Source organism: Bacillus sp. 1735sda2 (genome assembly GCF_024159245.1).
In the GTDB taxonomy this organism is placed as follows: Bacteria; Bacillota; Bacilli; order Bacillales; family Bacillaceae; genus Bacillus; species Bacillus pumilus_O.
Genome location: NZ_JAMYWZ010000001.1, coordinates 913,687 through 1,029,029, shown reverse-complemented (window position 1 = coordinate 1,029,029; position 115,343 = coordinate 913,687). Strand labels below are relative to the sequence as shown.

Here is a 115,343-nt window from a genome sequence, read left to right as displayed (position 1 = left end):
GCGTAATTTCAAATAGCCCGTACTTTTCTTTAAGGGCACGATATTCAGGCTGTGAGCGTCCTGCCTGCCTCATATACCAAGCTGGTACATGGTCTGTTTTTTCCCCTTTGCACGCCTTTAAGAACGTGTCATTAAAAGCCTTCGTTTTTCCCATTACCTTTCATTCCACCTTTCGCCTTACACTCTCTTTGTATAAGGCTCAAACACTGCTTTTACTATACCGCTTTTTCAAGGCACGGTATACTAAACCGGCTCATTGTTCAAAAAATCGCCGAATATTAACGTCCAAAAGCCTCTGGCTTGACATATGGACTGCCTTCTCCTTCTTCTTCCGTTTGGGTATTATATGGAACCACCTTATATTCCGCATCTGAAAACACATTAGCATACGGCATTGTGTAGCTATTTGCGCCTGTCACTGAATCAATCAGCGTCTCGTTTCCATTCCTCTTTTCATAAATACGGTATTCTACCCGTTTATCCTCTTGCTTCTCCCAAGACAGCTCTAATGTAAACAATCCTTTGATTTTAAACACATAGCGGGCTTCAAATCCAGAAAGTCCTTCTAAATGAATTGGTGCTTGAAGTTCTTTAATGCCCTCTGGTTTTTTAAACGTTTCATTCGTCATTTGGGCTGCCGTTAATATATCCTTAAACAGCTGCACTGGGAATTGACTTCCGCCAGTTAAGTAGTGACTGTTATCGGTTTTGTCATACCCCATCCAGATCGCACCCGTTGTACTTGGTGTATAGCCGGCAAACCAAGCATCCTTTGTGGCACCCTTCACACCTGAATATGTGGTGGTGCCTGTTTTCCCTGCTAAGTCTCCAGCATATGAACCGCTCTGGGCTGTTCCGCCTTTGACAACTTGCTGCAGCATTCTTGTCATATTCCAAGCATTCTGCACGCTAAACACTCGTTCTGACTTACTGCGATTTTTCTCTACCGTTTCTCCTTCATCATTGGTGATTTTCTGAATGAAGAAAGGCTTTTTATATACACCTTCGTTTGCAAATGTGTGGAAAGCTCCCGCAATTTGAAGTGGAGAAACCCCTTTTTCTAAACCACCAAGGGCTATCGCAAGTCCTTGATCCGAAATATCGATTCCCATTTTCTCGAGATACGTTTTCGAAGTATCAATACCAAGCTGGCTTAATGTCCACACCGCTGCTGTATTTTTACTTTTCATGAGGGCCTCCACCATCGTGACCTTGCCTTCATACTGCCCATCGTAATTCTTTGGTGAATAGCCGTCATAGCTTTTTTCTTCGTCTTCAAGCAGGGAATAAGGTCGGAATTTTTTCTCCTGTAGCGCAGGTCCGTATACTGCGATCGGCTTGAAAACAGATCCAGGCTGCCTCACAGCTGTCACCCTGTTATAACCCCTCGCTTGATATTCTCGCCCTCCGATTGCAGCTTTTACTCCTCCAGACTCATTATCAATAAAGATAGCACTGCTTTCAGGAGAACCGCTTTTTCCCGGGAAATAACGATTGTTTTTCATCGCATCGTAAGCGACCTTTTGCAGATTCATATCGATCGGAACTGTTATGGTATAACCACCTTGAAGTAATTGTTCATGTGAAATGGAATACTCTGATTCTGCTTCCTTAATGATAAGATCGACATAGCTGTCCACCCAAGGCGTTTCTGATTTCTTTTTTAAATGAATGCCTAGTGTTCTTCCTTTTGCTTCTACTGTTTCTGTTGATGATAAATACCCTTGCTCATTCATTAAATTAAGGATCGTGTCCCGTCTTTGTTTATTTTTATCAGGGTGTAAAACAGGCGAGTAAGTAGACGGCGCCTTTGGCATCGCAGCAAGTGTCGCTCCTTCACTGACAGTTAAATCTTTCACATCTTTACTAAAGTAATAATTGGCTGCTGCCTGAATACCGTAGACGCCATGACCGAAGTAAAGCTGATTCAAATACATTTCGAGCAGCTTATCCTTTGAATAGTCTCTTTCTAAATTAATCGCAATGATGACTTCTTTTGTTTTTCGCAGAAAGGTTTTGTCATTTGTGAGAAAAATATTTTTTGCGAGCTGCTGAGTAATGGTACTGCCGCCCTCTACCTTTCCACCTGCTAATATATCTCGATAAACCGCCCTTGAAATTGACTGCGCATCAATTCCATGATGCTCATAAAACCGCTTGTCCTCGACAGCCACAAAAGCTTTTGCTACTTTATCGGGTACATCCTTTATTGACACAGGGTCCCGATTTTCTGAATACATACTTGTGAGTTCTTTTCCATTCTGATCAATGATTTGGGATGAAGCATGAAATACAAGCTTCTTTTCATCTATGACATAATGTCCTAAAAATAAAATGGTCAGATAGCCAATAAATGAAAGTACAATGGTACTTCCTACAATGACTAATGGAATGATTATCTTCTTTTTCTTCAAATTAGGTCACCTCATTCCTTTATACGGATAGTATGGGATGTATTGCTTCATAATATGTTTTATGGATTGACTACCAAAGAATTATATATCATTCTTTTGTTATACTATCAAGCAGGAGGCGGTTTAGATGAATGTCTATATGACTTATGGAACAGCAGATTTCTTACATAAAATCGCAAAAAAACACGATCAGGAAAATCTGCTTTATATGGTCGGAAAAGAACAAGCAGCTCTTTTCCATGAGACGGAGGGTGAGACTGTTTTTAAAGCCCCACATGCCTATGATGTGATTTATGCAAAAGGTGAACTTGCCCATTCCGGTTTCGTCACCTTGAATCATATCCCTGTGAAGCTTGAAAGTAGAGCACTGTTTGAATCTACTTTCAAGAAAAAGACGAATATCTCAGAACATCAGCGGGGCTTCAAGGCTCTTCGAGTGTTAAGACCGAAAAAAGATGATGAAGTGTATTTAATTATGACACTTTGGGAATCAGAGGACTTATTTGAAGACTTTCAAGAATCAGAAGCATTCTTTCAGCCAAACAATGATACTGGCTCCATCTTCTCTCGTCCTGCTTATCTCACATCCTATCATGCCGTTACAGACAATTAAGGAAGTGCTGCTCTCAGCACTTCTTTTTTCATGAAAAAAAGCCCAATCAATGGGCTCTTTATTAGCGTCGTGATGTCAGCTCGTACCGATGAATGATCGGCTGGAGTACATAGAAATTCAATAGGATCCATCCTAATAAGGTCGGCCACTTTAACATAGGTGAAGCCCCTTTCAATTGAATGAGCATCACCAATAGCGGAATCAAACAGATCAGGAAAAAACTCATTTTCGATACAAAGGTTTCTTTGATTTGATGCCGACAGCTTGGACACATCATCATTTTCGTATGTGATAAATGAAACTTTTCAACGAAAGAAAACGCTTTCGAACAATTTGGACAGCTTCCCAATACAATTCCTCCCTTTCAACGCTTCATAGACACTTCGACTTTTATGTAAAATGACCTTTGATGCGCATGTGACATCCTCTTCTGTTGAAAGATTCTAACAATTACCATACAATCAGTAAAAGAGCATGAAGGAGGTTTTCAAATCAATGACAATATCTACTTTACAAAAAAGCATCAATGAACGTCTTGATGAACATTATGAGGAAATGGTTGAAATTAGACGCCATCTCCACATGAATCCTGAACTTTCTTTCCAGGAAGAAGAAACAGCCGCTTTCATCGCCAGCTACTACGACAAATTACATATACCCACACGTACACAGGTAGGCGGCCATGGTGTACTCGCCTTTATCGAAGGAACTTCTCCGGGGCCGACGATTGCCCTCAGAGCTGATTTCGATGCACTCCCTATCCATGATGAAAAGGAAGTGCCTTACAAATCAACAAAACCTGGTGTGATGCATGCATGCGGGCACGATGGTCACACAGCGACACTGCTTGTCTTAGCGAAAATTTTGAATGAGCACCGTGATCAATTAAAAGGGAAAATCGTCCTCATCCATCAGCACGCAGAAGAATATGCGCCAGGCGGTGCAAAACCAATGATTGAAGACGGCTGCTTAGACGGTGTCGATGTCATATTCGGTACACACCTTTGGTCTCCAGAGCCTTGTGGCACAGTTCTTTATAAAAGCGGGAACTTTATGGCAGCTGCTGACCGCTTCTCTATTCGAGTTCAGGGGAAAGGCGGACACGGCGCCCAGCCTCACTTAACGAAAGATGCTGTCCTCATCGGTTCACAAATCGTGGCAAACTTGCAACAAGTCGTTGCCCGTAAAGTAAATCCAGTTGATTCTGCTGTTGTATCTGTTGGAGGTTTTGTAGCAGAGAATGCTTTTAACGTCATTGCAGATTCTGCCGTTTTGACTGGTACTGCACGGTCCTTTGAAGAAAGTGCGCGACACACCATCGAACGAGAAATTGAACAGGTCGTGAAAGGTGTGTGCGCCATGCATGATGCGGAATACACATATGAATATGTGAGAGGATATCCTGCTGTCAAAAATCATCCAAAGCCGACTGAATTGATTGCTGACATCGCCAAGCAAACAGATGGTGTCATAGAAGTAAAAGAAGCGGAAACCCAAATGGGTGGAGAAGATTTTGCTTACTACCTTCAGCATGTCCCTGGTACCTTCTTTTACACAGGCGCCATGCCGGAAAACAGCGACGACGCATATCCCCATCACCATCCGAAGTTTGATATCAACGAAAAAGCAATGCCAGTCGCAGCGAAGGTACTCGCGAGTGCCGTCCTTTCCTACGATGAATAAAAAAAAGCCGCTGGCAAACAGCGGCTTTTCTATTTCTTTTCTTTCAACACCCGTAAGTGAAACACATGGCGAGCGACATCTCCTAGTTGTCCTGTCAGGTGATGATTTGCTACACCACCAACAGCGGCTCCGACGACCGGCATTAATTGAAACAGCTTCACTAGGTCAATGTAATCTCGATATTCCTGCTGAAAGCTGTACCAATCCATTTCCTCGCGGCTTGTTTCCCAATCATCTATGATGCTCATCATTTTTTGACGATGAGCACTACCAGAAAAGGCAAGTTGAAATATACAGAGCAAAAAGAGTCTTTCCTCTTTTTGAGACAAATCAAAACCATAAATACACGCCAGCTCATAAAGACATTTCATCTTAATGCTAAGCAGTAGCGGAAAGTCCGCCATACCGAGCAAAATACCACCTGCACCTGTTCCAATTCCTTCAATCGCAGCTGCCTTTTGATAGTATTTCACTTTCTCTTTTGCCAGTTCATTTCGCTCAATGATGGATAATTGCTCATCCATGACTGTAAATGAAGTGAAGTGAGATCCTGATACGGTGGATTCAACCATTGTTTTGACCGCACTTGTGATGACTTGATGAAACCTGGCAGGGATTCGGCGGTTCACCTGCTGCTGAACTCCTTTTGAAATCCGTTCGATCTTTGAAGGTTTTCTTAAAAATCGCGTTTGAAAAAGAATGGCTTCTTCATATAACTCCCGTTCAGCTGCATTCATCCGGTCCCCTCCTTGATGTCATCATACGCTCGCTGTCGGTCACATATATCTGCCTATCTCATCTTTTTTAATCGACTGAGTACGTATGGCTTGAAGAGGACAAGCACAAATGCCAATGAAATCAAAAGGGCAAGTCCACTTCCCTGCCATCCTCCTGCCGGTAGGACTGCACAGCTCAACAATATCGATTGGATGATGAGCACGTTACGGACGAGAATAAAAAAGCTCCGATCCTTTTCTTGTTGAGCAACAGGATAAAGTGCCTGTAAAGAAAGGTGGGCAAAGTGCTTCGTTAACGGCACTAGCTGGACACCTGTGATAAACACGGTGAACAAGACAAGCAGCGCACCTACCCAGCCTGCTGCACCTGTATACAAAATAATTAGCACAAACACGGCAGTAAGCCTAATCACAAGACCAAAATAGTCATTTGACCGTAAAAATGCCCTCACATACATGTAAGAAAAAGTTTTACGCTGGTCATACGGAACAAACTGCAAAAGCCAGTCCATATAGATTCTTCTTTTCACCTGTTTCTTCAAATGAGGCACATCTGTAAATAAATTGGCCAAACGATAAAAACGCTGTTTTCGTTTTAATTCGTCAGAAATATGCAATTCCCATTGAAAAGGCTGCTTTTTGACTGCATTGGTTAAGTAAACAAGATAGACACCATAGATGAGATAAAAAACGATTGCGATTGCATAGGATGCCTGTAAAACGGTATAGATTAAAATCATATTCAATAGAAAACGAAGGACTGCATCAAGCCATCTCATTTGTTTTCCTTGAAAATACGTCATTCTCCATTGAATCGCTGTATTCAGACCCTTGATCAAAATCATTTGCGCCAATATAAGCACATACATCTTGATGCCGCCTGAAGACACTGCCGAATAAAGCGGGAGTGCGACAATGGATACAGCAATGAGAGGAAACAGCTGAGAAATGAAGCTAAAGTTAAAGGCTTGTTTTAAATAAGGCTCCATCTTCCCTTCCAAAGGAAGCAAAAACACGAGATCTGCTTCTTTGATCAACGTCCGCACGTAAGAGCTTGTCAGTACCAATGAGAAAACAACTGCCATAACCCAGTAGGATGGAAAATGAGCTGGAATTTGTTTGAGCCAGTTACTATACCAGCTCGCTCCGCCTGCAAGGAAAAAAATGAGCACAATGACAAGATGATCATTGAACATGTATTTTAAATATTTTCTTGTATCTTGTATGTGTTCCTCTAATCGTGATTTCCAAATGCTTTGCGTCGTTTTACTCATAGCTTTCTTCCTTTGTTAATTCCAAATAAAGATCATCGAGTGTCGCATCTCTCATATTGAACTGTTCTCTCAGCTCCGTCAGGGTTCCTTTCGCTCTGATTTCCCCTTCGTGCAAAATAATAAAAGAATCACAATAGCGCTCTGCTGTCGCCAAGATATGCGTCGACATCAGGACACTAGCGCCGTTTTTCTTCGCGGCATTCATCCGTTCAAGCAGTGCATTAATCGCAAGTGGATCAAGCCCTAAGAACGGTTCATCAATGATATACAGTTCTGGTTCAACAAGAAATGCACACATAATCATGACCTTCTGCTTCATACCTTTTGAAAAATGAGCAGGGAACCACTTCAAACGTTTCTCCATTCGAAATTCTTTCAGCAATGACGGCAGGCGTTCATCTAATTGTTCCTTAGACAGTCCGTAAGCCATCGCTGTCAGCTCTAAATGCTCTTTTAAAGTTAATTCTTCATATAATACAGGTGTTTCTGGAATAAACGTAAATTGCGAACGATACGCCTCTTGATCATCTTGAAGGGTTCGCCCGTTTAATTCAATCACACCTTTATGCGGTTTCATGAGTCCGATGATATGGCGAATGGTTGTGCTTTTCCCCGCCCCGTTTAAGCCGATGAGACCAACAATTTGATTTCTTTCTAATTCAAATGAGATATTTTTTAGAACGGGATTCTTCGTATATCCACCCGTTACATCTTTTACAGTGAGAAGGGACATGAATTCGTTCCTTTCTTTCATTTTTCCTTTATAGTAACAAAAACGAAAGGTAATTTGAAATGTTTACCTATAGACAAGTCATGAATAAAAAATAGGCATCTTGGTCATCATAATGTATGTAGAAGAAATGAACTTGATGACCAATAAGTAAATGAGGTGTTTGTTAAAGGCAAAGAACCGCATGACAAGTTGGTTTTTCATCTAAAAACCTTAGCTTCTGTTTTGCTTCACTGATTCTTGATTTTTGTGTCCTATACAATATGTATACGACAAACCAAAACGTCAAATGAGGTGTTTACGGCAGAAATAGCAGGCATATGAATTCTTTATTTCAGTAAATAGAGAATTCAAAAGGCATATCGAATGAAAGCATCAGCATTTCTTCTGCAGGAGCAGGATGAGCGACCAAAGGAGTTCGCTTGTCCTGTTTTCTTTTTTGCTCATTTTTGTGATACGATGAAGGAAAATGAATGAGGAGTGACATGACGTGAGCGATTGTATTTTTTGCAAGATCATTGATGGAGACATTCCATGTGCAAAAGTATATGAAGACGAGCATGTATTGGCTTTTCTAGATATTAGCCAAGTAACAAAAGGGCATACCCTTGTAATCCCGAAAATACATAAAGAAAACATCTATGACATGACACCAGAAGTGTCTAATCACTACTTCCAAGCGATTCCGAAAATTGCAAGGGCGATCAAACAGGAATTTGAACCCATTGGATTAAACCTTTTAAACAACAATGGCGAAAAAGCTGGACAATCTGTGTTCCATTACCACATGCATATCATTCCGCGTTACGGCAAAGGCGATGGCTTTGGTGCCGTATGGAAATCACATCAAGATCAATATACGTCAGAGGATTTAAAAGACATTTCTTCTGCCATTCATACGCGCCTTACCTCATCTTAATAGATGAGGTTTTTCTCATTTCTACCCCTTTTTCTCCCCTTTGTTTCTTAATAGTAAGATATTTAGAACGATTCAAATTTTTTGTCCAATTGCTTCAAATTTGTGATAGGATGGTTTTATCTTTTGATCCATTAACGCGAGAAATAGGGAGAGATTGTGATGAAGCGAACGACGAATTTTAATGCTGGTCCTGCGGCACTGCCGCTAGAAGTGCTTAAAAAGGCACAGGAAGAACTTGTTGATTTTAAACAAACTGGAATGTCTGTAATGGAGCTGTCGCATCGCAGTGGTGAATATGAAGAAGTCCACAATAAGGCAAAATCATTGTTGGTTGAACTGATGGACATTCCTGAAGATTACGAAGTCCTCTTTTTACAGGGCGGAGCTAGCCTTCAATTTGCGATGATTCCTATGAACTTCTTACATGAAGGCGAAACGGCTCATTTCATTCAAACAGGCGCTTGGTCAGAAAAAGCATTATCAGAAGCAAAAGGGTTTGGTGAAACATCTGTGTTTGCTTCAAGTGAAGACGACAACTACTCGTATATTCCAGAAGTAGATGCCTCCGCTTTAACAGATGGCGCTTATTTACACATCACATCAAACAATACGATCTTCGGCACTCAGTGGAAAACGTTCCCTGGTACATCATTACCGCTCATTGCGGATATGTCCAGTGATATTCTCAGCAAAAAAATCGATGTTTCTCAATTTGATCTCATTTATGCTGGGGCACAAAAAAACTTAGGGCCTTCTGGTATCACGATTGTGATCGCGCGCAAACGTTTATTAGAAAAAGAGAAAAAGAGCACACCGAAAATATTAAAATATTCAACACACGCAAAAGCTGGCTCTCTTTATCACACCCCACCGACTTTTGCGATTTATATGCTGTCTCTTGTCCTTGACCATGTTAAACAGGCTGGCGGCGTAGAAGCAGCGGAAAAAAGAAATGAACAAAAAGCAGGCATTCTCTACGACACAATTGATCAAAGCGGCGGTTTTTACAAAGGACACGCACGAACTGATAGCCGGTCGCATATGAATGTCACATTTACCCTTCGTGATGATGCACTCACTGCATCCTTTGTAGAGAAAGCAAAGCAGGAACAAATGGTTGGACTTGCCGGTCATCGTTCTGTCGGTGGATGCAGAGCATCTATTTACAATGCGGTATCGATTGAAGACTGCCAAAAGCTTGCGGACTTTATGAAAAAGTTCCAGCAAGAAAATGAGTGAAAAAGCTTTTCTATAGAGAAATAAATTTGTTATAATAACGAGAAATATAAAGTGATGACTCTTGCAATAAATGATGAGCCATATTATTGGAGAGTTCTAAGAGCTTAGCAGAGGAGAGCATAGAAATGAAAACAAAAGAATTAGTCATTATGTCATTGCTTGCAGCAATGGGAGCTGTTTTGCATACGATTTTCCCGCCCATCTTTTTCGGAATGAAACCTGATATGATGCTGGTCATGATGTTTTTAAGCATCATCCTTTTCCCAAAGGTACAGCATGTCGTGGTGATTGCCCTCGTAACAGGCGCCATTTCTGCATTAACAACAGGTTTCCCAGGCGGACAAATTCCAAATATGATTGATAAACCAGTGACAGCCTTTATCTTCTTAGCCCTTTTCTTATCTTGCATGAAGATAAAGAACAAAGTAGTGCTGACCGCTGTGTTAACTGCGATTGGAACCATCGTATCCGGCGTGATTTTCCTATCTGCCGCATTACTGATCACTGGACTGCCAGCTGCATTACCTGCACTTCTTGTAGGCGTCGTTCTGCCAGCAGCCGTGATTAATACCATTGCTATGGTATTTGTCTTCCCAATTGCTCAGTCCATTCTCAGACGTGCAAGAATGATAGAAGTTGCTTAACAAATAATCGAACCTCTTCATAATAGATGAAGAGGTTTTTTTCATGCTTTTATAAAAGAAAAAGGGTCAAAAGCAAAATGAGGAGCGAAATTCCTGCACCTGCCGCACACACAAGTGCTTTTTGCTTTAATACATGTTTTGGCGGATAAGACCCCGCATACCCCAGCTGTCTTGCATAATGAATAGAGCCACCTGTAAAAACGACACCGATACACGTAAAAACGAACAGAAAGACAGACAACCTTCTCCCCTCCCTTTTCTTCAAAAGTATGCTAAAATAAAGCAAGCTATGTATGGAAGTTCAATGAAGCTGATCGTCAGCTCAGAGAGAACATGCGAATGTGTAAAATTTGACTAGAGGTGATTTGAATGGCTAGTGGACGTTCTTTATTAACAGGATTATTTGTAGGCGGTCTCCTCGGAGGTGCGGCAGTGCTCCTGACGACTCCCTCTTCTGGCAGAGATGTGCGCGGAAAGATGAAAGACGGCTATGACAAATTCGAAGATACGCTGACAAGATTAAAAAGAGATGGACAAGCTTTAAAAGAGCAAATTGTTGAAACAGCAAAAGAAAGTGCAGAGGTCATTAAAGAAGTCGGAACTGAATTACAAACATCGATTCAGCAATGGCGTGAAGAAATCAAGCCTCATCAGCAGGATTTGCAAAAGGAAATTCAGGAAATTGAGGAAAAGCTCAAGCAACTGGAGAAAACCTTACAAAACTAATATACTCAAGAAAAAATATTCGTTTACAAAAGTGTGCGGGGTGCGTATCCCGCACTTTTTTTGTTGAAAAAAGGTTATTTTGACAATGTTTTTCATGAGTTTTAAAAATTCTTGAATTTTCAGCTTTATTAATCTTTATTTTATTGGCATAATAGAATTACAAGAAAAAGAGAAGTAGGTGAAATGGATGAATCATTCGGAACAGCCTTTCGATGTAAAAGAAGCACTTTTATTCAGTCAAAGAATGGCCCAATTGAGCAAAGCTCTTTGGAAATCCATTGAAAAGGACTGGCAGCAGTGGATCAAACCGTATAACCTAAATATCAATGAACATCATATTTTGTGGATTGCGTATCAATTAAAAGGAGCTTCAATATCAGAAATTGCAAAGTTTGGCGTCATGCACGTATCAACAGCGTTTAACTTCTCCAAGAAACTGGAGGAACGAGGATTTTTAAAATTTTCTAAAAAGTTAAACGATAAACGCAATACGTATATTGAGCTAACGCCAAAAGGCGAAGAGACATTCCATAAACTACTCGAAGATTATGACCCGGCAAGAACTGGTATTGTCAAAGGCGCACAGCCGCTTCATGACATTTACGGAAAATTCCCTGAGATTTTAGAAATGATGTGTATTATCCGAAACATCTATGGTGAGGACTTCATGGAGATTTTTGAGAAATCGTTTTCAAACATTGAGAAGGACTTTTTGAACGAGCGAGGAAGAGTCACTAAAAAGTCTGAGGAACTTGAAGACTCAGCTGATGCAGCAGAAAAAGCGGCTAAAGCAAATCAAATTGTTTAATGATCTTTATAAATTCATTCATTAACGGCTGAAACAGCCCTTGATCATGCAATGCAAATATCGTCTCATGCACATCCAGCTTTTCAATTAACTGTCCTGCAAAAAGCGCAAGCATATCGTCAAACATGACGTAGCCTTGTGCTTTTTGCTTGTCCATTTCCTCTGAAAGCTCAGCACAAATACGCTCAATTTCCTGCGCTTCTTCTTTCGATACCTGCTGCCTCATCAATAATGCATAATATGGATAACGGCTCATATCGGTCGCCGTCAGCAAAAGTTCCATATAATATTCGAGCTGGCTCATTCGTTCCTCAATACTCATGTACGTTCCCTCTTTCTCTTAGTCTTTCTATTCTAGCCGAAATTACTCATTGACGAAAGAGACGAACCTCCCTCTTCTGTCTTTTTTTCTTGAAAAATCCAAAGTTTCCTCTCTTTATTCCATATGAACACAACATTTTATTTTTTTTCATAAAAACCATTGATTTTTATCCTCAGGAAGAGTAAATTATCTTGAGATATTCAATTAGTTTTTTAAGATTGGAAGGATGAAAAATGAATTGTTGGAAGACCATTAATCTTGAAAAGGATTATGGTTATACAAGACTGCTGATTTCAGCCATAAGTCTTGCTATACTTTTTTTCATTACGGCTTTTTTATGTTTTCAACTGACTCATCCTGAAACGAGACTAAGCAGTCACAACGCACCGCTTTTTGCTATGCTTTTACTTGTGACGTTGCTTGTCCACCGTGTGGTTCACTTGATCCCAGTGATGAAAAACAAGAAAAAAATGACGTTATTTAAACGAAATTGCTGGCAGCGTGTGCCAAAGAACATCATGCTTTATTCACTTCTTAGTCCATTTTGTGTGATTTCACCGGTTTACTTTGTGTTAGGTGTGTCGTTTCCTATGTATGCACACTATTTTATCATCATCGCAAGTATTCATGCAGGCTATTGTTTGCCTGACTTTTTATTTGCATGGAAACTGCTCAAAGCACCTAAATCCTGTATCATCGATCAAGCCCAAGACGAGTTTGATATTTTAGTTGACCAAACATCCTCATCATGAGGTTTTTAAAGCCAACTTCTATCTTTTTCATAAAAAATTTGGTAATGTAGTATGGGAATAGCATAGAGAGGGGGGATCTCCGATAGTTTTATTTTACTTCATCGTCTTTGCCGCGTTTATTGTGTATTCAATAAACAGGCTTACTAATACATTATGCCTTGTCAGAGAGATTCCTGAAGAACGGCAAGATAAGGTGTTTCGCTTTATCAATGTATCGATACTGATCTTACTGATCTCATCATTTGTTGAAATTACCATATCTATTTAAGATCAAAGCAAAAGCTGCCAGTTTGAGGGCAGCTTTTTGTGTATATTTATTATTAGCAAATCCAAGATGCACCGATAATGATCAATAAGATGAATAACACGACGACTAGTGCAAAACCGCCTGCGAAGACTTCTCCTCCCATGTAAAAACACCTCCTGCCAGTTCTTCCTCTGTTCTAAGCTCAGTGTATGCAATAAAATTGAAAACGTTTAGGCACCTGTCATCGTTTGAAAAAAGAACCGCCCGCACGCATGGCAGGACGGCTCCTTTCTGTCACAGCGATTTAATTAGTAAAGATATGCTGCACCAACGATGATCAGCAAAATGAATAGCACGACCAATAAAGCAAACCCATTAGAATATCCTGCTCCCATATAATTCAGCCTCCTTTTTGTGATCACTATATGTGTATGTCGCGCGCAAATTTTTGACTAGACGAATGCCCTTCCATTTGCATTTCTTTTTACTGCGTGTCACAATATGTTATGATACAAGCAATGATAAATAAATTGGAAAGATTAGGAGTGTTTTTTGAATGAAAAAAATGGCTTTAGCAGCTGTAACAGCAGTTAGTGTTTTAACTCTTGGCGCATGCAGTAGCGGTGATAAAGATGTCATCGCAACAACAAAATCAGGAGATGTCACAAAAGAAGAGCTTTATACAACTCTTAAGAAACAAGCAGGTGGAGATGCTTTAAATCTACTTGTTCAACAAAAGGTTCTTGCTGACAAATACAAAGTATCTGATAAAGAAATTGATAAGAAAATGGAAGAATATAAAAAGACACTTGGTGAAGATCGTTTAAAACAACTTCAAGATGAATTCGGAAAAGATTACATCAAAGATCAAGTGAAATATGAGCTGCTGACTCAAAAGGCTGCCAAAGCTAACATCAAAATCACTGATAAAGAAGTAAAAGCGTATTACGATGACCTAAAAGGGAAAATCCGCGCAAGCCATATTCTAGTAGCTGATAAGAAAACAGCTGACGAAGTGGAAAAGAAATTAGATAAAGGTGAAAAATGGGATGCTGTAGTGTCTGAATATTCAACTGATACTGCTTCAGCTGCACAAGGCGGAGATGTAGGCTGGTTCGCAAAAGAAGGTCAAATGGACGAGAACTTCAGTAAAGCTGCATTCAAACTAAAAGTGAATGAAATCAGCAAACCAGTGAAATCACAATTCGGCTACCATATCATTAAAAAGACCGAAGAACGCGGTAAATATGATGACATGAAAGCAGACTTGAAAAAAGAACTACTTGATCAAAAACAAGCAGACACAAATGAAATCCAAACCATCTTAAACAAATTGGTGAAAGATGCAGATGTGAAAGTAAAAGATAAAGAGCTTGAAAACACGTTTAAAGAAAAATCTCAACAACCTGCACAACAACAACAACAAAACCAATAATCACCAAAAACCCCTCTGCCGTGATCAGGCAGAGGGGTTTTTATAACATCTGATTAAGCAATCGAGTGATCTTCATGTGCCGCCGAATCTTGGGATCTTTTCATTTGCTGTCCCTGACGTCTGCGCTCTCTTTCTTGCTCCATTCGCTCGATAAAAATCTCTCCTTCCTTCTCAATAAAGGATTGATCAATCTCTTGCTCCTCTTTGGCCGTTGTCATTAATTTATACGCACAGAAAATAATGCCAATGATACATGCATACACCCACCATGGAAAAAACAACATTTTTTCATCGCCTCCTTTTTTTCAGAACAGCTCTCTTTTCCTTTGTGTTACATGCTTATGCAAAAAGAAGACAAGTTATGAAAAAAACGCCCGCATAAGCGGACGTTCTCACATGATTACTCGTGAAAAGTTGGTTTATAAAATGAACGATTCTCTAACGCAAAAATACGTTCTGTATATTCTCCTGGCTTCACATGCTCAAGCGCACGATCCATCATATTCATCTTCGCATCTAAATTATCAATATAGTGGAGAATTTCGGCTTCCTTCACCATTGGTGGTTTCGGGCTTCCCCACTCACCTTTTCCGTGATGACTTAGTACTAAGTGCTGTAGAATTAAAATTTCTTCTGAATCAATCCCAAGCTCTTCAGCAGCTTTCGCAATTTCTGTCACCATAATTGATATATGACCAATTAAATTCCCTTCCACCGTATAGGTGGTTGAGACTGGGCCTGAAAGCTCTTTGACTTTTCCTAAATCATGAAGAATGATGCCTGAATATAAAAGATCTCGATCTAATGATGGATATAGATCCACAATTGATTTAGCCAAATGCAGCATGGACACTACGTGATAAGCAAGACCAGAAACAAATTCGTGATGGTTTTTTGTCGCTGCTGGATAGTCAGCGAATTCCTGTCCATATTTTTTCAGCAAATGTCTTGTGACACGCTGTATATTAGGGTTTTTCATATCAAAAATATATTGCATAATTGTATCCATCATATCATGCTTTGGAATAGGAGCTGTTTCGAGAAAATCATCAATTCGAATTTGCTCATTTTCAGCAACAGGGCGTATATTCCTAAGTTTCAGCTGATTCCTCCCGCGATAATGATGAATATCGCCAACTACCTTCACAATGGTTTGTGCGGCATAGGTTTGTTCATCATTCTGCTTCGCATCCCATAATTTCGCCTCAATATCTCCACTTTGATCTTGAAGAATTAACGTTAAAAATGGTTTGCCATTACTCGCAATCCCTTTAGTAGATGATTTAATTAATAAATGCAGGTCAACTTGTTCGCCGACATCATAGGTCATGATCCCTTTAGCCATTCAATAAAAGCTCCTTCCATGTTTCTGCTCATATAAGTATAACATAAGTCATTATTTGTCAATCATTCAACTGCTAAACTCGTAACCTGTCCATCTTCTGCTGCTTGCTTCATATGCTCATGACAGGTGAAATAAAACAGCTGTGTTTCAAAACGTGTGAGCTCGTTCATCATCTCCAGCACTCTGCCTAGACGAACGTGATCAAAATGAACAAAGCTGTCATCCATCATAAACGGAAGCTGGCAATCTTGCTGATGAGACAAAGCAAGCGCAAAACGAATCGCCAGATAGACCTGTTCACACGTTGCCTGTGAAAGCTCCTCTGGGCGGAATATTCGTCCATCCATTCTTTTCACCATGAGCAAATCATCTTCAGGTGAAAATAAAATCGCTTCATAACGATCATTTGTTAACGGTTGGATAAAACTAGAGGCTGTGTGAAGCAATGCAGGCAACCTTGTTTCTTTATGCTCATTCAATTTTTCTCGTATGACGGTGCGGACAAGCTGAATGGCAGCCCACTTTTTCGCGAGGTGCTTCGCATGCTCCTGCTCTGCGGTAAGCTGATGAGTCAAATCAGACACTGTTCCAGAAGCTTCTATTTGCCGTATTTCCACCGCTAGTTCTGCTAAACGTTTTTCCGTATTCTCCGCATTCAATTGAACGTCATGAAGGTGCTGCTTTGCTTTGGCACACTCCTCCTCAAGAAGAGGTAGTCCTTTGCGAACAATCCATTCCTCCTCATCAAAACAACCGCTTCTATGAAGCTCTTGATTCAGCTGCTGCAGCTCAGAAAGTCGTTCTCGGTATTCTTTCGATAGATGAGAAAGCACTTGGTAATCTTCTTTGGACTCTGCTTCTACTTGACGAAAAAGCTCATCCGTTTGTTTTTCGTAATATTGAATTTCACCTTCTAGTGTCGTGAGCTGCTGCATCGCATGTTGAATGGATACATGTAATGTCTGGCGTTCTTTTTCTCTTTTCGTCTCATCTTTCAATATCTCTTGAAAGACTGAAATATTCTCCTGAATAGTTCCTTCCTTTTTTTGAAGGATACTGCTTAACGCTGAAACTTTGCGCTCATAAATCGATTGCTGATCGGAGAGCTTTTCTATTTCACGCTGAAACTCGTCATATGCCGCTGTATTCATTTTTAATTGTTTTAGAATATGGAAGGCCTCTACTAGGAAAGAAAGCTCAGACGACAAGCCAAGCTGTCTCTTCTTTTCCTCTACTTGCTGCTGGACAGGCTCGAGCTCTAGCTCCCAGTCTTCATATTGCCGGATGATTCTTTCGTAGAGCAGCTCCTTCTGCCTCATAAGTGTTTCAGCAGAAGCTGCCTGCACTTGAAAGGAATCTAAGGCGTCTTCTCCGTTTCTTTGTTTATTAGAGTTTCTTTGACTGAATGAGTAAATGACAAAGAAGAGAAAAACAGAAAATCCCGCAAATAATAGTGTGATCCACCACTCTGTTAAAAAGAATAGAACAAACAGAAACACCACATCAAATGCGATCAAGCCTTGGAATAGCGACGCCTGTGAATCAATCGGTTTCTTTTTCGATCTTGTATTATTCGCATCATCTTCTGCTCCGTGCAGTTTTACTTGCTGTTCCTTTAACCCTTTTAGAACAGCTTCTGCTTCGTCCAGCTCATGTCTCGCGTGATCAAAACGTTCATCTAACTGCGCCTTTCTGTCCATGAGACGGATGTATTGAGTGACAGTCTCCTTTAATTCCCACTCAAATTCAAGCGAATCGTCGATTTGTTCGAGCTTTATCGGGCGCTCCCACTTTAGCTTTACTTCCGCTTCGTCTATTTTTTGTTTCAATGAATCACGGTTTGCTCGACACTCTGCTATGCGTTTTTTCACAAGCTCAGCATTCGATGCTTCATCTACGACTCTATTCATCTCCATTAAGGTATCCTTGTCATAAAGCGGTTGAACTTGTACGAGTGAGGTTTGCAAATGATCTAACTTCTGTTTCAGTGCAGTTAATTGAGCGTTTTTCGGGTGAAGGTGTGATTCTAGTTTATCAAGCTCATGCTTGGTTTCTGCTCTAAAACGTTTGACTCGGTCTGGAAAGCGGGCTAATTCCTTTTTCAACTCCACTTTTTTCTCAATCATGGGATAGACTTGAATGGATTCAGTCAGTTTCTGAAGGTGTTCTTCCGCTTGTTTCATTTCATTTTGAAGCTTTTCGATCGTCTCCGTTAATTCAGATTGCTCCCGTTTCTTTTCGGTATAGCTACCTTCTACCAATCTCGCTTGTTTCAACTGACCTGTCAGCTCTTTTAAACGATCAAGCTGCTGGTTTAATTCAGGCTTGCGGCCATTTGGTTTAAACAGCTGTTCCTGTTGCTTTAGCAGCCTGCTATCCATCTTGGTGGCTGCATCTGAGCCAAATAAACTTGAGAAAAGTAGAAATTCGCCTATCTGATCCTGGTTTAAGGCTTGGACATTTTGCAGTCCAAACACATCAAACGAATAGATTGATTGATATAATCTGCGATCCGTTCCCTTTAAAAGCGCCTGTAGAAAAGCTTCGTCTTTCACTTCACCATTCGGTAAAAACACCTGTGCATGCCCACCGCGGTCGGATGTTCTCTCAATGTGAATAACGCCAATCTCGTCATCATGACAAGTGAGGGAACCACCATAAAAAGAACCCTGTTTCGACTTGTACATCTTGTTTTTTGGAAAACCAAATAACATCGATTCAATAAACGTTTTCAATGTCGTTTTCCCCGATTCATTCAGACCGTAAACTAGCTGAAAACCGTCATCAGAAAAGTGAAAGGTGCGATTTGAAAATTTACCGAAATGGGCGATATGGAGTGAACGTATTTTCATTGTGCCTCTCCTTTTCTCATAATTGCTTTAGCTGTTCTGTCAGCAGCCTTTGCGCTTCTTCTTTTATATCCATTTCATCCTCTTTTGTGAGCGCTTTTCCTGACTTTCTATAGATTGGATGACGCTTGATTGGTGATAGAAGCTCTTCATAAGCCTCAAACTGTGACATTTCAGCAGTGAGTTCCTTCAAAAAAGAATCTTCTGGATAGGCGACATTCTTATTTGTTTGGCAGTCAATCGATATGACCCAAACGAATACATCTTCATCTTCTTCCTGTTCATGAAGAACGGTCATCAGCTCCTCAAGCAACTCAAGCTGAGTATGCTCAAAGTAAGGAGGTGCCTCACCTGTCAATTCAATTTTCACAAAATGAGGGACACCTTCCTCTTTCAGTTCACTCATTTTGTTATCCACAAGTGTCACAAGATCCGTCATATGAACCGTCTCTGTGATGTCTATTGTAAGTGTCTCAAACATCACATCCGCACAGCTAATAAATTCCGCTGTTTCAGAATCCTCGGAGAGTTGAACAACGTAACAGCCTTTCTCTCCTGTTTCTTTTATATGTCTGCCCTGCATGTTACCAGGATAAATAATCAACGGGTCTTCATGCAGAAGGGCTCTCTTATGTATATGTCCAAGCGCCCAATAATCGAAATCCCGGGAAAGGAGCTGTTCAAGCTGAAAAGGTGCATACGCGTCATGACCTTCTTGTCCAGCTAATGTACCGTGCAGCATCGCAATGTGATAGGCAGCATCTGTCGTTTTGACATAATGAGATGTCATATTTTCATAGACAGCCCGCTCTTTGTAGCTAAACCCATAAATACTCGCGACAAGCTGATCCCCTCGATAATAGGAGAGCTCACTTGGTGTACTACTCGTAAAGACCTGTACATTCTCGGGCCACTCAATCGGTGTCCATTCACCGCCTAAATGATCATGATTCCCATAAATAATAAAGACTTCAATCCCGTGTGTTTGCAGTCTTACAAACTGGTTTCTTAAAAACAGCTGTGCTTTCAAGCTGCGATTGGATTCATCAAATAAATCTCCGCTCAGCAGCACAAAGTCTACTGCCCGCTCAACGGCGAGATCAAAGATGTTCTTAGCACTTTGAAATGTACTTTCTTTGAGCCGCTTAAAGGGTAAGCTAGGGATATTCGACATTCCTACAAATGGACTGTCTAAATGTAAATCTGCGGCATGAATAAAAGTGAGCTTAGTCAAACGTCTATCTCCTTGTCCGATACTGTCATTGTCCATATTTTATCATGCCATTTTTGCGAATGCACGTTCTATAACTCTTATTCTAAAAAACAGATTTTTAAGGGATAAAAAGGAGGTTTTGTCTTATTCTTTGTTTAATTACATAGAAAAGCAGAGGAAAGGAAGTTGAGGAATGGAGAAGACATACTTTTTAACTGTATTTGACCCATCCGGTGAGACTTTATTAAATGAAAAAATCACAACAGATAGTGATGAAAAGGCAAAGGAATTAGGTCGCCATCGCTTATTAGAACAGCAATACACGAAGCATTCTCATCGTCTCGTTGATGATGCAGGCAAGCTGCTTTTATTTGAACGTTAAAAAAGCCGGCATTCGCCCGCCTCACATTATTGGCAAAGGGCTAAAATGATCTTTATTTTAGCCCTTTGTCTTCTTTTCAGCGTAATAGAAAACCTTTGAAGTCTAGGAAGGACGAGCATCGGAGCGGAGCGAATTGAACATTCGTGAGCACCGAAGCAGAGACCTGACACCGAATGCGAGGGTTTGTCTCCACGCTGAAGCCGGCAGTCGCCGGACTTACATTCGTTTATACATTCTGGAATACAGGTCGTCTTTTTTCTAAAAATGCCTGAATGCCTTCCTTATGATCATGGCTTTGCCTCAGTCTTGCCTGTGCTGCCCTCTCCTTTTGAAGAACGGCTAGCAGCTGTGACTCTGACTGCTGGAAATAAATTCGTTTTGTCTCGATAAATGCTTGAAGCGGCATGTTCATAAATGGCTTCACGCATTCTTTTTGATACGCATCGACTTCCTCTTGAAACACGCCGTCTGCAAGGCGCAGCTTTAGCGCTTCTTCAGCAGGAAGCTTTTGTCCACTCCAAATCAATTGTTTCGCGGTTTGTTCACTGACTCTTTTTGTGAGGAAAAAGTGCCCTCCGCCATCTGGAATTAAGCCTACTCCATTAAAATTCATGGCGAGCTTTGCATCTTGATGCATAAACAAGTAGTCACAGCTTAAAGCAAAGCTAAAAGCAAGCCCTGCCGCTGACCCGTGGACAAGAGCAATCGTCACTTTTTTCATACCTGCTAGAGAAAGCGTAATCCCCTCGATCAAATCCATCACTCGATGGAAATCCTCTTCACTTTCCTGCTTTAGCATCATGCCAATATCTCCGCCTGCTGAAAACCCTTTTCCGGCGCCCTTGATCACAACGACTTTTGCACTACTTTCCTCCGCCGCATCACATGCCTCTTTGAATTCAGCAAACATGTCCACATGAAATGAATTGTAAGCATCCGGCCTATTGAAAACGATTTCAAAAATATCCCCATCTAGCTGACAATTGATATATGTCATCATCCATCCCCCTTTTTTTAAACACATGACTTACTTCCATTTCAACCCGAATAATCCCTTTTCCTCAGTTTAAAAAATTTCAGGATTAGTTGATACCAAAACAAGCATAACTGTTAAAACAACAATCTAATGAAAAAGGGCCCTATGTTTGGGCCCTTTTTATCTCTTATTCAAATTGCTGAAAGGCTGTTTCCTTCTTGACTGGCGCTTCTTTGACCCCACGAATGGTTTGAATCACTTTCTGGTTGCGGTAGATGGATAGTTTTAAATTGGTCGCCGCTGTTCCATGAGAGTGATCTAGGTTCGTAAATGTAAAGAAATGATGCGGACGCTTGTCTTTGAACACAAGCCTGAAGTCTTCTGTCACTTTAAAATGCTTTTCACTTTCCCATTCAATTGAAGGTTCATACGCACTGAACCACGCCGGGATATTCGGTGTGTACCCTGTAGCCAATACAGCACGATCTACTGTTATGCTCTTTTCTTTCTTTAACTGCCACTGCTTTAGGTTCAGTTTGAGGGACTGATTCTCCTCCACCTGAATGGCTTCAAGCTCGGTCATGGGTTGAATGATCACAGATGGCTCCTCACCTGAAACAGACCGATGATACAATTCCTGGTAAATACGTGAGAGCGTCGATGCATCTATCCCATTTCTTAATCCAGTCAGCCTAGGCAATGTGTTCATTCGTTCTTCATAAGGAAGTGAATGGAAATACTCGACGTACTTTGGTGTGAACAGCTCCTGACCAAGCTCAGCCGTCTCTAGCTCTCTAAATTCACTAGATCGTGTAAACCAAGAAAGCTGCTGCCCTTTCTTCTGATGCTGGAGCAGGTCTAAGAAGATTTCGGCTGCACTCTGCCCAGAACCAATTACCGTCACCGCCTCAGCTTCTTGAAGTTCTTTCTGCTGGTCTAAATAACGGCTGCTATGGGTCACATAAGGCAGTGCAGCATCAGGTACATCAACCGGAATCATCGGTTTGCTCCCTGTTCCGAGCACGACATGCTTTGCCCGATACTCAGAAAGCGATCCATCCTTTAAGCACCTGACTTTCACAAGATAACCACCTTGGCAGTCCGTCACTTCTTCTACCTTCATCCCAAAATGACAGCTATCTAATTCATGTGCGACCCATGATAAATATTCATTGAATTCTCTTCGTGGAATGTCAAACTGTTCAAATGTATAGAAACGGTGAAGTCTATTTGATTCATGTAAATAATTTAAAAATGTATATCTGCTCCTTGGATTCGCCATCGTCACAAGATCAGCTAAAAAGGAGACTTGTAAATCCGTTCCTTTGATCAGCATGCCAGGATGCCAGGCAAATTCCGTCTCCTGTTCAAAAAAACAGCATGAAACATCTTCATACTCCTCTAACAAAGCCGCCAACCCTAAATTGGCAGGCCCAACCCCAATTCCGATCACATCAATCATATGTACACCTGCTTTAACTTTTTATCACTTATATACCCTTTTACAGATGAAAAAAACACTGCGTCACCGCAGTGTTTAAACGTGAGGAACAAATAATGACTCAAGAAATTGAATTTTCTTCTCAGTATAGTGTTCATAACGGTCATTATACGATTTTGGATCTTTTGGATTGGCATACTGCGTAATTTTTCCTGAACGCGGATCAATGAACTTACTAGCAGCACCGCATCCAATCCCAATGATTGTCTGCACTTCCTCCATAATAATAATATTATATAAACTTTCCTGTCCATCTAATGAGTATCCGACATTTTCAAGGTTCCCTAAGATGTTTTTTTGTCTATATAAATAATAAGGGTGATAGTCATGTGCTTTCGTCCAAGCAACTGCTTCATCCATCATACGTGTGATTTCTTCTCGGTCTGCTACTTGATATTTGTCTTTATTACGCGTCATCTCAGACGCCCTTTTAAAAGAGAGTGTATGCACAGTTAACGATTCAGGCTTAAGTTCTTCAGTCTTATTCAAGGAATGCTGGAATTCCTTGAGCCCTTCTCCTGGCAAACCAATAATTAAGTCCATATTAATGTTATTCATGCCATACTCTCTTGATAAGTGATACTTTTCAATCGTTTCTTCTACACTATGATGCCGGCCAATGGCTTTCAGTGTTTCATTCTCATACGATTGTGGATTGATACTAATTCGATCAATATGATATCGGTTTAACACCTCTAGCTTATCAGGCGAAATCGTATCAGGACGCCCGGCTTCGACAGTCACTTCCCGTATATGTTTCACATCAGGGAACGAGCGATACATTTCTTCATACAGCAAATCCATTTCTTCCGCCGTGATACTCGTCGGCGTACCGCCGCCAAAGTAAACGGTTGTCACTTTGATCCGATGTTCTTTTAGCCAGTCACCAATTTTTTGCATTTCATAATGCAGACCAAACAAAAACGTTCCCACTCTTCCGGCTTGTCCTTTAATTGCATAAGCAGGAAACGTGCAATAAGCGCATTTTGTTGGGCAAAAAGGAATACCAATATAAATACTTACTTCCTGCTGAAGATCATACAGATCCGGAATCGCTTGAAGCTGACGGTCCACAATCTCCTGCATCAAATCGATTTTTTCATCATGAATCAAATAATCACGCTTTAATGCGGCATGCGCATCTTCCTTTGTCATACCTTCTCTCAGCATCTTATGAAGTAATTTTGTAGGACGTATCCCTGTGAGAATACCCCACTTTTGCGTCATTCCTGTGTACTCCTGAAGCAGATGTAAATAAACAGACAGCACTGTGTTTTTGATTTGCTTCCAGCGCTCCTTGTCGTTCAAACCCTCTGGGACGTCTCGCGAAAAACGACTAGTGATGTCTGATCCAGCGATATAACCAGATGCTTTCACTATTCCATTTTCTTCTTCCAAGCTAAACACCATGGTGAAACCATCTTCCAATTCACCTGGATCAAACAGCACTTCACTATCTTCTTCAAATAAATTGGCTATATTGACAAGCGGGCGATGAAATCGATCATCTGACAGCCCTTTAATTAAAATTCGCATCGTATCACCTTTATCTTCAAACTTGTTTCATTTTACAAAATCTATGTAGGAAAAGCAATGACTGGAACAGTTGAAGGCCCTGCCATTTCTTGATTGACAGAGCCTTCGTCTAATTATCGTTTAATATCGAATTGATGTAAAAATCCTTCTCTTTGCTGCATTCTAAAGTATTCTTTGATCATATAAGCGACTCCCTGTTCATCGTGCGAGCGTGTCACCCAATCGGCTTTACGCTTAACAGTATGAGTTGCATTTCCCATCGCAACGCCTAAGCCAGCCAATTCGAGCATTGGGATATCATCTGTTCCATGCCCAATGACCACCGTATCTTCTAAAGTTAAACCTAAAGCTGAGGTCAAAAGAGAAAGCCCTGCTTCTTTCGATACACCTTTGCATACAATATTCATTTTCTCATCACTGATCTGAATAAGATCGACAGATGGAAAAGCTTGTTGAATGGTTTGGTGAATTTCAGGCTGAAGTTCACTGGTTGAATATACTTCAATCACTGGTGTACTAACCGGTTCATCCATCAGCATATCACTTAACGATTCAACAAATTGCACGGGATAGAAAATCGGATCAGACGGATGAATCAACGTCTTTCCCATCAGCTGTGACTGCGTTTTTTTCCGGTTGCCAATCGAGAATTTCTCATGTAGCAAGCGAACATTACAATCAAAGCTTTCAAGAATTTGTACAAGATTAAATGTTTTTTCTTCCGTTAGTTTCTTCACATGAAGTGGCTCATCGAGTTTATTCGCGATAAATGCACCACTATGCGTCACAAGGGTTGACGTTGGAATCTTCAACGCCTTGGCAATTTTTTGTGCGGAACGAAAATGCCGGTTGGTGACAAGTGTCACGTAAACTCCTTTTTTCTTCACGTATTCCACAGCTTCTTTTGTAGCGGAATGGATTTTTCCATTGGAACGAAGTAACGTTCCATCTATATTGAGTGCAAGTAGTTTTTTTGACACTGAGGCATCCCCCTTCTTGATGACTGTACTTACGATGAGGATATGCCCTAGCTTGGTGCTTTAGAACATGCAGTTGAAAGAGCTCTGTCTGTTATGAATCTTTTGCAAATAAAAAAAGCCTACCCCTAGGCTTTTTTTTATGTATGGTTTGGATGCGTCACAATGAGGTGATGAAGCTCCCCATGATCCCCTTATCTTTCACACACCAAAGCATTGCTTATATCAGATCCCCTTATGCTTTGCGTTTCTCCCAGAAGCGCTTCTCTCGTTTGGCTAATCGCCTTAAATCCCAAGTGAAACGCACCCAATTGCCCCATGAGAGCGCTTGTTGAAAGCACTTTCAATATAAGTATTATCGCAGAATTTATGAGCTTCGACAACCTTTTTTTGAAAAGTTAGACAGGGAACTTGTTAAATAAAAAAAGGGCGAATATCATCGCCCTTTTCATTAATTTTCTTCTGGATTCCCATAAAGCTCTTCAAGAGGCTTCATGATCACTTTATTTAATTCTCCGATGAGAACACTCACACGTTGTTCTGCTTCCATCAACTGAGAGATTTTATCGTGCTGTTGAACAAGTGCCACTGTTTTTTGTGCTTGCTCCACTTCTTCTTGTGTGATCTCTTGACCAGTCATTTGCTTTTGTTGAAGGTTTACTTGAATGTCACGGAAGTTCTCGAACATTCTTTTAGAGGACTCATCCGCGTTAACCTCATCATAAAGATTTTTTAGAGTTGAGTATTCTTCGCTATGACGCAGTGCTTTTTCAAGGTCATATGCAACATCATAAACATTTACAGACATGTTATGTCTCCTTTCTATCCGTTATCACCGATATGATCGGCGGACACCACTCCACTATAACAAACTATGGCTTTCGTTTCACATATATACAACGAATTCATGAAATTTTCTCTAGTCTGTTTTAAAAGAGCGTGACAAAGATTGCTTGGATTGCGCCGATTAATCCTCCTAAAAAACCGCCTAAAAACGTGATCATCTTAAGTTCATTGTTGGAAATGCTAATGACAAGCTCCTCCATTTTTTTAAGCGGAAAAAGTTCAATCTGCTCACGAATGATATCTTCAAACTTGAGCTTTGCGAGCAGTCCCTCTAATGCATTTGATGCTGCTTTAATTCCCTTATCGACAAGCACTGGTGCCAAGTATATTTTGAGATCAACAGCTACTTCACTGACATAAGATCCAACTGGCTTGTCCAATATCACCTTTGTAGAGAAGTGTGAAAGCAATTGCTTTTTCACACTATAAGCAAGCTCCTTTACATTCCATTTATCATCCAGTTCCTGAAGTGAAAATTGTTTCACCTTTTCCCATTCCTGAACTAGTAAATCTGTTAAGAACTTCTTTGTTTCTGCATTTCTTAAAAACTTAATGATTTCAGGATGTACTCGGTCAATTAAGCTTGAATTTCCTAAAAACATTTGAACCATACCGCCAAGCATGCCTCGTTCCTTTAAGAAATCATCAATCATATTGCCAAGCCTCGCTTTACCTTCTTCACTTTCAAAGTAATGAATGCCTCTCTTTAAAATATAATCTGCTGCATCTGGAATTTTTGACGAAATTTTGTTTTCCACTTCTAATGGGAGTAACTCAGATAACGTTTGCTCGTTATATTTTTTTAGCAGTGAAGCGAGCTTCCGATCAGACCAATGATGAAGCCATTCATCTGCTTTGACGTCAGCATGTGATACACCGAATCTTTCTAACAAAGAGAGCACTGTAATCTCCATGTCAGCGCCTTTGTCAATCAATCGATGGACTGTATGCAAGATCTCCTGCTTTGCCTCAGATGATTCAAATCTCTTTTGAATACCTTCTGGTGTGAGCAAATGCTCCATAACCAAGACTCCAACTTGCTTCGCTACTTCATCTCTTCTTTTAGGAATGAGCCCCGGTGTAAAAGGAAGCTGTTTCCCGAATAAGTAATACGGCTTATAAGGGCGAAAAAGCATTTTAATCGCAAGATGGTTTGTCGCTGCTCCTATAACGGCTCCTATAACAATCATAAAGAGAAACGTTGTGAATATATTCAAAGTCGTCATCTACCTTTCAAACAACACCCGATGTTTATTGGTTTAATCTATTCGTATTATAGTTCTTGTCATGTCCTCAAGCAAATGAAGCATGCTGCTAGACATATGATCAATTGATCTATCGTAATGATAAAGGAACGCAATCTTTATGTAAAATCGTGAAAAAGTGTTTTTCTGCTGTTAAAAAAAGAAGTTGAAAAGAAGGTGTTTTTTAATGACATCAACATTAGGTATTGTGACTCTTTCTCCGAAGTATGAAGAGGCATTCACTCGTGGGCTAGCCAAAGCTGCCCCTGCTTATGGTTTAAAGGTTGTTCGTTTTACACCATTTGATTTAAAGCCAGCTTCAAATATGATACAAGGTCAAACTTTTACGGATGGTCAAGGATTCGCAGCAGCAGAATTTGAGATTCCTGACTTGATTTACGATCGATGCCTTTACAAGCATGACGCACAATCTAAAAAAGCAAAACCAATCATGGAATGGCTGAAAAAGTATCCGAAAACAGATTTTCTAAATACAGGTATTTCAAATAAAATGATGCTATTCGAGCAGCTCCGCCTTCTCCCATCTTTGCAGCCATATTTACCTGTCTGCTCATTATTAAAAGACCCATCAGACCTTCTTAGCATGTTAAGGAAAGACGGTTATTGTAAAATGCAGCCGCTCTCTCAACACCATGCAACATCTACTTACTTCATATTCTTAAAAGACAACACTTTCACTGTTCAGCAAAATCCTGGGCAAGTCATCACATTTTCGCGTCCATCAGATATAGAGCGCTGGTGCGAAAAGTATGTAGGCCGATATTTCCTTCAATTTTTCCAGACGAGTGATCAAAAAGACTTTTTATTCAATGAAATAAGGATTTTCCTGATGAAAGATTCACAAAATCAATGGAATCGCATAGGGATTCACACAAAATTACCTGCAGAAAATAGTCATTTAAGCATTACACAAAAAACAGCCTCCATGATAGGCTTTGATCACTATATCAATACCTTGCAACCGCACATCAGAGAGCTTCTTTTAGATGATATAGCATCTATTCAAGCATTTCTGCCAGCATATATAGATAAAACCTTTTCTCCTTGCTTTGAATTCGCTGTAGACTTACTCCATACAAGGGAAGGCAGGCTTTTTATATCAAATATAAGATCAAAGCCAGGTCGATCCGCTTTTTTAAAAGCTTATCCTGACAAGGAAAATGAATTGATTCGTACCATTCTTGCACATGCTCAATCGATGAAGTCACAACCGAAGGAGGTTTCTCGTGAACAAAAATCGTTGCATCATCGCCACTCATCCCGCAAGTGAAAAAACAATTCATCTTCCCGTCCATTTTAAACAGCAGGAGGTGATCTATTCTCTTGCTTTAGGTTCTCGTCTAGTAGATGACTTCACCGTTTCCTATCATCAACATCCAAATAAAATTTTATTATCAGAAGATCTATATAAAGATTTACTCATTCCTTATCAATCAAGAGCTGATGTGATCGCCATCGATCATACCTTGTTTATAGGGCCGCTGCTTGGTATTTTCACCGCAGGTTTTGAGAAAAGCACGCAGCCACTAGGAACGAGATCAGATTTTTTTATTAACCTGCTGCACTCTTTCAAACAGCATGTCGGTTTTGCCTATCTTTTTGGTACTCATTCGATTGACTGGGATAAAGGAATAGTTGAAGGATTGTTGTATCAACAGAAAACATGGATTAAAAAAAAGATGCCCTTGCCCTCAGTCATTTACGATCGTCTTCCAAATAGAAAGGCAGCTCAGTCAGCATTCGTTCAAGAAACAAAACGCAAACTCACGCAAGACTATGACATTCCTTGGTTCAACCCTTCTTTTTTTAATAAATGGGATATTCATGAACAATTGTTAACAGATGAAAAAACATGTCCTTTTCTTCCCCATTCCATACAATTGGATCCGGTAGACGCTCTTAATAAAATAGAAACACTCCTCCATCTACATGAGGTCATTTACTTAAAACCGTCAAATGGAAGTCATGGCGACGGTATTTATCAATTAAACAAAACGACTTATGGAATCACTGTAAGCTCAAATCAAGGAAGGGCTGTTCCATTTGACTCAGTAGAGCACTTCGTGACCAATCTTCGGAAGGACCATGCAATTCAAGACTTTATGGCTCAACAAGGCATAGCACTACTACAAATAGACAATCAACCAATGGATTTCAGAGTTCATACCAATAAAAATAAGTACGGTCATTGGACAGTCACGGCAGCAGTAGCAAAAATATCTGGCCATCACACCGTCACGACTCATCATTCATATGGCGGTACGGTGAAAACTCTATATGATGTTTTTCCAGAAAAGAAGACGCGTTTAAAAATGTTAGAGCAGCTTTCTTATACTGCCATTACACTTAGCCAAGTCATTGATGAAAAAGTGTCCGGTCATATTGGTGAAATCGGTTTTGATTTAGGCATTGACCAGACAGGAGCTATCTGGATGTTTGAAGCCAATTCTCGACCTGGCCGCGATGTTTTCCAGCATGTCTCATTGCGAAACTCAGAAAGACTGATCGGAAAAAATTTGATGGATTACGCAGCTTACCTTTCACAAACAGACTTAACAACTTCAGATTACACTAACGTCTACTGACTGTTTTTGTTTTAAATGATGATGTTATGAAATCTATGCTTTTCCTATGCTCTTTTCATCAGATGAGATACAATAAAATCAAGTTCAAGGTTGTTTCCGTATTGTCGTGTTTATTTATTGGTTCATCAATAAAAGCAAGGAGGCAATAATGATATGATTTCTCATTTTCAATGGAAACCTCTCTTTAAAAAAGCACAATTGCCAGGGTGGAAAATATCCTTTTTTCACAATGGTGCACACTACGAAGGTATCTACCACAAAACAGGTGATATTGAATGGGGCTCTCAGCTTCCGCCCCATGAAGTCGAACCAACCTTAAAAGAAGAAATCCACGAATTAATGCTGTTCCATGTCTATGATTAAACTGTTTAAGGAGCTTCGCCATGTTAGAAAAATTAAAGCATGTTTACGGAGAGCATATCATCAGCTCCCCTACAAATGATCATCAAATTCTTTGGTATCAAACAGACGAAGGCGAATTATTTGGAGTAGACAAATCAAAGCTTACAGCAAGAGAAATAATTCTTCTCAATACTTTCCTTACACCAATTGATCTATCTCATACAAAGCAAACTGAGGATGAACAAAAATGGTACAGCTATCTATTCGATAACACATCACTAACTGTACAGCACCCCGTCCGTGTGTATTATTTTAAAATGTCCCATCAAGCTGAACAAAGGCAGCAAATAAAAGAGGCTGTGGTCCACAGCCTCGAACATACTCATTTCATTTGGACAGGCGCTGATACAGCGATGCTGATTCAAACAAACGCTACATCAGAAAACAGTCAGTTAGAACTGCTATATGATTTGTCTCTAGCCATTACAAGTGACTTTTTAACAGACTCAGTCTTTTTACAAGGACAGCTCCATTTGCCAAATGAACATTTACAGAAGAAATTGTTAAATGAACAGCAGCTTGTGTTGGACCATATGCAGCGAGGCAAGGTTAGGTCAGGGATTAGCACATTTTATCAATGTCTGCCCTCACTGTTGCGTTACGATGAACCCATCCTCTCTCATGCCATTTCAGATGCTTTTAAAGAGGCGATTCTTGATCGGGATGTTTACCGTACCCTCATGACTTATATGCAATGTAACTTAAATGCATCTAAGGCAGCAAAAGCTTTATATGTTCACAGAAACAGCCTTCAATATCGAATCGATAAATTTATTGAGCGCACAGCAATTGATATACGACATTTTCCAGAAGCATCTGCTGTTTATTTTATGATGAATCTTCTCGACGTTTCATAACAATCAGTGACATGAGCACCCTGCCCAAAAATGAAAATGAGATGTTGTGCACGTTGTCCATTTACAGACACTTCCCCATTTTATACACTTTATATACAAGTGAAGCGCTTTCAATAAATGAATGGGGAGGTTATCATCTATGGCTGAAATGATGCTTAATCAAATTTATAAAGTGTACGATAACAAGGTAACAGCAGTAGACAACTTTAATCTACATATAGAAGATAAAGAATTTATTGTGTTTGTTGGTCCATCTGGTTGCGGAAAATCAACAACCCTTCGCATGATTGCAGGGCTTGAAGAGATTTCACAAGGGGATTTTCTTTTAGATGGAAAACGGATGAATGATGTAGCACCAAAAGACCGGGATATCGCAATGGTTTTCCAAAATTACGCATTATATCCTCACATGAATGTATACGATAATATGGCTTTTGGATTAAAGTTGCGAAAATTCCCGAAATCAGAAATTGATGAGCGGGTTCGAAATGCCGCTAAAATATTAGGGCTTGAGCAATATTTAGACAGGAAACCAAAAGCGCTGTCCGGCGGTCAAAGACAACGTGTTGCACTCGGTAGAGCAATTGTGCGTGATGCAAAGGTCTTTCTTTTGGATGAGCCGCTTTCTAATTTAGATGCAAAACTTCGCGTTCAAATGCGTGCTGAAATATCTAAGCTTCATCAACGTCTGCAAACGACATTTATCTATGTCACACATGATCAGACTGAAGCAATGACAATGGCTACTCGTCTTGTCGTAATGAAAGATGGCTTTATTCAGCAGGTTGGAGCGCCGAAGGATGTATATGAAAATCCAGAGAATGTATTTGTAGGTGGATTCATTGGCTCTCCTGCGATGAATTTTTTCACAGGAAAGCTCTCTGACGGTGCCATTGCAGTTGGAAAAACGCATATACGTGTACCAGAAGGAAAGATGAAGGTATTACGCAGCCAAGGTTATATCGGAAAAGAGATCATCCTTGGAATCAGACCAGAAGATTTTCATGATGAACCCGTGTTTATAGAAGCATCTGAGGGCACAAAGATCAATGCGAGCGTAGAAGTTGCTGAATTAATGGGAGCAGAAACGATGCTTTACTCTTCTCTCGATGGTCAATCTTTTATTGCACGTGTTGATTCTCGTACCGATGTTCAGGCTGGACAATCTATACCTCTTGCCATCGATATGAACAAAGCCCACTTCTTTGACTCGGATACGGAGCTCCGCATTCGTTCCGCTGAATAAAGAAATATATGCAGTGCCATCACTCATGATTGAGTGATGGTTTTTTTGCATGTTGAACAACATTTACCATGTCCTTTTCTCGTATGTTTTTTATGAAAATCACCATAATACTTAGTACAAAGAAGTTACTGCATTGGGTTTCGCCAAGTGGCAAATGACTTGATCATTTCGCTGGTGCGACTCCAGCAAACCCAACCATAAAAAAATCATATACAAAAAGGAGATTCACATCATGGCTAATTCTAATAGTTCAAATCAATTACTAGTTCCTGGAGCAGAGCAAGCAATCGATCAAATGAAATACGAAATCGCTTCTGAATTTGGCGTTAACCTTGGAGCAGAAACTACAGCTCGCGCTAACGGTTCAGTTGGTGGAGAAATCACAAAACGTCTTGTGTCTTACGCTCAACAACACATGGGTGGAACAAAAGCTTAATTTCATATTTGGATCATAGAAGGCACCTCTTAAGGTGTCTTCTTTTTTTGTTATTATCCCTCACCAACCTCCTTTCCATCTCATATCATGTAGTAGAAAGGAGCGGATCTTCATGGACATTATTTCCGGTATGAACTTTGAACTTCTACAATTCGTAGGTATCTCTCTATTATGTGAATATGCTCATAGCATTCGGTCCTTTCACCTTTATAAAAAAAGCATCACATAAAAGTTGTACCATTTTCGGTTCTTTTCACTTATAGTATGTAGTGGAGGGATCGAACAGATGAAAATAGCTCTTTTCGGTGCTCATGGACGTGTAGGACAAGCATTTCTTCGTTTCATTCAAGTAGATGATCGTTACATAGTTCGTTCATTGATTCGGACAAACCGAGAAGAAATGCTTGCGGGTATGTTTCAAGTCACCGGCAATTCAAGAAATCGAGATGATGTGCTTGAGACAATCAAAGGAGCAGATATTGTTGTGAGCTGTCTATCGACAGATGGTGATGATACATTATCTGTTTCAATGGAGCATATCGTACAAGCCATGAAGCAATCAAATACATCACGAATTATTACAATAGGTACGGCAGGCATTTTAAAAGCAAGGCAGCAGCCGGAGCTTTACCGTTTTGAAACAAATGAATCAAAGCGGACCACTTCCCGAGCAGCTAAGGAGCATGCCAAAGCGTTTGAACTCCTTCAATCGACTGATTTAGATTGGACCATTATTTGTCCAACCTATTTACCAGATGGAGAAGTGACACGGTCATATCGCTATGAGAAAGATTTTCTCCCTATAGATGGAAAGAAAATTTCAGTTGAAGACACCGCACACTTTTTATATCAGCAGTTAAATTCGAAGGAATTTGTACATCAACGCGTCGGTATTGCCTACTAATGATGCATAACGAGTAAAGACCGAGGTCAAAAACGAATCCTCGCCTTTTTTATGCAAATCAAAAGAGCCTCATTCAATGTGAGGCTCTTTTTTGTGATTCATCATCTAGTTTGCCACAGCACCTTTTTGCAGTTCGTACATTTGCGCATATAGCCCTTCTTGCTGCATGAGTTGATCATGACTACCCCGCTCGACAATTTCACCTTTTTCTAAAACCAAAATCATATCGGCTTTCTTAATGGTAGATAATCGGTGAGCAATAACAAACGTTGTTCGTCCTTCTTTAACGACATCCAGCGCTCGCTGAATGATCGCTTCTGTTTCTGTATCAATGTTTGCAGTGGCTTCATCTAAAATTAAGATCGCTGGATCGTACGCTAGTGCACGAGCAAATGAAATTAACTGACGTTCCCCTGAGGAAAGAGTGCTTCCCTTTTCAACGACCGGTTCATCAAATCCTTCTGGTAGGTGCTTCAATAACTCTACTGCGCCTACTTGTTTTAATGATGATTCAATCGTTTCTCGTTTAATGTCTTCATTTCCTAAGCTAACATTGGATGCAATCGTTCCAGAAAATAAATACGGGTCTTGAAGTACGATGCCCATTTGTTTCCGCAACGTTTGCCGGGACTGGCGATAAATGCTTTCCCCATCAATGAGAATGTCTCCTTGCTGAATGTCATAAAAACGAAGCAGCAAGTTCATGATCGAGCTTTTCCCAGATCCAGTATGCCCCACAAGTGCAACTGTCTGGCCTTTTTTGGCCTCGAATGTAATGTTCTTTAATACATTCTTCCCTTCATTATAAGCAAAGGTGACATCTTGGAACTGAACGTGTCCTTCCATTTCCTTATGGACAGGTTCTTCCACTGTTGTTCCTGGTTCATCCAATAATCTGAAAACCCTTTCTGATGAAACCCGTGCTAATTCTAATCTCGAGAATTGGTTCACAATGCCTGTAATCGGCTGAAATAATCGATTTAAATAATCGACAAACGCATAAAGCACACCAATCGACACTATCCCCGTCGCACTTAAAGACGCACCGCCAAAATACCAAATAAGTGCCACGTAGGCTAAATTTCGAAGCAGGTTAACCAAGTTATGTGATAGAAGTGAATTTAAATGAAGCATCTTTCGCTGATATCGAAAGTGATTGTTGTTCAGCTCATCGAATTCCTCTTTTGTCACTTTTTCATGACGAAACGCTTGAATAATGGTCATTCCTTGAATGGCTTCATTTAGCTTGGCATTGATATCACTAATGATTGAACGAATGCGGTGGTTGTAAACCGATGCAAACTTTCTGTAGGTCATTGACCATAGGAAAATAATCGGTACCGCCACCAAACAAATAAGTGCCAGCTTCACATTTAATAAAAACATGGCAATATAAATCCCAATCATGTAAATCGCACTCGTCACAAAATTGGCGAGAACTGTCACATATAAATCACGAATGGTTTCAGTGTCATTGGTAATCCTAGCTACGACCTTTCCAGCCGGTAAATTATCAAAATATCGGATAGGTAATGTTTGAATATGCTCAAATACATCAACCCTCATTTTTTGAATAATTCGGTTAGCTATTCGCTGTAGCAAGTAATGCTGCGCATATTGAAAGAAAATCGCAATAACGAGAAGCCCTAGATAAAATAGAACAAGCTGCACCAAACCACTAATTTCAGGCTCATAAAAAGAGAAAATTTCCTCTTTTGATAAACGCTGTACTTGATAGGTCTCGCGCTCTTTTCCATTTTCAATGGTAAGCTGATCCCCCGATATCTTTCGGTTTCCATCAAAGCGAATCGGCTCATTCACAAAATAGTAACCGAATCCGACCTGCACCACATTGATTTGTTTTCCGGATTCCATATCACTGTCTAATCGATCGGTTCGTATATAGTTATTTCCCTGGTAATAAACGGTTTTGTCTGTTTTTTCATTGACCTCGACATATGGCTTTTCTACACCTAAAATATGATCATCAATCATTTTCTTCCCAATAAATGGTCCTGTCAGTTCAGCACCTACTGCAATGATGAGAAAGATTAAGGCAACAGACAGTACTTTCTTATAAAGGAGTGCGTAGGCAAGGAGTCTTCTTCCCGTTGTCATGCCTCATCCCCTCCTTCCAGCTGGTTTGTTAGCTGCTGACGCAGAAATTGTTCTTTGTACCATCCATCTTGCTGAATGAGCTCTTTGTGAGTTCCCTTTTGGACGATGCGTCCTTCTTCCATAACAAGTATGAGATCCGCATGCTCAACAGCTGATAGACGATGAGTCGTAATAAACGTCGTTTTTCCATGACGATTTTGTCTTAGATTTTCTAAAATAGCGGTTTCTGTTTTTGCATCTACCGCAGAAAGGGAATCATCCAGTATTAAAATGTCGGGATCTATTAATAAAGCGCGCGCAATGGAAATTCGTTGCTTTTGTCCACCTGATAGCGCCACACCTTTTTCTCCGACCATCGTTTCGAGTCCCTCTGGCAAAAGGCGTAAATCTTTTTCAAAATAAGCATCTTTGATCGCTTGTGCTAATTCATTTTGTTTTGCGTCTCGATGACCGAAACGCATATTTTCTTCTACACTTTTAGAAAAAAGAATATGATCCTGCGGTACGTATCCGATCCATTGAAATAGCTGATCCAATTCGATCTCTTGGATTGGGACTCCTGATAGCAGGATTTGACCATCACCTGTTGGATACTGGCGCAGAAGCTGTTTTACAATAGTTGTTTTACCGCTTCCTGTTTTGCCTGTAATTCCGATTGTCTGTCCCTTTCGAACGGTAAAGGACACATCAATTAAGTTATTTTTAGGGGAAGTTGGATACCTAAATGTCACATGGTCAAACTGAATATCCCCAGGCTCTTGTAAAGTTTTTGGCTGAGAAGCGTTTGTAACATCCGGCTTATAGCTGAGTGTATGATTCAACCGGTCTAACGACGCATTTCCTCTTTGCATAATGTTAATCAACTCGCCGATAGCAAACATTGGCCAGATCATCATCCCAAGATACACGTTAAAAGCGACAAGCTCACCAATGGTTAAATCGCTTTGGAATACAAGGTAGGCTCCGTATCCAATTCCTATTAAGTAGCTGACACCGACAAGTAATTTCACTGTCGGCTCAAATAATGAATCAATGACCGCCACTCTCATATTTTTTTGAAATACATCATCTGTCATTTCACGAAAGCGTTCGACATCTTGTTTCTCCTGTACAAAAGACCGGATGACCCGGACGCCTGCGACCGATTCAAGCACGCGATCGTTCATATCACCAAATGCATCTTGAGCAACTGTAAAGCGATCATGAATCTTACTGCCATAATACGCAATCAAAAGCGCCATCAGCGGCATAGGGATGATCGCCATTAACGTTAATTTCCAGCTGATCGTCAGTCCCATCGTAAAAAAGATCATTAGCATATAAGCAGTGGAATCCACCAATGTCAGAACGCCAAAACCTGTCGTTAAAGCTACAGCATTCAAATCGTTTGTACCTAATGCCATTAAGTTACCGGTTTTTTTCTTTTCATAAAAGGTGGGTGTCATCTTAAGTAAGTGGCGCATGAGTTTCCCGCGCATCACACGCTCCATGACATTTGCGCCGCCAAATAACTGATACATCCAAAAGTAGGTCAGCGTATAGACGACGACACCTAGCAAGCAAAAAATGGCTACATAAAACATCATACTCGAAGTTGTAAATTGACCAGAACGGATGTCATCAACTGCCTGCCCAAGATATCTTGGGGGTAGCATTTCAAGCACATTCACAATGAGCAGGAGCGTAATGGCGATCGTATAACGCCTCCACTCTTGTTTGAAGAACCAGCCTAATTTTGTAAATACCGAAAACATATTTGTCTCTCCTTTTAAAGCTAGCCGCTTTCTAAATTTTCTTGGCTGTCACCTTGAATTGTTTTTTTGGTTTTTGTCATTTGTCTTGTTTTTGGCATGTTCACATGCTTTCACTCCTCTTCATTTACTTGTTGATCTCCATCCCTTTATTTCGAAATACGAAATGAATACAACAAAAAAAGAGGCAACCAGCTATCTGGTACGCCTCTTTTCTTCATGTAAAAAGGCGCATGTTGACAAATACGCAACATACGCCTTGATTCATCCGATCAATTGGAACATACGAGTCCCTTTTCAATGACCAATGAAGGTGTAATTGTCACGTGAATCAACCCATTCATGCAGTTTGATTTCATTCTTCCAATGATGTTGCACATGACATTTCCTCCTTTTGGCTCTTGAATCTTTTTTTATCTTATAGTGGCTGTCACCATTTTGTCAATAAATATTTTTCAATAAATGAAATTTTCTAACAAAAAGATACATATCCTTGATGTGTATCTTTTTCAGATAACGGGTATACCATGAATGTAAAGACTCCTTTTGAAAGGAATGAGGACATTGTTTCAAGCTGATCGGATGGTCGTTGCGTTTGATGGACATGAAGACAGTAAGAAAGCATTAAAAAAGGCAATCGCTTTAGCCAAAACCCTGCATGCCAAACTGACCATTGCCTATGCACATGATGGCAAATCAAGCAGACAGGTGTTTGATGCACCTCGCCCAATGACTGGCGGAGCTTATATCGGTGGCGGTATGGCAGACCTTCAAACACCCCCTGTGTATGTACCTCATGATGAACAACAAAGTCCCTTGATTTTTGAAGATCATACAGAAGAGGTCGTTGCAGAAGCAAGAATGCTTTTAAATGAGGAGCAGTTTGAAGCTGCCATTGAAATTGTTGAGGGGGAACCAGCAGAAGCAATTATCGAATATGCTGAAGAGATTTCAGCAGACCTCATCGTCATGGGAGCCCGTGGCCAAAGCAGATTGAAAAAAATGCTCTTTGGTAGTGTAAGTGAAAAATTATCATCAAAATCAGATATACCTGTGCTCATTGTAAAATAAAAGAATCACAAAAGGCTGTAAACATTCGTTTACAGCCTCTTTTTATTTACGAAGAAATTGATGCTTCACTTTCCTGTTTAATTTTTTGCTGAAAGCCTTCTTGTATACGTTTTGTTAACTCTCCTGGAACGCCTTCACCTACTGGCTGACCATCAATTTCAACAATCGGAATGACTTCAGCAGTCGTCGAGCTGATGAAGATTTCCTGCGCTCCCAGCAGCTCTTCTTTACTGATACGCGTTTCTTTAACACTGCTTCCCTCTTCTTCACATACTTCAAGAAGCTTTCTACGGGTAATACCATTTAGAATTAAATTGTTTGCGGGATGTGTGCGAATCACGCCATCAATGACGGCATATACATTCGAGGAGGTACCCTCTGTCACAAAACCATCCCTAATGAGAATGGCTTCAAATGCACCAGCTTCAGATGCTTTCTGTTTTTCCATGACGTTATATAAGAGATTTAAGCTTTTAATATCACATCTTAACCAGCGAAGGTCCTCAGATATGATGGCCTTTACACCAGCTGTCTGCTCATGAACAGGCTTTTTCACTTGAAACGTATATGCTGTGATTTGAGGAGTGAGAGAATTTCCATATTGATGTTTACGAGGTGCGACGCCACGAGTCACTTGAATATACACTCCACCATCTGTTAATTGGTTATGGGCGACGAGCTGTTTTAATTTTTCTTCCATATCTGATACTGCACCTTGAAGATGAATGCCGATTTCTTTTGCACTCTTGAACAGACGCTCTGTATGCTCTTTTAATGTAAACAAAGTCCCATTGTATACACGGATGACCTCATAGACACCATCACCAAATTGATAGCCTCTGTCTTCAATATCAACACGAGCATCCTCTTTTTCAATGAAATCGTCATTATACAATACTTTCATACGGAATCTCCCCTTCGCTTCGCAATAATGGTTGAATCTGATGCTATCTTAGCGAATAAATGGGTATGTTTCAATGATTATTCAGAATTATTTCACATCATGATAAATGGTCAACTTTCTATTGTAACAAACATAGACTCATAACCAAAAAGATTCCAATTTTTTAGCATCTTCTATATTCATAGGCTCTTTTTTCCTGTATACTTACTCCATATGGACACGACAAAAAACATCGAAAAAAGACAGAATCTACTACATGATTCGACACAAATTTTTGATTTATTGGAGCGATTGTAATGCAACGGGTTACGAAAAAACAGACACCTTCAAACACGATGCTGCTCTCAAAGGCGATTGGTTTAGTGATTCTGTCACTGATCCTCTTTTTTATTTGGGATATATCTAAAACCAATATGCAGGCAGCAGATCAGCCAGCTCAAATGTCTGCGAGCAGTGAATTTCGAGACACAAGCACAAGTCTGAAAGCAAAAGATGATTCTACAAAAACATTAGATGCACATTTTAAGATCAACCCAAACAAACATGTAACAGATCAAACGATCTTTTTAACCTTTGATGATGGTCCGTCAGCCACATCAAACCAGCTTTTGGATGTGCTCAAAGCGCATCAAGTAAAGGCCACATTCTTCATGCTCGGGCCGCAGATTAAGGAACATCCGGCAGCTGTGAAAAGACTTCATCAAGAAGGTCATCAGTTAGGGCTTCATGGGATCACACATGATGTGAAACGTTTTTATCAAAAAAGTGATTCTCCCGTCAATGAGATGAAAGAAGATCAGCGCATTTTGGCTTCTGTTACAGGAGAGTATACGCACCTTGTGAGGACACCTTATGGCAGCGCCCCCAATTTAACCGATCAGCAAAAAGCACGTTTAAAACAAAAAGGCTTTATCTACTGGGATTGGACAATTGACAGTCTTGACTGGAAATATAAAAGCTCAAAATATGTACCAGAAGTTTTGAATCAGCTGCAAGTGCTAGAGACAAAACATCCAAAAGAACCAAAGATCATCTTAATGCACGATCAGCCAGCGACAGCAAAATACTTAAACAGTTTGCTCACACAGCTAAAAGCCAAGGGCTATACATTTGAAGTTCTTGATGAAACAATGAAGCCGCTGCAGCAATAAAGAAACACCCGCACCTATCGGATGCGGGTGTTTTAATGTTTTATAAATCTTTCACGAGATCGCCAATTCGTTCATGAAAGACAAGATCAAACAATTGATCGTATTCTGTTTCACTCAAATTCATCATCACCTTGAAGATGGAGGGATTTTGAGCAGCATCTTCTGGAATATATCTTGCTGGCGCTACTTCTAGGGAGGTTCCCATGACGAGCAGAAGGTCCGCTTGCTGAAGTGATTTCTCTACTTGATCAAAATGTTTGACCCTATCTCCAAAAAGGACAACATCTGTTTTCAACACTTGCCCACATGTCCGTCCGTCTGCGGAAACCTTGAGACATACAGGCACTTCTTCTTGTAATAAATAAGGCAGTTCATATGTCGCATGGCACGATGGGCAAGTAGCGGTTTGAATGGAACCGTGGAGTTCATATACATGCTGGCTTCCTGCTTTTTTATGTAATCCGTCAATATTTTGGGTGAAAATATCCACATGCTTTCCTTGTTTCTCAAGGTTGGCTAAAAAGGTATGCCCGCTATTCGGCTCGTACGCCCCGCTCATTTTCATCTGAAACAATTCCTTGAATTTCGGCCAGAATTGATGAGGATTTGATAAAAAGTAGGACCTGCTCATCGCCTCCATGCGACTGGTGTCTTCAGTCCATAAACCGCCCGTTGACCTAAAATCAGGAATACCTGATTCCGTGCTCATACCCGCACCTGAAAGTACCATAATATGTGAAGACTGCGTTAATTTTTCTTTTAGCACTGCCACCTTTGTTTGATCCACTCATCCATCCTCCTTTATTCACTCAGCTGTTTTTCACCTTTTTGTTTCATGTAAATGGTCTGTCCAGGGAAGGCAAATTCTACACCTTCTTCATGGAAGATATCCATGATACGGTAGTTAATGTCCTGTTTGATATTCAGGTTTTCAGCCCAGACCGTCGTGTTTGTGTAAAAGTTGAAAAATAAATTCAAATAACTGTCTGCCAGTACATCGAGATTCACCATGATTGTCTCCTTGTGTACCCCATCATGCTCATCAAGCATTTGTTTAAGTCGCTTGATACAATGGTCCAAATTTTCCTTTGGTGTATTGTAGGATACACGTACGGAAAACGTTATTTGGCGTTTATTCATTCTCGTCCAGTTCGTGATTGGTTCCTTTGAAAGCGTAGAATTCGGAACTGTCACGACAGCTTCAGCAGGTGTTCTAAACTTTGTACTTCGAAATGTAATGTCCTCGACAGTCCCAAGAACACTTGGTGTCTCCACAAAGTCGCCCATCGTAAAAGGCTTCTCTGTAATAATGACGATCCCTCCAAAAAAGTTCGCCACCGTATCCTGTGCAGCAAGTGCAAAAGCTAGACCACCCAGACCGAGACCTGCCACAAGTCCATTTACGTCATAATTAAATTCCTGTGCAATGACACTAATACTGAGTGCAATGATAATGAAGCGAAACACCTTCGATAAAAACGGCGCTAAAATATCATCCATTTCTAATTCAAATTTCGAATTTACTTTTTGAAATAAGAAAGAAGAAGCTGCAGTTAAATTACAAAGCCCCCACGTCAGCATCAATATAATGGAGGATCTATATAATTTGATGATGACATCCATATGATGCTCAAAGTATGGTGCCTGTCTTAACGCAAAATATAACCCAAGTGCGACAAAAAAAAGTCTGGCTGGTTTTTCGAATGCCACAACAATTTGATTAATGACCTCCGTTTTAGACCGATTGGTCAGCCTAAAGAGAAGATGAAATAAGTACTTCGTAAATACTTTCCGAAGCAATAAAAAAAGCAATAAAATACAAAGACTAATACCGATTTGGATCGCAACATCTACTGTAAAATATGTATCCATCCATTTTTGTGTAAACATGTTTGTCTCTCTCCTTTAAAACAATCCTCTCTAGTTTATAATATAACCTTCGTTTATGTCCTCTCATAAATGTCTGACCTCTAAATAAAAAGCCTCGGGACGAGTCCCGAGGCATGATGTTCAATTATGAAATTTTGGCTAGAGACATATCGACGGGCAGCAAACTACTTTTTCTTCTGAGCCTGATCAAGGAGAGTCGCTTTAAACATTTCAGCATCCGTTTCGACCTTAATACGTTCTTCCACTCTAATTCTCCCTTTACCCAATCATCTCGCCTCCTTTTCATCATTATAAAACATCAGAATTTTCAGTCAACATGACGAAAGCACTAATATTTTGGCGAACGCTGACGATTTGGACAAAATTGATCGAAGAAAAAATTGATGTACTTCAGATTTACTCAATCATGGCTTGGGATATTCCTGCAACTTTTCACATTGTGATTCACCATTACATACAGCTCTTCTTTCGGCCATATAGTAAACAAGGAAAAATGGTAAAGCATTTGATATGATAAAACCAGAACTTAAGTCAGGAGCTGGAGCATGTGTATATTATTGCGCATAGAGGATCATCAAGCACTGCCCCAGAAAATACAATTGCCGCATTTGATTTAGCTGTTCAGCAAGGTGCAGATTATATTGAATTAGATGTACAGCTCACATTGGACCAGCATGTCGTCGTGATCCATGACGATACTGTAGACCGAACGACGAACGGGAACGGCTTAGTCAAAAGCTATACACTTGATCAGCTAAAAAAACTGGACGCAGGAAGCTGGTTTGACCAACAGTACACGAATGAACGAATTCCAACATTACAAGAAATTCTTGAAAGATACAGCCAGAGGATCGGGATATTGATTGAGATCAAACACCCAAAACGGCAGATAGGAATTGAAAAGGCAGTTGCCCGCATCATCAACCGGTTTGCCTATTCTCGCCATATGATGATTCAATCTTTTGATGATCATGCACTTCAAAGAATCAAAGCTTTCGCCCCTTCTCTTCGAACAGCTTTGATTATAAAGCCTAATGCATTTAAACTGACGAAAAGAAAGTTAATGGCATACAGCTCGTTTGCCAATTGCCTTAATATGAAGAAGACAATGATCAACAGATGGTGGATAGACCGCATCCACTCATTCGGGATGGATGTGTTTATATGGACTGTGAAAGATCAAAAAACAGCTGATCGGATCAAAAAATATTCCGTTGATGGTGTCGTGACGGATCACCCGCCATTTTTTCTAAAGGAGAAATGATGTAAATGAAAGCTTATCTTGCCGTATTTATTGGCGGACTGATTGGGACACTTTGCAGATATGAACTTAGCCAATCTGTTGTCAGCCAAACATTTCCTTATGCAACACTAATCGAAAATGTGGCAGGCAGTCTGCTTCTTGGTTTTTCAACAGGATATTTTATGTTCCAAAAGAGAAAAAAATATCTTGCCGCTTTGATCGGAACAGGATTTTGCGGAGGCTTTACGACAATGTCCACTTTTTCTAAAGAAACAATTCTTTTATTACAGACTGGGCAATTCACTTTAAGTGTGACCTACATCCTGCTCTCAGTCATTGCCGGATTAGCGGCTGCCTTATGTGGACTAATGCTAGCTCAGCGGCTCTTTCAACGAAATAAGTAGGAGAGAGGAGGCAGATAAATGATCGTTTTATATACAGCTATTGCCGGCGGGATTGGCAGCGCCCTTCGTTTTTTCATTAGCCAATTGATGCAGAAAACTAAGTCTCATGCTCGTTTCCCGTACAGTATTATTCTCATTAATTTATTAGGTGCTGCCGGTTTAGGTTTACTAACAGGTGCCGTGACTGCCAATCACCCGCTACTAATGATCATTGGAACAGGTTTTTTCGGAGGCTTTACAACATTCTCTACGTTTAGTGTAGAGTCTGCGACCATGCTACAGCAGCGGCAAATTGGAAAACTAGCTGTCTACTTATTGATCACAATCATCGGGTCTTTCTGTCTCTTTGCCACGTTCTATCAAATAGGACAACACCTTGTTTAAACATTGGTTATCGCAGCTAAGCTAATGAGCAGTTGATCCATAAGCTGGCGTTTCATTAAAAAAAGAGTTTTTTCACTATAGCCGATTTCCATCGCACACTTGGCCATCCGCCAATCTCGAAAGTATTTGTAATCGATGAGCTGCTTCTCTATCTCATCCAACTCTTTTAGTGCTGTTTCAATACAAGCAACGATGAGTTCATACTGATTTTTTTGCTCTTCTAACTTCTTCCGTGTCATGTGTTCCAAATGATGCGAACTTCTTTTTTCAAGCTGTCTTTCGATATTTAAAATCGCCGCCTGGTAATTTTTGAAATTCTTCAAATGAAACTCAATTCGTTTCATTGAGGTTTTTTTCTCCGTGATACTCGCTGTTTCATACCAAAGCATGTCCATCCCCCTCTATCGAACGTTTGTTCCTATTATAACACGAACAAACATTCGTAAAAAGAGACTAAATACCTAAAAAAACCTTGAGCTTATTTTTCGCTCAAGGTCATTTCATTTACTAACAGCGGCTCTTTTATATCAAGCCCTGTGCGTGTATTTCCTTTATCTGTTGACGTGACGCCTTTCTTCAAATCGATCTTTTTCACATAGCGTCCATCCATCTCCAAGACCTTCATCCGAATATCGTCAAGATAAATGGATTGTCCTTCTCGGATATCAATGTTCTCATTTAAGATGAGCCCGCCTATTGTATCAATTTCTTCATCATGATATGACATTTCGATCAAATCTTGTACTTCCTCTAATCTGACTTTGCCATCTAAAACATAATGATGATCGGCTCTTTTTTGAATAACCGGCTGCTCATCTTCATCGAATTCATCTCGAATATCTCCAACAATCTCTTCTAAAATATCTTCTGTTGTGACAAGTCCAGACGTTCCGCCATATTCGTCGGTTAAAATCGCCATGTGCATTCGATCGCGTTGCATCTTGACGAGAAGCTCCTGAATAGGAATCGTATCAATGACTTCAATCACTGGATATATATAATCTTGGATCTTCAATTGATCCTTTTCTCCTTGATACACAAGATCTGCAAAGAGCTGCTTTTTGTTCAGCATGCCGATGACATGATCTTTATCGCCTGAAAACACGGGAAAGCGTGTATACTTCTCCTGCGTCATGATGGAGAGGATTTCATCTAGCGGCATATCTTCTGGAATGGCACAAATTTCTCTCCGCGGGACCATGATCTCTCTGGCAATTCGATTATCAAAGTCGAAAATTTTATTCATATAATTATATTCTGACGGGTTGATTTCCCCATTTTTTAAGCTCTCAGATAGTAAAATCTTTAATTCTTCTTCAGAATGGGAATGTTCTTTTTCAGACCCCATATCGATGCCCATCATTTTGGTTAAAACACGGGCTGACCCGTTTAACACATAAATGAAAGGGAACATTAGGATATAAAATGCATGTAGCGGACCTGACAACCAAAGCGTCATTTTTTCCGCCTTTTGAATCGCTAGTGTTTTTGGTGCAAGCTCACCGACGACTACATGCAAAAAGGTAATAATAGAGAACGCAAGTGTTGCTGAGATCAGGCTGATTGCTGAATCAGGAATGTTTGTCAAACCAAAACCTCGAACCAAAAGTTCTTTTACAGCTGGCTTACCAATCCACCCTAAACCAAGTGATGTCACAGTAATACCAAGCTGACAGGCTGACAAATATTCATCCAGCCTTGATGTCACCTTTTTCGCCACCATGGCCTTTTTGGACCCTTCGGCAACAAGCTGATCAATTCTTGAGCTTCTCACCTTTACGATGGCAAATTCAGATGCAACAAAGAAAGCTGTTAAAGCAATCAAAACACCGACTATACTCAGATTAACAATATCGTCCATTTAACCTTGCTCTTTCTTAGAAGAACAAGGAGTCACCTCCTGATTGATGATGTTATGTTTTGTAAAACGGTTAACTGATTAAATAAGACTATATTGAGGGCCCCACTTAACCACCTCCGGTTCACGTATAAATCCGTTTCTCTACATATATATGAAACGGTATTCATTTTATCTTACCATAAATAATCTGAAAATTCCTGTATCACTATGTGAAATTTGACAGGACCATTTAGACTGAGAAATCCCTCTCTCCTCTTCATATCGGCAGGAAATCTGAACAATTAACTTGTATTTCAGGCTAGAATTATATTAAACTATTTTCATAAACTATAACGTGACGGTTAGGAGGAGATGTTCAGATGGGGCTGAGAAAAAGTATCGTATTGGTGAACTAGCACAGATTGCACAGGTGACGAAACGTACTGTAGATTATTATACAAATCTAGGGTTGCTTGCGCCTGTTAGATCTTGCTCAAATTATCGTTATTACGATGAACATGCTTTAAAACGATTACAATTAATCGTTCTTTGCAAACAGCAGAGATTGGCTCTTTCTGACATCAAATCCAGATTAGATGAACAATTCCCTTCTCAAAAGGAAGCTTCTGATGAACTTGTCCATTTAACCTCTGATATCGATCGGATGAACGAGCATATGGACCGCATTTTGGTACGTTGTAAGCAGCTTGAACCAGAACAACGTGAAAAATTAAAAGAACAGCTTACACCTGAGAAGATGACGGCTGTCCAATCATTTTTACTGCTGTTAAGTTAAAATTTTTACTAAACAGGAGGTGTTACCTTCGTTCTCAAAGTCAGAACGAAGGCCTTAATTGGACATAGTTAATTTACTTATAGTTGCTTTGCTTATAGCTTTAACCGCATTTTTCGTTGCATCAGAGTTTGCGATCATTCGCTTAAGAAGCTCAAGAATTGATCAGTTAATCGCAGAAGGTAATAAAACAGCAGTTGCTGTCAAGCATGTCACCACTCACCTTGATGAGTATCTGTCGGCCTGTCAGCTCGGTATTACCATTACCGCCCTTGGTATTGGTTGGTTAGGGGAAGAAACCATTGCGCACATGCTGGCTCCACTTTTTGTAGAGCTATCAATCCCTCAATCAGCTAGTTCGATTGTCACTTTTATTATTGCGTTTAGTATTATGACGTTTTTACACGTTGTGGTTGGAGAACTTGCACCAAAAACACTCGCCATTCAAAAGGCAGAGCAAGTATCTCTTCTTTTTGCTAGACCGCTCATGATTTTTTACAAAGTGATGTTCCCGTTTATCTGGGTATTAAATGGATCTGCTCGTTTGTTAACAAAAGCGTTCGGTCTTCAGCAAGTTTCTGAGCATGACATGGCGCACTCTGAAGAAGAATTGCGGATTATTTTATCAGAGAGCTATAAAAGCGGCGAAATTAACCAGTCTGAATTCAAATATGTAAATAAAATTTTTGAATTTGATGACCGTCTGGCGAAAGAAATTATGATTCCTCGTACCGAAGTTGTCAGTTTCCCTCATGATATTACCATTGAGGAAATGCTGAAAGTGACCAAGGTTGAGAAATATACACGTTATCCAATTGAAGATGGCGATAAAGATAATATGATTGGTGTTCTGAACATCAAAGAGGTTCTCACAGCTTGTATTAGCGGTGAGTGTTCTACAAGTGATACGATTGAAAAGTTTGTCAATCCAATTATTCATGTGATCGAAACCGTTCCTGTACATGATTTATTGCTCAAAATGCAGCGCGAACGTGTACACATGGCGATTTTATCAGATGAATATGGCGGTACAGCTGGTCTTGTGACTGTAGAAGACATCCTTGAAGAAATCGTCGGTGAAATTCGTGATGAATTCGATATTGATGAAATCAACGAAGTGCGTAAACTTGGAGAAGACCATTATATCTTTGATGGAAAGGTTCTAGTTGACCAAGTCAACCTGCTCTTAGGTACGCAGCTTGATAATGAAGAAGTCGATACGATTGGCGGCTGGTTCCTTACTCAGAAATATGAAGTTGAGAAAAATGACACCATTCGTGAACAAGGCTATGAATTTATTATTAATGAAGTCGATGGACACCATGTGGTATATATCGAAGTTAAAAAGTTAAATGAACAGTTAGCAGAAGCCGCTGAAGAAGGCGCTTCTTAATAAAAAAACGACCCTTGCCAAAGCAAGCGGTCGTTTTTCTTATGCTTTTTCCATTAATTGAGCTTCAAGTTCCTTGATTCTTGTGTTTAAAACTTCTGTCATGGCACCTAATCGTTCTTTTGGCGGTAGATGCTCAAATTCTGACTGCTCAATCGGTTTACCGATAATTAAGCGCATTTTTCCCTTTTTAAAAAGACTTTTTGCATTGGACGGTCCTTTGTACGCTGCTGGGACGATTGGCGCTTTACCAAGCTGCGCAATGGTAACCGCACCTCTTTTTAAAGGTACATCTTCTGTTGTACGTGTTCCGCTTGGAAAAATCCCAACGATTTTTCCCTCTTTTAATAATTTAATGGGCGTTTTAATACTGCTTGGCCCAGGATTCTCTCGATCAACTGGAAAGGCATGAATCTTCTTTAAAAATCCACCGATCCATTTATTTGCAAACAATTCTTTTTTCGCCATGTAGTGGATCTCAAATGGAAGAATCCCTGCGCCTAATGCAAGAACATCCACAAAACCCTCATGTGTACATGCAATGACAAATCCCCGATCCGTTGGCAGATTCTCTCTTTGATATACTTTGATTCCGCCTCGAAGAGTAAATAATACTTTAATGGTATAACCTGAAAATTTATACATAGTGCACTTCCTTTGTTTGAAGAATGAAGGATTTGTTTCTATTATAACAAATTTTTTATTACCTGGTACTAAAAATTTCTTGAAACAACTAAACCATCACATCATTTTTCGTTCAGAATGATTGTTCTTTCTGTATGCAGGTCCATGGTTTTAGGAGAGAATAGAAGAGGAATTGTGTCCAATTTTGTCGTTTTTTAAGGTTTTTTCCTGCTTTGTTCTATTGAAAATGCTTTATAAATGGTGGAAATTTCGCTATGATAAGGAGAAATGATTTTGATTCGGCGAAAGAGATGAGTATTGTACGGTATTGAGAAGTTTCGTGCAACTTTATGCCTTTCTTATGCGTGTATAACATAGAGGGGAGAAAAATCAGTGACGATCGATGAAATTTATCAAATGTATATGAACGATGTTTACAGGTTTCTGCTCTCCATGACAAAAGACAAACATTTGGCAGAAGACTTATTGCAGGAAACCTTTATGCGTGCTTATATACATATTCATTCCTACGACCATAGCAAAGTGAAACCTTGGTTATTTCAGGTGGCACGAAATGCTTTTATTGATTATGTCAGGAAACATAAAAAAGAAGTGACCATATCGGATGATCTTATTGGCGGCCTTTTACAAACATCTGTACAAAGCCCTGCTGAACAGGTTGAAATAAAAGAAGTCCTCAACATGTATTTGGAACAGCTTCCAGATAACTACAAGGAAGCGTTGACATTGTATTATTTAAAAGAACTGAATTACAAGGAAGCATCCAAGGTCATGAATATTACTGAAGCAAATTTTAAAAGTGTTTTATTTCGTGCAAGGCAGCGCCTAAAAGCACTTTACAACAGAGGTGTTAATGATGAATGAAGAGTTTAACAAGCGATGGGAACAATATAATAATGGTGAGATGAACGAGGAAGAAATGATGGCTTTTGAAGAAGAGCTAGAAGAAAACGAAAAACGCTTAAGTCAGGAACTGAACGACTCGGATTGGACCGATTTTTCTATCAGTCCTGAAAAGCAAAAAGCCATCTTACAATACGGAAAAAGAAAGTCTTATTTACGTATTTCTGTACTTGCTGTCATCTCTACTCTTATTATTTTACCGCTTTGTACATTAGGAAGTTATCTATACTACGGTGTTGGCGGAGCAGAGAGTAAAGGAAATCACTTCATGGAAACAGCTGCTGTAACAGTCGCTTTGACGAAACCAAACGTGGCGATTGATATGAAGGATTTAAAAGGCCAAGTCAAGCTTTTTGGAATGAACACCGAATTGAAGCTGCAAAAACAAATTGGCAATAAAACAGAAGCCATTGGCAGTGAACAAATCGAGATGTTTTTCGATAAATTAAAGCAGCCTACGATTTCATATTATGGTGACAGCTCACGTGATACGGAGGATTTCTTTACCCATCCTTCTACTCAGGCAGATGCATCTAAAAAACAAACACTGACTACTTTAGACAAGCTTCCTGAAGGAACAGTCAGTGAAGTGTATGTTTCCTATGACAAAGCATATACACCAAAGGACGTTTATTCCTTTGCTAAAAAATATGATATGAAAGTGCTCTGGAATGCGATTAAAACAGAGGATTCTTTAAGTGGGAATCAGCGGCCAATTGGCTTTCCTGGGAGAGACTCTGAATTCTTAAAAGAACTTCAGCACACATCAAAAACAGAGGTCGATCAATTTAAAGATGCCCTTACTTACGTCAATCAGCACCCAACCTGGGCAAAAACGATCTCTGGCAGACCTGAACTGGATCTGTCAAACCGAATACGCTATATCAACCAAAATGGTGTTACGATTTATGGCTCTGTGATCACAGGTCCTTCAAAAGAAATCGAGAAATTTGTGAAGACAAAACGCATTAAAACGGCAAAAGTGAGCGAGGTGGAATTATGGAATTGGTAAGAATTTTTAAAGAGCATAATGTATTTGGCTGGATTTCTGTCGGTACTGCGATATTATCCCTGCTCATGCTGAACCTCGCCATTATCAGTAATGTGACATTTTATTCTTTTCAGATGCTTCCTTTTGCAATGGCCGCAGTTCCATTCGGTATTATTGAACTGTTCATTAAAAAAGGCCGTACGGGCCCTGGATTCCTCGGTGTCGTACTGAATATCTTTGTCATTTTATGTGTCTATGCCATCGTATCAATCGATGTTGATCTTCAATTAGGTTTTTAAGCCATTTCCAACATGAAAAGCCCGTGTTACTTGACTAATGCCAAGTAGCACGGGCTTTTTTGAATATCAATTTATATTCTTATGTCTATAGCGCAAATAAAAAAGACTGCTTCATCAGCAGTCTTTTAAAATAAATTACTTCACAAATGTTTTCGCTCCAAGGTAAATCGGCTTCCAATAGCTTGAATTCATATCACTGATCGTCACACCATCAGAAGCAGCATGGATAAACTTGTTGTTCCCAATGTAGACACCCATGTGAGATGGACCCGATTTATATGTTGTAAAGAACACAAAATCGCCAACCTTTGGAGAAGATACGCTTTTCATTGATCCCCAGAAACCTTCAGTTGTTTGTCTTGAAATCTTTTTTTGCTTGTTAATGATATACCACATAAACCCGCTGCAATCAAAGCCCTTTGGTGTCGTTCCACCCCATCTATATGGTGTGCCATTGTGCGCTTTAGCATCCGCTACAAGTTTAGACGTGTTCAAAGAAGAAACAGAAACTGTTTTTTCTTTCACAGGTGTTGTCTTCACTTTTTTAGACGTCTTTTTGACCTTTAGCTTTTGCCCAATTTTGATCAGGTTTGTTTTGAGTTTATTTAACGATTTCAGCTCTTTTACGGTCATGCCGTATTTTTTGCCGATTTTAGATAACGTATCACCTTTTACAACTTTATGAGTCGCTGCCGTTGACGCCGCTTTTACTTTAGTCGTTGTTTTTGATGTTTTCGTTGTTTTTTTTGCGGCAGTACCATTTACTTTTAACGTTTGTCCAACATATATCGTATTAGATTTCAGTTTATTGTCTGATTTAATCTTGCTTACGCTTGTCTTATATTTTTTCGCTAGAACAGAAAGAGAGTCACCTTTTTGAACTTTTACTGATTGTGCTGAGGCAGCTCCGGCAAATAATGTCGTCCCAAGTAGAACTGCACTTGCAGCTGTGATCAATTGTTTTTTCATTTGTTCCTCCTGTATGTATCTATCGTGATCCGAATTTTTATCTACTTACTATTATAAGGATCAAATACCAGAAGAAATAGTCTTGACTTCCTACGACATTATGCTTATTAATTCGGCAAAATTTATTTTTTTTTAGGGTTCTTTATATTTCATTTTCATTACACAATCATGACAAAATAAATGCATCTTGTCATGGATAAATGATACATTCATTTCTCTTTTTAGTCCATTCTATGTAAAGTGGTCCTTTACAATTTTAAAGGGATTTTTACGATCCTGTAAATGGGAATCCACAATTCTGCTCTACCATTGTAAACGTAAGAGCGATACATAAACAATGAGGAGGCAAAATGAATGAGTGTGTTGAAAAGCTCGAAAACGAAAATAGCTGCAGTGGCGGCAGCATCTGTGCTATCGATTGGCATTTTTTCAGGAATTGAATTTGGACAGGCTGACAAAGCAGAGGCTAAAAAGAAGCCAAAAAATGACGTGCAAAATGTGATTGTGCTGATCGGGGATGGCATGGGAACACCGTATCTTTCAACTTACCGTTCATTTAAGCACAACGGAGACCTTTCAAAGCAAACAGCGTTTGACCCTTACCTCACAGGCATGCATAAAACATACCCTAATGATTCGAAAAGCAATATCACGGATTCAGCAGCGGCTGGTACAGCTATGGCAACTGGTAAAAAGACTTACAACAATGCAATTAGTGTAAATAAAAACGGCAAAAAATTAAAAACAGTACTAGAAGAAGCAAAACGGAAGGGAAAATCTACGGGGCTTGTCGTGACCTCTGAATTAACGAATGCTACCCCTGCTGCGTATGCGACTCATGATGTATCGAGAAAAAACACAGCAGCCATCGCTGATGATTTCTTCGATGAAAAAATCGGAAAACAGCATACAGTCGATGTCATGCTTGGCGGAGGACTCGTCGATTTTGTCCGGAAGGATCGGGATTTAACGAAGGAATTTAAGCGAGCAGGATATGATTATGTCACCAATAAAGATGACTTACAACAAAACAAGAACCAAAAGGTGTTAGGCATTTTTGCAGATAGCGGCCTTGATAAAGCGATTGATCGTGATAAAAAGACCCCTTCCCTGCAAGACATGACGCACTCAGCCATTAAACAGCTGTCTAAAAACAAAAATGGGTTTTTCCTTATGGTTGAAGGCAGCCAAATTGACTGGGCTGGCCATGATCATGATATTGTGAGTGCCATGAGTGAAATGAAGGATTTTGAAAAAGCATTTGAAGAAGCGATTCGTTTTGCAAAAAAGGATAAAAATACGTTAGTTATCACCACTGCCGATCATTCAACTGGCGGACTCTCCTTTGGGGCAGACGGCTCGGGTAGCTGGGATTACAAACCGGTAAAAGCAGCGAAAAAGACCCCTGATTTTATCGCAAACAAAATCGTCAGTGGCATGACTGTTGAATCAGCACTGAAACAATATATCGATCTTGATTTCACAAAAGAAGAAATGGCCTCCATTCAAAAAGCTGCTGAAACAAAGGATGCGGTTAAAATTGATGATGCAATTGAAGAAGTAATCAACGTGAGATCACATACAGGCTGGACCACATCAGGTCATACGGGTGATGAAGTGCCATTCTTTGCGTATGGTCCAACAAGCCAAAAGCTAAAAGTTTTGATGGAAAACACCGATCAAGCAAAACACATTTTCAAACTGCTGAAAAACCAATAAAATCGGCAAAAAAGATGTCTGCTCAGAGACATCTTTTTGTTTTTATGCGAGATATTTTCTATGAACTCCTTTTCCATCATACGAAAACATGACTTCTTTTCCTTCAAGAATGGATTCGATATGCACACTTCTTCCCCATAGTTGATGCAAATAAGGAAGTACTTTTTCTAAGTATTTCAGATCTAGTTCAATGCCCTCATACCAATGTTTAATATAAAGTTCATTGTTTTTTAAATAGTCGCCATCCATCACTGTCAAATAAGGAAAGCCGCCATTGACCCTCATGCTGACTAGCTGATCACGAACAGCCTTCCATTCTTTATCGATGACTTTGTAATCTCTCCCTTGTTTTTGAAACAAGTACAAATCTTCTCTCATCACAAGGTCTTTTGTTAAGTAATTTCGTATGAAGGAAATATCTGATTCAATCTCCCTGACTTCAAACATTTTGCTGCGGCCTGATCCTTTTGTCACCCCTGCTTTTGTTAATTCTTCACATGGATTATCATAGCGCTCTTCGATATCTTCAAAAATCTTCAGACCTAAATAGTAAGGATTGATGCCTGTTTTTGACGGCTGCACAACGCCAGCATTTAATTTGGCAAACTCAATCGATTCACTTGAATCCAAATCAAGCTCTCGCATAATCCGCTGATGCCAATACGATGCCCAGCCTTCATTCATAATCTTTGTTTCTAGCTGCGGCCAAAAATAGAGCATTTCCTCCCTCAGCATCGTGAGAACATCACGCTGCCATGGCTCTAACTCCCGGGAGTGCGCCTCAATAAAGAGTAAAATATCTTTTTCCGGCTTTGGTGGAAATGGCTTGACGATTTTCTTTTTCTCACGTATTTTTGGCTCATCCATCCCCCACAAATCATCATACGGCGTCTGGCGCTTTGGCTGGTCATCTTCATATTCTTCTTCATCGCCGATGTTCCAGCTTAGTTTTGAGCGAACAAGAGACGGATCAATATGCTCCTGGAGAGCCAATACGGCGTCTAAAAAAGATTCAACTTCTTTTGTTCCATGAAGATGCTCATATTCTTTGATCCGCTCAGCCGCTGCTGACATGCTTTCTACCATGTCTCGTTTTGTGTTTTGGAAACGGCAATTATTTTTAAAGAAATCACAATGTGCCAATACATGAGCCACAATTAATTTATTTTGAACAAGCGTGTTATTATCAAGTAGAAAGGCATAGCAAGGATTTGAATTGATGACCAGCTCATAAATTTTGCTTAATCCTAAATCATAATGAAGCTTCATTTTATGAAATTGTTTCCCGAAGCTCCAGTGGCTGAATCGTGTTGGCATTCCGTATGCACCGAACGTATAAATAATTTCAGCGGGACAGATTTCATATCTCATCGGATAAAAATCTAGACCAAATCCTTCTGCAATTTCTGTAATTTCATCAATGGCTTTTTGTAAAAGACGTTTTTCAGATACGCTCAAGGAAACCATCCCTCCTCATCGGACTTATTCCTACTATATGAGCGCATCTAATAAAACATGATGTTCCAGCATTCGTTTAGACGACTTCCATTTCTTTTGTGGATTGCCCTCCAAATGATTCGAAATGAATATTCTGTTCTGGAATTCCCAACTCTTTTAGTATATGAATCATCTCTTCGGTAAACACAGGGGAACCGCATAGATAAAATTGACCTTTCCCTTCTCCAACCACTGATTGAAGGAATGAACGGTCAATGCGGGAAGCTGCTTTTTCAACAAGCTCTCCCTTACCAGACTGCGCAAATTGTTCATTACATAAGAGGATGCGGCCATGCGGAGCTGATGATAGAACGCTTTCAAATTCATGTTCAAAGGCGGTCACATCCTCTAATCGATCTGCATGAATCATTGTAAATGGATGACTGTTTTGCGCTGCTGTTTTCAATAAACCGATCATTGGCGTGACGCCAGAACCAGCACTAATGAAATAAACAGGCTCTTTTGTGTCTTCTTGCAAGCAGAACATTCCCTGCGGCATACTCACTTGAAGAACGTCTCCTTCTTCCATTTCATCATGCAAAAATGTAGACACATGACCATCGCGCTTCACTGTAATGCGGTAATAAGATGGATGATGCTGATCTGATAAGCTGTATTGTCTACTGCACATATAAGCCTCACCTGGCATATCTGCCTGAACCGTAATATATTGACCGGCTTCAAACATCGGCAGCTCTGATTCATCTTCTGGTACTAAATAAAAGGAGATCAGCGCTGGAGATTCCTGTACCTTTTTCTTAATCACAAACGGTTTCACATCTGACCATCCGCCTATTTGTTTTACATTCTCCTCCATCATTTCTGCTTCAATCGTAATAAAGATATTCGCAATGATGTCATATGCCGCCTTCCAAGCTAAAAGCGTGTCATCTTTTTCCGTTAAACCAAACACTTCTTTCATTCCTTCAATCAGGTGATATCCGACGATTGGATATTGCTCTTTTTTGACCATCACACTGACATGCTTATGGGCGATCTGTTTAACCACAGGGAGTAATTCTTCTAATCGATCGATGTGCAGTGCAGCTTGGTATAGTGTTGCAGCAAGCGCCTCTGGCTGACTTCCGTTCATGAGGTTTGTTTTATTAAATTGATTGAGTAGCTCTGGATGCTGACGAATCATATTTTGATAAAAAACAGTCACAAGTTTGGTTCCCTCGGCTTTTAATAGAGGGGCTGATTGTTTAATAGCATTCATTTGATCTTTAGATAACATCGTCATTCCTTCTTTCAAAAGGTGTATTTTAAATACATCTTTATCGTAACGGATGACAACTTATAAAAGCAATATTTATAATACATGTTTTAAATGTTGTCACATTTAACACTTTCTCGAACAGTTTTTGTCTAAAATGTGTTACGATGATACAAAACTCTATCAGGTTTAGAGGTCGTCAAAATGAAACTAACGAATTATACCGATTTCTCATTAAGAGTACTCATTTATTTAGCATCAAGAGAGAACAATGAACTGTCAAATATTCAGCAGATCGCCGATGTTTATGACATTTCTAAAAATCATCTGACAAAGGTGATTTATCATCTTGGAAAACGCGGGTATGTAGAAACGATCCGTGGAAGAAATGGCGGGATTAGGCTTGGGAAAAGCCCAGAAAGCATTAACATTGGAGAGGTTGTCCGTTATACAGAGGATGATTTAGTCATGGTTGAATGCTTTGATCCTAGGAAAAACAGCTGTATCATCTCTCCGATTTGTTCATTAAAGCATGTACTTCATGAAGCACTCTCTGCTTACTTGCGCGTTCTTGACCAATACACATTAAAAGATTTAACTCAAAACAAAGATGCTCTTAGAGAGCTCCTCCTTTAGGCGAAAGAATTCTATTCTTTCGTCTTTTTCTTTACCTTCTTGTAATAATAATTAATTTAAAATTATTATAAATAGATATTGACTATCATGTTTGATTCAATATAATTAGGGTATATAGATTGCTAGATACTATTTTTTTGTTTACAGGAGGAGAAAAAGAATGACAAATTCAAATCATAAAAATTTGACAACGAACCAAGGCGTACCTGTTGGCGATAATCAAAACTCAAGAACAGCTGGTCACCGCGGTCCTACATTTCTTGATGATTACCATTTGATTGAAAAACTTGCACACTTCGATCGTGAACGCATTCCAGAGCGTGTTGTTCATGCAAGAGGCGCCGGCGCTTATGGTGTGTTTGAAGTTGAAAATAGCATGGAGAAACATACAAAAGCTGCCTTCTTAAGTGAAGATGGAAAACAGACAGATGTTTTTGTTCGCTTCTCTACCGTTATTCATCCTAAAGGTTCACCTGAAACATTGCGTGATCCGCGCGGCTTTGCTGTCAAATTTTATACAGAAGAAGGCAACTATGATCTAGTTGGTAATAACTTGCCGATCTTCTTTATACGTGATGCATTGAAATTCCCTGATATGGTTCACTCTCTCAAACCAGATCCTGTAACGAATATCCAAGATCCTGACCGTTATTGGGATTTTATGACCTTAACACCTGAATCCACTCATATGCTCACATGGCTCTTCTCTGATGAAGGAATTCCTGCGAACTACGCTGAAATGCGCGGTTCTGGTGTGCATACATTTAGATGGGTCAACAAATATGGAGAAACAAAATATGTGAAATATCACTGGAGACCTTCAGAAGGTATTCGTAATTTATCAATGGAAGAAGCAGCAGAAATCCAAGCGAATGATTTCCAGCATGCAACAAGAGACTTATATGACCGCATTGAAAACGGCAACTATCCAGCCTGGGACTTATATGTCCAGTTGATGCCGCTTAGCGATTATGATGATCTTGATTATGATCCATGTGATCCAACAAAGACATGGAGTGAAGAAGATTACCCGCTTCAAAAAGTAGGACGCATGACACTGAATCGCAATCCTGAGAACTTCTTTGCTGAAACAGAACAATCTGCTTTCACACCAAGTGCACTTGTTCCAGGAATTGAAGCATCTGAAGATAAGTTGCTCCAAGGTCGTCTGTTCTCATATCCAGATACACAGCGTCACCGTCTTGGTGCCAACTATATGCGCATTCCGGTGAACTGTCCTTATGCACCTGTACACAATAATCAGCAGGATGGCTTTATGACAACGACTCGTCCAAGCGGTCATATTAACTATGAACCAAACCGTTATGATGATCAGCCAAAAGAAAACCCTCACTACAAGGAAAGTGAACAAGTCCTTCACGGTGATCGTATGGTGAGACAAAAAATTGAAAAACCAAACGATTTCAAACAAGCTGGGGAAAAATATCGAAGCTACTCAGAAGAAGAGAAACATGCATTGATCAAAAACCTAACAGCTGATCTGAAAGACGTAAATGATAAAACAAAATTACTTGCGATCTGCAACTTCTATCGTGCAGATGAAGATTACGGACAACGATTAGCCGATTCACTTGGCGTAGATATCCGCTCATTCCTTCAAGGAAACATGAAATAATGGCTTAAGAATATTGACAAAAGGCTAAAATAATCTTGATTTTAGCCTTTTGTCTACTTTTCAGCATGATAGACATTCTTTGAGCACAAGCATGCAAGGGTTTGTCTACACGCTGGAGCACCTCTAATAAAGAGGTGCTTTTTTTATAGCCGGAAAACGTTAATACTAATCAAATGACCGGTGATCGGGTGAAAATAGATTTCTGCATGCGCAGCAAAAAGTGCTGAGCCTTCCTTCACGGTGACGCGAAAGACATCCTTTGTCTGATCTTCATTTACTTGTGTACGCCCGATATATTGATAATCGTTTAGAGCGGCGCCTTCATATTCCTCTTGCAACGCTGTGTACGCAAGTCTTTCCCAATTTTCAACAGGCTGCGTCGCTGCATTTGTTGCAGGATGGATCATGAAACTGCCAAACAAAACCATTGCCGCTACAAAAGGCACCCACCATTTCGGCTGCATAATATCATTGATCTCACTTTCATGTATATTTTGTTTATGTTTTGCTGATCGATCCATTTTCATACATGAAGCATTTATTCAGCCTATAATTCCCGGTACACGATTGATGCGGACACCAACTTTTCCCCTGAAAATGTCGATATGTTCCGAGCAAACTAATGAGGACTTCTCAAGGGAAAGGAGAAGGTTTAATGAATGTGGCGGATTATGATAAAGCACTTTATTATACGCATCGCTCGCAGTGGGATAATTTACTTATTCTTATGGTACGTACGCAAGATGACTTGCTCTCGAAACGTATTGAGCATTTCTTACACGCGTATCAATTTAACCGGAACGATGCTGATGTTGAAAAATGTTTATATGGGCTCTTGCAGTACATTGACCATGCTTCAGAAGCTGCTGCTGCTGAAGTTTATTCACAACCGATGTACACATAAAGAAAAAGGCTGATCATCAGCCTTTTTACATACATTTAGCAGTGCGCAGTGATTGGAAGCATAAAGTGGCCTTTGCCCCAATCTTTTTTTGTATAAACAAACAGCGCTTCCTCGTCATTTGGCGCCATCACCGCATGTAAGCCATCAATTGACGTATCAGGTGTAAAATAGAACATCACTTTTTCCGTCGTTTCACCCACAATATGTGCAACAACTTCCTCTATATTTTGTGGCTCTGAAGAAATGATATCAAAGACATGTATGGTTTCATTTTCTTCATTCATCAGAACAATCGTATCCAACGCTTCAATATAGAAAATGGCATCCGGCCAAACTAATGTAAAGTAGAACATCAATAAGCTGCCATGATCCTTAGCATCTAATTTCATTGAATCGGTTTGGCGTTTTTCTGCGAACTGTTCAAGTAATGGCAGGTCATGATCCAATGTCAGCTGCTTGAGACGCACGTTCTTTTTTATTTGAATGGCACTTTTGCCGATATCGAGACTAAATTCACTTTCGTGGTAACGGGTAAAGCCAAATTTCGGATAAAAATCCAGTACAGTTTCATTGGCAAAAAGAAAAATCAAATCACAATCATGTTCGTACGTATCCATAATGTGCTGCATTAACTTTGATGCTAATCCCTTGTTGCGGTGAGCTTGATCCGTCATCACCGTGCCAATTTGAACAGCTCTATACGTTTTTCCATCAATGATCAGTGACATGAGATAAACGGAAGCGTTTGAGATCACTTTCCCGTGATGGACAAAGGAATAAGGAATATATTTCTCATCCCAGTATCCTCTGTTGTACCAGTCACTAAAATCCACATCAAATGTATCGATCGCTAACTGATTAAAGCTTTCTTTCAATTTGTCATTATGGCGATAATCACTCACTAATTCATATGTCTCCATGCTCATTTCCTCCTTTTATCATTTCACCTTTAGTCAGCCGATTTATCACCTCCTTCAAAATAAAAAAAGACTTGATGAGCATATACTCATCAAGTCTTTTAACGTTTATCTCATAGAAATTAGACTGAATATGCTTCTCTTTTCACGCAAAAGGGCACGTTAAATAAACCAGCTACCGTGCTCTTTTTATTCAATTCATTGAACTGAATGTGCGCTTAAAAGTTTTAGCATAACGACTAAATTCCCTTCTGTTATAGCAGCTCTTTAGGCTGACTTTTTTGATAATCCACTGCATAAAGAGCCGCTTGGGTACGATCTGCCAGCTCTAGCTTTGATAATACATGAGATACGTGCGTTTTGACAGTCTTTTCAGAAATGAACAAGGATGAGGCAATTTCTTTATTGCTTTTCCCCTTTGCAATTTCGAATAAGACATCTCGCTCTCTATTGGTCAGCTCTTTCATTAACTCCCATTTTTGCTCTTTTGGCTCAGTCAAATGCTGCACAAGAAAATTGGTGATATGACCATCTAATTGATAGGTACCTTTTTGTACGTCAATCATGGTCGTAAGGAGTTTTTCTGGTGCTACATCCTTGAGCTGATAGGCTTTTGCCCCTGCTTGAATGGCGGGAATAACATAATCTTTATCCGCATAGCTTGTCAGGATCACAATGCGGGTATCAGGCATTTCCAGCGTCATTTGTTTCGTTGCCTCAATGCCATTCATTACTGGCATCGATAAATCCATGAGAACAATATCAGGCCGCGTTTGTCTGACAATTTCTAATGCTTCTTCTCCATTAGAAGCCTCACCAACGATTTCGACGTCAGGCTGTGTCTGCAGGAAAAACACAAGCCCTTTTCTCACAATATGATGATCATCTGCAATGACAACTCTCATGACGACCCCTTCCTTTCTTGAGAAAATGGCACCTTCACTTGAATCGTGGTTCCTTTACCGAGCTCAGACTCTATACAAAATGTTCCACCCGCTCTTTTGATGCGATCAGACATCCCTTTCAGGCCAAGTGAAGGGAGACTCATTTGCTCGTCATACTGAAACCCTTTTCCGTGGTCGATAATTTTCATTTCAAACGTGTCTTTTGATTGTTCAAGCTGAACCTTGACTTCCTCTACTTCCGCATGTTTTTGACAATTATTTAGCGCTTCCTGGCATACGCGAAACAACGTTTCATGCTGAGAATGATCCATCTCCATACAGCCTGATAACGATAATGTACAGCGTAATCCTAAAAGTTTTGCATACTCTTGGATTCCTGTTGTGAATCCTTTTTCAAGTCCTCTTGGTCTTAGCTGCCAAATGAGTGACCGCATTTCAACCAAGGCATCTTGTGACAAATGCTGAATAAAATCAATCATTTCCCCTAGATTCTGATCATTAGTCATTTGACGAGCAGCTTTAGCAGTCAGACTAACAGAAAATAGCATTTGGTTGACGGAATCATGTAAGTCCTGTGCAAGCCGGTTTCTTTCTTCCAAAAGAGCATGTTGATGTTCGTTTTGCACAAGCTTCATCCGTTGAATGGCCGTACCAATTTGAAGCGCAATGCTTTCAAGCAAGTTCAATTCTTCTTGCGTAAATGTGACTTTTCCCTTTGCTGCCACATTCAATAATCCGAATGTACGCTTACATGCTTTGAGGGGAACTGTCGCATGATGCGTAATACCTTCAGTATCCCCAAGTTGCTTTTTCATCGCCGTTTCGATGCGTTTACAATTCATAATGTTTGTGGCTGATTGGAGTGAACCTTTTGTGTATCGATTGATGCAATAGCAATCGTTTTGGCACATGAGCTCTTTTTGATGCGTTGCCAGCGCTTCCGGTAAGGAAACCTCTGCCATCAGTTCGTACGAGCCGTCTTTTTCTATAAAATAAATCCATGCGGAGTGAAAGCCTGTGACATCCATCAGCATATGGAGCACTTCATGAAGCGTATCTTTCATTTCCGTGCCTTCATTCAGCTTTTCAGCAATTTCTTTTAACGTTTTTAATGTTTCAACCTTCTCTTGATATTCTCCCATTCTGTTTACCCCCGGCATTTTCTGCCTTCTCTTTTCATTATGCTCATTATATCATGAGCATTCTGCCGGTTCTTTCTCTAAAAGGATGATTTTTTCTCATCCTTTTGATGGAGAAAAAGCCATCATGCATTCACACGATGGCCTTGTTTGTTTATTTAGCTGTTTCTTCCACGATCTCATAAACGACTTTCATCACTTCTTCTGACAAATGCTTCAGCTTTTCTTCGCTATCTGTTAAAGATGTACCTTTGACAGCCATATAAAATTTCACTTTAGGCTCAGTGCCGGAAGGCCTTAAACAGAACCACGAGCCATCCTCAAGGAAATATTTCAGCACATTTGATGCTGGCAGATGAATGGTTTCTTCTTTTTTTTCAGCAACGAGATGTCTTTGACTTGATTGATAATCCTCGATGACAGTGATGCGCTGACCCGCGATAGCAGCTGGCGGATTTGTTCTAAAGGTATGAAGGATCGCTGAAATTTGCTCTGCTCCTTCTTTTCCTTTTAAGGTTAACGACTTTAACCCTTCTCGGTAAAATCCAAATTCCTTGAAAATATCAACAAGCGCATCGTACAAGGACTTGCCTTGTTTTTTATAGAAAGCAGCGACTTCGACAGCTAACAGCGCTGCTTGCACCGCATCTTTATCTCGGGCAAAGTCACCGATCAAATAGCCATAGCTTTCTTCGTAACCGAACTGAAACGTGTATTCTCCGCTCTCTTCAAATTGCTTGATTTTTTCTCCAATAAATTTAAAGCCGGTCAGTGTGTCAATCGTATGGGCACCAAATGCGGAAGCAACTGCACGCCCAAGCTCACTTGTAACAATCGTTTTCATCACAACAGGACGAGGCGGCAGCTGACCAAGTTTTTGTTTTTCAGACAATAAATAATGGAGCAATAAGGCTCCTGTTTGGTTGCCTGTTAAAACGGTAAACTCGCCATCATGATCTCTGACCGCAATACCTAATCTATCCGCATCTGGATCTGTTGCGATAAGAATATCAGCGTTCTGCTTTTCGCCAAGCTTGATAGCATATTCAAATGCGGCATGCTCTTCTGGATTTGGCGATGTCACTGTTGAAAATTGTGGGTCTGGCCTTTCCTGTTCAGGCACAACGGTCACATGTTGATAGCCTAAAGCTTGAAGCCCTTTTCGGACAGGCTGATTGGCCGTGCCATGAAGCGGGGTGAAAACGACTTTAACATCGACTTCATCTGCCAGCTCAGGGTGAACACTGATGGTTTTTAATTTTTCAATATAAGCAAGATCGATTTCTGCTCCGATCATGTTGATCAGCCCTTGTTGTTTTAACGTTTCTTCTGAATCAACTGAAATCGACAGTTCATTTTCTATTGCATCTACTTCCTGAATGACTTGATCTGCTTGAAATGGCGGCAGCTGTCCGCCGTCTTCTCCATATACTTTATAGCCATTATATTCTGGTGGATTATGACTTGCTGTTACGACAATCCCAGCAAATGCATTCAGCTCACGAACAGCAAAGGAAAGCTCTGGTGTTGGACGCAGTTCGTCAAATACGTATGTTTTAATGCCCTGCGCGGCAAGAGTCTTAGCTGCTTCCATCGCAAATTCAGGCGATTTATGGCGTGAATCGTATGCAATGGCGACGCCTCTTCTTTTTGCATCCTCTCCATGTTTTGCAATATACGCAGCAAGACCTGCTGATGCTTTACGAACCGTGTACACATTCATTCGATTCGTGCCAGCACCAATCTCCCCACGCATTCCTCCAGTGCCGAACTCAAGGTTTTTGTAGAAACAGTCTTCAAGTGCTTGTTGATCATCTTGATGTGCCTCCAGCCATTCCCTTAGCTCAGTATTCAGGTGCTTCTCATTGATCCATCGCTCATAATTCGTCTTCCAATTCATGGTCTTCCTCCTATATATCTCCATCAAATATAAATAATATCTATTTTTATTTTATATCTAATCACCCTTAATGTCATGCTATATCTAAAAATATGATGAACAAATAAAAAAAGCCGATATATGATCGGCTTCAGGTTGTTGACAAAGAGCTAAAATGATCTTTATTTTAGCTCTTTGTCTTCTTTTCAGCGTGATAGAAAACCTTTGCAATCTAGGAAGGACGAGTACTGGCGCGGAGCGAATTTGACATTCGTGAGCACCAGCACGCAGGACTGACAACGAATGCGAGGGTTTGTCTACACGCTGAAGCCGATATATGATCGGCTTTTTCTTTTATTCAGCATCAAGCGGTACAACTGCTTCATGGAATAGTTGATCTAATTCTGTTTGAAGCTTCTGTTTGACTGCTTCATCCCAGCCAAAACGCTCTGCCATATAATCAACGACAGGCTGTGCATATTTTTTTGCCCAGTTGATATTAAATAGTAGGCTTCCTGTTCTTCTTAAGAAGAAATCGACAGGAGTAACAGCTAATTCTTCTTCAATTGCATAGACAAGCTCTGCCAGTACATACGCTGGAATCTTTCGTTTGTCTGCTTCACCTTGAAGCTGATCTACACGCTTGAAGAGACTGCTAACGTTTGAGCCATATTTTTCGGCCAGTTTTTGAGCAATTGGTTCTGTTAGACCAACAGCTGCTCCTTCTGATGTTTTCGCTTGGACAAAGGCAGCCATATTTTTAGATCCGCCTACGTGACCGCCTGAAATTGGCATATGCTTTGTTTTACATGGTCCAAAGTCTTTGCCTGTTTCTTCTTTCAGTCCATCACGTACAAGATTTACAATGTGCTCAGCCATTTTGCGGTAGCCTGTTAATTTACCGCCAGCAATGGTGATTAAGCCTGAAGATGATGTCCATACTTCATCCTTACGAGAAATTTCTGAAGGGTCTTTGCCCTCTTCATGAATGAGTGGACGAAGACCAGCCCAGTTAGATTCAACATCGTTTTCTGTAATATTGAGATCAGGGAACATGTATTGAATCGCTTTGATCACATAGTCACGATCTGCTTTTGTCATACGCGGATGTTCCAGCTGTTTTTTGTACACTGTATCGGTTGTACCAACGTACGTTTTACCTTCTCTTGGAATCGCAAAGACCATCCGTTTATCAGGTGTGTCAAAGTAGATCGCTTGTTTTAACGGGAAGACTGATTGGTCGAATACTAAGTGAATCCCTTTTGTATGCTGTAAGTGCTTCCCTTCTTTTGAGTGATCCTTGTCTCTTAGCTGATCGACCCATGGACCTGTCGCATTGACAATTTTCTTCGCATATACATCATAGGTTTTCTGCGTCATGACATCTTCGATGACAACACCGACCACTTTGCCTTTATCATAAATAAATTCTTTTACTTTCGCATAGTTGACCGCTTCTGCTCCGAATTTCACAGCCTCTTTCATCACTTCGATTGTGAGGCGTGCATCGTCCGTACGGTATTCAACATAATAGCCGCCGCCTTTTAAGCCGTCTTTTTTCACAAGCGGTTCTTTTGCAAGTGTTTCCTTTGCACTTAGCATGCTTCTGCGTTCATTATGCTTAACACCAGCTAAAAAGTCATACACTCTCAGCCCGATGGATGTTGAAAATTTACCGAATGTGCCGCCTTTATGCATCGGAAGAAGCATCCATTCTGGTGTGGTCACATGAGGACCGTTTTCATATACAATGGCACGCTCTTTACCGACCTCTGCGACCATTTTTACTTCAAATTGTTTTAAATAACGAAGTCCACCGTGCACTAGTTTCGTTGAGCGGCTAGATGTACCTGCTGCGAAATCCTGCATTTCTGCAAGACCGACGCGCATTCCTCGTGAAGCCGCATCAAGTGCTGTACCCGCGCCTGTAATACCCCCACCAATGATAAACACATCATATGGTTTTTTTGTCATTTCCTGCAGCATTTGTTCTCTTTCTAAGCTAGAAAAAGTCATCTCTTGTTCCTCCCATGTTGTACGGTAAAGAAAAAGAGACCGCAAACACCCAAAGCGTATTTCTACACTTCAGTGCCTGCGGTCTCTCCAGTTCTCCAACCGTTCTATTAACTTACTTAAAGTATATCATACTTTTGGTTTATTTGAAAGCTTGAGCTGCTTTTACAGCCTTTTTCCACCCGCTGTATAACGAGTCACGGCTGCCTTCTTCCATCTTAGGATCAAAGCGCTTGTCAAGGTTCCATTGTTTTGCAATGTCTGAACGGTCGTTCCAGAAGCCAACTGCTATTCCCGCAAGATAGGCCGCACCGAGTGCCGTAGTTTCATTAATTTCTGGACGCTCTACAGGCACATCCAGTAAATCACTTTGGAAGCCCATTAAGAAATCATTCTTTACAGCTCCGCCATCAACACGCAATGTTTTTAATGAAATGTTTGAATCCTTTTCCATCGCATCTAACACATCTTTCGTTTGATAAGCAAGTGATTCTAACGTTGCACGGACAAAGTGCTCTTTAGAAGTACCGCGTGTTAACCCGAATACAGCGCCTCTGACATCACTATCCCAATATGGTGTGCCTAGACCAACGAATGCCGGAACGACGTATACGCCATCTGTTGACTCAACTCGCTCTGCATAAGCTTCGCTGTCTTTCGAGTCTTTAAACATTCTGAGTCCATCACGCAGCCATTGAATCGCTGAGCCAGCAACGAAAATACTTCCTTCTAAAGCATATTCAACTTTGCCGTCAATGCCCCATGCAATCGTCGTTAATAAACCATGATCCGACTTAATGGCTTTTTCCCCTGTATTCATCAACATGAAACATCCTGTACCATATGTGTTCTTCGCCATTCCTTCTTCAAAGCAAGCCTGACCGAATAAAGCAGCCTGCTGATCTCCCGCGGCTCCTGCAATCGGAATATTTCTGCCAAAGAAGTGATAGTCTGTTGTTTCACCATAAATGTGTGAAGATGGTTTCACCTCTGGAAGCATTGAAGCCGGTACGCCAAGGATATCAAGTAATTCTTCATCCCATTTCAGATCGTAAATGTTGAACATTAATGTTCTTGACGCATTAGAGTAATCTGTGACGTGTGATTTACCGCCTGTCATCTTCCAAATCAGCCAAGTATCAATTGTACCAAACAGTAAGTCGCCATTTTCTGCTTTCTCACGGGCACCATCAACATTGTCTAAGATCCATTTTACCTTTGTACCTGAGAAATAAGCATCAATGAGAAGCCCTGTTTTATTTCTAAACGTTTCATTGTGTCCTTGTTCTTTTAACTCTTCACAAATGCCAGACGTTTGTCTTGACTGCCAAACAATGGCATTGTAAATTGGTGCGCCTGTATGTTTATCCCAAACAACCGCTGTCTCACGCTGGTTCGTAATTCCGATACCAGCGATTTGATCTGCTTCAATTCCTGATTCAATTAAAGCAGTTGAAATGACTGATAGAACAGAGCTCCAAATTTCATTTGCATTGTGTTCTACCCAGCCTGGGTTCGGAAAGTATTGATTAAATTCCTTCTGAGATGTATGTGCAATTTTGCCTTCTTGATCAAATAAGATCGCTCTTGTGCTTGTTGTCCCTTGATCTAATGCAAGAATATATTTTTCTTTTGTCATGATGTTTTCCTCCCCTTACATACTTTCATTTACAGCATTTGTTTGGTTTTTCGTAGAGACATAGAGTCCTAACAATACCACAATCAAAATAACGCTTACAATCCAAAAGGCTGGAGTGACGTTCGCTTTAAAGGCTGCATTGTAGAAAACACCGCCAAATGCGCCGCCTAAAATTGGACCAACGACTGGTACCCAAGCATACTTCCAGTTCGATGGGCCTTTCCCTGGAATCGGCAAGATCGCATGCGCGATTCTCGGACCTAAATCACGAGCAGGGTTAATTGCATAACCAGTTGTTCCACCTAAAGAAAGTCCAATTGCAACAATTAAGAAACCAACAATCAGCGGATTGACTCCGTCTGCAAATTTATTTGCACCAATCGCTAAGATTCCTAGAACCAATACAAATGTACCGATGACTTCACTAAGTACGTTTGCAAAAGTATGCGGAATCGCAGGACCAGTTGAGAATACACCTAGTTTTGCACCTGGATCATCTGTTGCTTTCCAGTGCGGTAAGTAATGTAAAAAGACAATAGTAGCCCCTATTAATGCGCCAAGCATTTGACCAACAATATACATTGGAACATCAGCCCAAGGAAAACTTCCTTCTAGCGCAAGCCCAATGGTGAGTGCGGGGTTTAAATGCGCTCCGCTGATTCCACCAGTTGCATATGCTGCAATAGCTACTGCAAATCCCCATCCGAAAGCGATTACAATCCAACCGGATTGATATGCGAGTGATTTCTTTAAATTAACTGCCGCACACACGCCGCCTCCAAAAATAATGAGCAGCATTGTACCTACGACTTCTCCCCAAAATGGTGTCATGAAAAATTCCTCCTCTGGTTCAGTTGCCATCCCCTATAAATGTGTAGAAAAGATAAAGAAAAAGATCCACAACAAACATACTTTACATCAGGGTCATTTGTCACCTAGTAAAGCGTTGTTGTGGATCTCCGTTTCTCCATCACATGATATTAACTTAGTGCTATAGTATCAGAGGATGAAAACGTTGTCAATAAATATTCACATTTTATCTTGTCACTTTTGGAACGCTTTCCAGAGGGTGGTATTTGAGGTCGTCACAGCTGTAGCGCCTGCTTCAAGCGCTCTTTCTACATCTTCTTTTGTACGGATAAATCCGCCTGCAAAAATCGGGATCCCAGCTCGCTCACGCACTTCTGTAATTAAATCTGGCACGACGCCCGGTAATACTTCAATAAAATCCGGACGATGTTTCCCAACGAACTCCATGCTTTTTTCCATGGCGCTCGTATCAAGTAAAAACATTCGCTGAATGGCATATACCTTTTTTTGCTTGGCTTTTACTATGACAGAAGACCTAGTAGAAATAATTCCTGCTGGCTTCATTTCCTGACAAATAAATTCGGTCCCATACTCATCATGTTTAATCCCGTGAATGAGATCGACATGGACAAACATTTTTTTGTGATGAGCATTTGCCTCATTCATGATGCCCTTCAGCCGGCCTAAGTGAACATCAAGTAAAACACCATATGTAAATGGACTTTTTAAAAATTCCTCAAATTGCTTCATATTGCGAACAGCAGGTAAAATGGGTTGATCATGAAAACTCATAAGCCGTCTCCTTCAAAAGTGTCTTCTCCTAACAGTAATAGAAACTCTTCTATTTTTCAATACACGTAGTGTGCCCAATACCGCTTTCATCTCGCATCCTCTTCCTATAACTAACTCAAAATGATGAAAATCAAACTTTTATTCCATAAAAAAAGCAGAGAAGTCTCTCTGCTATAGCTGTGCCATACTTTCTTTTAATGTATTGATGATAAATGAGGCGTCATCATCTGTTATATTCAGCGGTGGTGCAAGCTGGGCAACGTTATTAAAGCCGGAAACTGTATCCCCATTTTTCCCGATAATCAGCCCCCGTTTTTTACATTCAGCAATCAATTGACCAACGACATGAGGTTCAGCTGGTTTCTTGGTTTGTTGATCTTGAACAAGCTCAATGCCAAACAGCAAACCTTTTCCTCTGACATCTCCGACAAATGGGTGTTCTTTTAACTCTTGCAAACGTTCAAGCATATCTCGGCCGAGCGTCTCGGACCGTTCCACTAATTGCTCGTTTTCCATTATCTCTAGGTTGGCAAGTGCCACCGCACAGGAAGCAGGATGACCGCCAAATGTATTCACATGGCGCAGTCTGTCATACGTATCTTCTCCTGCATAGGCTTCATAGATTTCTCGTTTCACACACGTTGCAGAAAGCGGTAAATAGCCGCTTGTGATCCCTTTTGCCATAGTGATAATATCCGGCTTTACTTCCTCATGCATAAAACCAAACCGCTTCCCTGTCCGGCCAAATCCGCAGATGACTTCATCTACAATGAGAAGCGCTCCATGGGATTCACAGATGTCTTTGACCTTCTTCAAATACCCTTTTGGCGGCATTAGGATACCTCCGCCTGTAATGATCGGCTCCATAATGACCCCAGCTATCGTCTCACTTAGTTCCCACGTCATGGCTTGATCTATTGCTGCTGCACTTGCCAAATTCTCTTGATCCTCAGGGTGACGATACATATCAGGCGGTGCGACATGAATAAAACCCTGACCTAATGGTTCATATTTATATTTACGCTGCGCTTGACCGGTTGCGGCAAGAGCTGCTGCTGTATTGCCGTGATACGACCGATACCGAGAGATGAATTTTGTCCTTGTACTCTCTCCTTTTTGCGCATGATATTGTTTGGCCATTTTAAATGCGGCTTCATTGGCTTCAGAACCGCTGTTAGAAAAGAAGATGACATAATCACCGCCAAGCCACTCATTTAGTTTTTCAGCCAGCTGAATCGCCGGTACGTGGCTTTGTGTGAGCGGATAGTAAGGCATTGTCTTTAATTGCTTATACGCCGCTTCTGCAAGCTCTTTCCTGCCATATCCGACATTTACACACCAAAGACCTGACATTCCGTCTAAATAGCGATTCCCATGAATATCTGTCACCCATGCGCCTTCTGCCTCGTGAATGACCATACTTTCATTGTCCTTGTTTGTCCCTTTCATATGATGCCAGATCAACTGATCATCTTTTGCCTGAAAATTTTGAGCCTGCTCATGTATTTTCATCTTCCCGCCCCCATGTATCCGTTTTCATCAATAAAGAAGCTTAGACCAGTTCAGCAGCACATTGCCTCTCCATTCATTATATGGATGAAACGTGAGGCTTATGAAACTGGCACTAGTACGCCTGTAAAAGAGAACCAATCGTTACTCTCATTATAAAAAAGGGGTCAGGCTGAATACATTAGACAGATCGTCAACTGATTGAACACCATCATAAGACACTTTTCTTGATACCTTGGCAAACCCGCTAACGTCGATTTCCTTGCAGGAATTCATAAGCAAGGATCGCAAATTCAAGCGCCTGTCGTTTCGGCGCCTGCATCATATCCTCACCAAGCAAGGCATGCAATTTATCCAGTCTATGATAAAGGGTTTGTCTGACAATATAAAGCTGGCTTGCGGTTTCTTTTTTAGAACCATTTGTCTGTAAAAAGATATTCAGCGTTTGATAGAGTCTTCCGCTGTTTTGATTATCGTATACAATCACGGGCTCTAAATACTCTTTCACCATACATTCAAGCAGACCGCTTTCCTTCATCATCGGCATGAGACGGAGCATATGTAGATCTTGATAAAATGGACTTTTCACCCGCTGAGGCATCACTTTTTTTAAATGCAGCACTTCTTTGGCTGCTTGAAAGCTTTTTCTCATGTGCTGAAACTTTTCACAATATTGACCGATACCAAAATTGATCTCGGTTCCTCGGGGCTGCTCCCGGTTATACAATTGTTTGATGTCGTTTGCAGCCTTTTCTGCACGCGCTTTCCAGTCCTCTTTCTTTCTCGTGTTTAATAAAATAAACAAGGTTTGCCCTTGATGGTCATATGCAATCAGATGGAAGCCAGCACGCTGAAAAATGGAGCGGCAAGAGACAAGAAAGTAAAGGTTCCCTGCGATTTCTTCCATTTCATGATGCTTTTGAAAGAGCAAGACTACACAGCCAGTTGGCTTTTTCACACCTTCTGTTTCTTCAAGGTGCTCTATGATCTCTTGTTCTGTATGCTCTTCTTGGAACCATTTTTGCAGCCATTCATTTTCCTTTGTCTTCTTTATCTCTTCTGTATAAAGTTCTCTTAATGTTTGCTGGGCAAGAGCATTCGCTCCTTTATCCATGACTAGCAGTTCGAATTCTGAGAGCGTGTCTGCTTGATGAATGAGCACAAGATCTGCAAATGTTTGCTTGAGCGCAAGCACTTGTTTTTGTGTCACTTCGTATCCTTTTGGCACGGAAGCAAACTGCAAATAATTCATGACCAATTCTTCCGTTTGTTTGGAAGAATCACATAAAATAATCGGCTCGCCCTGAACAGGAAGGAGTAAAAGAATCCCCCTTACGTGCTGATACACTTGATCCAATATATCCATTTGCGGATGCGGGGTCAGTAAAAGCTCATTCAGCTTTGATGATAGTGCTTCTAAATCAGCCATCATTTGATACTGACGCTCGATCATCATCGTATGAAGGTGCTGTGTGATGTTGACGAACTTCACTTCTTTTGTAAACAGAATAAGTGGAAAATCCCTTTCTTCTGCATAAGTCAGTAATTCTTTCGGCACTTCGAATCTTAGCGGAACAAATTCAATACACAAGCCGGCCGCCCCTGAATCAATCAATTGACGTAAAAACGCTTGAAACACATCCAGTTGATCATGGAAGCCTGCGGCTGTCGTTAATATCAGCTCGCCTCCATTTAACAAATCCTCTACATCAGGCACTTCTAACACATGTATCCATTTGACCTGCCGAAACAATCCTTTTTCCCCTGCTAGCACTTTTGCATGCGCAAAATGCTTCGTTTTCAACACGTCACTCACTTGGAAATGAACATCTACATTCATTCATATGTCCCCCTTTGTTTGCCGCCTATCCCCTATCCCAGAGGGTGCATGGATAAAATCCATAATAAAACTGGTAATGTCACGATACTTAAGATGGTACTGAGAAATGTCGTGCTTGAGACAAACTCAGGCTTCGTTCGAAATTGTACAGCCATCAGCGTTGTATTTGCTGCTGTCGGCATGGCTGCCACTAAAATCATAATTTGTTTCACCATATCGTCTACCGGTAAAATAAGCGTAAAGCCAAATGCGATAAGTGGGGAGATAAACAGCTTCAGCAAAACAGCATAAGAAATATGGCGATAATCCACTTGTTTAAACGAGATCACTGCAAGCTGCATGCCTAAAATAAGCATAATCGTCGGTATGGCAGCATTCCCAACAAGCTGAATACCCGTCATCAGCTCTTTAGGTAATGAAAGGTCAATCAGCTGAAATAATAGACCGATGAGCGCACCGTAAGCAACTGGCATACGCAGCACTTTTTTCAAAACGACCTTTCCATCTCCTGCATCCTCTCCGCCCTTTGCTGCATAATACATGCCGATTGTACTCATGACAAGCTGCTGCAGCACCATCAATACGATGGCAATATCCAAACCTGCTGCTCCAAAGACAAGCAGCACAACAGGCGTACCATAATTTCCATTGTTCATAAAAGCTGACGACAGAATCATGGCGCAATACGTTTCATTCGAATACCCATAAATACGAGATAAAATAAAGACACATAAAATAAGTGCAAGACAAAGCCCGACAACAAAAATGGATAGATATACATAGTCCATCGACACTTTGTTTTGATAAAAGGTTTCAAACGCAAGAAATGGTGACATTAAGTATAAAGACATTGTTGAGAGCGTATGTATATCAAAACCGATCGCCTTCTGCCCGATATACCCGATCAGGAATATGCCGAACACTGGCAGTAAGACAAGTAAAAACTCCATGCTGCACCTACTTTTCTCTAGTTGTATTCCAGATTCCTTCTGCTCCTCATTATCATACCACTGATAAACAATAAAAAAGAAGCACCCTTAAGAAAGGCCGCTTCTTTCCTCATTCATATAAAATACTTCCCACAAATGACCATCTAGATCCTGAAAGCTCCATCCATACATAAACTCATGATCCTGCTTTTCCTTAAAAGGTGAACCGCCTGCCGCTATTGCCTGTTCAACAAGATCATCGACCTCTTCTCGTGAATGCACGCGCATAGAGATAATCACCTCTGATGCCTTTTTTGCATCCACTAATTGTTTCTCTGAAATGGATTGAAAATGCCTAAGAGATAACAGCATGACAGTGATCGCATCATCAATGACCATACAGGCCGCCTGATCACTCGTAAACTGCTCCTCAAATTCAAAGCCTAGCTGCTCAAAAAAAGCGATTGATTCCTTCACATGATTTACCGGCAAATTAATATACAGATGTTTAGATTGTCGCCCCATGTTCCTCCCCTTCTTGAACACATAATCTCCTTTCAGTATATTCAGCTTTTTCTCCAGCATCCCTTTGGCCATTGAAAAAAATCTGATGTTATCAAAAAGAAGCGCCTCAACGATAGGCGCTTCCTTCATTATTTCTTATATTCAATATGGTACACGTCTCTTCTTCGGTCTTTCAGCTGACGTACAGTCCCATCTTGTCTTTGTCTTCTTAAAATTTCTAAATCGACATCACCTACGACGACCATCTCAATGTTTGGGTTACACTCTCCTACAATCCCATCTCTTGCAAATTCAAAGTCTGATGGGGCGAAAATAGCCGATTGTGCATATTGAACATCCATATTTTCGGTTTGCGGAAGGTTGCCAACTGTTCCAGAGATGACGGTATAAATCTGGTTTTCAACCGCTCTCGCCTGTGCACAGTAACGTACCCTTAAATAGCCTTGGCGGTCTTCTGTACAAAACGGAGTGAAAATAATTTTTGCTCCTTTGTCAGCTGCGATCCTTGCAAGCTCTGGAAATTCAATATCGTAGCAAATTTGGATCGCAATTTTGCCGCAATCCGTATCAAATACCCTGACTTGATCACCAGCTGAAATCCCCCACCATTTTCTTTCGTTCGGCGTGATATGAAGCTTATATTGCTTTTCAATCGTTCCATCACGTCTAAATAAATAGGCAATATTATAGATTTTCCCTTCTTCTTCCACGAAGTGAGAACCGCCGATGATATTAATGTTATATTTCACAGAAAGGTCTGTGAACAAATTAATGTAGTCTTCTGTATATTCCGTAATTCGCTGCACAGCAAGACTTGGTGACCGCTCTTCTAAATAAGACATGAGCTGCGTCGTGAAAATTTCTGGGAATACGGCAAAGTCAGCTGATGCATCTGATGCGACATCTACATAATACTCGACCTGATTCATAAATTCTTCAAAGGAATGAATTTGTTTCATTGCATATTGAATCACACAAATTCGAACAGGGAATGCCGATTTATAGTACCTTTTCGATTGCGGGCGATAATCGACATTGTTCCATTCCATTAACGTTGCATATGTGCTCGATGCTTTATCATCTGGCAAGTAATTCGGATTGATCCGCATAAGACTAAATTCATTTAATAGCTGAAAAGATAAAACAGGATCATAGATTTGATGAAGCATGACCTGCTCCACATACTGGCGAGGCGTCATTTCCTCTTGGTATTTATGATAGTTCGGAATGCGTCCGCCAATGATGATGCTTTTTAAATTTAATCTTCTTGCTAAATCTTTTCTCGCTTCATACAAACGATGTCCAATTTTCATTCGTCGGTACTCAGGACTCACCATGACTTCGATTCCGTACATATTCATTCCATCCGGATTATGGTTTGTAATGTACCCATCATCTGTAATGTCCTGCCACGTGTGGCGATCATCGTATTCGTCAAAGTTAATTAATAAACTTGAACAAGAGCCAATGATTTCTCCCTCGAATTCAGCACAAAACTGTCCTTCTGGGAAATGCTCAAGATGGCTTTCAAGATGTTCTCGTTTCCAAGGGTCCATGCCTGGAAAGCATACCTCTTGCAACGCAATGATTCGGTCAATATCCTCTTCCCGAATATTACGGATCACCATTCTTTTTTCAAAACGCGTTAAGTCTAGTTTTTCTGCCATGATGTATTTGCCCCCTTACTGATCCTCTTTTTCAAGCTGATGGAATAGCTGGAGCAATTCGATTTCAGCCATGGATTCTAATCTGACATCATATTCTTCAAATTGAAGCGTGCTCGTGACTTTGTTTGGAACGATCACACATTTCATACCTGCTCGTTTGGCAGCTACTGATCCATTCACAGAATCCTCAAATGCCACGCAATCTTTTGGCTCGACCCCTAAGCATCGTGCGGTTTGCAAATAAAGCTCTGGATTTGGTTTCACTTCTTCCACATCATCTGACGTGCGGATACATTCAAAGTAGTCGAAAAGACCAATCTGCTTTAGGTGATCAGACACCCATTTATAGTCTGAGCTGGAAGCAAGGCCAATCTTGATACCGAGCTCCTTTGCTGCTTCTAAATAAGCTTCTACACCAGGTCTTGCTGATTCGTCCTTCATTCTTTGTTGAAAACGAGAACGCCGATCTGCTGTGAGTGTCTCATGATCCAGCGTCTTCCCTAGCTGCTTTTCCAAATATTCAAATGGCTTAAAGCCTGCCTGCGTGCCAATGACCTTGCCCCATACAGAAAGAGGCAGATCTGATTCATGCTCCGCAAACATTTCTTGTAAAACCTCATATTCATGTGTTTCTGTATCTAAAATTAATCCGTCGAAATCAAATATAATCGCCTTTACCAACGAGGCCACTCCTTTTTTTACAAAAGTCTCAAACATATACCCAATGCTATCATATCGTGAATAAAATTGACTTTCAAAGATGAATGTCTGCTAAAATGATTATGTATAAAAGGAGCCTGCATCGTTTGTCAGGCTCCTATCCGTGTTCGGTTCATTCTGCAAGAGATCCAAGCGCTCCGATTCGTGGAGAAATAGACGATGTTGAAAAAGAGCGGGTTTGGTATTACAGATCTTAAAGGTTTCTCCGTTCCCTTAAAAATAGTATGTGCGAGGGCCTTGTAAGTTAACAAGGAAGTTCACACCATCTTTTACGCATTTTGAAGGTGACGGCTAGCAAAATCGTCTAGATCAAAAGGAAAAGAAAAGCCGCAGGTGTTGACCTGCTCACGGTTTCGCTCGAATAACTCACGATCTCGTTTGGTGAGATGACGTTTCGGTTTTACAATAATGGTATGTAATAGCTGAAGTCCCGATAAAATACGAAAAGCATCATCCATCGTTCCGTTATATACGCCATCAATAAAGGTAAGCGAGCGATCTTTCTGGCGCGTATCCCGCTCCTGTCCATTGACAGCATGAGAAAGAAGATCTTCAACATCCTTTGATATTTCTTCAATTGCCTGCTCTTGCAGGTCTGTAGCAGCTTTCATTAATCTCACGTGACATCTACCTCTCTGTCGTTATTTCTCCATTCAGAATAGCACAGAAAAAAAGGCATTCGCCAAGGTAAGTGTTTCCTATACATACCCAAAGAGAGGAACGGATATCATGATTATAAAAGGACACATGCTCTCACTAAAAGTAGACGAGCAGTATCATCACACTTCACTCAGTCATTTTTTAAAGACAGCTGTATCTGCATCAAAACCGATTATTCATTTTTGGATGGAGCATCAAAAGGTTCGTTTAAATCAAAAGCCTGCCCATCACGCGGCTAAAGTCAGTCAAGGCGATCAGATCATCATTGATTTATTTGAAACAGAAGAAAGTGATGTGACACCGGAATACGGTGAATTAGAAGTACTCTTCGAAGATGAGCATTTATTAATTGTACAAAAACCTGCCGGACGACCAACTCATCCGAATGAACAAGGACAAACTGGCACACTGGCAAATCTTGTGGCATTTCATTTCCAAGCAAATGGAGAAGAAAAGCGGGTAAGACATATCCATAGGCTAGATCAAGACACAAGCGGAACCGTCATTTTTGCAAAGCATAGATTAGCTCATGCGGCTCTTGATCAAATGCTTTCTAAAAAAACAATTAAACGAACATATATCGCCATCTGCGAGGGGCTTTTCAAAAAGAAGAAAGGCACCATCGATGCAGCGATCGGCCGTGACAAACACCACGCAGTGAGACGAAGAATTTCTCCTACAGGGCAAAAAGCTGTGACTCATTTTCAGGTCATGGACATGAATAAACGTCTGCAACTAACAGCGGTTAAACTAAAACTAGAGACGGGTAGAACGCATCAAATTCGTGTCCACCTTAGCAGTCTCGGGCACCCACTAGCTGGAGATACGTTATATGACGGAGTTCGTGAATATATCAACAGGTGTGCTCTTCACGCCAAGCAAGTTGACATGAAACATCCTTTTACAGGTGAGCATCTGATCATAGAAGCTCCTCTACCACCTGATATGGACCAACTCATGAGTCAAATCATCCATTAACAAAAGAGCCTGCGTACGAAAGCAGGCTCTCAGATTGTTGACAAAGGGCTAAAATGATCTTGATTTTAGCCCTTTGTCTCCTTTTCAGCGTGAAAGAAAACCTTTGAATTCTAGGAAGGACGAGTACTGGCGCGGAGCGAATTTGACATTCGTGAGCACCAGCACGCAGGACTGACAACGAATGCGAGGGTTTGTCTACACGCTGAGAGCCTGCGTACGAAAGCAGGCTCTTTTTCTTTATTCAGACACTCTTTTTGCATATATAATATACCGCTCTGGCGCATTGCCGACGAAATGAAAAGGATAGCATGTCGTTAATATCAGCTCTTCCTTTTCATTTTGCAACGTAATGATGGATGTATCATGCTGATCAACAATTTTCGTATGTGTGATTTCATATATAAATTCACCATACGGCACAGTGATTTTCAGCTGATCTCCAATATCTAGTTCGCCTGTCCGGCGAAACACCGTGTCACGGTGACCAGAAAGGACAATCTGTCCATTTTGATCCGGATAATAACTGTCTTTGTAGTGTCCTACTCCCTTTGCAAGGTCATCCGCATCTGTCCCTTCGACAATCGGAAGGTCTGCTTTTAATTTTGGAATCGTCAGGATGCCAGAGGCTTTCCCTATTTCAGGAGCAAACTGCTTCTTGGACATCCCTTGATCGGTCGCCACGACCTTCTTCGCTTCGTCTAATGATTGGGCTGTTTGAAGATGAGTTGATGCGATTTGCCATATCCCCCAGCCGAGCAGCACAATCCCGGCTGTCATCACAGTCAGTGCAAGCCACTTTTTCATGCTTAAACTCCTTTGCCTGTTACATTTCTCTTAGATGATACGCTTTTTAGCTTGCTGCTTTTTCTTCTTGTTTTGCTTTTTGAATTCGTCCCTCTTTTTGATACACAATGGAAGCTCCCTCAAAGCTTTTCACAAAATCGACAGTGGCTTCTAAATCTTCTGGGCCAGTTTCAGGGTTTTGTCCAAGCCTGCCGATTGGTGCATATTTACTGCCAGTTGCTGTTGCCATGAAGTTATTCACAGTGAGTGTATACGTTTGATCGAGAGCTACGGCTGAACCATCTGGCAGCTTCAAGTCGACTACTTTATATGTTACAGGATCATAGGAATATGAAAAGCCTGAAATGCTATAATCTGGTCCAAATTGTGGAGAAATTTGTGCTTCTATGATCTCTACTAAGTCTTTTCCCTTGATCTCTAGTTTGACTAGAACGTTGCCAAATGGCTGAATATTAAAGAGATCTCCCCATTTTATCGGCCCTTTTTCAAGGTTTTGCCTAATACCGCCTCCATTCATCATGGCAAAGTCACTTTTCATTGAATATCTCATACCATCCGCAATCAAATTACCAAGCGGCGTGTCTCCATCATTTGAATAGCCGCCTTCCATTTTGACCCCGGCTTCTCCAACAACCTCACTAATAATCGGCTCCACTTCTTTCCCGTAATGAGCCAAGATGTCTGCTGCTTCCTTGTCCTTTTCTATACCGGCTTGATCTACATACTGGATATTTGCACTCTTTTTGACGATATCCTTCGTTTTACGGTCAAGTGTCACATTGACTTCGCCAATCGCCTTCCCGTATTCAAAGGCTTGCACAATTAATTTTCCATTGACCTCTCCATTGACCACTTCGTGATTATGACCTGCAAAGATGACGTCAATTTCATCATCACCTTCTTTGGCAAGCTTTGCACTCTCTCCAGTGATGGTATCGCCATTTTGAGAGGCTGTCATATGAGCTAAAACCGCTATAGCTTTAATTCCTTTTTGTTTTAATTCCTTCGTGGCTTCATTCACGGCTTTGACTTCATCTGTAAACTGAATGTCTTTAATCCCTTCTGGCATGACCATTCCTGCCGCAGACTTGGTCACAACGCCGATAAATGCGATAGGGATTCCTTCAACATCAATGATTTCGTAAGCCGGTAAAAGCGGTTTACCTGTATCCTTGTACTCACAGTTCGCACAAACGAGCGGAAAGTTCTGACCGTGATACCCCTTTGTCCCTTTTGGATGATCTCCACCATTTAAGATACGCAATAGCTCGTCTACCCCTTCATCGAATTCATGGTTGCCAACCGTGCCGACATCAAATCCAATGTTCTCCATGAGTTCAACGGTTGGTTCATCTTGCAGAAGAGAAGATATTGGAGAGCTACCGCCAATCATATCTCCAGCATGGACCGTAATCGTATTTTTGTGCGCTGCTTGTTTTTGCTTCATATAGGCTGCGACATAATCCATCCGCCCGTACATGGCTTTATTGCCGTCACCTTTTAAATCCAGTTCGTATTCTTGATCAATTTTACCGTGTAAATCATTCATACTTAAAATCGTTAATGGTACTTCGCCCGCATCCTTTACCGGCTCGTAACCAGCCTGCTCTGCTTCTTCTTTAGAAGCAAAAAAGATCCGTTTATCCACATCGATTTCTTTCCATTTGTCAGGGGACACGTAGGTTTTGACAGATGAGTCGCCAACATAGCGTGTCAGTCCTTTTTTCTGTTCACGTGCTCTAAATTCAAACGGCTGTTCAAGCAGAGGGGCCGCTTCGTTCCAAATGCCCAGTCCTTTTTCCTTTGCTTCTTTTACTGCTTTTTGATACGTATGATAGTCCTTTTCATCTCCAATTGGCCAGATGAAATAAGTAGGGGCATATCCTTTTTTCACAAGCTCTAGATTTGTATTTAACCCTTTTTTGGTTTTCACCTGAGCTAAAAGACGTCCATAGTGATCCTTAGCTTCAGGACCAATTTTTAATGTGACTTGGTCACCGCTCGAAAGTAGTGTTTTTAAATAGTCAGTCGCTTGCTGTCCAAAACGCAATTGGTTTTTGTCTAATTCACTTTTTGGCTGATGATACGTTTCTGGCGTGTCCATATTCACAAAACGCACCTTTGTTGTACCTAGAACGGGCTTCTTTAAATGAATCGTATCTCCATCCACCACACGGTCAACCGTTGCTTTGTATTCTTTCTTCATCTTTGGCGGCTTTGGCTGGCGTTTGAGAAGATTGATATCATCCTGATGTCTTGGAAGCACCTGCAGCGTTTCATACCTGCTTAACACCCCTGTAAACTCGTACCATTTCCCTGTTTTTACTTTATCAATCACATTCGTATCGACCATCACTCTCAGTGTGGTGCTGTGATATTTTTTATCAATGATCACCACATTGTATCCACCGCCAGCCGGCTGAGCTGGTTTTGTCTCTACATAGCCTTTGACCTTCACTAGTCTTCCTTCATGTTTACCTGCTTGTTCCATTTCTAGCTGCTTCACAGACACTCGCTTCGCCTTTGGCAAGGGTTGGTTCACAGTATCTACCTTCAGACTACCTTGATCTGGCACAATTTCAATCAGTCCTTTATAAGACATGATCTTACCAGTCACTGTCACCTTCATCCCTGCTTTTAGTTCCGGGAAGTGATTCAGCTGGGCTGAATAAACATTGATTCCGGCTGATTTGTCTTGAATGTATGTGGATAGTTTTCCATTGCCTATAGCTGATTGATCTGCTGTTACAATGCCACTTACCGTCACGGTCTTTCCTATGAGCTGACGGGCTTTTTTGATCTGCACAATCTTTTTTATTTCTTTCTTTTCAGATGCACTGACCTCGCTCACTGCGGACATGCCAGGCAATAAGGACTGCAAACTAAAGATCACCAAAACCAAACAACAAATCATTCGAATAGATAACATTCGTTTCATTAGACCTCTCCCCTTTGCGCTTCATCTCTCATAGTGTACAAAGTAAATATTGATGTTGAATGGATTTCATGTAAAACTTGTCTTTTTTAACTCATCGGAAAGGTAATTATCACTCGTGTTCCCTCAAAGCTTTTACTTTCAAAACGAATGTTTCCACCATGGCTTTCAATGATTTTAATGGTCATCATTAAACCGAGGCCTGTTCCCTTTTCTTTTGTTGTATAAAATGGTTCACCGAGTTTCCCTATTTCGTCCTCTGGTATTCCCTTTCCTTGGTCTTCAAAGATCAACATCATCTGATGATCTTTCATGAGAGAGGTCACCTTGATGACACCTGTCACACCATCCATCGCTTCTATTCCGTTTTTAAGGATGTTTAGGAAGACTTGTTTCAGTTCATTCGGAATGCCTTGAATGTTAGGGAGCGATGGAGACAGCTTTTTCTGAATAGATACGCCTTTTAAGACCGCCTGAGATTCAACGACCATGATCACTTCTTCGAGCAGAAGATTGACATGTACCGGTTCAAATTTCACCGATTTGCTTCTCGAAAGAACGAGAAATTCATTAATAATCGACTCGAGCCGATTAAACTCTGACATCATGACATCTGCATAATCTTTCTGATACTTTTTACTTTGAATCATCAGCTGTAAAAACCCTTTTAATGAGGTCAGCGGGTTTCGTATCTCATGAGCGATACCTGCTGCAAGCTGCCCTACTGCTGACAGCATTTCTGATTTCATCAGCATCTTCTCTGACTGCTTTTGATTGGTGATATCCTCTGAAATCCGCATGACGGTTGACTGCATCTTGTCAGGATCATCAATTCGATGTAAAGAGACTCTTTCCCATCGTTCACGTCCACATAAATCTTGAAAGTACAACTCACCTGTCCAGCTGCCCTCTCTTAAACAAACTTTCCATTGTTTCTCTAAATCATCACATTGACATAGTGAATGATAGACGGAAAAAATATCTTTGCCGATCAGGTCATATTCGTGTTGCTGGACGAATTGACAGAAACGCTGGTTCACGCATTGGATGACCCCTTCCTCAGTTGCCACAACAATATGAATATGGCTGTTATCAAGTGCCGTCACCGCTAGATGAAGCGACTGCTTAATTTTCGTTACTTCAGTCATTTTCATCCAAGTCATCACCGCTCCTTCATGTTCTTCATCGAAGATGGGTGTGATGTGAACGGTGAATTGCTCGCCTTCGTTCGTTTCAATTTCACGTTCGATCGCGCGCCTATCCGATATGACGGATTGGATATCATGATAGAGCGTTTCCTGCGTGAGTTTTTTAGCCATCGACTGAAAGGATTGCTGATGTCTAATTTTCGCTGAAGTAAATAAAGAGGCAGCTGTAGGAGTGTAATAGCGAATATTCATGTCCTTGTCCACAAACAGCGTTGCAAGCTCCGGCTTGATAGAGGGTTTGTACAGTTCTTCTCTTGTCACCCTTAAATTGTTTATGATATTTATATAATGCTCGTGTTTTTTCTCAATCTCCTCTAACTGCGTGTGTTTCTCTTTTAATTGAGCCCTTGCCTCCTGCTCCTTTTGTTTGACTTCATTGAGTTCATTTTCCAAATCGACGATACGCTGTTGATAGACTGAATTCAGATCAGACATCCCTATTTCCCTGCCGTTCTTTTGATTTTTCTCTCTCTCATTCCTTCGAATGAGAATGACGTATACTCCCTTAAAACGGCGGTCAAAACTTTTCACGGTAAAATCTGCATACTGCTTGCTGCCTTTTTCTGAAATGAGAACATGTTGAAACACAACCTCTGTCTCGTCTGTCCACACCTTTTGAAAGGTTTGACTGAGCATCTCTTTCATATAATCAGGTGTCACATATTCACATGATTGATCTGACACTTCTGTATGATCTAAAAAAGAATATGCACCCTTTGATACTGCCAGGATTTTGTCACTATCATTGATGACCATACATGCATCATAATCCTCGCTTACTTCTTTCATATATTGTGCGGCTCGCGCTTTCAACTCGATATCACGAGCGTCTGATGTCCAAGGGACATGTGGTTTTGAAATGTTTGAATGGGTGTAAATGTTCCATTTTTCATTAAATAAATGAAATAAACGAGGGATATTGGGTACAGTTTCATTTGGCCCTAATATTAATATCCCTTCATCTTTTAAAGCATATTGGAATCGGGACAATACTCGTTTTTGTACTTCAGGCTGGAAGTACATCAGAACATTTCGGCAACTGATAAAATCGAGGTGGATAAAAGGTGAATCAATCAATAAATTGTGAGGTGCAAAGACAATATGTTTTCTAAGCGACTGCTTCACAATAAAAGCGTCACCTTTCCTTTCGAAATATCGCGCCCGCCATTTTTCCGACATCCTTGCCATAGACTCTACTGAGTAAAGACCTTTACTAGCTTTTTGAATGGCTTTCCGGTTGATATCTGTTGCAAATACTTGAAGTTCAATGGTCACTTGTCTTCGCTTCATTTCTTCTAAAAATAAGATCGTAAAAGAATAGGCTTCCTCTCCTGTCGAACATCCAGCAATCCAAATACGGCAACGAGATTTCCCGTTTTTCACCGCATTTTCAATGATCGTCGGAATGATTTGATGTTCACATACATGAAAAGCCTCCCTATCTCTAAAAAAAGATGTCATGCCGCTTAGAAGCTGTACGTGCAGAAGGTCAAGCTCATCTGGTTCTCTTTCTAATAAGTAGTCGTACTCTGCTAACAATGAAATCCGATTTTTTGTAGCCTTCATTCGCTTTTGAATGACAGATAGCAGCCTTTTCCTTTCATAGTTTGAAAAGGCAATGCCTTTATACATTTCAAGACGTTCAATGATTCTCAGTAAAACAGGATCTGCCTCATCAATATGCGGAACATTCATGATATTGGAGATGTATGCCGCAAGGGTGGAAGGGTCCTTGAATGATTGTTGATACAAAGTATCAAAACCACTTTCTTCTTCACTGCACGATAAAGCTGTACCGCCCTGCTCAACCAACTGAAGCAAGCCATTTCCCACGCAATGACCTTTTTGAAAGAAAATCGCATAAGCCTCCTCTTTTTGAACGCTGGCAAGAGATTGAAAAAGCAAGTCCACAGAGCAAGCCATACACGCAGGCAGCTGCTCTGATAGGTGCAGCCGCTGATCTTCTGTTAACGTCACTACCGCATGCTGTGGACAAAAATAAATCGTCTTCTTCATGACTTTCTCACCATGTTTAATCGTTTTTGCCCGGTAGCCAATCGGTAAAACAAGTGCTTCCAAATCAGTTATACAATCGCCTGTCACATGATTTTGCACAACAATAAAAGAGGCATTTAATTCATGTGGAAATGATTGAAAGAAAGCCTCAAGATGATGCTGTTCAAACGGCGAAACACCGATGCCAATCACTGGTGTCTGCACATGTTCGTCTTCTATCAAACGATTAATGATTTTGTCCTGCATCTGGTACCCCCATGTTCATTCGTCTGATACTTTTTTTCGACAAAAAGGAAGAAAACCCTCTAATTGTAAATAATGTTTTTGCATGAAAGAAGGAAAACATCCTCACATTAAAACAGATTGTATAAATAGAAGGAGGAATCTCAAGTGCAAAACGATCAACAACCAATGTTTCAAGGAAGCGCTCCCCAGCCTGAACTCAATCATGGCGGACATGAATTATTCGACTTACATGAAATTTTAGCCGGCACAATTAATATTTTGGATCAGTATATGATCCTACGGCAGTTTATTCAAGATCCTGCATTATCCGACATCTTGGATCGACAATACCAATTCGTTTTATCTCAGTACAATGTCACTGTAGATTGTTTTTCTACTGGACAAAAGCCTAGTGAAGAAACCGCTACTTATATGATGAAAGAACACACACAAGTGACATACGGAATCAAGCCTTCTCAGCCGAAGAAGCCGAATCAATCGTTACAGGATGTCAAAGACTTGGGCATCACAGGGCATATGCTCAGCCTCGTCAAATCACATGCTGGATTACTTTCCATGTCAGCATTAGAAGTAACGAATCCAGTTGTCAGACGTGTACTTGCTGCGCAAATCCCGAACTTTATCGAAATGGCGTATGAAATATTCTTGTATCAAAACAAGCATGGCTACTATCAAGTCCCTCAGCTTTCCAGACAAGACATGACGGCCATGACATCAGCTTTTGCACCGCTTCAAGGGCAGGTTCAAATGCCGCCAAGCAAAGCGAATCAGCAAAAGCCCCTTCATTAAAAAAAAACGGCTGGCCATTTTCACTGGTCAGCCGTTTTTTCTTTGATATATCTTGTGAAAATAATCTTCAAAATCTGCGAGCCGCTGCCCTGTCGCCTGTTCAAAGCCTTTAGCAAATAGACCTGTTTTCGCCGTTTCCTGCATAATCTCGTGTATGATATCTCGTCCGTAAAGCCGCACCAGCTCATAGATCATATAGTAGCTTTGCACATAAACATCTGTCTCATACGTCATCCGAGAGTCCTGCCAATCTTGATCAGAATGAAGAGACTGGAAGGGAATGACGTCGAACCGTTCAGACGTGGCATTTAACACGTCATAGGCCGTCCATTCTGCTGTTCCCTCATGGAACCAAAGGGGAAAGATCACCGGAGACACTTCGTAAGAATGAACTTTTTCATAGAAAACAAAGTGAGCATATTCATGAATCAATAACGTGTTGAAAAAGTATAAAGGCAGTGTCTCTTTCTTCAATAATTCTTCCCGTTTATCTGGATATAACCCTATCATTTGATCATGATCAGAATAAAAACCCGTAATATGCTTGATCCCAGCAAATTGCTCAATTGTTTCTTTATCATCAAAATAAATAATGTCTAAAGGTTTGTCAGTATCAAATTGAAACACTGATGCTGTCCTCTTCTTTGCCTGTTCTATGGCCTCGATTGTCAAATCAACAAAAGCGTCCTCTTTCTCTGTATAGTATATTCTAATATGTTCATAGACTTGCTTATTGAGTCTCTCCGTTAAAATCGTTTTAGGAGAAGACTGCTGCTCTAAATATTGTCCTGTCAGCTGAAACGCAACATAAATCAAGTACGCGGTGAAAGCATAAAAAATGAGACCTGCTGCTATCATTCCGCCTACAAGCTTTTTATGAATCATTGACGGCTTGGCTTTCATTTGCTCCCCACCTGAATTCATCCTGCAGCCTCTTTCTCTTTCTATGAAGAAACAAAGATCAACAAGAGGTGATATATTTTTTACTTTATGCAGTCAGGTGCGCAAGGTGCGGTTCCAAACAAAAAAGCCGCATATGACATACGGCTTTTGTCGTAGCTATTTTGATTCAGGGAAGACACGTCTGACTGTTTCAGTAAATTCATCGAAAAATCCTGAGATGGGCTCTCCGCTTCTAATTCGTTTTCCATACCCTTCCATTCGATCAACGAAGTCTGGATTGGCAGAGACATACACATTGTCGATTTGTTGATCTGTTGATTTGACTTTATCAGAAATTTTCTTTTTCAAATCATCTGTCACATTACCGCTTTTATCGCCTTCAAGCATTACGGCAACAAATGCATTCTTTCCTGTAACCAGTACGTTCGCTGTTTTTACTTCAGGCATGTTGGCTACAAGCTCTGACGCTTTGTCTGCCACTTTGACCTTCTGAGGTGTTTGAACATCTGGCTCATCCTGCCTCATGTTGTCATTCTTATATGTGACATTTTCATACTGTCGTTTCATTGTTCCTCTTCGCTCATCGCCCTGGTTGTTCATACCACATCCAGTGGTGATCAATGCTGGAACGAGTAGTAAAGATAGCATCCATTTCTTATTCATCATTTATTCCCTCCTTTTGCTCTTAGGTTTTTCATCCAGCCGACTTTTTATGCATACATCCTCTGTTTCCGTAAAATGAATTCATAATTCAGCTGTGTTTGGTCATCCTAAACTTGATGAAAGATCATCACGATCAAATGGAGGGATTCGTTTGTTTAAAAAAAGAAAAGGCATGAGCACTGGCGCAATGATCGCAGTATCAACAGCCATCATTGCATTATTTTCCCCGGCTTTACGAAGAAGGCTGAAAAGCATGACGCAAATGAATATGTCATCAATGATGAAGGGAAAAGATCAACAGCACCATGACTCGCCTAGACACGAGTCACACGCACAAAGAGAATCAAAGGGCACTGCGGAAATCGGACAAATGATGAAGCAGGCATTCACAGCTGTACAGCCAAATCATTCGAATCAGCACGAATCAACATCAAGAAACCATCAGCCAAGAGAGTCCTATGCACAGTCTCTCCACATTGATGAAAGTGTCATGAATGTGATGGATGATGAATCAATCCAGCAAGTAATCAATGACATCGAGCACAAATAAGAAAACAGGAGCCTTCAAATATTGAGGCTCCTGTTTATTCTTCTGAATAATGCTCTTTCACCATCACAGAGAAGAAAGGTAAAAAAGTGATTTCAACTGTTGTCATAAAATCACCATAAGCTTCTACTATGATCAAAAGCTCTTTCTCGTCTTGATTGTCCTTTTTTATCTCTACATGTTGCACGGTTTTAAAATCATAGATGCCTAAAATAGATCCATCTTTTTTTCGAACAGCCTTTAACGTAAGTTCTTGACTTCCAAGGTACATCGTGACAACGAAGCGCTCGTCTTGATTCTCAAATCGAAATGTCAGGTTTTGATATTCAATCGGCATCCCTTTCTCGAACCTTTCATCAGGCTCCGTTTCAAAAAAAGAAAGCAAGTCCGGTTCATCCGGGAAGCGTTTTCCATGCATGTGTTTTGATCCCCTCATAAGTGAAATTTTTATTAATTATCCTTTTTCCCCTTTTCTTTTGCAACAAATTTTAGTAATTTTAAAAAGGTGATTTAATTTTGCTAAGAGATCTCTTTATTAATTTAACAATTCTTGTCACTTTCCATTATTTATTTATGCTTGTGTTTAAAGAGAATTTTCTAAAGAAAGAAGATACCCTGCTCAGACAACTATGCAAAGGCATTCTCTCTGGATTACTCGGTGTCCTCTTAATGTTCTTCTCTATCAAAGCTGGACCAGCTATCATCGATTTAAGACATATCCCCCTTATTTTAACGGCCTTTTACGGAGGCATTGCCCAAACCATTATTGCAGCCGTTGTTGTGATCATTGGTCGATTATTAATCGAAGCCAACATCGCTTCTTTCATCAATATTTTTTCCATGATGATCATTGCTACAGCTTCTTTTTTAATTGCTGAACGACATATGAATCATGTTGTGAAAATGCTTTTGTCCATTACGATTGGTAATGTAATTGCCACAAGCCTGTTTATCATGATCGTGCATGAGACATCATTTGAACTGCATTTTACTTATTGGATGTTCTCATATATTGCAGTTTTGTTTAACTTTTACGTCATTGAACATCAAACAAAAGCATATCAGCTGTTGAATTTGTATAAATTCCAAGCTCATTATGACTTTTTAACAGGTGTTTTAAATAAACGGAAGTTCGATGAGGTCTTAAATGATGCTTTTTCGATGAAATTTAAGCACCCTACCCATCAAATGTCCCTTATTTACTTAGACATCGATTACTTCAAATCCATCAATGACCAATATGGACATCATGAGGGAGATATGGTTTTAAAAGAAATCGGAAAAAGGCTGATCAAAAACACAAGAAGCTCTGATTATATTGGCAGGATCGGCGGCGAGGAATTTGCTGTCTTTCTACCAAATTGTACAGTTGAAAAAACATGGCAGATTGCAGAACGTTTACGGAGAAAAATAGCAGATCAGCCGGTTTATTTACAAAATGGCATGTCCATTCATATTACAGTATCACTTGGGTGTGCGTATTACTCTGGGACAAGTCCAGACATCAAACAATTACCGATTATAGCTGATCAGGAGCTCTATAAAGCGAAGCAGTCTGGTCGAAATCAAGTGAGCTTCTCAGGGAGAAAAAGAAGCCAATGAATATAGGCTTTTTCCTCAATTTGTTAGCGATCATTATTTTTAAAAAAGTTTTCGTATAACAGTTGTTTTTTCCCGCAAACACTGGTAAAGTAAAGGTAATTATTTTTGTTCGTATCATCTTTAAGAAGAAAGTTTTGAAAGAGTTTTCGTCTTTGAAGTTTGTGTAAGAGCAAGAATAGTGAATTTAAGCGTTAAGATCGCTTTAGGAGGAAATTTCATGTTAGAAGGTAAAGTAAAATGGTTCAACTCTGAAAAAGGTTTCGGATTCATCGAAGTAGAAGGTCAAGACGATGTATTCGTTCACTTCTCTGCTATCCAAGGCGAAGGCTTCAAAACTTTAGAAGAAGGTCAAGCAGTTTCTTTCGAAATCGTTGAAGGTAACCGTGGACCACAAGCTGCTAACGTTAACAAAGCGTAATTTAAGAGCATCTGCTCTTTAGCACTTTATAGAGTGAAGGAAAACCGCTCGGCTTCTGCCGGCGGTTTTTTTGTGCCATAGAAAAGGAGAACCTGACGAGAGGTTCTCCTTTTTATTTGTCCTTCTGCTTTAGCTTCTGCAAGGCAGAACGATACATATCATCATTCATTTTTGTCTCTGGCTCTTCTTCTTTGACAGGTGGTTCTGGTTGCTTAAACTTTTGAAGCGCCTGTCTATAGAAATCATCGCCAGACACTCGTTCATCCGTTTGAGGAGGCGTTGACGCTTCCTCTTCTACTTCAGGCTCTACAGGTCTCGCCGCAGCTTCTGACTCGCTACGGGGCACGTCAGGCTGATGAGGCACATCTTCATTGATCTCTTTCTTCTCGACCGAAGCGTGTCTGACATTGAATGCTACTAATCCGATAATGACTAGAACAGCAGCTACTAACGCTACAATAATCGTCGCCAAAAGAACCCTCTCCTTATCGCTTAAATGACGCAGTGACTGATGCTACACGTCTTCCTAATGCTTTTCCGAGTTCAATACCTTCTGTCGAAATCACTTCATCAGAATCAATCGGACATGTCACACCTGCTCCATAGTAAGAGCCATATAACGCATTCTCTGGCACATTTCCAGGAAGACCAACGACAAGCATCCCTTGGTGGAACATTGGGGTAATCAAATTATGCATCGTCATTTCTAAACCGCCGTGCGTTGTAGCAGTTGTACAGAAAACGGCACCGACTTTATCGATTAATTTTCCTTCTGCCCATAGGTAGCCAAGACGGTCAATCCATGTCTTTAATCCAGCACTAATGGTTCCAAAGTGACCAGGACAGCCCCAAATAATTGCATCCATTTGATCAAGCTTGCGAATATCCGCATCTTTCACGTGATCAACGAATACTTCAGCCTGCTCCGTTTCACCTGCACCCGCTGCAATTGCTTCTGCCAGTGCTTTTGTATGGTCACCTTCACTATCGTATACGACATAAATTTTCATGTACGGTCCCTCCACACTTATCTTGCATCTTGGTTTGCTTCCTTAGGTGCTGGAAGCAGTGTCATTTCTTGTTTTTTATGCTGCTGATCTTTTCGCTTTTTATCCTTACGTACATCACGCAGGAACAAGCTGAGAATGACACCAGCGGCACAGAATAACGTTACCCACATGTAAGCATCATTGATACCCATTACATTTGAATCAACCTGTGCTTTCGTAAAGAGCTGGGTAGATACATATTTTTGAGCAGCTTCAGCTGTCATACCCATATGATGCATCACATTCGACACAGCTGCCTGGAACGAATTCATGAAGAACGGGTCCGCTGTATTTGTTTGATCCGCCATATTGGAATAATGGAATGTTGTCCGATTCGTATAAATCGTTGTGATCAAACTCGTACCGATCGAACCACTGATTTGTCTCAATGTATTAGACATCGCTGTACCATGGCTGTTTAAGTGCTGTGGTAATTGGTTCATCCCAGCTGTCATCACAGGCATCATAAGGAGTGACATACCGAATGCACGTACTGCATACATGAGCACAATGTGACTATATGATGTATCAATCGTCAGCCTTGTAAACTCGAATGTGGTGACAACGGTAATGAGCATCCCCACAATCGCAAGCGGACGAGGTCCAAATTTATCAAACAAAATCCCGGAAATCGGGGACATAATCAGCATCGCAAGTGCCCCTGGAAGCATTAATAGCCCAGATTGCAATGCCGTAAACCCAACGAGGTTCTGCAGATAAATTGGTAGTAAGAACATCCCAGTATATAAGGCAACTGTAATAATAATATTAATGACACTTGATAGTGAGAAAATACTGTATTTAAACACTCGGAAATCAAGCATCGGATTATCAGCTTTCAGCTGTTGGAAAATAAAGAGAATGATCGCAATCGCACCAACAATAATCGTCGATAAGACGATCGGATCTGTCCAGCCATCACTTCCGGCTTCACTCACTCCGTATAGAAGCGAAGCAAAACCAACGATGGAAAGAATCGCACCAAGGCTGTCCAGCTTGATCTTTTTAGGCTCTACAATATTTCTAAACATAAAGAAAGCCGCGATAATGACAATTGCTCCGATTGGAACAAGTCCATAAAACATAATACGCCAAGAATAATGTTCAATAATGTAACCAGATAATGTTGGTCCTACCGCAGGAGCAAACATCATCGCAAGACCGAAAATCCCCATTCCTTTCCCTCTGTTTTCTGGAGGGAAAATAAAAAGGATTGTTGTCATCACGAGTGGCTGCAAGATACCGCCGCCGACTGCCTGAATCAAACGGCCGATGAGCATGGTCGAAAAGTTCGGCGCAATCCCGCAAATAAAGGTCCCTAGTGTAAACGAGATCATGGCAACTAGGAATAAGCTGCGCTGTCCAAAGCGTGTGATTAAAAACGCAGATAACGGAATGAGCACACCGTTGACAAGCATATAACCTGTTGTAAGCCACTGAATTGTCGTTGCACTCACATTAAATTCAGTCATTAAATGGGGCATGGCTACGTTCAGAAGCGTTTGGTTCAAAATCGCGACGAACAACCCGGCCATTAAAATGATCAGTAAAGACAAGGAGCCTGCTCCCTGTTTTGTTGCTGCAGGTTGATTTGCCATCTCAGACAACCTCCTTTCATTTTTTAATATCAATCATCATTAAGATGAAATTTTGACAGAAGCATTCATACCAGGAAGTACTTTGTCTGATGGATTTTTAATTGAAATTTTCACTGCTACTTTTTGTGTCACTTTTGTATAGTTACCACTTGAGTTTGTTGCTGGTAGCATGTTGAATGTTGAGTTTGTCGCATAACCAATTTGTTCAACTGTTCCTTCAAATGTTGTACTAGGATCACCATCTACCACGATGTCGACTTTGTCGCCTTTTTCAATGTTTTTAATATCTGTTTCTTTGATATTCGCTGTGATGTATAGCTTGCTTAAATCAATGGTTTCACCAAGAACTGTACCAGGCTGCACTTGTTGATTGTTTTGTACTTCTTTTTTGACTAATGTGCCATCAGCCACTGATTTAATGTTTGTTTTTGTTTCTCCTTCAACTTTTGCAACTGTGCTGTCTTTTTGCACTTCGTCACCTTCATTGATATCCCAGCCTTTGATTTGTCCAGCTGCTGGTGCTGTGATTTGATACATGTCACCTGTTACTTTTGCCTCGTCAGTTTTGACAAAATTTGTGCTTTCGTAATAGTAATAAGCACCTCCGGCAATAATGGCAAGAATCACAATAAGGCCAATAATGTTCGTTAGCAATAAACGCCCTCTGTTCATGTTTTGTTTCTCCTTTCATGTATAAAAATATAGTGTCATCTGCTTTAGCAAACTTAGAATGCCCATCATCTGACAGAATATGAAGTAAGCTCATAAAACTGTTATTTCTCCTTCATCTTCCCCGCATGAATAATGGTGTGCAGCCCATTTATACTTATTGTTCACTCATGAGCAAAGAGTAGAAAAAGAAGAAAAGACGATCGGCATCTTTTTTGAAAAACTTATATTTAACAAGATTAAATATTAATAAATGAAAATTGAAATGTCAAAGAGAAAGTTTTACTTTTTTTCTGGTGATCCCTTCCTTCTCCATACAAAAAACCCTTCAGCCCTTATGCTGAAAGGTTTTTTCAAATGTGCTATTTACGAAAGAACTTCTTCTTGCTGAAAAAATTTTTTTAAGGCGAGAAAAACATCTGATTTTTGTTTCAAAATATAATGCTTAAATTTCTCATCCTGTATATGCTTATATGCTGACATTAATGTAGAATGCCTGTTGTATTGATTCACTTCACCATAACAGAATAAATTAGCTTTTTTCATAATTTCAGACACAAGCTTCACGCAACGTGCATTATCTGATGTCAAATTGTCTCCATCAGAAAAATGAAAAGGATAAATATTATATCGCGACGGCGGATAACGTTCGTCTATGAGCTCTAGTGCTTTTCGATAGACAGAGGAGCAAATCGTTCCCCCGCTCTCGCCGCGCGAGAAGAAATGTTCTTCATCGACAACCTTCGCCTCTGTATGATGGGCAATAAATTCAATATCGACCGTCTCATACTTTGTCCGTAAGAAACGTGTCATCCAAAAGAAAAAACTTCTCGCCATATATTTTTCCCAAAGCCCCATACTTCCGCTCGTATCCATCATTGCTAAAACGACGGCTTTCGACTCTGGTTTGGTCACTTCATTCCACGTCTTATATTTGATATCCTCTGGATAGATTGGATAAAAGGAAGGGCTACCTGTCATTGCATTTCGTTTAAATGCTGAGAGCATCGTTCGTTTTTTATGAATATTCCCTGTTAACCCGGTTTTGCGAATATCATTAAACTCAATTTGCTCAACAATGATGTCGTCAAGCTCTTTTTGTTTAAGGTTTGGCAGCTCTAATTCCCGAAACAGCGCTTCCTCAAGATCCATTAATGAGACCTCTGCTTCGTAATAATCCTCTCCAGCCTGATCCCCTGCACTCTGCCCCTTTCCTTGCCCTTGCTTACTATCTGATCCATCACGTGCGACAATATCGCCTACCTCGCTATCTCCATCGCCCTGACCCACATGCTTATTTTTATCGTAGTTGTAACGAATTTTATATTCATCTAACGAACGAATCGGAATCTTAACAACATCTTTTCCATTAGACATGATAATGCTTTCCTCTGTGACAAGATCCGGCAAATTGTTTTTAATCGCTTCTTTGACTTTTTTCTGATGACGCTGCTGGTCGTCATAGCCTTTTCGATGGAGGGACCAGTCTTCCTGAGATACAATAAACTGACTTTTTTCTTGCCGGGACATCCATCCCCCTCCTCACCTGTTTTGCACAATTCTTCTAACCACCGATTCCTTTATCTTATGCTGCTCGTCACCCAAGTTGACGGTCATTTCTAAAAAAGACATTACTGGTGCAGGTGCGCCAATAATGCCTCCTTCATTGATTAACGATTGAGAAGACTACCTACGTATTTTAAAAGTTCATTTGCACTTGTAGAATTATAGCCATGTTCATCAATTAATCTAGCTACTACTTCATTCACTTTCTTCAGTTGCTGTTCATCCGGCGTCTTCGTTGACGTCGTAATTTTCACCACATCTTTTAAATCAGCAAACAGCTTCTTCTGAATCGCCTCACGCAATCTTTCATGAGAATTATAATCAAAACGTTTGCCCTTTCTTGCATAAGCCGAAATACGAATCAGAATTTCTTCTCTAAAAGCTTTTTTGGCGTTTTCAGAAATCCCGATCTGCTCCTCAATTGAACGCATAAGCTTTTCATCAGGATTCATTTCTTCACCGGTTAATGGATCACGCAGCTTGTTTTTGTTGCAATATGCCTCGACATTATCTAAGTAATTATCCATGAGCGTTTTCGCAGACTCCTCATAGGAATACACAAATGCCTTTTGTACTTCCTTCTTCGCAATATCGTCGTACTCTTTTCGAGCAACAGAAATAAAATTCAAATAGCGCTCCCGGTCCTCACTGGAGATAGACGGATGCTGATCGAGTCCTTCTTTTAACGAACGAAGGACATCCAGGGCATTGATCGATTCCATGTTCTTCCTAATAATAGTGGAGGAAATGCGGTTAATGACATACCGTGGATCAATTCCGCTCATCCCTTCATCATGAAATTCCTTTTTCATCTCATCAATATCAGCAGATTGAAAGCCTTCGACACTCTCTCCGTCATACAGACGCATTTTTTTCACCAAATCAATATCAGAGCGCTTCGGCTCTTTGAGTCTTGTCAAAATGGAGAACATCGCTGCCACTTTTAGCGTGTGCGGTGCAATATGCACATCTGCGACATCACTTTCTGAAATCATTTTATGATAAATGCGTTCCTCCTCTGTCACCTTCAAGTTATAAGGGATCGGCATCACAATAATTCTTGAATGCAAAGCCTCGTTCTTTTTATTTGAAATAAACGACCGGTACTCGGTTTCATTCGTATGAGCAACGATCAATTCATCTGCACTTATCAAGGCAAAACGGCCTGCTTTAAAATTTCCTTCTTGCGTTAATGACAGAAGATGCCATAGAAATTTCTCATCACACTTTAACATCTCCTGAAACTCCATCATTCCCCGGTTTGCTTTATTGAGTTCTCCATCAAAGCGGTAGGCCCTTGGATCTGACTCTGATCCAAATTCAGCAATAGTGGAAAAGTCAATGCTTCCTGTTAAATCAGCAATGTCTTGAGATTTCGGATCAGACGGACTAAAGGTACCAATCCCGGTCCGTTTATCCTCTGAGAAAAAGATCCGTTCAACCCTTACGTCCTCAATTCGCCCGCCGAATTCCTCTTCCAGCCTCATCATATTCAAAGGGGACAAATTCCCCTGTACACGAATGCCATATTCTCTATAGAAATCCTCACGCAGATTTTGCGGAATAAGATGAAGCGGATCTTCATGCATCGGGCAGCCTTTGATCGCATAGACTGCGCCATTATCTGTCAGTGAATATTCTTCTAGTCCTCTTTTCAGCCTAGTAACAAGTGTAGATTTCCCACCGCTCACTGGTCCCATTAACAACAAAATACGCTTCCTCACATCAAGCCGTTTGGCAGCAGGGTGAAAATATTCTTCCACTAATCTTTCCAACGATTCCTCTAATCCAAAAAGCTCCTGATCAAAAAATTTGTACGTTCTGACCCCATTCTCCTCTTCAATCCCGCTGTCTTTAATCATATGATAAACGCGAGAATGAGCAGATTGAGCGACAAGTGGATTTTCCTTTATAATGTCTAAATACTCGCCAAATGTTCCTTCCCATTTAAGACGCTGCTCTTCTTCTCTGTGCTGTTCGATTTTCTTTAAAATATCCATATGAACCTCCTCTTTCAAGATTGAAGCAAGTAATCAGATACTGTTTTACAATCTATGCGGAGGCGTCCTATTACATGCTTTCGTTCTTCAAAATGACGAATTGGCAAACTGAATTGACAACCATCCGCAAGACCCTTCATAATAAAGGAAAAACAGGAGAAAAATGATCTTCTTCTCCTGCTTTTCAAGGCGAACTTCACATCATATGAAACAGGCAGCGATCGAAACAAAGGGATAAGGGGGAGCTTACATGAGAACGGTCATTATGATGGGCGTCATCATTACGTTTTTAGTATCCATTTTCACAGCTGGCTACGAAGGCAAGCCTGGTAAATGAAAAAAAGGATGTTCCATGAGGGAACATCCTTTTTTATTTAATTCGTTGTTTTTAACACCTGCATATTTACTGTATTCCCTGATACTTGAATGGACGTAAAGTCTTGCGTATCAATCACAGGTGTGACGGCACGACTGTCTAATGTGATGTCAGTAAAACGAGTAGAGAAGTTCGCACGAATATCTTTCCGATAGATATCGTCAGTCACTGCTACTGTCGACAGTAATTTCCACTTCGTCACAGAACCAATGTTAGAGTTTTGGATTTCCGTGATAATACGCCCAGTATAACCAACATTATTTGTCCCCCAGAACGTTGCTCTTGTATGTCCATTCAAGTTTTTATAAATGGTCATTTGCACAATACTTCCAGGCTTAAACCCTTTTGTATACGTAAAATCATTTTTTCCTTCGATATAGGTTTCTTGATTATTTGCTCCTACTTTCATCGTAGGTTTCCACACATTATATGTTGAACTGTATTGAAGACCAATATCCGCTTCCTTTGACCCTGTGAATCCAGAATAAATATAAGCTGTCCCATTTGATACACTCATTGCGGAAGGGAGTTGAATCTTTGTGACCAATATGGACCCATTGCTATTGATATAAGTACGTCCGCCGATACCTTTCGATAATTGCGCTGCTTCTATTTCCTGCGTCTGAGAAAGACCTGGGACACTGACTGGAATCGCCCCCAATAAAATAGCTGAGCTAATGGCACTAGTGATCAGTAGCTTTTTCATCTCATTTTTCCTCCTAATGGATTCATTATTTGAAAACGTTATCATTATCTATCATACTACCTATTTTTTTACATGTCAAAAAAAGTATAAAAGTGTCGTATTTTCCTTCTTTTTGTTTCTTATCTCACATAAAAAAAGCCGAGATCAGTATCCCGGCTTTCATTATGACCTCAAATCAGATCACGGTATTGCTGCTGGCGAAGTGCTTCATACACAAGAATTGCTGCCGTATTCGATAGATTCAGAGAACGAACATGTTCTGTCATCGGTAAACGAAGACAGCGGTCCATATTCCGCTCGATCAAATCTTTCGGTAACCCACTTGTCTCTCTGCCAAATACGAAGAAATAGTCTTCATCTAGCTGAGAGTAATCAAATGTCGTATGCGGCTTTTGGCCAAATTTTGTGATATAGAAGAATTGCCCCTTTGGATGAGCCTCAAACAATTCATCAAGCGAGTCATGATAGACTACATTGGCATATTTCCAATAATCGAGTCCTGCACGCTTCAGCATTTTATCATCTGTCGAAAAACCAAGCGGACGAATCAGATGAAGGGTTGTATTTGTTGCTGCACATGTACGCGCAATATTTCCAGTATTAGCTGGAATCTCTGGTTGATATAAAACGACATGAAGTCCCAAAAAAGTTCACCTCTAATTTTCTTTTCCGCTCAACATTATACCATTAACTATCCTTCGCGGCATCGTCCAAAATGTGAAAAAACATATATCGAATAGCTGGTGTATAGGCGGTTGAATCCTCATACGACCAATAACGCATTCGACTGTCATATGTCTGAGCATTCACAAGAGGCATTCCACCTTTATCGTGATCGACAACAATGGTTGTATGATTATACCTGCCATCTCCCTCAAAATCGTAGCAAATGACATCACCAATTTGAAGTTCCTGTGCATCTTTGAGTTTCTGTGCTCTTAAACCCGCTTTCGAATTTGCTAAATAATTTTTCATCGAATGAGCTACTGTCCAGCTATAGCTCCACGTATGCGGCCGTACCCACCAGCCAGATCCGCGGTTCGGATACCCTCTCGTTGGCGCATTTCCAGCCTTCAAGCATTGTGAAATAAAATTTGTGCAGTTATCTTCAAAATTTTTATAGGCAGGATTTCGTTTATTCCAGTACGTCTCCGCATATTGCACAGCTGCCCGTCGGTCATAGTGAAAGGCTCTCCCAAACTGTTCTTCGGTTTGAAAACGCTCATCCACTTGATCTTCCATTTGGCGCTTTTCTATCATCAACCGGTCTTTCACAAGCATGTCGTTGTAAAGGAACGCTTCTCTTTTTTCTACCTGCTCCTCTAAATAAAAAGATTCGTCTACATCCTTGCATACATAAGTAAGATGAGCGAGATACTGCACATGCTGAGCCCCGTCATCCTGAATCGAAGAATCGAGGAGTGTTGCTTTGGCTTTCGCTTTGACAATCTCCACCTGTCTTCTAGCAAAAAGTTCTTTTTTCCGTTCGACTGCTTCCACATCAGACATGAGCTGTGGTTGTTTGATTGCACGGTCATTGATTAAATACGCCAGCCTGTCTTCTAAAGTTTTCTCTAATAATTGTTTCACACAGACACCACCAAACATTTTTTAAAATCTCTGTTTGGTTCATTCTATGTTCACAGGGATGTTATTTAGTATTTAAAGGTGTCTGTAAAAGCTCAATCCCTTTCACAATCTCCTCTTTTGCTTCTTCATCACTTTCCCGTTCAAGGGCTTTTTCCAGCTCTGGAAGCTGCTGATCGTCGCCAATTTTGCCAATTGCCCAAGCAGCCGTTCCCCGAATGACCGGTCTTGGGTCCTTGTGCATCAACTCAATTAACACTGGTAAGGCAGAGGTATCTTTAAAATGAGCGAGTGCCAAAATTGCGTTTCGCTGAATCGGCTTTTTCCCCCGCCATGAACCTGAAACATGACCGTATTTTTCTTTAAACTCACGATTACTGATCGTAAGAAGCGGCTTTAAGAGCGGCTTCGCAATTTCTGGGTCCGGCTCCATTTCAGGATGCAGGTGAAAGTCCTTTCCTTTATTGATCGGGCAGACAATTTGGCACGTATCACACCCATACAATCGATTTCCTATTTTCGAACGAAATTCGTCAGGCAAAAACCCTTTTGTTTGCGTTAAAAAGGAAATACATCGTTGTGAATTCAGTTGCCCTGGATTCACAAGTGCACCAGTTGGACACGAATCGACACATTTATTACACGTCCCGCACTGGTCTTCAATTTTCTCATCCGGTTCAAAGGGGACATTTGTGATCATTTCGGCCAAATACACATAAGACCCAAACTCTGGCGTGATAATCATACAGTTCTTCGCACTAAAACCGATGCCAGCGCGTTCCGCTACTGCACGATCAGACAGTTCACCTGTGTCCACCATTGATTTTGTTCGGATGTCGACATGTTTGCTACGCAAGAATTCTTCAAGCATGTCGAGCTTTTTTTTCAGCACAACATGATAGTCTGTTCCCCAAGAGGCACGGCAGAAGATCCCTCTTCTTGCATCCTTTGTACTTCGGGGAGCATCTTTCATTTTAGAAGGATATGCGAGCGCTATCGCAACAATTGATTTGGCCTTCGGAAGCAGCAAAGAAGGGTTTGTTCGTTTTTCGATATCAGGCTCTTCAAAGCCTGACAAATACCCTAACGATTCATGTAAGATGAGGCGGTCTTTTAATGAATCAAATGTATCAGCACTTGCAAATCGGATTTTATCAACACCAATTTCTTTCGCATATTGAATCAATTCTTCTTTTAATTCTCCAACATGAATCACCTTGCAAACCTCCTTTCTTTGTTTCTTCTGTTGTTTTCAGTATAATACGAGTGTATCACGACCGATTGGAGTGAGTCACTGTGAAGATACATATGGAAATTTCTCATCCTGAAAACCCGTCTATCCATGTTGGAAAGATTGAATATTCTCATATTGAAGTTGGCACATCCCCTCAAATGTTAAAAGGCCGGTTACGCCTGTTTCAAGAATCTTTATTCTTTGAATACGAAGATAAAGTCTTAGAGGAAGTACCAGCAATCAAAGAATGGACGGACCTTTTAAAAGACGTTCCTTTCCTGCCAATTCTTGCGGATATCCAAAAGGAACAATTTATTGACTCGACCAATTCCGTACAGGATTTGTCGATCTTTTTCTCTTTAAAATATTTCTTGCCTATCCTGACCTTCGATGCTGATCGCCTAGAAGAGCCACTTTCACTAGCAAAACATGAGACTGGTCACATTGAATGGCAAGACAAAGCAGGGCTTAAAGGATTATTTTCTCAACCAAGTAAAGCTCACATTTCTCAAGGCACAAAAAACATTCTGCAAATCATCCTGTTTCCGCCATCTATTTCCCGGGAAAAGAGTGAAGCTCTCATTCAATCCTTGACGAAGATGTTTGTACAAATACATGGTGGAGAAAGTAAATATGAACTTATTGAAAAAGCACTGTAGATTGACAGTGCTTTTTCACATTATACTGACATAATAAAAAACGCAACACTTCGTTTATCTATGAAACGAAATACTGCGTTATAAACAAAATTATGTATTGGAGCGGGTGATGAGAATCGAACTCACGACATCAGCTTGGAAGGCTGAGGTTTTACCACTAAACTACACCCGCATCAATTTTTAAAAAGCAACGTCATCGCGTTGACTTTTATTATGTTACAACTTTCTTAACAATTCGTCAAGAGAATATGAAGATTTTTCGTCAAAAAACTTCATATTCTCCGTATATATTACGATAGTTATTTATCGAGCTGCAAATACACCAAATAAGCCTGCTTCACATTTTTTAATTCTTCTTTTAGAATCTTTTCAGAATTTGTTAAACCAGAAAACTCATAGTTCATTCCAGTCGTGATGGTAATAGAAATTAATTTTTTCTCTCCAGGAGACATGTGAAAAATATCTGTTTCTGATATCGTTGTGTTTCCTCCCACGTCCTGTTTAAAATCAACGCTAGTGGCGAGCTTCGTTTGTTCGCTCTGCTCTTTATCTTTCCACAAGCTATACGTTACTTTTAGCAGATCATCTTTTTTCTCTTCTAGCTGATAGATAAATTTGACACTGTTATCGACACCATTTTGATGAAGTTTCAGGGTGATTTTTTTTGTATCTTCTTTCAATAATTGTCCATCCTTGTAATGCAAACCGATCAAGGAAACACTTTTGACACTTTCTTTTAATCCCTTCACTGTCATCGCTTCAAATGATTTATCTGATAATGATTCCAGAAGATTTTTTTCATTTTTTGTTAGTTTCATAGGTTCGATAGTTATTTCATCTTGAGTTGCTGTTTTTTTATTTTTTTCTGTTGCAGGTTTTTCTGATACCGTCTTCTCAGTTTGCGTGGTTTCTTCGGCCTTCTCGCCGCATCCTGCTAATAGAACAAAAGTGAATATAAGAACACTCCATTTTTTTAACATTGAGATCCCCTTTGATGTTTTTTATTTTCTATTATACTAATATTTGGTTTAATATACAAAAAAAGATTAGGAGAATTCTCCTAACCTTTCGCTTTTTTCTGCTTCATGGCTGATAAGATGGCCACAATGAGAAAACTCGCGGCAAAAATCACCATCATATAAATAAAAAAGTTTGGCTTGATCTGAAAAGTAAATGCGGATGAACCTTCCATCTCAAAAGCGAGGCTGTTAAATAATAAAGCATCATTCGTTTTTGATTGAAATAAATGATAGAACAATACACCGATTGTCAGCATCGGAAAGCCTAAAAACCCAAGAAAACCACCAACAATTGCACCTTGTTTCATCGCCTGTACGTTCATGATCGTTGTCCTCCCATTCCCCCAAGCAATAACTGCTTCATAATAGATTTACCATCCCCCATAAACGGAAGAAGATAGAGTAATTGAATAAAATATGTGATAGAAAAAATAAAGAAACCTGTTGAAATTGGATTTTCTTTTAGACATAATATGGTCAAAATGATCCCTGCTGCTCCGATCACACCTGGGACAAGCGGCCCAAGCAAGGTAATCCATACCTGCTTTTTCTGAAACGGATCTAATACAGGTCTCACAAATTTCACAGACATCATATCACTCGCAAAAAAACCTTGTGGACCATCCCGTCCCGCAAATTTACGATGCGCATAGCCGTGTGCTGCCTCATGTAAGGCGGTCCCGGTAATTAATCCAAAATAAATAATTGTAAAATAAATCGCAATGGCTGCAATTGATCGATCAGGAATGAATAAAAAAGCGATTCCTGCCATGACCATAAAAAGCATCCAGAAAAAGATGATTTTACGTGTCACCATGAGTAATGCTGTCCCAAAAATATGAAGGAACGAGTGACCAGTGCAATCAAATCGTTCCTTCATTTTCAATTGATACTGTTTGAAAAATTGACAGCAAGCTGTCACAATCCGATACGGTGATTGATAATGAATAGACAGTAAATGATGCTGATTCAACCCCATCATCAGTTGATAAAAGTCTCGAGAAATCACAGACTCATCGACTTGAAACAAATCGGCGAGCTCTGCTGTAATACTCGCTTCTGTCCTTTTGCCATCTACTTTCGTTAACATATGATAGGCACTTTCATTAATCGGGAGTGTGCTTCCATATTGCGTATCCGTGAGATGTCTCTTTTGTAAAGTCACATACGGCGCGAGTGCCGGTACCCGCTCAATCTTTAGCTTATTGTTAAGAAGTTGAATCATGTGAATACCTCCATGAAAAACCTTTATATATGGCAAAGATGAGCAGACCTTCAAATGCAGCTACAAGCAGCCACTGAAGCGTTTGACTCGACTCCCCTATGACATAGTTTCCAATAAAAACAATTGGAATCATGAGTAAAATAAGTGCTCCAAATGAAAAAATGCCTGTGTAGGGATTGTTCCGATCAAGCGGAAGTAAAATACCTACCACATAAAAGAGCGCAGTGGCATTGCATAGCACAGCGGCCCCAATCAATACGTTCCAAACTTGATCAGGAAGGGTCAGCGTTGTCAGCATGAAGATGGCAATTTGCATTACACCAACAAGCAAAAGCCCGATAAACTTATACAGAGCCACTTCCCACGATCTTAGGCCAAATGTTTTGTACATCCCCAGCATTCGTTTATCATTGCCAAATGAATTGAAGGCGGTTAATCCAGCGAGAGCACAGAGAACAAAAAATGCTTCTTCTTCAAAGCGGAACCCAAACTGATAACGGACGAATAAGATCACAATGAGGAGAATGAGAAAATTTAAAATGTTTTCTTCATTTCGCACCTGTGATTTCATTTCCTTTACAATCAGTGACCATTTTTTTGAAGAAGAGAACGGCAATTTGTTTAAAAAGGTTAACGCTTTTTTCTCTGCCATAATCGGCATCATCGCAAGAGAAAGAAAAGCGCCACACGTCGATAAAAGGATAAACAGAATCAAGATTGCATAGTTTACCCCTTCAGGAGACATTCCTTGAGCCACTAAGAAAAACGGTGCTGTGAAATACATCAAATGATAATCAAACTGTATATATGATTGCTGAATTTGACTGATATCAAAATGCGTCATTCCATACGCTACAACCAGTGCTAATAAAACAAAGATCGCTGCAAATTTTTGCAACGGTAATTTTAATTTTAGAACGACCAAATACGTCATATTGTAAATGAGTTGCAAAAGCATTAAGACAAAAAGCGATTGCAAAATCACCATCAAAAAGAACGTAACAATAAAATAAACACCTATTCCCTGGGCAATAAAATTAGGTAAAAGCAGAATACCGATAAAAAATAAAACAAGCCCTGCCACCACTGTCACCATCGGAATAAAGTATCCAAGGCTTTTCTGAAAAGTAGAAAGCGGGAACCAGCTGAGCTGCATAGAAAAACGGTCTTGCTCAGGCGTTCTGACCTTGATCAAAATGAATAACAGACTTGTAAAGATGGATGCATTGATCGCCATTGACACAACGAGTAATCCAAGTGAACGTTCATCGCCATGTAAGAATGCCTTCATAAAGACACCCGTAAAACTGTATCCGATGATGGCGCCCATTGTGACGGCAAATAAAAAGAATAAGATCACAATAATCCGCTTCGTCTGAGTATCAAAGAGCTTATACATCTCCTGCTGCCACATTTTAAGCATCATTCTAGAAATGATTAATGATTTCATCAAAATGTGCACCCCTATCACTTAACATTGAAGCTTTCAGAAACACCTGTTCCAATGTGCTTGATTGATACTTCTCCTTTAAGGCTGAAACCGTTCCTTCATCCATTTTATTTCCCTTAGAAATAATGGCGATTTTATGGCACAGCTCTTCCGCTGAAAGCATATCATGCGTTGAAAGCAAGATCGCACCATGGTGCTCGGCATAACGTTTCATCAGTTTCTTTGTGTTTATAACCGCTTCAATATCAAGTCCTCTAAAGGGCTCATCCATAATCACCAATTGACTATCAAGCATAAAGGCGGCAATCAGCTGTGTCTTTTTTTTCATACCATGTGAATAGGTTTCAATCGGTCTTGATAAAGCTGAGTCCATATCAAACAGTTCAATTAGTTGATTTCTTCTATGAATTGTTTTACATTCATACATAGAAGAAACAAAATCTAAATATTCAGCACCAGTCAATGCTTCAGGGAGCAGCAGATCATCTGGAACATAGGCTACTTGTTTTTTAAAGGATGGTTCGTCATTTGTGACGTCCTGCAAAAAAATCGTTCCTTCTGTATGCTTGATGATGCCGAGTATACAGTTAATCATCGTTGTTTTACCAGAACCATTCGGTCCAGCGACAGCAACGATTTGATGAGGGTCGATCTTTAAATGAAAATCTTTGACAGCAGTCACGTTATTTTTATACGTCTTGGTTAATTTCTCGATCGTAAACATATAACCTCCAAGTGTCTGCATATTCTTTAAAAACAGATCAGGCTAAACCGCCCGCCACAGACGGTTTAGCCCTGGTGTCATTTCATAGAAGTAAAAAGATGAATCCTAAGTATAGCTACTTACATTCAATTTGGACTTTTAAGCCACTTTCCCACTGAACGGCTCCTGTAAAGCTACCCTTGCCGTTAGCTATACACCAAACTGCTGCTCCTAGAACAACTGTTGCTCCCAATCCAAGAAGTACAGCAACAAATACTAAGAACCAAGCTTGGTCCATAATAGCAGGTTCCATAGTGGAATAGTCAACTTGCGGCGCTGCATAAGTCATACTTTTCACCTCCCAGCTTATGATGATCGTATCATAGGCTCTACTCTCCAAGCATCAACAGAAGATCCCATTTTTGACCGAACGTACTTTTGGGTAAAATGTGACTTTTTATTCAATTCTTCACTTTTAAGTGTAGAACCTCTAACTTATTATCTAGATTTTCCCACCCCTTAAGAACCACCAAACCCATATAATGGCAATAAAAGCTTCATTTTTTGAAATAGTCCTTATTTATCAATCCCTTTATATATTCTTTCTTTTTTGTGAAATAGAAAGAATTCCCCCGATATATCAGATAAAAAAGTCCTGATTATATGTCGTTAACACATTATTTATGAAATATTTACTGATAATTCCGACAAAAGAGTGAGTCTATTTTCCTTCTTCTCTTGTCACTTAAAATATGTATATACAAGAAAGTCCGTTGGGAAAAAAGCCCTTCCTTTTCTTAAGTCACATTCAACATATGATTCGCTTCTTACTATGAAAGAGCAATACAACATAAACATTCCATGATTTCACTAGCTGGCAATGATTAATTGCTTTCAAAAAACGGATCCGTATTCTCTAATGAAACCATCCCTCTTTTTCATCCAGCATGTCCCTACCTTTTCTTATTGAAATAAAAAAGCCTATCAACTTTATTTATTATTTTTTCAGATTTATCTAAAAAATGATTGACCAAGCATGAAACAAGATTTATAGTCTTATTAAATATTTCTTATCAAAGTAGTTGGTTTTATCTAACAAAAGGAGGATACACACATGTCAGAAGAACGTCCATTCCGTTTAGAAACGAAAGCCATTCACGCAGGTCAGGAGCTTGATTCAGCAACCTATTCAAGAGCCGTGCCTATTTATCAAACAAGCTCTTTCGGTTTTAGAGATAGTGAGCATGCGGCGAATTTATTCGGACTGCAGGAACCCGGAAATATTTATTCTCGCATTATGAACCCTACAAATGACGTCTTTGAAAAACGGATCGCCGAGCTTGAGGGCGGCATTGGTGCACTTGCTGTCTCTTCTGGACAAGCAGCGACCACTTATTCTATTTTAAACATTGCAGGAGCTGGCGACGAAATTGTCTCATCCAGCAGCCTTTATGGAGGCACGTACAATTTATTTGCTCATACACTCAAAAAACTCGGCATTACAGTGAAATTTGTTGATTCATCCAATTTAGAAGAACTCGAAGCAGCCATTACAGACAAAACGAAGGCAGTGTATGCAGAAAGCATTGGGAATCCTAAAGGCGATATTCTACATATTGAAGCCATCTCAACCATTGCACACAAGCACCATATCCCGCTTATTGTGGATAATACACTTGCAAGTCCTTATTTATTAAGACCAATTGAGTTTGGTGCAGACATTGTTGTCCATTCCGCTACGAAATTCATTGGCGGTCATGGTACATCAATTGGCGGTGTCATTGTCGATAGCGGCAAGTTTCCTTGGGCTGACAGTGATAAGTTCAAGGGGCTGACTGAACCAGATCCAAGTTATCACGGTCTGACGTATACCGAAGCAATTGGAGAAGCGGCTTATATCACAAAAGCACGTGTGCAGCTCTTACGGGATTTAGGAGCAGCCTTATCACCTTTTAACTCATTTTTACTTTTGCAAGGCCTAGAAACTCTGCATCTGCGCCTGGAGAGACATAGTGAAAATGCATTAAAAACAGCGCAATTCTTACAAGATCATCCTCTTGTAGATTGGGTAAGCTATCCAGGTCTTGAAAGCCATGAATCTTATGAGCTTGCTCAAACCTATTTGCCAAAAGGACAAGGCGCTATTCTCACATTTGGTATTAAAGGTGGACGAGAAGCAGGTAAAAAACTCATTGATTCCGTTAAGTTATTTTCACACCTTGCAAATGTGGGCGATTCTAAATCACTCATTATTCATCCTGCCAGCACAACGCATCAGCAATTAAGTGAAGCAGAACAAATAGCGACAGGCGTCACACCAGAGCTTATTCGTTTATCTGTTGGAACAGAAGCGATTGAAGACATTATCGCAGACCTTGAACAAGCAATCACAAAAAGTCAGGCTGAATAAAATAGAAAAAGCACACTGTGGTGTGCTTTCAGCTTGTAGACAAAGTCTACAAGCTTTTTTGTATAATAAGGGTAATAACAATAATCTGTGGGGGATAAACATGTTATCGAAACGTGAAGAAGAAAGAAGAAATCAATTAGAAGTAGTGGCTTTAGATGAATTAGTGCCTGAAGATCATCTTGTGCGGAAAATTGAACAAGCAATCGATTTCGATTTCATTTATGATCTTGTCAAAGATCATTATAGTTCTAATAATGGTAGACCAAGTGTTGATCCTGTTGTTCTCATTAAGATGGTCTTAATCCAATATCTATTTGGTATTCGCTCTATGCGTCAAACCATTAAAGAAATTGAAACCAACGTGGCTTATCGTTGGTTTATTGGATATGGGTTTTCGGAGAAAATTCCGCACTTTTCTACCTTCGGTAAAAACTACGTGAGACGCTTCCACGATACAGATTTATTCGAACAAATTTTTTATCGAATCTTAAGAGAAGCGATGAAAAAAGGGCTCGTTGACCCGTCTATCGCCTTCATTGATTCGACTCATGTCAAAGCGAACGCCAATAAGAAAAAACTTGAAAAGAAAATCGTTCGAGTTGAGACAAGAAGTTATCAAAATCAGCTTCATGAAGAGATCAATATTGATCGTGAAGAACATGGAAAAAAGCCCTTACCCCTACAGAATAAAGAAGAAACAAAAGAAATCAAGGTCAGTACAACTGACCCAGAGAGTGGCTATTATGTAAAGGATGAACGTGAAAAGTCATTTGCTTATTCATTTCATACAGCGTGTGATTCAAAAGGATTTATTTTAGGCTCGCTGGTCACAGGCGGAAATGTTCATGATAGTCGTATGTTGGATTCACTCGTATCAAAAGTGACAGAGAAAGTCGGAAAACCAAATGTAGTCGCAGTAGATGCTGGATATAAAACACCTTACATCGCTAAGTTCTTAATGGATCAAGAGATAAGACCTGTCATGCCCTACACTCGTCCAAGAACAAAAGCTGGTTATTTGAAAAAGAATGAATACGTATATGATGCATATTTTGATTGTTACATTTGCCCCAACGGGCAAATTCTCTCTTATCGTACAACGACTAGAGAAGGCTATAAGCAATATGCATCCGATTCAGAAGTATGTGAGTCCTGTTCGTTTTTAGATAACTGTACCCAAAGTCAAAACCACACCAAACAAATTCATCGGCATATTTGGCAGGATTATCTAGATGAAGCAGACAATCTGAGACTCACTGAAATAAATAAGAGCATCTACGCAAAACGGAAAGAAACGATTGAACGCGTTTTTGCGGATGCAAAAGAAAAGCATGGTATGCGTTGGACGAAACTTCGTGGACTAAAAAAAGTTTCAATGCAAGCGATGCTTACTTTCGCTGCCATGAACCTTAAAAAACTAGCAAACTGGACATGGAAAGTACCATGTCCAGCGTAAAACACATGATGTTTTTCAAAAAAAATGTGAAAACCCCACTTTTACTTGAAGTAAAGGTGGGGTTTGTCTACGGTCTGAAAGCACACTGTGGTGTGCTTTTTTACGTGTTATTAATCGTTAAGTAGTCGAACGTCTTGGAAAGGATAAAACACAAATGATGTCGTTCCTTGAATATCACTCTTTGTAAAAAGACCTAAGCCATTGCGACTGTCCATTGAATTTTGACGATTGTCACCCATGACAAAATACTTTCCTTTTGGTACAGTAAGAGGACCAAAATCAGGTGTCAACAAGATGCCATCTGCTGCTGCTTTCTTTTTGTTTGACGCTAAGTAAGGCTCAGCTACTTTTTGACCATTGACATACAGTTGGTCATTTTTCATTTCAATTTTATCACCAGGTAAACCAATTAATCGTTTAACATAATGAGTGCTGCGGTCTTCCCCATCAAGAACAATGATCTGTCCCCGCTTATAATCACCGAAGTAATCAACCGTTTTATTCACAAAAACCCGTTCTGTATTATGCAATGTTGGTTCCATAGAGGTTCCTTTTACAATGTACGGTGCGAATAAAAAGTTACGAATGATAAAAACAGCGATGAATGCGATTAAAATCGCTTTAAGCCAGCCCCATACTTCTGACTTCTTTTTTTGTGTTTTTGTATTTGTTGTCATAAGCTCCTCCTGAAATCCCCTAGGACGAAATGAGTTTCTGCCAGCTTTACGCCAGCATTTACTCTTGTATTGTATCACCATAAATATAAACATATTTTGCCAACAAATCAAGCGATGAGAGAGAAAAAGGCAAGCACCCTTCTGTGCTTGCCCAAAACTCAGTTACTTAGCAGAAGAATCCTCTTCTTTATCTTTTGATTTACCATAGAAATAATCAGATGGATTCACTGGCTTAAAGTCAGACAGCTTATGGAATCGAAGAAGATCCCTATAAAGCACTTTATCTGAAAGGCTTAACTGATTATCGACACGGGCTTTAATCGCCTCTGTCTTTTTATTTTGTTTCACAACTTTACCTGTTTTTGTATCGTAGACAGTGTTATCTACAAGTGTATATTTTGGTGTCACATAGTTTCCGTTACGGAATGCAACAGTTTGATCATGCTTCTTAGAGAATAGATCTGTTCCAAAATTCACATACTCATTTGAATCAATACCTTGTAAGTGAAGAAGCGTAGGCATCACATCTACTTCACCACCATACGTATGGTTCACGCCGCCCTGTTTGCCAGGAATACGAATCATGAGTGGTACACGCTGGTTTTGTGCATTTTGATAAGGTGTAATTTCTTTCCCTTGAATCTCGCTCATTGCACGGTTATGGTTTTCAGAAATACCATTATGGTCACCATATAATAAAATGACAGAGTCTTTATACATACCTGACTTTTTCAAGTCTTTAAAGAATTGCTCTAATGATTCATCTAGATATCTTGCTGTTTGGAAGTAGTTATCTACTGTTTTGTCACCAGTTGTTGCCTTAGCAATCGTCGCATCTTTTTCATCTAAATTAAATGGATAGTGATTAGTTAATGTCATTAAATGTGCATAAAATGGTTTTTTCATTGATTCTAGCATCGGAATTGATTCTTTGAAGAATGGTTTATCCTTCAGACCCATATTCACAAGATTTTCTTCATCCATGTTGTAATAGGAAGCATCAAAAAATTGATCATATCCCATATGCTTATAAATCGTGTCACGGTTCCAGAAAGATTTATAGTCGCCGTGAAGCACTGCGCTCGTATAGCCTGCTTTTTGATCTAGGATGGCAGGGAGTGATTGGTAAGTATTTTCACCTTTTGTCACAAACGCTGCTCCCTCTGGCAAGCCGAACATACTATTATCCATCATCAGCTCAGCATCAGCTGTCTTTCCTTGACCTGTCTGATGGAAGAAGTTATCGAAATACGTAAAGTCCTCTTTCCCATGAGCCAGCTTGTTTAAAAACGGTGTCACTTCTTCTCCATTTAGTTTGTAGTCAATTAAGAAAGACTGGAAGCTTTCTAAATGGATTTTAATAATGTTCTTCCCTTTAGCTTTACCGAAGTACTCTGCGTTTGGTTTCGCATAGTGAGAAGCTGTATAGTTGACAACATCCGTTAAATCTTCACTGCTCGCATTTGCTACCTGTGTTGCATTTTGTGCAGATTGTACTCCGTCATAAATCGTATAATTATAAACACCTAAATATTTGACAACATACTTATGATCAAAAGTTCTTGTTAATAATTCTGGACGATCCTTTTCAGCTAAATGAAGGTTTACAAAGAATAGTCCTACACCTGCAGCCACAATCAACAGTGCAAATGTCTTTTTCATTTGGAATTTCTTCACTTCTGGTCTCCAGATCACAATCGCAATCAAGATAATAATATCAAGGAAGTACAAAAGGTCATGTGGCTTAATACTAGATAACACACCGCCAGTCATGCCTCCTCCAAGATTGCCTGCTTGCTTCATTGTAGAGAAAGTCAAAAAGTCATCAAAGAAACGGTAGTACGCTACATTCGCATATAAAAGTGCGGTCATAATAAAGTCAATCACAATTAAAACAATGGCAGATTTACGACCCTTCAAAAAGAGAGCCAGTCCCAAAAACACAATGGCTGAACTAAATGGATTTAATAAAAGAAGACCCTCTTGAAAAGAACCTTTCACTCCTAAATTAAAGTCCATTTTGTAGGCTGCATACGATTTCGCCCAAAATAAAAGGACAGCCAATACAAAAAAGCTATATTTGTTCGCAAATATTTTTTTCATAAAACCTCTTCTTTCTTATTATCGTTCTAATATAAATGAAATCATAAAAAATTTACACTGATATTGCAAATGTAAATCTTCTTCACCAAGCATTCCGATGCTCTGTTTCCGCCGGATATGTGTGCTCCTTTAATATAACGTATGAGAAGCATCATAGGTTTCAAAAAAATTCGAGTAAATAAAAGGAAAAATATCCATTTACGTTTGATTTACATACACTTTGCAATTCAATGGATGAAGAAGGGTTTGTAAATCACTCAGTACTACTTTACTTTTTTCATCTATTCGTGTCAAAGTAATTATAAAGAAAAGGAAGAATCACCTAGGTCTTTCGACTCTTTATCCTAATTTTATACAAAATTCGCTACATATCTTATTCGTGTTTATTGTGACTCAACCTCAAGGCCATCCATGTATTTTCCCTTCTCTGACAATCTAAAAAAGTTTTAGCAGAAAAAGCTTGATTTCTCCTCCTCATATGCGGTGTGATAAAGATATAGATTTTCAACAAATCAGGCTGGAGGACATTCACATGAAACATAACAAACAAATAAACGCATTTGAAGAACGATTTTCAGAAGAAATAGTCCACATCATTGCTGTCACAGGACCTTCAGGAGTAGGTGCAGGAAAAGCCGGACAGGAAGCCCTTTGGACCGCTTCTATTCCACTAATTGCTTGGAAAGATAAAGACCTCATCACAACCGAAAACATAAGGCTCTGCTGGTTAACAGATGAAGAGGGATTAAGGGAAAAGCAGGCACAATTACATAAAGAATCAATTGTGACACTTCAGGTCCGAAAAGGTGAAGGTGAGTTCATGCTAGTATCACTTATCGATACAAATACACAGGATGAAGAGCTACAAGAGATTCTAGAAGAAGCCCAAAAACCTGTCTTTTATCATGATGACCTGCTAGGCACCTTTGAATTAGTGAAAGGACTAGACTTGTTTGAAACAACAATCCAATGGAGCAATGAAGAGTGCCTTCTCTACTTCAACCTCGAAGAAGACGAAAAAATAAACGACTCTCTTCGAACCGCTAGACAGCTCATGGAAGAGCAGAGCACATGGGATGCTTCTATTAAATCATTTGCAGCAAATCAACTGATTGAACTAGCTAAAGACTGGCAGGCACAAGATGACTCCGCCGAAACACAAGAAGAGCTTACGCTGGATCACTTTATAAGCCGCATCTCACTCGAAAGCTTGCATGCCTACCCAGATGGAGAGTTTGAGGTCTACTGTCACGACGGTGATTTATTTTGGGGACATGTCATCATTGTCTCAGGTAATATCAATGGCACCTTTCATGACGCTCACATTGCAGGCTAAAGATTGGAGGGGTAAGTAATGGAGATCAAAGCTTTTCATGAATTAAAACAAATAGGAAAAACACCCGTCATGGCTAAGATTGGTGGCTTTCGTCCTGATCCAACAGCACACAGCTGGTTTGCCGGTCATTTCTTCATCCACCCTGCTCAAGGCTGGCCCATAGATGAAGATGGTGCCATGATTCCGATCTTACAAATTCATTTACCTGAAGTGCCAGGAGGATTAAACGGATTCAATGAATGTAAATTGA

113 protein-coding genes and 1 tRNA gene (2 of these 114 only partly in view) are annotated in these 115,343 nt (G+C 40.2%); 42 read left to right on the top strand and 72 right to left on the bottom strand.

The window, feature by feature from the left end:
- Nucleotides 1-154: the 5' portion of a uroporphyrinogen decarboxylase gene (gene hemE / locus NKR21_RS05220; RefSeq protein WP_012009461.1), read on the bottom strand. The gene continues 905 nt to the left of window position 1, outside the view; 154 of the gene's 1,059 nt are visible here — the first part of the coding sequence; it begins with the start codon at nt 152-154; the stop codon falls past the left edge of the window.
- Nucleotides 155-278: 124 nt separating this feature from the next.
- On the bottom strand, nt 279-2,414 hold the full coding sequence (locus NKR21_RS05215; RefSeq protein ID WP_144456136.1) for a transglycosylase domain-containing protein: 2,136 nt from the start codon (nt 2,412-2,414) through the stop codon (nt 279-281).
- A 127-nt stretch (nt 2,415-2,541) separates the two neighbouring features.
- Between NKR21_RS05215 and NKR21_RS05210 the strand changes: the two genes are divergently transcribed.
- Together NKR21_RS05210 and NKR21_RS05205 are read left to right on the top strand one after the other, a co-directional pair.
- Nucleotides 2,542-3,027: an antibiotic biosynthesis monooxygenase family protein gene (locus NKR21_RS05210; RefSeq protein WP_144456138.1), complete on the top strand. Its 486-nt coding sequence runs from the start codon at nt 2,542-2,544 to the stop codon at nt 3,025-3,027.
- A gap of 495 nt (nt 3,028-3,522) precedes the next feature.
- Nucleotides 3,523-4,710, top strand: coding sequence for a M20 family metallopeptidase (locus tag NKR21_RS05205; protein WP_144456140.1), 1,188 nt, complete (start codon nt 3,523-3,525; stop codon nt 4,708-4,710).
- 29 nt (nt 4,711-4,739) lie between these two features.
- Here the strand turns inward: NKR21_RS05205 and NKR21_RS05200 are convergent, their stop codons facing one another.
- The 3 genes from NKR21_RS05200 to NKR21_RS05190 are packed head-to-tail and all read right to left on the bottom strand — an operon-like array spanning nt 4,740 to nt 7,454.
- Nucleotides 4,740-5,447 carry an EcsC family protein gene (locus tag NKR21_RS05200; RefSeq protein ID WP_012009456.1) on the bottom strand — a complete coding sequence of 236 codons (708 nt, stop codon included), beginning with the start codon at nt 5,445-5,447 and terminating at the stop codon, nt 4,740-4,742.
- Nucleotides 5,448-5,500: 53 nt separating this feature from the next.
- Entirely contained in the window at nt 5,501-6,721 is a 1,221-nt protein-coding gene (locus NKR21_RS05195) for an ABC transporter permease (RefSeq protein ID WP_144456142.1), read from the bottom strand.
- Nucleotides 6,714-7,454, bottom strand: coding sequence for an ABC transporter ATP-binding protein (locus NKR21_RS05190; protein WP_003212171.1), 741 nt, complete (start codon nt 7,452-7,454; stop codon nt 6,714-6,716). Before NKR21_RS05190 ends, NKR21_RS05195 begins: the two co-directional genes overlap by 8 nt.
- 487 nt (nt 7,455-7,941) lie before the next feature.
- On the opposite strand from NKR21_RS05190, the gene NKR21_RS05185 reads away from it, so the two are divergent.
- The 3 genes from NKR21_RS05185 to NKR21_RS05175 all read left to right on the top strand — a co-directional run bounded on the left by NKR21_RS05185 (nt 7,942) and on the right by NKR21_RS05175 (nt 10,253).
- Nucleotides 7,942-8,370 (top strand): HIT family protein, encoded by a 429-nt coding sequence (locus NKR21_RS05185; protein WP_008348883.1) that lies wholly within the window; start codon nt 7,942-7,944, stop codon nt 8,368-8,370.
- Between the two features lie 159 nt (nt 8,371-8,529).
- Complete coding sequence (serC, locus tag NKR21_RS05180; protein WP_144456145.1) at nt 8,530-9,609, top strand: 3-phosphoserine/phosphohydroxythreonine transaminase; 1,080 nt, start codon at nt 8,530-8,532, stop codon at nt 9,607-9,609.
- 125 nt (nt 9,610-9,734) lie between these two features.
- Nucleotides 9,735-10,253 carry a tryptophan transporter gene (locus tag NKR21_RS05175; protein WP_003212065.1) on the top strand — a complete coding sequence of 173 codons (519 nt, stop codon included), beginning with the start codon at nt 9,735-9,737 and terminating at the stop codon, nt 10,251-10,253.
- Between the two features lie 49 nt (nt 10,254-10,302).
- On the opposite strand, the gene yhzF is transcribed toward NKR21_RS05175, so the two are convergent.
- Nucleotides 10,303-10,494: a membrane protein YhzF gene (gene yhzF / locus NKR21_RS05170; protein WP_003211362.1), complete on the bottom strand. Its 192-nt coding sequence runs from the start codon at nt 10,492-10,494 to the stop codon at nt 10,303-10,305.
- A 128-nt stretch (nt 10,495-10,622) separates the two neighbouring features.
- Between yhzF and NKR21_RS05165 the strand changes: the two genes are divergently transcribed.
- Together NKR21_RS05165 and NKR21_RS05160 are read left to right on the top strand one after the other, a co-directional pair.
- On the top strand, nt 10,623-10,979 hold the full coding sequence (locus NKR21_RS05165) for a YtxH domain-containing protein (RefSeq protein WP_007497160.1): 357 nt from the start codon (nt 10,623-10,625) through the stop codon (nt 10,977-10,979).
- 187 nt (nt 10,980-11,166) lie between these two features.
- A complete protein-coding gene (locus NKR21_RS05160; protein ID WP_012009452.1) occupies nt 11,167-11,787 on the top strand; it encodes an HTH-type transcriptional regulator Hpr in 621 nt (206 codons plus the stop codon).
- Here NKR21_RS05160 and NKR21_RS05155 read toward each other — a convergent pair.
- Entirely contained in the window at nt 11,765-12,109 is a 345-nt protein-coding gene (locus tag NKR21_RS05155; protein ID WP_012009451.1) for a YhaI family protein, read from the bottom strand. The two genes, NKR21_RS05160 and NKR21_RS05155, sit on opposite strands and share 23 nt — an antisense overlap.
- Before the next feature lie 233 nt (nt 12,110-12,342).
- Between NKR21_RS05155 and NKR21_RS05150 the strand changes: the two genes are divergently transcribed.
- Complete coding sequence (locus NKR21_RS05150; RefSeq protein ID WP_144456147.1) at nt 12,343-12,861, top strand: DUF3267 domain-containing protein; 519 nt, start codon at nt 12,343-12,345, stop codon at nt 12,859-12,861.
- A gap of 82 nt (nt 12,862-12,943) precedes the next feature.
- A complete protein-coding gene (locus tag NKR21_RS05145) occupies nt 12,944-13,129 on the top strand; it encodes a hypothetical protein (RefSeq protein ID WP_072368131.1) in 186 nt (61 codons plus the stop codon).
- 52 nt (nt 13,130-13,181) lie between these two features.
- Here NKR21_RS05145 and NKR21_RS05140 read toward each other — a convergent pair whose 3' ends face one another.
- On the bottom strand, nt 13,182-13,271 hold the full coding sequence (locus NKR21_RS05140; protein WP_017360317.1) for a YjcZ family sporulation protein: 90 nt from the start codon (nt 13,269-13,271) through the stop codon (nt 13,182-13,184).
- Between the two features lie 145 nt (nt 13,272-13,416).
- A complete protein-coding gene (locus tag NKR21_RS05135; protein WP_008361129.1) occupies nt 13,417-13,503 on the bottom strand; it encodes a YjcZ family sporulation protein in 87 nt (28 codons plus the stop codon).
- Nucleotides 13,504-13,664: 161 nt separating this feature from the next.
- Between NKR21_RS05135 and NKR21_RS05130 the strand changes: the two genes are divergently transcribed.
- Complete coding sequence (locus NKR21_RS05130; RefSeq protein ID WP_012009449.1) at nt 13,665-14,543, top strand: peptidylprolyl isomerase; 879 nt, start codon at nt 13,665-13,667, stop codon at nt 14,541-14,543.
- A 53-nt stretch (nt 14,544-14,596) separates the two neighbouring features.
- Here the strand turns inward: NKR21_RS05130 and NKR21_RS05125 are convergent, their stop codons facing one another.
- From NKR21_RS05125 to NKR21_RS05110, 4 genes are all read right to left on the bottom strand, one after another.
- Nucleotides 14,597-14,827 (bottom strand): sporulation YhaL family protein, encoded by a 231-nt coding sequence (locus tag NKR21_RS05125; protein WP_012009448.1) that lies wholly within the window; start codon nt 14,825-14,827, stop codon nt 14,597-14,599.
- 116 nt (nt 14,828-14,943) lie between these two features.
- The gene (gene yhaM / locus NKR21_RS05120) at nt 14,944-15,888 is read right to left on the bottom strand and encodes a 3'-5' exoribonuclease YhaM (protein WP_003211952.1); all 945 of its coding nucleotides are present in this window, start codon (nt 15,886-15,888) and stop codon (nt 14,944-14,946) included.
- Between the two features lie 62 nt (nt 15,889-15,950).
- Nucleotides 15,951-18,740, bottom strand: a complete 2,790-nt coding sequence (locus NKR21_RS05115) for an ATP-binding protein (protein WP_144456149.1) — start codon at nt 18,738-18,740, stop codon at nt 15,951-15,953.
- 16 nt (nt 18,741-18,756) lie between these two features.
- A complete protein-coding gene (locus NKR21_RS05110) occupies nt 18,757-19,971 on the bottom strand; it encodes a metallophosphoesterase family protein (RefSeq protein ID WP_144456151.1) in 1,215 nt (404 codons plus the stop codon).
- A 172-nt stretch (nt 19,972-20,143) separates the two neighbouring features.
- Here NKR21_RS05110 and NKR21_RS05105 point away from each other — a divergent pair, with 172 nt between their 5' ends.
- The gene (locus NKR21_RS05105; protein WP_012009445.1) at nt 20,144-20,332 is read left to right on the top strand and encodes a YhzD family protein; all 189 of its coding nucleotides are present in this window, start codon (nt 20,144-20,146) and stop codon (nt 20,330-20,332) included.
- A gap of 226 nt (nt 20,333-20,558) precedes the next feature.
- On the opposite strand, the gene NKR21_RS05100 is transcribed toward NKR21_RS05105, so the two are convergent.
- From NKR21_RS05100 to NKR21_RS05075, 6 genes are all read right to left on the bottom strand, one after another.
- The gene (locus tag NKR21_RS05100; RefSeq protein ID WP_119124639.1) at nt 20,559-21,332 is read right to left on the bottom strand and encodes an enoyl-CoA hydratase; all 774 of its coding nucleotides are present in this window, start codon (nt 21,330-21,332) and stop codon (nt 20,559-20,561) included.
- A 163-nt stretch (nt 21,333-21,495) separates the two neighbouring features.
- Nucleotides 21,496-22,770 carry a lysine N(6)-hydroxylase/L-ornithine N(5)-oxygenase family protein gene (locus tag NKR21_RS05095; protein ID WP_144456153.1) on the bottom strand — a complete coding sequence of 425 codons (1,275 nt, stop codon included), beginning with the start codon at nt 22,768-22,770 and terminating at the stop codon, nt 21,496-21,498.
- Nucleotides 22,771-22,845: 75 nt separating this feature from the next.
- Entirely contained in the window at nt 22,846-24,345 is a 1,500-nt protein-coding gene (locus tag NKR21_RS05090) for a coproporphyrinogen III oxidase (protein ID WP_144456155.1), read from the bottom strand.
- 113 nt (nt 24,346-24,458) lie between these two features.
- A complete protein-coding gene (locus tag NKR21_RS05085) occupies nt 24,459-25,325 on the bottom strand; it encodes a Cof-type HAD-IIB family hydrolase (protein ID WP_012009441.1) in 867 nt (288 codons plus the stop codon).
- A gap of 448 nt (nt 25,326-25,773) precedes the next feature.
- Nucleotides 25,774-26,130, bottom strand: a complete 357-nt coding sequence (locus tag NKR21_RS05080; protein ID WP_012009440.1) for a YlbF/YmcA family competence regulator — start codon at nt 26,128-26,130, stop codon at nt 25,774-25,776.
- A 121-nt stretch (nt 26,131-26,251) separates the two neighbouring features.
- Nucleotides 26,252-27,385, bottom strand: a complete 1,134-nt coding sequence (locus tag NKR21_RS05075) for a DUF445 domain-containing protein (RefSeq protein WP_012009439.1) — start codon at nt 27,383-27,385, stop codon at nt 26,252-26,254.
- Nucleotides 27,386-27,599: 214 nt separating this feature from the next.
- On the opposite strand from NKR21_RS05075, the gene NKR21_RS05070 reads away from it, so the two are divergent.
- The 7 genes from NKR21_RS05070 to NKR21_RS05040 all read left to right on the top strand — a co-directional run bounded on the left by NKR21_RS05070 (nt 27,600) and on the right by NKR21_RS05040 (nt 33,863).
- Nucleotides 27,600-28,703, top strand: coding sequence for a YheC/YheD family protein (locus tag NKR21_RS05070; RefSeq protein WP_012009438.1), 1,104 nt, complete (start codon nt 27,600-27,602; stop codon nt 28,701-28,703).
- Nucleotides 28,660-30,018, top strand: coding sequence for a YheC/YheD family endospore coat-associated protein (locus tag NKR21_RS05065; protein ID WP_119124637.1), 1,359 nt, complete (start codon nt 28,660-28,662; stop codon nt 30,016-30,018). Before NKR21_RS05070 ends, NKR21_RS05065 begins: the two co-directional genes overlap by 44 nt.
- 153 nt (nt 30,019-30,171) lie before the next feature.
- Entirely contained in the window at nt 30,172-30,381 is a 210-nt protein-coding gene (locus NKR21_RS05060; RefSeq protein WP_003211787.1) for a YheE family protein, read from the top strand.
- 20 nt (nt 30,382-30,401) lie between these two features.
- Entirely contained in the window at nt 30,402-31,277 is an 876-nt protein-coding gene (locus tag NKR21_RS05055; protein WP_012009436.1) for a helix-turn-helix domain-containing protein, read from the top strand.
- Between the two features lie 139 nt (nt 31,278-31,416).
- Nucleotides 31,417-32,523, top strand: a complete 1,107-nt coding sequence (locus NKR21_RS05050) for an ABC transporter ATP-binding protein (RefSeq protein ID WP_012009435.1) — start codon at nt 31,417-31,419, stop codon at nt 32,521-32,523.
- A gap of 232 nt (nt 32,524-32,755) precedes the next feature.
- A complete protein-coding gene (locus NKR21_RS05045) occupies nt 32,756-32,959 on the top strand; it encodes an alpha/beta-type small acid-soluble spore protein (RefSeq protein ID WP_003210761.1) in 204 nt (67 codons plus the stop codon).
- Nucleotides 32,960-33,245: 286 nt separating this feature from the next.
- The gene (locus NKR21_RS05040; RefSeq protein WP_012009434.1) at nt 33,246-33,863 is read left to right on the top strand and encodes an NAD(P)-dependent oxidoreductase; all 618 of its coding nucleotides are present in this window, start codon (nt 33,246-33,248) and stop codon (nt 33,861-33,863) included.
- 105 nt (nt 33,864-33,968) lie between these two features.
- Here the strand turns inward: NKR21_RS05040 and NKR21_RS05035 are convergent, their stop codons facing one another.
- Nucleotides 33,969-35,981: an ABC transporter ATP-binding protein gene (locus tag NKR21_RS05035; RefSeq protein WP_144456157.1), complete on the bottom strand. Its 2,013-nt coding sequence runs from the start codon at nt 35,979-35,981 to the stop codon at nt 33,969-33,971.
- On the bottom strand, nt 35,978-37,735 hold the full coding sequence (gene bmrC, locus NKR21_RS05030; protein WP_012009432.1) for a multidrug ABC transporter ATP-binding protein BmrC: 1,758 nt from the start codon (nt 37,733-37,735) through the stop codon (nt 35,978-35,980). Before bmrC ends, NKR21_RS05035 begins: the two co-directional genes overlap by 4 nt.
- A 561-nt stretch (nt 37,736-38,296) precedes the next feature.
- Here bmrC and NKR21_RS05025 point away from each other — a divergent pair.
- On the top strand, nt 38,297-38,803 hold the full coding sequence (locus NKR21_RS05025) for a universal stress protein (protein WP_041815339.1): 507 nt from the start codon (nt 38,297-38,299) through the stop codon (nt 38,801-38,803).
- Nucleotides 38,804-38,849: 46 nt separating this feature from the next.
- On the opposite strand, the gene dat is transcribed toward NKR21_RS05025, so the two are convergent.
- Nucleotides 38,850-39,707: a D-amino-acid transaminase gene (dat, locus tag NKR21_RS05020; protein ID WP_012009430.1), complete on the bottom strand. Its 858-nt coding sequence runs from the start codon at nt 39,705-39,707 to the stop codon at nt 38,850-38,852.
- 296 nt (nt 39,708-40,003) lie between these two features.
- Between dat and NKR21_RS05015 the strand changes: the two genes are divergently transcribed.
- Nucleotides 40,004-40,858, top strand: coding sequence for a polysaccharide deacetylase family protein (locus tag NKR21_RS05015; RefSeq protein ID WP_012009429.1), 855 nt, complete (start codon nt 40,004-40,006; stop codon nt 40,856-40,858).
- Nucleotides 40,859-40,898: 40 nt separating this feature from the next.
- Here the strand turns inward: NKR21_RS05015 and NKR21_RS05010 are convergent, their stop codons facing one another.
- The 3 genes from NKR21_RS05010 to NKR21_RS05000 form a co-directional block, all read right to left on the bottom strand.
- Nucleotides 40,899-41,630 carry an NAD-dependent protein deacylase gene (locus NKR21_RS05010; protein WP_391509404.1) on the bottom strand — a complete coding sequence of 244 codons (732 nt, stop codon included), beginning with the start codon at nt 41,628-41,630 and terminating at the stop codon, nt 40,899-40,901.
- Between the two features lie 29 nt (nt 41,631-41,659).
- On the bottom strand, nt 41,660-42,748 hold the full coding sequence (locus NKR21_RS05005; RefSeq protein ID WP_012009427.1) for a mechanosensitive ion channel family protein: 1,089 nt from the start codon (nt 42,746-42,748) through the stop codon (nt 41,660-41,662).
- A 164-nt stretch (nt 42,749-42,912) separates the two neighbouring features.
- Nucleotides 42,913-43,014, bottom strand: a complete 102-nt coding sequence (locus NKR21_RS05000) for a YhdX family protein (RefSeq protein ID WP_008359843.1) — start codon at nt 43,012-43,014, stop codon at nt 42,913-42,915.
- 281 nt (nt 43,015-43,295) lie between these two features.
- Here NKR21_RS05000 and NKR21_RS04995 point away from each other — a divergent pair, with 281 nt between their 5' ends.
- Genes NKR21_RS04995 through crcB (NKR21_RS04985) form a run of 3 tightly spaced genes read left to right on the top strand, consistent with a single transcriptional unit; the run spans nt 43,296 to nt 44,779 of the window.
- Nucleotides 43,296-44,012: a glycerophosphodiester phosphodiesterase gene (locus NKR21_RS04995; RefSeq protein WP_012009425.1), complete on the top strand. Its 717-nt coding sequence runs from the start codon at nt 43,296-43,298 to the stop codon at nt 44,010-44,012.
- 5 nt (nt 44,013-44,017) lie between these two features.
- Nucleotides 44,018-44,395 carry a fluoride efflux transporter CrcB gene (crcB, locus tag NKR21_RS04990; protein ID WP_012009424.1) on the top strand — a complete coding sequence of 126 codons (378 nt, stop codon included), beginning with the start codon at nt 44,018-44,020 and terminating at the stop codon, nt 44,393-44,395.
- Between the two features lie 18 nt (nt 44,396-44,413).
- Complete coding sequence (gene crcB, locus NKR21_RS04985; RefSeq protein ID WP_012009423.1) at nt 44,414-44,779, top strand: fluoride efflux transporter CrcB; 366 nt, start codon at nt 44,414-44,416, stop codon at nt 44,777-44,779.
- On the opposite strand, the gene NKR21_RS04980 is transcribed toward crcB (NKR21_RS04985), so the two are convergent.
- Together NKR21_RS04980 and NKR21_RS04975 are read right to left on the bottom strand one after the other, a co-directional pair.
- Complete coding sequence (locus NKR21_RS04980; protein WP_012009422.1) at nt 44,776-45,168, bottom strand: hypothetical protein; 393 nt, start codon at nt 45,166-45,168, stop codon at nt 44,776-44,778. The two genes, crcB (NKR21_RS04985) and NKR21_RS04980, sit on opposite strands and share 4 nt — an antisense overlap.
- A gap of 89 nt (nt 45,169-45,257) precedes the next feature.
- Nucleotides 45,258-46,640 carry a hemolysin family protein gene (locus tag NKR21_RS04975; RefSeq protein WP_144456161.1) on the bottom strand — a complete coding sequence of 461 codons (1,383 nt, stop codon included), beginning with the start codon at nt 46,638-46,640 and terminating at the stop codon, nt 45,258-45,260.
- 334 nt (nt 46,641-46,974) lie between these two features.
- Here NKR21_RS04975 and NKR21_RS04970 point away from each other — a divergent pair, with 334 nt between their 5' ends.
- A complete protein-coding gene (locus NKR21_RS04970; protein ID WP_012009420.1) occupies nt 46,975-47,415 on the top strand; it encodes a MerR family transcriptional regulator in 441 nt (146 codons plus the stop codon).
- Nucleotides 47,416-47,473: 58 nt separating this feature from the next.
- Nucleotides 47,474-48,805, top strand: coding sequence for a hemolysin family protein (locus tag NKR21_RS04965; RefSeq protein ID WP_012009419.1), 1,332 nt, complete (start codon nt 47,474-47,476; stop codon nt 48,803-48,805).
- A 39-nt stretch (nt 48,806-48,844) separates the two neighbouring features.
- On the opposite strand, the gene NKR21_RS04960 is transcribed toward NKR21_RS04965, so the two are convergent.
- Nucleotides 48,845-49,447 (bottom strand): lysophospholipid acyltransferase family protein, encoded by a 603-nt coding sequence (locus tag NKR21_RS04960; RefSeq protein WP_012009418.1) that lies wholly within the window; start codon nt 49,445-49,447, stop codon nt 48,845-48,847.
- 372 nt (nt 49,448-49,819) lie between these two features.
- Between NKR21_RS04960 and NKR21_RS04955 the strand changes: the two genes are divergently transcribed.
- The 3 genes from NKR21_RS04955 to NKR21_RS04945 are packed head-to-tail and all read left to right on the top strand — an operon-like array spanning nt 49,820 to nt 51,640.
- A complete protein-coding gene (locus tag NKR21_RS04955) occupies nt 49,820-50,311 on the top strand; it encodes a sigma-70 family RNA polymerase sigma factor (RefSeq protein ID WP_003211938.1) in 492 nt (163 codons plus the stop codon).
- On the top strand, nt 50,304-51,362 hold the full coding sequence (locus NKR21_RS04950) for an anti-sigma factor (protein WP_041815330.1): 1,059 nt from the start codon (nt 50,304-50,306) through the stop codon (nt 51,360-51,362). Before NKR21_RS04955 ends, NKR21_RS04950 begins: the two co-directional genes overlap by 8 nt.
- The gene (locus tag NKR21_RS04945; RefSeq protein ID WP_003212420.1) at nt 51,350-51,640 is read left to right on the top strand and encodes a hypothetical protein; all 291 of its coding nucleotides are present in this window, start codon (nt 51,350-51,352) and stop codon (nt 51,638-51,640) included. Before NKR21_RS04950 ends, NKR21_RS04945 begins: the two co-directional genes overlap by 13 nt.
- Before the next feature lie 135 nt (nt 51,641-51,775).
- Here NKR21_RS04945 and NKR21_RS04940 read toward each other — a convergent pair whose 3' ends face one another.
- Complete coding sequence (locus NKR21_RS04940; RefSeq protein WP_012009414.1) at nt 51,776-52,609, bottom strand: C40 family peptidase; 834 nt, start codon at nt 52,607-52,609, stop codon at nt 51,776-51,778.
- Between the two features lie 354 nt (nt 52,610-52,963).
- On the opposite strand from NKR21_RS04940, the gene NKR21_RS04935 reads away from it, so the two are divergent.
- Nucleotides 52,964-54,328: an alkaline phosphatase gene (locus NKR21_RS04935; protein WP_144456163.1), complete on the top strand. Its 1,365-nt coding sequence runs from the start codon at nt 52,964-52,966 to the stop codon at nt 54,326-54,328.
- Nucleotides 54,329-54,370: 42 nt separating this feature from the next.
- Here NKR21_RS04935 and NKR21_RS04930 read toward each other — a convergent pair whose 3' ends face one another.
- Nucleotides 54,371-55,795: a SpoVR family protein gene (locus NKR21_RS04930; RefSeq protein WP_012009412.1), complete on the bottom strand. Its 1,425-nt coding sequence runs from the start codon at nt 55,793-55,795 to the stop codon at nt 54,371-54,373.
- Nucleotides 55,796-55,862: 67 nt separating this feature from the next.
- Nucleotides 55,863-57,062 (bottom strand): globin domain-containing protein, encoded by a 1,200-nt coding sequence (locus tag NKR21_RS04925; protein ID WP_012009411.1) that lies wholly within the window; start codon nt 57,060-57,062, stop codon nt 55,863-55,865.
- A gap of 183 nt (nt 57,063-57,245) precedes the next feature.
- On the opposite strand from NKR21_RS04925, the gene NKR21_RS04920 reads away from it, so the two are divergent.
- Together NKR21_RS04920 and NKR21_RS04915 are read left to right on the top strand one after the other, a co-directional pair.
- Entirely contained in the window at nt 57,246-57,677 is a 432-nt protein-coding gene (locus NKR21_RS04920) for an Rrf2 family transcriptional regulator (protein ID WP_012009410.1), read from the top strand.
- 160 nt (nt 57,678-57,837) lie between these two features.
- The gene (locus NKR21_RS04915; RefSeq protein ID WP_144456165.1) at nt 57,838-59,313 is read left to right on the top strand and encodes a catalase; all 1,476 of its coding nucleotides are present in this window, start codon (nt 57,838-57,840) and stop codon (nt 59,311-59,313) included.
- Nucleotides 59,314-59,456: 143 nt separating this feature from the next.
- On the opposite strand, the gene NKR21_RS04910 is transcribed toward NKR21_RS04915, so the two are convergent.
- Complete coding sequence (locus NKR21_RS04910; protein WP_012009408.1) at nt 59,457-59,840, bottom strand: YqzG/YhdC family protein; 384 nt, start codon at nt 59,838-59,840, stop codon at nt 59,457-59,459.
- 128 nt (nt 59,841-59,968) lie between these two features.
- Between NKR21_RS04910 and NKR21_RS04905 the strand changes: the two genes are divergently transcribed.
- Nucleotides 59,969-60,217 carry a YhdB family protein gene (locus tag NKR21_RS04905; protein WP_024425297.1) on the top strand — a complete coding sequence of 83 codons (249 nt, stop codon included), beginning with the start codon at nt 59,969-59,971 and terminating at the stop codon, nt 60,215-60,217.
- 35 nt (nt 60,218-60,252) lie between these two features.
- Here the strand turns inward: NKR21_RS04905 and NKR21_RS04900 are convergent, their stop codons facing one another.
- The 15 genes from NKR21_RS04900 to NKR21_RS04830 all read right to left on the bottom strand — a co-directional run bounded on the left by NKR21_RS04900 (nt 60,253) and on the right by NKR21_RS04830 (nt 78,121).
- On the bottom strand, nt 60,253-61,137 hold the full coding sequence (locus NKR21_RS04900; protein WP_144456167.1) for a GNAT family N-acetyltransferase: 885 nt from the start codon (nt 61,135-61,137) through the stop codon (nt 60,253-60,255).
- 251 nt (nt 61,138-61,388) lie between these two features.
- Nucleotides 61,389-62,039 (bottom strand): response regulator, encoded by a 651-nt coding sequence (locus tag NKR21_RS04895; protein ID WP_003212112.1) that lies wholly within the window; start codon nt 62,037-62,039, stop codon nt 61,389-61,391.
- Nucleotides 62,036-63,181: a GAF domain-containing sensor histidine kinase gene (locus tag NKR21_RS04890; protein WP_144456170.1), complete on the bottom strand. Its 1,146-nt coding sequence runs from the start codon at nt 63,179-63,181 to the stop codon at nt 62,036-62,038. Before NKR21_RS04890 ends, NKR21_RS04895 begins: the two co-directional genes overlap by 4 nt.
- Nucleotides 63,182-63,332: 151 nt before the next feature.
- Nucleotides 63,333-65,078 carry a phospho-sugar mutase gene (locus NKR21_RS04885; protein WP_144456172.1) on the bottom strand — a complete coding sequence of 582 codons (1,746 nt, stop codon included), beginning with the start codon at nt 65,076-65,078 and terminating at the stop codon, nt 63,333-63,335.
- Between the two features lie 333 nt (nt 65,079-65,411).
- On the bottom strand, nt 65,412-67,073 hold the full coding sequence (glpD, locus tag NKR21_RS04880) for a glycerol-3-phosphate dehydrogenase (protein WP_012009402.1): 1,662 nt from the start codon (nt 67,071-67,073) through the stop codon (nt 65,412-65,414).
- A gap of 139 nt (nt 67,074-67,212) precedes the next feature.
- Nucleotides 67,213-68,709 carry a glycerol kinase GlpK gene (gene glpK, locus NKR21_RS04875; RefSeq protein WP_144456174.1) on the bottom strand — a complete coding sequence of 499 codons (1,497 nt, stop codon included), beginning with the start codon at nt 68,707-68,709 and terminating at the stop codon, nt 67,213-67,215.
- Nucleotides 68,710-68,724: 15 nt separating this feature from the next.
- Complete coding sequence (locus NKR21_RS04870; RefSeq protein ID WP_012009400.1) at nt 68,725-69,540, bottom strand: MIP/aquaporin family protein; 816 nt, start codon at nt 69,538-69,540, stop codon at nt 68,725-68,727.
- A gap of 213 nt (nt 69,541-69,753) precedes the next feature.
- Nucleotides 69,754-70,311: a glycerol-3-phosphate responsive antiterminator gene (locus NKR21_RS04865; protein WP_034663739.1), complete on the bottom strand. Its 558-nt coding sequence runs from the start codon at nt 70,309-70,311 to the stop codon at nt 69,754-69,756.
- A gap of 171 nt (nt 70,312-70,482) precedes the next feature.
- Entirely contained in the window at nt 70,483-71,823 is a 1,341-nt protein-coding gene (locus NKR21_RS04860; protein ID WP_144456176.1) for an aspartate aminotransferase family protein, read from the bottom strand.
- A gap of 244 nt (nt 71,824-72,067) precedes the next feature.
- Nucleotides 72,068-73,660: a PucR family transcriptional regulator gene (locus NKR21_RS04855; protein WP_144456178.1), complete on the bottom strand. Its 1,593-nt coding sequence runs from the start codon at nt 73,658-73,660 to the stop codon at nt 72,068-72,070.
- 32 nt (nt 73,661-73,692) lie between these two features.
- On the bottom strand, nt 73,693-74,610 hold the full coding sequence (locus NKR21_RS04850; protein WP_012009396.1) for an AEC family transporter: 918 nt from the start codon (nt 74,608-74,610) through the stop codon (nt 73,693-73,695).
- Nucleotides 74,611-74,697: 87 nt separating this feature from the next.
- On the bottom strand, nt 74,698-75,114 hold the full coding sequence (locus NKR21_RS04845; RefSeq protein ID WP_144456180.1) for a VOC family protein: 417 nt from the start codon (nt 75,112-75,114) through the stop codon (nt 74,698-74,700).
- 128 nt (nt 75,115-75,242) lie between these two features.
- A complete protein-coding gene (locus tag NKR21_RS04840) occupies nt 75,243-76,781 on the bottom strand; it encodes a bifunctional GNAT family N-acetyltransferase/carbon-nitrogen hydrolase family protein (protein WP_012009394.1) in 1,539 nt (512 codons plus the stop codon).
- A 15-nt stretch (nt 76,782-76,796) separates the two neighbouring features.
- A complete protein-coding gene (locus tag NKR21_RS04835) occupies nt 76,797-77,462 on the bottom strand; it encodes an HAD family hydrolase (protein WP_012009393.1) in 666 nt (221 codons plus the stop codon).
- A 308-nt stretch (nt 77,463-77,770) separates the two neighbouring features.
- A complete protein-coding gene (locus NKR21_RS04830; RefSeq protein WP_119124624.1) occupies nt 77,771-78,121 on the bottom strand; it encodes a DUF5365 family protein in 351 nt (116 codons plus the stop codon).
- Between the two features lie 109 nt (nt 78,122-78,230).
- Here NKR21_RS04830 and NKR21_RS04825 point away from each other — a divergent pair, with 109 nt between their 5' ends.
- Nucleotides 78,231-79,139, top strand: a complete 909-nt coding sequence (locus NKR21_RS04825) for an RluA family pseudouridine synthase (protein ID WP_119124623.1) — start codon at nt 78,231-78,233, stop codon at nt 79,137-79,139.
- A gap of 237 nt (nt 79,140-79,376) precedes the next feature.
- Here the strand turns inward: NKR21_RS04825 and NKR21_RS04820 are convergent, their stop codons facing one another.
- The 3 genes from NKR21_RS04820 to NKR21_RS04810 form a co-directional block, all read right to left on the bottom strand.
- Nucleotides 79,377-79,943, bottom strand: a complete 567-nt coding sequence (locus NKR21_RS04820; protein WP_012009389.1) for a class D sortase — start codon at nt 79,941-79,943, stop codon at nt 79,377-79,379.
- Between the two features lie 46 nt (nt 79,944-79,989).
- Complete coding sequence (locus NKR21_RS04815; RefSeq protein WP_144456185.1) at nt 79,990-82,881, bottom strand: 5'-nucleotidase C-terminal domain-containing protein; 2,892 nt, start codon at nt 82,879-82,881, stop codon at nt 79,990-79,992.
- 86 nt (nt 82,882-82,967) lie between these two features.
- A complete protein-coding gene (locus NKR21_RS04810) occupies nt 82,968-86,348 on the bottom strand; it encodes a CheR family methyltransferase (protein ID WP_144456188.1) in 3,381 nt (1,126 codons plus the stop codon).
- Between the two features lie 144 nt (nt 86,349-86,492).
- Between NKR21_RS04810 and NKR21_RS04805 the strand changes: the two genes are divergently transcribed.
- Complete coding sequence (locus NKR21_RS04805; RefSeq protein ID WP_012009386.1) at nt 86,493-87,137, top strand: spore coat protein; 645 nt, start codon at nt 86,493-86,495, stop codon at nt 87,135-87,137.
- A 27-nt stretch (nt 87,138-87,164) separates the two neighbouring features.
- Here NKR21_RS04805 and NKR21_RS04800 read toward each other — a convergent pair whose 3' ends face one another.
- Together NKR21_RS04800 and NKR21_RS04795 are read right to left on the bottom strand one after the other, a co-directional pair.
- The gene (locus NKR21_RS04800) at nt 87,165-88,040 is read right to left on the bottom strand and encodes a hypothetical protein (RefSeq protein WP_144456200.1); all 876 of its coding nucleotides are present in this window, start codon (nt 88,038-88,040) and stop codon (nt 87,165-87,167) included.
- 156 nt (nt 88,041-88,196) lie between these two features.
- Complete coding sequence (locus NKR21_RS04795; RefSeq protein WP_012009384.1) at nt 88,197-88,706, bottom strand: YhcN/YlaJ family sporulation lipoprotein; 510 nt, start codon at nt 88,704-88,706, stop codon at nt 88,197-88,199.
- Nucleotides 88,707-88,854: 148 nt separating this feature from the next.
- On the opposite strand from NKR21_RS04795, the gene NKR21_RS04790 reads away from it, so the two are divergent.
- The gene (locus NKR21_RS04790) at nt 88,855-89,253 is read left to right on the top strand and encodes a spore coat protein (protein ID WP_088003862.1); all 399 of its coding nucleotides are present in this window, start codon (nt 88,855-88,857) and stop codon (nt 89,251-89,253) included.
- 34 nt (nt 89,254-89,287) lie between these two features.
- Here NKR21_RS04790 and NKR21_RS04785 read toward each other — a convergent pair whose 3' ends face one another.
- Nucleotides 89,288-89,668 (bottom strand): hypothetical protein, encoded by a 381-nt coding sequence (locus tag NKR21_RS04785; protein ID WP_144456190.1) that lies wholly within the window; start codon nt 89,666-89,668, stop codon nt 89,288-89,290.
- A gap of 98 nt (nt 89,669-89,766) precedes the next feature.
- On the opposite strand from NKR21_RS04785, the gene NKR21_RS04780 reads away from it, so the two are divergent.
- Both NKR21_RS04780 and cspB read left to right on the top strand, forming a co-directional pair.
- Nucleotides 89,767-90,852 carry a GGDEF domain-containing protein gene (locus NKR21_RS04780; protein WP_144456192.1) on the top strand — a complete coding sequence of 362 codons (1,086 nt, stop codon included), beginning with the start codon at nt 89,767-89,769 and terminating at the stop codon, nt 90,850-90,852.
- Nucleotides 90,853-91,069: 217 nt separating this feature from the next.
- Nucleotides 91,070-91,270 carry a cold shock-like protein CspB gene (gene cspB, locus NKR21_RS04775; protein ID WP_003212277.1) on the top strand — a complete coding sequence of 67 codons (201 nt, stop codon included), beginning with the start codon at nt 91,070-91,072 and terminating at the stop codon, nt 91,268-91,270.
- 112 nt (nt 91,271-91,382) lie between these two features.
- On the opposite strand, the gene NKR21_RS04770 is transcribed toward cspB, so the two are convergent.
- The 10 genes from NKR21_RS04770 to queG form a co-directional block, all read right to left on the bottom strand.
- Nucleotides 91,383-91,742: a hypothetical protein gene (locus tag NKR21_RS04770; RefSeq protein WP_088003867.1), complete on the bottom strand. Its 360-nt coding sequence runs from the start codon at nt 91,740-91,742 to the stop codon at nt 91,383-91,385.
- Nucleotides 91,743-91,755: 13 nt separating this feature from the next.
- Nucleotides 91,756-92,280 carry a flavodoxin family protein gene (locus NKR21_RS04765; protein WP_012009378.1) on the bottom strand — a complete coding sequence of 175 codons (525 nt, stop codon included), beginning with the start codon at nt 92,278-92,280 and terminating at the stop codon, nt 91,756-91,758.
- A gap of 17 nt (nt 92,281-92,297) precedes the next feature.
- Nucleotides 92,298-93,917 (bottom strand): DHA2 family efflux MFS transporter permease subunit, encoded by a 1,620-nt coding sequence (locus NKR21_RS04760; protein WP_012009377.1) that lies wholly within the window; start codon nt 93,915-93,917, stop codon nt 92,298-92,300.
- A gap of 39 nt (nt 93,918-93,956) precedes the next feature.
- On the bottom strand, nt 93,957-94,589 hold the full coding sequence (locus NKR21_RS04755; RefSeq protein WP_012009376.1) for a biotin/lipoyl-containing protein: 633 nt from the start codon (nt 94,587-94,589) through the stop codon (nt 93,957-93,959).
- 363 nt (nt 94,590-94,952) lie between these two features.
- A complete protein-coding gene (gene yhbH, locus NKR21_RS04750) occupies nt 94,953-96,116 on the bottom strand; it encodes a sporulation protein YhbH (protein WP_003211440.1) in 1,164 nt (387 codons plus the stop codon).
- Between the two features lie 140 nt (nt 96,117-96,256).
- On the bottom strand, nt 96,257-98,152 hold the full coding sequence (locus tag NKR21_RS04745) for a PrkA family serine protein kinase (RefSeq protein WP_012009374.1): 1,896 nt from the start codon (nt 98,150-98,152) through the stop codon (nt 96,257-96,259).
- A 374-nt stretch (nt 98,153-98,526) separates the two neighbouring features.
- The gene (locus tag NKR21_RS04740; RefSeq protein ID WP_041815308.1) at nt 98,527-99,234 is read right to left on the bottom strand and encodes a YrpD family protein; all 708 of its coding nucleotides are present in this window, start codon (nt 99,232-99,234) and stop codon (nt 98,527-98,529) included.
- A 170-nt stretch (nt 99,235-99,404) separates the two neighbouring features.
- On the bottom strand, nt 99,405-99,878 hold the full coding sequence (gene trmL / locus NKR21_RS04735) for a tRNA (uridine(34)/cytosine(34)/5-carboxymethylaminomethyluridine(34)-2'-O)-methyltransferase TrmL (protein ID WP_003211950.1): 474 nt from the start codon (nt 99,876-99,878) through the stop codon (nt 99,405-99,407).
- Between the two features lie 43 nt (nt 99,879-99,921).
- Nucleotides 99,922-100,824, bottom strand: coding sequence for an amidase domain-containing protein (locus NKR21_RS04730; RefSeq protein WP_012009363.1), 903 nt, complete (start codon nt 100,822-100,824; stop codon nt 99,922-99,924).
- A gap of 61 nt (nt 100,825-100,885) precedes the next feature.
- On the bottom strand, nt 100,886-102,034 hold the full coding sequence (queG, locus tag NKR21_RS04725; protein ID WP_041816180.1) for a tRNA epoxyqueuosine(34) reductase QueG: 1,149 nt from the start codon (nt 102,032-102,034) through the stop codon (nt 100,886-100,888).
- An 83-nt stretch (nt 102,035-102,117) separates the two neighbouring features.
- Here queG and NKR21_RS04720 point away from each other — a divergent pair, with 83 nt between their 5' ends.
- Nucleotides 102,118-102,714, top strand: coding sequence for a hypothetical protein (locus NKR21_RS04720; RefSeq protein ID WP_012009365.1), 597 nt, complete (start codon nt 102,118-102,120; stop codon nt 102,712-102,714).
- Nucleotides 102,715-102,812: 98 nt separating this feature from the next.
- Here the strand turns inward: NKR21_RS04720 and NKR21_RS04715 are convergent.
- The 7 genes from NKR21_RS04715 to NKR21_RS04685 all read right to left on the bottom strand — a co-directional run bounded on the left by NKR21_RS04715 (nt 102,813) and on the right by NKR21_RS04685 (nt 107,460).
- Nucleotides 102,813-102,886: transfer RNA gene (locus tag NKR21_RS04715), tRNA-Gly, on the bottom strand.
- Between the two features lie 127 nt (nt 102,887-103,013).
- Nucleotides 103,014-103,694: a hypothetical protein gene (locus NKR21_RS04710; protein ID WP_012009366.1), complete on the bottom strand. Its 681-nt coding sequence runs from the start codon at nt 103,692-103,694 to the stop codon at nt 103,014-103,016.
- Nucleotides 103,695-103,774: 80 nt separating this feature from the next.
- Complete coding sequence (locus NKR21_RS04705; protein ID WP_012009367.1) at nt 103,775-104,056, bottom strand: hypothetical protein; 282 nt, start codon at nt 104,054-104,056, stop codon at nt 103,775-103,777.
- Complete coding sequence (locus NKR21_RS04700) at nt 104,053-104,958, bottom strand: PqqD family protein (RefSeq protein WP_012009368.1); 906 nt, start codon at nt 104,956-104,958, stop codon at nt 104,053-104,055. The genes NKR21_RS04705 and NKR21_RS04700 overlap by 4 nt, the downstream gene beginning before the upstream one ends.
- Complete coding sequence (locus NKR21_RS04695) at nt 104,942-106,408, bottom strand: hypothetical protein (RefSeq protein ID WP_119124615.1); 1,467 nt, start codon at nt 106,406-106,408, stop codon at nt 104,942-104,944. The genes NKR21_RS04700 and NKR21_RS04695 overlap by 17 nt, the downstream gene beginning before the upstream one ends.
- Complete coding sequence (locus NKR21_RS04690; protein ID WP_041815311.1) at nt 106,386-107,132, bottom strand: ABC transporter ATP-binding protein; 747 nt, start codon at nt 107,130-107,132, stop codon at nt 106,386-106,388. Before NKR21_RS04690 ends, NKR21_RS04695 begins: the two co-directional genes overlap by 23 nt.
- Nucleotides 107,133-107,247: 115 nt before the next feature.
- Nucleotides 107,248-107,460, bottom strand: coding sequence for a hypothetical protein (locus NKR21_RS04685; RefSeq protein ID WP_012009371.1), 213 nt, complete (start codon nt 107,458-107,460; stop codon nt 107,248-107,250).
- A 765-nt stretch (nt 107,461-108,225) separates the two neighbouring features.
- On the opposite strand from NKR21_RS04685, the gene NKR21_RS04680 reads away from it, so the two are divergent.
- Nucleotides 108,226-109,521: a homocysteine synthase gene (locus NKR21_RS04680; protein WP_012009373.1), complete on the top strand. Its 1,296-nt coding sequence runs from the start codon at nt 108,226-108,228 to the stop codon at nt 109,519-109,521.
- Between the two features lie 100 nt (nt 109,522-109,621).
- Nucleotides 109,622-110,977: an IS1182-like element ISBpu1 family transposase gene (locus NKR21_RS04675; RefSeq protein ID WP_253602405.1), complete on the top strand. Its 1,356-nt coding sequence runs from the start codon at nt 109,622-109,624 to the stop codon at nt 110,975-110,977.
- A 110-nt stretch (nt 110,978-111,087) separates the two neighbouring features.
- Here the strand turns inward: NKR21_RS04675 and lepB are convergent, their stop codons facing one another.
- Nucleotides 111,088-111,654: a signal peptidase I gene (lepB, locus tag NKR21_RS04670; RefSeq protein WP_041815306.1), complete on the bottom strand. Its 567-nt coding sequence runs from the start codon at nt 111,652-111,654 to the stop codon at nt 111,088-111,090.
- Nucleotides 111,655-111,816: 162 nt separating this feature from the next.
- A complete protein-coding gene (gene ltaS / locus NKR21_RS04665) occupies nt 111,817-113,757 on the bottom strand; it encodes a lipoteichoic acid synthase (RefSeq protein WP_012009359.1) in 1,941 nt (646 codons plus the stop codon).
- A 532-nt stretch (nt 113,758-114,289) separates the two neighbouring features.
- On the opposite strand from ltaS, the gene NKR21_RS04660 reads away from it, so the two are divergent.
- Both NKR21_RS04660 and NKR21_RS04655 read left to right on the top strand, forming a co-directional pair.
- Nucleotides 114,290-115,093 carry a DUF2262 domain-containing protein gene (locus NKR21_RS04660; RefSeq protein ID WP_012009358.1) on the top strand — a complete coding sequence of 268 codons (804 nt, stop codon included), beginning with the start codon at nt 114,290-114,292 and terminating at the stop codon, nt 115,091-115,093.
- 18 nt (nt 115,094-115,111) lie between these two features.
- Nucleotides 115,112-115,343, top strand: partial view of a DUF1963 domain-containing protein gene (locus tag NKR21_RS04655; RefSeq protein WP_144458545.1) — the 5' portion only. 458 nt of this gene lie beyond the right edge of the window; 232 of the gene's 690 nt are visible here — the first part of the coding sequence; its start codon is at nt 115,112-115,114; its stop codon lies off the right edge, out of view.

Coding starts and splice junctions, on each gene's coding strand:
- NKR21_RS05210 (WP_144456138.1), top strand. CDS start 2,542: ATGAATGTCTATATGACTTATGGAACAGCAGATTTCTTACATAAAATC.
- NKR21_RS05205 (WP_144456140.1), top strand. CDS start 3,523: ATGACAATATCTACTTTACAAAAAAGCATCAATGAACGTCTTGATGAA.
- NKR21_RS05200 (WP_012009456.1), bottom strand. CDS start 5,447: ATGAATGCAGCTGAACGGGAGTTATATGAAGAAGCCATTCTTTTTCAA.
- NKR21_RS05195 (WP_144456142.1), bottom strand. CDS start 6,721: ATGAGTAAAACGACGCAAAGCATTTGGAAATCACGATTAGAGGAACAC.
- NKR21_RS05190 (WP_003212171.1), bottom strand. CDS start 7,454: ATGTCCCTTCTCACTGTAAAAGATGTAACGGGTGGATATACGAAGAAT.
- serC (WP_144456145.1), top strand. CDS start 8,530: ATGAAGCGAACGACGAATTTTAATGCTGGTCCTGCGGCACTGCCGCTA.
- NKR21_RS05175 (WP_003212065.1), top strand. CDS start 9,735: ATGAAAACAAAAGAATTAGTCATTATGTCATTGCTTGCAGCAATGGGA.
- NKR21_RS05165 (WP_007497160.1), top strand. CDS start 10,623: ATGGCTAGTGGACGTTCTTTATTAACAGGATTATTTGTAGGCGGTCTC.
- NKR21_RS05160 (WP_012009452.1), top strand. CDS start 11,167: ATGAATCATTCGGAACAGCCTTTCGATGTAAAAGAAGCACTTTTATTC.
- NKR21_RS05155 (WP_012009451.1), bottom strand. CDS start 12,109: ATGAGTATTGAGGAACGAATGAGCCAGCTCGAATATTATATGGAACTT.
- NKR21_RS05150 (WP_144456147.1), top strand. CDS start 12,343: ATGAATTGTTGGAAGACCATTAATCTTGAAAAGGATTATGGTTATACA.
- NKR21_RS05140 (WP_017360317.1), bottom strand. CDS start 13,271: ATGGGAGGAGAAGTCTTCGCAGGCGGTTTTGCACTAGTCGTCGTGTTA.
- NKR21_RS05135 (WP_008361129.1), bottom strand. CDS start 13,503: ATGGGAGCAGGATATTCTAATGGGTTTGCTTTATTGGTCGTGCTATTC.
- NKR21_RS05130 (WP_012009449.1), top strand. CDS start 13,665: ATGAAAAAAATGGCTTTAGCAGCTGTAACAGCAGTTAGTGTTTTAACT.
- NKR21_RS05125 (WP_012009448.1), bottom strand. CDS start 14,827: ATGTTGTTTTTTCCATGGTGGGTGTATGCATGTATCATTGGCATTATT.
- yhaM (WP_003211952.1), bottom strand. CDS start 15,888: ATGGCTAAAGGGATCATGACCTATGATGTCGGCGAACAAGTTGACCTG.
- NKR21_RS05115 (WP_144456149.1), bottom strand. CDS start 18,740: ATGAAAATACGTTCACTCCATATCGCCCATTTCGGTAAATTTTCAAAT.
- NKR21_RS05105 (WP_012009445.1), top strand. CDS start 20,144: ATGGAGAAGACATACTTTTTAACTGTATTTGACCCATCCGGTGAGACT.
- NKR21_RS05100 (WP_119124639.1), bottom strand. CDS start 21,332: ATGATGACATATATCAATTGTCAGCTAGATGGGGATATTTTTGAAATC.
- NKR21_RS05095 (WP_144456153.1), bottom strand. CDS start 22,770: ATGATTGATGTGATCGGAATTGGGGTTGGGCCTGCCAATTTAGGGTTG.
- NKR21_RS05090 (WP_144456155.1), bottom strand. CDS start 24,345: ATGCGAATTTTAATTAAAGGGCTGTCAGATGATCGATTTCATCGCCCG.
- NKR21_RS05080 (WP_012009440.1), bottom strand. CDS start 26,130: ATGTCTGTAAATGTTTATGATGTTGCATATGACCTTGAAAAAGCACTG.
- NKR21_RS05070 (WP_012009438.1), top strand. CDS start 27,600: ATGACATCAACATTAGGTATTGTGACTCTTTCTCCGAAGTATGAAGAG.
- NKR21_RS05060 (WP_003211787.1), top strand. CDS start 30,172: ATGATTTCTCATTTTCAATGGAAACCTCTCTTTAAAAAAGCACAATTG.
- NKR21_RS05055 (WP_012009436.1), top strand. CDS start 30,402: ATGTTAGAAAAATTAAAGCATGTTTACGGAGAGCATATCATCAGCTCC.
- NKR21_RS05050 (WP_012009435.1), top strand. CDS start 31,417: ATGGCTGAAATGATGCTTAATCAAATTTATAAAGTGTACGATAACAAG.
- NKR21_RS05045 (WP_003210761.1), top strand. CDS start 32,756: ATGGCTAATTCTAATAGTTCAAATCAATTACTAGTTCCTGGAGCAGAG.
- NKR21_RS05040 (WP_012009434.1), top strand. CDS start 33,246: ATGAAAATAGCTCTTTTCGGTGCTCATGGACGTGTAGGACAAGCATTT.
- NKR21_RS05035 (WP_144456157.1), bottom strand. CDS start 35,981: ATGACAACGGGAAGAAGACTCCTTGCCTACGCACTCCTTTATAAGAAA.
- bmrC (WP_012009432.1), bottom strand. CDS start 37,735: ATGTTTTCGGTATTTACAAAATTAGGCTGGTTCTTCAAACAAGAGTGG.
- dat (WP_012009430.1), bottom strand. CDS start 39,707: ATGAAAGTATTGTATAATGACGATTTCATTGAAAAAGAGGATGCTCGT.
- NKR21_RS05015 (WP_012009429.1), top strand. CDS start 40,004: ATGCAACGGGTTACGAAAAAACAGACACCTTCAAACACGATGCTGCTC.
- NKR21_RS05005 (WP_012009427.1), bottom strand. CDS start 42,748: ATGTTTACACAAAAATGGATGGATACATATTTTACAGTAGATGTTGCG.
- crcB (WP_012009424.1), top strand. CDS start 44,018: ATGAAAGCTTATCTTGCCGTATTTATTGGCGGACTGATTGGGACACTT.
- crcB (WP_012009423.1), top strand. CDS start 44,414: ATGATCGTTTTATATACAGCTATTGCCGGCGGGATTGGCAGCGCCCTT.
- NKR21_RS04980 (WP_012009422.1), bottom strand. CDS start 45,168: ATGCTTTGGTATGAAACAGCGAGTATCACGGAGAAAAAAACCTCAATG.
- NKR21_RS04975 (WP_144456161.1), bottom strand. CDS start 46,640: ATGGACGATATTGTTAATCTGAGTATAGTCGGTGTTTTGATTGCTTTA.
- NKR21_RS04960 (WP_012009418.1), bottom strand. CDS start 49,447: ATGTATAAATTTTCAGGTTATACCATTAAAGTATTATTTACTCTTCGA.
- NKR21_RS04950 (WP_041815330.1), top strand. CDS start 50,304: ATGAATGAAGAGTTTAACAAGCGATGGGAACAATATAATAATGGTGAG.
- NKR21_RS04945 (WP_003212420.1), top strand. CDS start 51,350: ATGGAATTGGTAAGAATTTTTAAAGAGCATAATGTATTTGGCTGGATT.
- NKR21_RS04940 (WP_012009414.1), bottom strand. CDS start 52,609: ATGAAAAAACAATTGATCACAGCTGCAAGTGCAGTTCTACTTGGGACG.
- NKR21_RS04935 (WP_144456163.1), top strand. CDS start 52,964: ATGAGTGTGTTGAAAAGCTCGAAAACGAAAATAGCTGCAGTGGCGGCA.
- NKR21_RS04930 (WP_012009412.1), bottom strand. CDS start 55,795: ATGGTTTCCTTGAGCGTATCTGAAAAACGTCTTTTACAAAAAGCCATT.
- NKR21_RS04925 (WP_012009411.1), bottom strand. CDS start 57,062: ATGTTATCTAAAGATCAAATGAATGCTATTAAACAATCAGCCCCTCTA.
- NKR21_RS04920 (WP_012009410.1), top strand. CDS start 57,246: ATGAAACTAACGAATTATACCGATTTCTCATTAAGAGTACTCATTTAT.
- NKR21_RS04915 (WP_144456165.1), top strand. CDS start 57,838: ATGACAAATTCAAATCATAAAAATTTGACAACGAACCAAGGCGTACCT.
- NKR21_RS04910 (WP_012009408.1), bottom strand. CDS start 59,840: ATGAAAATGGATCGATCAGCAAAACATAAACAAAATATACATGAAAGT.
- NKR21_RS04905 (WP_024425297.1), top strand. CDS start 59,969: ATGAATGTGGCGGATTATGATAAAGCACTTTATTATACGCATCGCTCG.
- NKR21_RS04900 (WP_144456167.1), bottom strand. CDS start 61,137: ATGGAGACATATGAATTAGTGAGTGATTATCGCCATAATGACAAATTG.
- NKR21_RS04895 (WP_003212112.1), bottom strand. CDS start 62,039: ATGAGAGTTGTCATTGCAGATGATCATCATATTGTGAGAAAAGGGCTT.
- NKR21_RS04890 (WP_144456170.1), bottom strand. CDS start 63,181: ATGGGAGAATATCAAGAGAAGGTTGAAACATTAAAAACGTTAAAAGAA.
- NKR21_RS04885 (WP_144456172.1), bottom strand. CDS start 65,078: ATGAATTGGAAGACGAATTATGAGCGATGGATCAATGAGAAGCACCTG.
- glpD (WP_012009402.1), bottom strand. CDS start 67,073: ATGACTTTTTCTAGCTTAGAAAGAGAACAAATGCTGCAGGAAATGACA.
- glpK (WP_144456174.1), bottom strand. CDS start 68,709: ATGACAAAAGAAAAATATATTCTTGCATTAGATCAAGGGACAACAAGC.
- NKR21_RS04870 (WP_012009400.1), bottom strand. CDS start 69,540: ATGACACCATTTTGGGGAGAAGTCGTAGGTACAATGCTGCTCATTATT.
- NKR21_RS04865 (WP_034663739.1), bottom strand. CDS start 70,311: ATGAGTTTTCATGATCAACCCATTTTACCTGCTGTTCGCAATATGAAG.
- NKR21_RS04860 (WP_144456176.1), bottom strand. CDS start 71,823: ATGAAAATACATGAGCAGGCTCAAAATTTTCAGGCAAAAGATGATCAG.
- NKR21_RS04855 (WP_144456178.1), bottom strand. CDS start 73,660: ATGAATGTAGATGTTCATTTCCAAGTGAGTGACGTGTTGAAAACGAAG.
- NKR21_RS04850 (WP_012009396.1), bottom strand. CDS start 74,610: ATGGAGTTTTTACTTGTCTTACTGCCAGTGTTCGGCATATTCCTGATC.
- NKR21_RS04845 (WP_144456180.1), bottom strand. CDS start 75,114: ATGGGGCGACAATCTAAACATCTGTATATTAATTTGCCGGTAAATCAT.
- NKR21_RS04840 (WP_012009394.1), bottom strand. CDS start 76,781: ATGGCAGAAAAACTAGACTTAACGCGTTTTGAAAAAAGAATGGTGATC.
- NKR21_RS04825 (WP_119124623.1), top strand. CDS start 78,231: ATGATTATAAAAGGACACATGCTCTCACTAAAAGTAGACGAGCAGTAT.
- NKR21_RS04820 (WP_012009389.1), bottom strand. CDS start 79,943: ATGAAAAAGTGGCTTGCACTGACTGTGATGACAGCCGGGATTGTGCTG.
- NKR21_RS04815 (WP_144456185.1), bottom strand. CDS start 82,881: ATGAAACGAATGTTATCTATTCGAATGATTTGTTGTTTGGTTTTGGTG.
- NKR21_RS04810 (WP_144456188.1), bottom strand. CDS start 86,348: ATGCAGGACAAAATCATTAATCGTTTGATAGAAGACGAACATGTGCAG.
- NKR21_RS04800 (WP_144456200.1), bottom strand. CDS start 88,040: ATGAAAGCCAAGCCGTCAATGATTCATAAAAAGCTTGTAGGCGGAATG.
- NKR21_RS04795 (WP_012009384.1), bottom strand. CDS start 88,706: ATGATGAATAAGAAATGGATGCTATCTTTACTACTCGTTCCAGCATTG.
- NKR21_RS04785 (WP_144456190.1), bottom strand. CDS start 89,668: ATGCATGGAAAACGCTTCCCGGATGAACCGGACTTGCTTTCTTTTTTT.
- cspB (WP_003212277.1), top strand. CDS start 91,070: ATGTTAGAAGGTAAAGTAAAATGGTTCAACTCTGAAAAAGGTTTCGGA.
- NKR21_RS04765 (WP_012009378.1), bottom strand. CDS start 92,280: ATGAAAATTTATGTCGTATACGATAGTGAAGGTGACCATACAAAAGCA.
- NKR21_RS04760 (WP_012009377.1), bottom strand. CDS start 93,917: ATGGCAAATCAACCTGCAGCAACAAAACAGGGAGCAGGCTCCTTGTCT.
- NKR21_RS04755 (WP_012009376.1), bottom strand. CDS start 94,589: ATGAACAGAGGGCGTTTATTGCTAACGAACATTATTGGCCTTATTGTG.
- yhbH (WP_003211440.1), bottom strand. CDS start 96,116: ATGTCCCGGCAAGAAAAAAGTCAGTTTATTGTATCTCAGGAAGACTGG.
- NKR21_RS04745 (WP_012009374.1), bottom strand. CDS start 98,152: ATGGATATTTTAAAGAAAATCGAACAGCACAGAGAAGAAGAGCAGCGT.
- NKR21_RS04740 (WP_041815308.1), bottom strand. CDS start 99,234: ATGAAAAAGCTACTGATCACTAGTGCCATTAGCTCAGCTATTTTATTG.
- NKR21_RS04710 (WP_012009366.1), bottom strand. CDS start 103,694: ATGTTAAAAAAATGGAGTGTTCTTATATTCACTTTTGTTCTATTAGCA.
- NKR21_RS04705 (WP_012009367.1), bottom strand. CDS start 104,056: ATGAACGTACAGGCGATGAAACAAGGTGCAATTGTTGGTGGTTTTCTT.
- NKR21_RS04700 (WP_012009368.1), bottom strand. CDS start 104,958: ATGATTCAACTTCTTAACAATAAGCTAAAGATTGAGCGGGTACCGGCA.
- NKR21_RS04695 (WP_119124615.1), bottom strand. CDS start 106,408: ATGAAATCATTAATCATTTCTAGAATGATGCTTAAAATGTGGCAGCAG.
- NKR21_RS04690 (WP_041815311.1), bottom strand. CDS start 107,132: ATGTTTACGATCGAGAAATTAACCAAGACGTATAAAAATAACGTGACT.
- NKR21_RS04685 (WP_012009371.1), bottom strand. CDS start 107,460: ATGACTTATGCAGCGCCGCAAGTTGACTATTCCACTATGGAACCTGCT.
- NKR21_RS04680 (WP_012009373.1), top strand. CDS start 108,226: ATGTCAGAAGAACGTCCATTCCGTTTAGAAACGAAAGCCATTCACGCA.
- NKR21_RS04675 (WP_253602405.1), top strand. CDS start 109,622: ATGTTATCGAAACGTGAAGAAGAAAGAAGAAATCAATTAGAAGTAGTG.
- lepB (WP_041815306.1), bottom strand. CDS start 111,654: ATGACAACAAATACAAAAACACAAAAAAAGAAGTCAGAAGTATGGGGC.
- ltaS (WP_012009359.1), bottom strand. CDS start 113,757: ATGAAAAAAATATTTGCGAACAAATATAGCTTTTTTGTATTGGCTGTC.
- NKR21_RS04660 (WP_012009358.1), top strand. CDS start 114,290: ATGAAACATAACAAACAAATAAACGCATTTGAAGAACGATTTTCAGAA.